Here is a 115,343-nt window from a genome sequence, read left to right as displayed (position 1 = left end):
TCAGCCCTGGATGCCTGCCGGTGCGCTGGCCTCACTCGTAGACCAGCTCGCCGCATTCCGCGCGCTGCCGAGCGTGCGTTCCCTGACCGCCACGCTTGGAGCCAACCATGCGTGAGAGCTCGACGAAGCGCAAAGCGCTGGAAAGCGTCCAACGCATTTTTCAGGATGGCCGCTTTGCCGATGCCCTCGCAAAACGTGTGGCTTACCGGTCCGTGAGCGGCCCGGACGCGAAGGATGAGGAACTATTGCCGTACTACCGCGAGATCCTGGAACCCGATTTGACCGAGATGGGCTTCCATTGCACGTATCTGGACAACCCGGTGGCTGGCGGCTCTGCCTTCCTCCTTGCCGAGCGCATCGAATCGCCAGACTTCCTGACGGTACTCACGTATGGCCATGGCGATGTCGTGCCAGGCTATGACGATCAATGGGAAGCCGGCCTGTCGCCGTGGTCGCTGACGTTGCGCGACGGCGCCTGGTATGGCCGTGGTGTGGCGGACAACAAAGGCCAGCACCTCACCAACCTGACGGCGCTACGCGAAGTGATCGCCGCGCGCGAGGGACGCCTGGGCTTCAACCTCAAGGCATTGTTCGAGTTGGGCGAGGAACGCAGCTCGCCAGGGCTGCGTCAGGTCTGCAAGGCGCATGCGCCGGCGCTTGCTGCGGATCTGTTCATTGCCTCGGATGGCCCCCGCGTCAGCAAGGACCAGCCCACCCTGTTCCTGGGTTCACGGGGGTCAGCGGTATTCGAACTGTCGTGCACGCCGCGAGCCGGCGGGCTGCATTCTGGCAATTGGGGCGGGATCATGAAGAACCCTGGCGTGGTCCTTGCAAGCGCCATTGCGTCGATGGTCGACGGCAGAGGCCGCATTCTCGTGCAAGACCTGCTGCCCCCGCCGATTCCAGCGCCGGTGCTGGACGCACTCGCCCGGCTGAAAGTCGACAGCGAGAGCCTGGGCCGGCAGATTGATGAGGATTGGGGCGAACCGGGGTTTAGTGCTGCGCAACGCCTGCTTGGGTGGAATTCACTGGAAGTGCTGACGCTTCACGCCGGCAACTATGCGAAACCCGTCAATGCCATCCCTCCGGCCGCGCATGCCCATATGCAACTGCGCTTCGTCGTGGGTACGAACTGGACCGCGATCGAGGATATTGTCCGGCAACATCTGGACGAGGCGGGTTACCCCGACGTCCAGGTGCGGCTGGTACGCGGGTCGCCCGCCACGCGGCTAGATCCCGCGAGCCCGTGGGTGAGTTGGGCGAAGGATGCTGTCAAGGACGTCATGGGTGAAGAGCCGGCGGTCGTACCCAATCTGGGCGGCACGGTACCGAACGACGTGTTCTCGGACATCCTGGGCCTCCCCACCGTATGGATTCCGCACTCCTATCCCGGCTGCAAGCAACACGCTGCCAATGAACACCTGCCACTGACGATCGTGGAGCAAGGGTTGGCGATGATGGTGTCGGTGTTTTGGGAGCTCGGTGAAGCGGGCGCGCTGGAAGCACGTACCAGGCATCGGGCGCGTGCGGCAGGCCAAGGGGCTGCGGTTCAGTGAAGTAGTTTCTTGAAGATCGTGTTCTAGGTGATACAGATATGTCGAAGCATTTGAATGGCCGTCTCGCCGTCGTGATGGCGCTGGGGTTGGCCGTGTCGGGAGCTGTGCTGGCGCAGGGGGCGACGAATTATCCGTCGCGTCCCATTCAACTGGTGGTGCCGTTTCCGGCGGGTGGCAATACCGACGTCGTGGGGCGCATGGTAGCCGCGAAGCTGGGCGAGCAGCTCGGTCAGTCGATCGTAGTCGAGAACCGTGCTGGTGCGGGCACCGTCATTGGCGCGGCATTCGTTGCCAAGGCGCCGGCCGATGGCTATACCCTGCTGATCAGCTCGGGCTCCACGTTCACGTCGGGCCCGGCGATTACGCCGAAGCTCCCGTATGATCCTGTCAGGAGCTTCGAGCCGATCGGGTTGTTGGGCCGCAATGCGCTGGTGCTGCTCGCCGGGAAATCCGTTGCGGCACACACGTTCAAGGACGTCGTCGCGGCCACGCAGGCCAAGCCTGACGGCTACAATTACGCGTCGTTTGGCAATGGCAGCACTGCGCATTTTGCAGGCGAGATGATCAAGACGGCCTCCGGCATCCGCATGACGCATGTCCCTTACAAGGGCAGTGCGCCAGCGATGAATGACCTCCTGGGCGGCCAGATCGAATTCGACATCGATACCGTTCCGGCCGCGCTGCCCTATATCAAGGAAGGGCGTATCAAGCCGATTGTCGTGACCACCACGAAGCGCTCCACCTTGCTGCCAAATGTCCCAACGCTTGCCGAGAGCGGTGTCAAGCTGCCATCGATCTCCACCTGGGTTGCCATTGCCGCGCCCAGAGGGCTGCCAGCAGATGTCAAGGCAAAACTGCAGAAGGCGCTGGCGAACACGATGGCCACTCCCCAAATGCAGGAGAAATTGCTTGCCACCGGGTTCGAGGTCGGATACGCCGATGGCAAGGCAGTCGAGGCGTTGATTGCCGAAGAGTTGCCTCGCCTGAAAGCGGTGGCGCTTCAGTCAGGTATCCACGCAGATTAAAGCATCCATGCAACCCTTTGCCCTGAGTGCCGTCGAGGCATCTGAACTGATCCGCAAGCGCGAGTTGTCGTGTGAAGACCTCGCGCGCTCCACGCTCGCGCAGATCGCACGATGTGAGCCTGATATCCGGGCGTTCGCGTACCTGGATCCCGAGGCCGTGGTCCGGCGAGCGCGAGAGCTCGACAAACTTGCGCCTGGGCATGCGTTGCACGGCCTGACATTGGCCATCAAGGACGTCATCGAGACGTTCGACATGCCGACGACCTACAACACGCCTGCCTATGCCGGCCATCGCAGCGGCAAGGATGCCGCTTGTGTGGCATCGGTTCGTGCACTTGGGGCGCTGATCGTCGGCAAGACCGATACGGTGGAGTTTGGTGCCAATGGTCGGCCGGCAGCGACGCGCAATCCGCACAATCTCGTGCATACACCCGGCGGTTCATCGTCTGGGTCAGCCGCGGCTGTTGCAGCGGGCATGGCGCAATTGGCATTTGGCACGCAGACCGGTGGCTCCATCATCCGGCCCGCTGCCTATAACGGCATCTTTGGATTCAAGCCCACGCATGGCGTGACGAGTTCCGAAGGCGCCAAGGTCTATGCGCCAAGCCTGGACACGATTGGCTGGTATGGCCGAAGCGTTGCCGACTTGTCCCTTGTGGCTGACGCGCTACGGATCTGCGATGAGCCATCCAGCGTCCCCCTGACGCTGCGTGGCCTGAAAGTCGGCCTGTATCGCGGACCGCATTGGGACAAGATCGATGCCTCGGGAAAGACTGCACTGGAGTCCACCGCGGCGGCACTCGCGCGTGAAGGCGTGGAGATCATCGACGTGATGCTGCCGACCGGTTTCGAGTCACTGACCGCCGCCCAGCAGGTCATCATCCGGCAGGAGGGCCGTCGAAGCTTCCTGCCCGAACTCATGAGCCGGCCCGACGCAATGCATCCGCTCATTCGGGACACCGCCGAGAACGTCGCTGGCTACAGCCACGGCGATCTGGTCGCCGCATACGATGCTGTCGCAACGTGCAGGCCAAAGTTTGATGCGCTCTTCCGTCACAGTGGCCCTCTGGACACGATCCTCACCCCGCCCTCACTCGGCGAGGCGCCATATGGGCTCGACGACACTGGTAGTCCCGCCTGCAACAGCATCTGGACACTGCTTCATGCCCCTTGCATATCGATGCCAACGGGACTGGGTAGCGGCGGCTTGCCCGTGGGCGTCCAGATGGTTGCGGCACGGTTTGGTGACCGACGCTTGCTGGACATCGCCTGGGCAGTTCAGCGGGATTTGGGATTCGTCGTTGCACCATTTACCCACACGCCGACCAGATCTTGAACGGCGACAGCGGCAGCCGCTTCACCGGCGCCGTGATGCTCGACTACAACTTGAGCAAGCGCACCGATGTCTATGTGGAAGCCGACTACACCACGCTGACCGGAACCTGGCGCACGCTCGCCGCGCAGCCGACCTTTGTCACGCCGTTCTACGGCAATAGCACCCGCATTGGCGTGACGACAGGTATTCGGCACAAGTTCTAGGCAAACCCGTACGTTGAGGCAGATAGCCAGCCGCCCGAAAGCGGCTGGCTGGCTCGAACGCGTAGCCAGCGAAGTCTCTGACTAGATTGTGTGTCAATGCTCGCCGGATACATTGATCACGACCTTCCCGAATGGACCTCGTGACAGATGCTCGAACGCCTGCACCGCCTGGTCGAACGAGTACACATGATCGATGACGGGCTGGATGGGATGGGATTCGAGATAGGCGTTCATCCGTTCAAAGGCACTGCGCGGTGCGACGGCAATCCCCCGGATGGTCGTTTGGCGGAAGATCACCGGCATGAGGTTAAGGGCTGCCGACTGCCCGGTCAGGAATCCGACCTGTGCGATGACCCCTTGCACCTTGGTCGCCGCAACGGACTGGTTGATGCCATCTCCACCCGCGACGTCGATCGTGATGTCGGCACCCTTACCCGCGGTGATTTCCAGCACCTTGGTGTCCCAGTCCCGATGCGTCGCGTAGTTGATACCCTCCACCAGATCGCTCGCCAGCAGGGTCCTGATCTTCTTCAGGTTCTCATCCTTGCTCGATGTCACTATCACGCGCGCACCGAGCGAGACGGCGAGTTGCGCCGCAAAGATCGACACGCCGCCCGTACCCTGAACAAGCACTGTTTGCCCTGGCTGTAGCCGGCCGACATCCACTAGCGAATACCACGCGGTGAGCGCGGCGATCGGGAGCGTCGATGCCTCGTCGTCGTTCATGGAAGCAGGCGCGGGCACGGCGCTTTCTTCATGGATGATCATGTATTCGGCCAGGCCACCGGGCAGCGGCATCCCTAGGCAATGGTCCGGTTCGTCCGAGCCCGGTGCGCCATCTATCCATCGGGAATAAAGCGTCGAGTTCACCCGGTCTCCAAGCTTGAAGCGCGTCACGCCCGCGCCAACTGCCACCACGGTCCCGGCCGCGTCCGAGACCGGAATCAAGGGTCGCGGTACGCGGTGTGGCTCATAGAAGCCGTTCACGATAGCCAGATCTCGGTAGTTCAGTGAGACTGCGCCAACCCGGATCAGCAGTTCGCCAGCACCGGGCGTGGGCGTTTCCACCTCGCCCGACCTGAGGTTCTGCAGTCCAAATTCGTGAAGTTGCCATGCTTTCATTGTTTGCCTCTCGTTTGCCAGGATGGATCGAGAAGTCACTGTAATTTAGGCAGCAAGGTTGAGTTAGGGCTTAAAATTCCCAACATTCCATCCTCTCATTCCACAATCAAGGCATGGACGACCGCTTTGCAGGGATTCGCGAGTTTGTTACGACCATCGAGACGGGTAGCTTCACGGCTGCCGGAGAGACGCTTGGGGTCACGGGCTCCGCTGTTGGCAAGAGCATCTCCAGGCTGGAGGCGCGCCTGGGCGTGCAGTTGCTGCATCGGTCGACTCGGCGGATCGACCTCACGACCGCCGGCGAAGCGTTCCTGACAACGTGTCACCGAATACTCGAAGATCTGGATCAAGCCGAAGCGCTGCTCTCGGCTCGTCAGGAGCCCCTCGGGCGCTTGCGTGTCGATGTCCCAACGACCTTCGGACGCCGCCACATTGTCCCCACGCTTCTCGGCCTCGCGGCTAGATTCCCACGACTCGACCTGGCCGTGACACTCCAGGACCGCGCGGCAGATCTCGTCAGCGAGGGAGTGGATCTCGCCGTGCGTATCGGCCCACTCGACGACTACCCCGATCTCGTCGCACGGAAACTCGGTGACCAGCGTCTGGTCATCTGCGGCACGCCGGCATACCTTCAACGGCACGGAGTTCCGACCAATCCGCAGGACTTACTCACACACGATTGCCTGATCGGCTGGAGGCGAACATTGCGATCAGGGTGGCTACTCGCCTCTGACATGGGCGGAGCCAGATACTTCGATGTTCGTGTCCGGCATGAATTGACTGACGGAGACGCACTGCTAGGGGCGTGTCTCGCGGGCGGCGGTCTGGCTCAACTGCCCGGTTGGCTCGCCGGAGAAAGCTTGCAAAGCGGCGCGCTATGCGAAGTGCTCCCCGAACTTTCGACAACCATGCCGATACATGCGATCTGGCAAAAGACCCGCCATCTCCAACCAAAGGTCAAGGTCGCAGTGGATGCGCTTAGTGAACTGGCGTCAGAGAATCCCGTCTTCCGTCCTTAGATTAATCCTCGATCTCAAGTCATCAAGGCGAGACAACAATCGCAGCAGGATTGGGGACGTATTGCTCGCGCTATAGCCCACCACCAGGTCGATGTTGGGCACTTCCCCCGCCAGCGGCCTGCTCACAACCGACCACGGCATTAGATTTTGCACGTAAGCGGGAATGAGGGTCACTCCACGGACCGACGCGATCAGAGACATCACCATGGCAGGGTTGTCGACGCTTTGCGCTATCTCGACCTCCACGCCTGATTTGAACAGATAGTCGTCTACAACCTTTCGTAGTACCTTTGCTTTTCCCGCCATGGCAATGAACGGCTGATGCCGGAGATCTTCCGGATGCACCGCGTCTAGTGCTGTCAGGGGATGATCACTTGGCATCAGCACAACCAACGGCTCCTGGCCAACGACTTCATATTCGAGGTCGTATCCTGGCTCCGCACGCATGAATGCAAGGTCGAGCTTGCCATGTGCCACTGCAGCGGCCAACTCCGTCGAGTAGTCGCTCGATACGGTCACCTCAATATTCGGCAATTCCGCGCGCAGCAGATGCATGGCGTCCGATAGCCATGTCATTTCCTGCCCGGTGAGAAAACCCAGCCTGAATTGCAGCTTGGAAGGCTGCGCAGCGCGCCGCGCGGCTTCGACCGCGGCATCGACCTGCGCCATGGCCAGTCGCGCATGGTCAATGAATGCCTTGCCTGCCTCAGTGAGCGTGACGCCTTGGGCGGTGCGTAGCAGCAGTTCCACGCCGACTTGGTCTTCAAGATCGCGGATCTGACGGCTTAGGGAGGGCTGCGATGTATGCAGACGATTGACGGCTGCCTCGGTCAGGCTGCCCGCCTCTGCCACAGCGATGAAATATCGCAGATGCCTTAGCTCCATGTTGCCCCATGCCTCCCAGGCATGCCCCTCAGCCTACAAAGTCTTTTTCCTTGCCGACAATAGCCCATAAATTGGCTCCTGTGGTCACCCGATCCCGTTGCAGACGCGCCTTAGGCATGCGTCGCAGCGATACCTTACAGGAGTTTCTCGTGAATAGTCCCGTCGTTCTCATCACAGGCGCACTGACCGGCATCGGTCGTGCGACCGCCCTTGCATTTGCCCGCTCCGGCGCACGGCTCGTTGTCTCGGGCCGTCGCCCAACCGAAGGCGCGGCGCTCGAAGCCGAATTGCGAAAGCTTGGCGCCGACGCGGTGTTCGTGCAGGCCGATGTCCGCCATGACGAAGACGTACGCCATCTGATCGACCAGGCCGTAACACGCTTCGGCCGCCTCGATGTTGCCGTCAACAACGCCGGCACGGAAGGCACGCCCGGCCGCGTGACAGAGCAGACCGCAGAAAGCTACGCGGCAACGTTCGACACCAATGTGCTCGGCACGTTGCTGAGTCTCAAGCACGAGCTGCGCGTCATGACTGCCCAGGGCTCGGGCAACGTCATCAACATCTCATCGACCTACGGTCACGAAGGCGCGGCCAATGCCTCGGTGTATGCGGGCAGCAAGCATGCGGTGGAAGGCATTACAAAGTCGGCGGCCCTTGAAGTCGCAGGCACGGGCGTACGCGTCAATGCCGTCGCGCCCGGCCCTACGGAGACCGGCATGCTCGACCGCTTCACCGGAACGCCGGAACGCAAAGCGGCGCTCGCCAGCGGCGTACCGCTCGCCCGCATCGGCAAGCCGGAAGACATTGCCGCGGCAGTGCTCTACCTGGCATCCGAAGGCGCCACGTTTGTGACGGGGCAGGTCCTCACCGTTGACGGCGGCAAGACCGCAGGCTGATATCAAATGTCCAACATACTATTCAGCCCGCTGGAATTGGGCCAGATTCAGCTTGGTCACCGCGTCGTCATGGCACCGCTCACGCGCCTCCGAGCCGATCAAAACGGAGACATTCCGAATGCGCTGATGCGCGACTACTACGCGCAACGCGCTTCCCCGGGCGGCCTCATCATCAGCGAAGCCACTACGGTGTCTGCAACTGGGCGCGGCTATCTTGGCGCACCTGGCCTCTATACCGATGCGCAGGGCCACGCCTGGCAGGAGATCGTGACGGCGGTGCATGCACGCGGCGCGCGCATTGTTGCCCAGCTCTGGCACGTTGGCAGAACTGCGCACGCGAGCCTGCTCGGTGGAGCGGTGCCGGTAACGGCGTCGGTCGTCCCTTATGAAGGCGTTGCCTTCACTAGCGAAGGGTGGGTACCTGTGTCGCCGGCACGGGCTCTCGAAACCACCGAGATCGCCGCACTCATTGCGGAGTATGTCGGCGCTGCAAGGCGCGCGCTGCAAGCAGGCTTCGACGGCGTGGAAATTCACGCTGCCAATGGCTACCTGATCGATCAGTTCCTTCAGGACGGAAGCAACCGTCGCACCGATCAGTACGGCGGTCCGATCGAGAACCGCGCTCGCCTGCTGATCGAGATTGTCGACGCAGTGCGAGCGGTCTGGGGCGACGGACGTGTGGGCGTGCGACTGACGCCAAGCAGCCACTTCAATGGCATGTCGAACAGTGATCCCGAAGCCGATTTTCGCTACATCGCCCGGGCGCTCGCAGGCAAGGGACTGGCCTATCTGCATGTGGTCGAACCCCGCGTGGTGGGATCGGAAGATGTTGCCGAAGACCTCCGCTCGGTTGCCGCACGCGATCTGCGAGCGCATTTCGATGGCCCGGTGATCGCTGCTGGCGGATTCGACGGCGACGAAGCGCAATCGGAGATTGCACACGGTCATGTCGATGCGGTCGCGTTCGGACGGTCTTTCATCGCCAACCCGGACCTTCCATCGCGAATCCGCGACGGTCAACCGCTCAATCCCTACGACCGCAACACGTTCTACGGCGGCGACTCGCGCGGCTATACCGACTACCCCGCCTGGCAAGGCGTCTGAATACAGGAGCTATCGATCATGAACACTCTCACAGGCAAGACCGCTCTGGTAACGGGCGCATCGCGGGGGATCGGTCGTGCGAGCGCTTTAGCGCTGGCGAAGGCGGGAGCCCAGGTGCTGGTGCACTACAGCAGTGCAGCGAGCGAAGCCGAGGCAGTGGTTGCCGAGATCCGGACGCTCGGCGGTAAGGCCCAAGCTCTCGCCACGGATCTGCGTGCCCCCGATGGTCCTCACAAGCTCGCACAGCAAGCGAGGGCAATCATCGGCTCGCGCCTCGACGTCCTGGTGGCCAATGCCGGCATTGCGCGGGCCGCACCCCTCGAAGACACCACGGTGGAGGATTTCGACAATCTCTTTGCCGTGAATGTGCGGGCGCCGTTCTTCCTGGTCCAGCAGTTGCTGCCTGCCATGTGCAAGGGGAGCAGCGTTGTCCTGCTGTCATCGCTTGCCGCGCATTCGGCCATGGGAACGCTGTCCGCGTATGCGGCCACCAAGGGCGCGATCGATACGCTCGTCAAACACTTCGCCGCCGCGCTCGGCGAGCGCGGGATCCGTGTCAATGCGGTGGCCCCGGGCGTCGTGCCAACGGACATGTCCAGCTTTGCCAAGAGCGAGGAAGGCAGAAGCTTCACGCTCGGCATGCAGGCACTCAAGCGCATGGCCGACCCAAGCGACATCGGCGCTGCCATCGAATTTCTTGCATCCGACCAAGCCCGATGGATCACCGGTGAGACGCTGCGCGTCGATGGCGGTTCCAAACTTTAATCGGAGTCAATTCATGAAGCTTTACCACGCAAACGGATCGCCCAACGCGCGCCGAGTGAGAATCCTGATCGCAGAGAAAAGCATCGAAGTCGAACTCGTGCCAGTTGACCTGGGTACGCGGGAGCAGATTTCCGAGGCCTATCGCGCCATCAATACCCGCAGCGTCGTTCCGACGCTAGTCCTGGACGATGGCACGGCAATCGGGGAGGCGTCCACCATCATGCGTTATCTGGACGATGTTCACCCAACGCCCTCGCTTTACGGCACGACGGCAGTCGAAAAAGCATTAGTCGCCATGTGGGAGCGGCGCATGGAAATAGAAGGATTCGCAGCAGTGGTGGAGGGTGTGCGCAACGCTGCGGCTGGGCTCAAAGGACGCGCCTTGTCCGGGCCTCACGGCTACGACCAGATTCCAGCACTCGTTGATCGCAGCAAGCAGCGCGTAGCGAACTTCTATACCGATCTCGATGCTCAACTTGGTCACAGGACGTTCGTGGCAGGGAACACGTTCTCTGCAGCCGATATCACTGCGCTGGTGACGGTGGACTTTGCGACGAAAGCATTTTCGATGCCGATTCCCGAGAGACACGGCGCGCTCAAACGGTGGCACGACACTGTTTCAGCTCGTGCAAGCGCGTCAGCCTGACTGCTTTTGCAGGTGGCTGTCATTACGGGATCCATCCACATAGTTTTCTCGTGATAGATGGCCGCCGTGCTACCTCTTAGGCTTGTCGACAATGAAACTATTCTCGCCGATTTCCGTAAGTCCCTATACGAAGAGCAACGCAACTGTCTGGCCGTCATTTCCTCTCGTCAAGGTGATGGGCAGCTTCATCCTCCCGATCGCGGAGATTGTCCGTCAGCTTGTACTGGAAACCGAACAGAGCGATCAATGCCAGCAGGGCCAAGCCTGCCATGGCTAACCGATACCACATGCTGTACTCCGGTGAGTTTTTTCCACGACTTGATGCTAAGCAACGGTACGTACAACCTGCATCAAAGCTTGCCCGAGGCGGATAAATATCCCGTAAAAACTCTCAATCAGAGCCCTCTGAACTGTCGCGCCATCACCAGTGCAGTGGTCCCGACTTTCGACGCCGCCTTCTGGCATGAATTGACGACAATGAATCCGCGTGGCACGGTTCGGACAACGCGCCAATATGGAGCCTTGCAAACGGCGCTGCCCGAATTGCCGCCCATTTGAGGAGGTCTGTCATGCTGAAATCCCCGCTCGTCTCCGCCAAGCTTGCGATCGCTTCGTTTGTCATCCTGGTCGCGGGGTGCAGTGGCATGCCGGCAACGCAGACAACCGGCATCGAGCGGCTTTATATCCTCAACTGCGGCGAAGGCGTCGCGGCCGACGTCTCGCGCTGGTCGCCGGGTATAGATGTCGGAAAACCCATAGCGTTCGTTGACAATTGCTACTTGATCAAGCACGCCCGAGGCTGGATTCTGTGGGACACGGGCGTGGACGACACCATCGCCGCCCGGCCAGACGGGGAGGTTCCGACTGACCCGAAAGCCATTCACTGGCGTCGGCCGAAAACGCTGGCGAGCCAGTTGGAACAACTCGGCGTGAAGCCCTCGGACATTAAGTTTGTCGCGATCTCTCACACCCACCCGGACCACATCGGCAATGTCGAGATGTTCCCGCAGGCGATGCTGCTGGTTCAGAAGGCTGAGTATGAATGGCCTGGCGCCAAGAATGCGCCGCGCTTCAACCCAGCGCATCCTGTCACCAAAATCGAAGGCGACAAAGACGTGTTCGGTGACGGTAGCATCACGATTATCTCGACCCCCGGCCACACGCCTGGCCATCAGTCGTTGCTGGTCAAACTGCCACAGACGGGAGCGCTCGTGCTGTCGGGCGATGCCGCCCACTTCAAGAGCAACTGGGACAATCGTCGAGTCCCTTCAATCAACTTCGACAAGGACATGACGCTGGCTTCGATGCAGCGCATCGCCGATTTGCTGGCACGGGAAAATGCGCAACTCTGGATCAATCACGACAAAGCGCAGCGCGACACTCTGAAGATGGCGCCGGAGTACTACGAGTAAGCCTGGTCGACATGCAACGGCGTATCGTTCGAGCATTGGGACAATAATCGCCGGGAGACTTGCTCTGCAGCGAGGAACGTCAACTCTGCCCCTTGTTTCCGCTCCCAAGCCGCTCCTGACTGTTGTGGGAACTCGAAATAATTTACATCGCCATCAGAAACATTAACTTCCTATTGATTCCCTGCTTCTGCAGCATTCCAGCCTAAGCAAATGCACTTCCGCGTTTCGTCGTCTCCCATGGCTATCAGTTTATGTGGTGGCGTAGGGAGTCTCCCGGAGCGTGGTGAGTTGCTGTGCCGGTCCAGGATTTCACCAATAGGAGCAATAATGAAGCAGCCGCGCCGAACCCTCACACACCTTGCCCTGGCTGTGGCCGCCATCGTTGTTTCCGGTGGTTCCATGGCACAAGGCTCACGCTACGACGAGCTCGTCAACGCACCGTTCGAGAAGGACTATCCCACGGCCAAAGCGACGCAGACCCTGCGGGACGAGTTGATTTTCCAGCGGGCGACTCAGGCATATTTGTGGGCGCTTCCCGCCATCAATATCTGGGCAATGAAAGAAGGCTCGGAGAAAGTGTTCGGCGGCGGGTATAACGTGCTTCCGGTCTGGAAGGAGCGAATCAAAGCCTCCACGCTGGTGACTACGCCGAACTCGGACGTCGTCTATGCCATGGGCTACCTCGACCTGAAGAAGGATGGCCCACTCGTGGTAGAGGCCCCGGCTGGCGTTCAAGGCATCCTGGATGACTTCTTCCAGCGGCCACTCATCGATCCGACCATCGGCAACCGGACTTGGGTCGGCGACGTTGGCCTTGCTGGCCCAGACAAAGGCAAGGGCGGCACTTACGTCATCCTGCCGCCGGATTACAAGGGCGAGCCGCCAAAGGGTAGCCTGCCGAAAGGCGCATTCGTCTACCGCTCCCGCACCTACAATGTCTTCCTGTTCTGGCGTACTTTCTTCAGCGATCCGAATGACCTGACGAAACCGAATGCGCAGATTGCTGCCACGCTCATCTATCCGCTGGGCCAGAAGGCCTCGGCCAAGCCAATGCAGTTCCCCGATGGCAACGCGAAGCCCGCTGACCTTCTATTTCCGCGGGACTTCCGTTACTTCGAGATGATGTCCAGGTTTATCGACAATGAATATGTCGATCCGTCGGATCTGGATATGCGTGGCTTCCTGCATACCATTGGTATCGAGAAGGGCAAGCCGTTCTCGCCGACGCCTGAAATGCGGACCTTGCTCGGCCAGGCCGCACAAACGGCATTCAAGATGAGCAAGGTGGTGATGACGGACATGATCACACGCGAGCCGGGCGGTCTCTACTATCCAGATCGCCAGTGGATCAACGTGTTCGCCGGCGAGGACACTTCGTTCCAGTCCAGCCGCACATACACGAATCTGGAACAGCGATCCGGGTTCTTTACCAGCGCCTACTCGGCCAGCCCGGGCATGGTGGTGAACATGGTCAATGCGGGCGCGAAGTATCCCGTCACATTCCGCGACAAGGACGGCAATTTCCTTGACGGTGGCCAATCCTACAAACTCCATCTACCGCCCAATATTCCCGCCAGGAACTTCTGGTCCGCAACGGTCTACGACGGCACAACGGCGTCGGGCCTGGACAACGGCCAATCCCATCCGTCGCTGAATCAGATGGACAAGCCCGTGCAGAACGCCGATGGATCAACCGACCTCTACTTCGGCCCAACGGCCCCTGCGGGGAAAGAGAAAAACTGGCTGCGCACCTTGCCTGGCAAAGGCTACTTTGTGATCGTCCGACTGTACTCTCCCGAGCAGGCGTTCTTTGACCAAAGCTGGAAGCCGGATGACATCGTGAAGGTCAAATAATATGCTGGCCAGCACTCCTGGCCTGGAGTACCTGATGCGTGTGGCGAGGACTTGGTCCATACCGGCTACGTGCCGGGTGCTAGAGCATGCGCCGATGGAGTCGCGGAAGCTGCCGTAGCCGCCTTCTCCCATCGCCACAGCGTCGCGCGACTGACGCCCAGCCGTTGTGCTGCTTGTTGGCGATTGCCACCACATTCCGCCAGCACCTCCAGCACACGTTCGCGCGGTGCGATCAACGGTGGCGAAGCATCTGCAGCAGCCTGTTGCCGCGCCCCGAAGCTGGCGGCCCCGACGCCTTCAGCCATCCCCCCAAACAACTCCGGGCAATCGTGACACAGTTCGTCGAATGCGATGTGATGCAGGGCCTCCCATTGCGAGAAGAACACCGCCATTCGCTCGCAGATGTTCTCCAACTCGCGAATGTTGCCGGGCCATGCATAGGCCTGGAGCCGCGGCAGCAAACGCGCGACAAGGGAGCAGCAATTGCCCCGGCCGAGGATTGGACGGCCGGCTGTTAGTATCTCCGTACGTCTGGTCACTCGCATAGCTACAATCACCAATCTCTCGTGAGCACAACACGCTCTTTGGACCGGCATATTCTGACGGCGACACAATGATCTTCGATTGGCACAGCGGCCAAATCACGCGGAGCACTCCGGTAGACGGGGCCTACCGCAATACACAAAACGTAAGACGATTCATGCTCTCACAGTGCGGACCAGACTTCGCGTTTGACCGCCCCTTTATGGCATGGATTCGCGACGGCTCAAGCAAAACCATGGGCAATGTCGCCGACGAATGGCAGCGAAGGAAAGGACTTCTTAGAGGCTAGCCGGACGTCTCCCGAATCTCAATAGCGTCGGCAGCGACAAGATGGCGGTTTGCGGGTCGGTAGTCGCCTCTGGGGCCGACAATCCATTGCCCGGGTCGGCCGAGGGCAAAGACCGACCATAAGGCGTCGTTGGTACGTGCGATCACTCGGTCGCTCGTGCGGCGCCACCCCAACAGTAAACGGCCTCTAAAGGCTAGTCGCATCTTCGGAAAGTACATACAGGTTGCCCTGGAAGCTGCCATCCCGGTCAATCGTCGATCCGGGCATGACGTCGGGGTGTTCCTTCAGTTTCACTGGTTCCTGGACGACATGTTTCCCGGGGCGTCGGAAAACCAATCTTCCGTTGACCAAAATGTACCTACGCCCATTGAGGATCCGCTTGGCGGTCGCCGCGCTATGTGGACTAATGGCGCCCCAAGCGACTTTGGCACAAGCATTTCCTGATCGCATGGAGCCGCGTGTTGGCGCGGTCGTTCCAGTGGTCACGGCGATGATGCTGGCTGCGGCCTGTCTGATCGCCGCAAGCAGAAGTTTGTCCGGCCATCCGGCCGACTGGGGCGATATCACGCTGCACGAACTCATGGACTGGTCGCACTTGCTCGCCGCATCCCTCTGGGGAGGTAGCCTGATCGGGCTCACGCTTACCGGATTTCGTAGCTTGACCATGGCGGCGGATGAGCGGCGCCAGTTCGTTGCCGCCATGGTCCGTCGCTGGTCGACACTCGCGGGCGTTGCACTGGCAGTGGTAGCTCTGACCGGCATCTACAACGCATGGCTGGAGTTGCAGCACTTCGAGGCGCTTTGACAGACCGCTTACGGCAGGATCCTGCTACTCAAATGACCGCTTCGCGAACCCTGCCCCGGATGGATGCCCGCTCACCGGGCCAAGCCTGTCACCCCAGGGCGACCATAAGTCTAAAGGGTTGGGAGGCGCGGGTCCAAGAAAGTCCCGACGCTCAATTCTCGACGGCCGCGCGCGTCGATGCGTCGTCGAAGCGTCCCGCGGTGGTAGGGCGCAAGCGGTCTCCGGACACGAAGTATGCGTGCAAGTCGTGCGCAAAGCGGTTGAGCTTGCTGATGACGCCCTTGTTGCCGCGGCTCAGCGCGTTGTAGCCGAGCACGGCCGGGACGGCCACGGCCAGGCCAAAGGCGGTCATGATCAGAGCCTCACCCACGGGCCCGGCCACCATGTCAATGGTCGGCACACCCGATATGCCGATACTGAGCAGTGCGTGATAGATGCCCCACACCGTGCCGAAGAGACCGACGAACGGTGCGGTCGAACCAATCGAAGCCAGCACGGCCAAGCCCGACTGCATGCGCGCCACGGCTTCGTCAATCGCGGTCTTGAGCGAGCGCGTCAGCCAGTCAGACATATCGAGGGCAGCGTGCAACGAGGGATCGCCGGCGCGATGGAATTGGGCGGCTTCGCGGCCGGTGACGGCCAGCGTGCGGAACGGGTTGGCATCGCGGGCGCCAAGCGTATCGAGTGCGTGATCGAAGTCGTCCGAGTACCAGAAGCGCCTTTCCGCGCCATTTGCCATCTTCCTGAGGCGAACGAGATCCCTCGCCTTGGTGAGAATCACGATCCACGAAAGCAGTGACATGATCAGCAGAACAATGGCTGTCGCACGCATGACGAGATCGCCTTGCGACCAGAGGTGGGAGAGTCCGAGTTCCTGCATGGTGGTTTCTGAGAGGGTCAGCGTTTAGGTGTCGGAAAGACTCCGGGAAATCAGTTCAGTTCGAAGTCGATTGGCTGCTGGGCGGTCGCCGCCACGGGGCGACCGTTCTCCATATAAGGCTTGCAGCGCATCGTCTGCACGGCGTTGACCGCCGCCGTATCAAGGTGCTTCGAACCGCTCGACGTCACCACGGCTGTCTTGACCACGCGGCCGCTCTCATCAGTCGTCAGACTCACCACCGCTCTGCCGGTTTCACCCATGCGACGTGACTGAGTCGGATAGGTAATTTTTGGCGGCGAGCACGCGATCTCGCCGATCCCTACGACGCGCGGCGCGGCGTTTGCCGGTGTGGATGCCGCGGGCGACTCCGGTGCCTGGACTGGCGGGGCCGGCGATGCCGACGGTGCCGGCAGCGCCTCGATCGCATTCGGCGTCGGCGGCAGCGTCGCAACGGATGCCGGGGTCGGTTTCTGCTGATGCGGTGTCAGATGCGGCGTCACCACCTTGACCTGCGATGGCGGCGTCTGCGGTTGAGGCTTGGGCGGTTCGGGCGCAGGAGGTTGCTGTGGGGGCTCCAACGGGATGAGTCGCGCAATGATCTCGGGGGCGTTGACGGCCTCGGTCGTCTTGCTAGCCATCCCGCTATGGATCAGGTACAGCAGTCCTGCGTGGAGCAGCAGGACCACGATGGTGACCTTGAGTAGTCGTTGATCAAACATGGCAAGAGTGCCAGGTTAATTGGCGCAGACAATTGGCCGACTCCGACTCTTGACAGAGTCGCGCCAACGAAGTCCCCCGACCATGATGCCTCCGCCACGGCCGATGACGACGGCGTTGCAGGTTTCCTTGGCAAGACAAGTGTCCCTGAGGAGGCCTTCGACGACCCCGGTGCCGCGAAGGCGTCAACTCGACATTGCCATCTTAGCTGCTGAGCTTGGAGCAAGGGCCGTGGCGCGACTAGTTGTGAAGGATGATCTGAGCCTGCTCCGCAGAAGTGCTGGAAGCTGTACGTTTCCGCGGCGGTACTCGCCCAATCGCCGTACCCACGCTCCAATCTGGCAGCTTGCAAATCATTTTTGGACCTACGGTTGTCGGGACCTAAGCGTCGGAGACGGGGCGACTCCAGTCGGGTGGCCGCATGCGCGAGAGGAATCTGCATAGATCAAGCGACCCGCCGGCCATTCAAAGCCATTGGTTGGCCAACTTCACAACGACAGCCTGTTGGCCAACTCCGAACGTTCGACGTGCTCTTAAGCAGCATAGTCGGGTGCCGATGGTCAGAAATTCCACAGAACGCCCACCCGGAATGTCCTCGGCTCCGCCGGATGAATATGGTGGTCGTTAATTCCGGCCGGCGAACCATCGGTGTTTAGAGGGGATGTCTCGCCTTTCAGCAGCGATGCATAGTAGTAGTCGATGTCGTTGACCCGCTTGCCGAACACGTTCAGCACTTCGGCAAAGACTCGCACATCCTTGAGAATGCGATAGCCCACCTTCAGGTTCACCAGGAACGAGGAAGCGGAGCGCACGCTGTTGTCCTCGATAAGCGGACGCGGGCCGAAGTAGCGCGCCCGCGCACCGACCGACCATCGTCCGGTGTTGTACGAGACGCCTGCCGAGGCCGTGGTCTGGATGGACTCCGGGATGTAGTCACCGATATCCTCGTGATCCCGGAAGCGTGCGCGAGAGAAGGCAGCATCCGCATCGACAATCAACCCGGCTAGCGGGCCCTCGGTCGGCGCGTAGTAGCCCGCCAGCTCGATCCCGCGGCGGCGGCTTGGCCGGCTCGGCTCGGTGGTCCCGCTGTCGCCAGAAAAGACAAGCTCGGAGCCGATATCGAGTTGCCAGAGGGACGCTGACATCTGCAGGCCGGGGGCCAGGCGCCTGGTGCGAACGCCGATCTCATAGCCTGTTGCAGGCACAAGCACGCTGACCTTTTGTGCCGACTCGCCGGTGGATGGGTCGATCGTGGTGGTTGCGCCGCGCACGTCGTTGCTGTGATAGCCGCGCCCCCAGTTCAGGAACACTTCGGTCTGGTCGGCCGGCGACATGACGACGCTGAACTTGGGGCTGACGATGTGGTCGGTGCCGTTCCCGGAGTTCGCGGGGTTGTCGCTCGATACGCCATACCAGAACTGATCCGCGCGCAGGCCCGCGATGGTACGTAGCCACGGCAGCCACTCTGTCGTGTTACGTACGTATAGCGCGGCGCTGGTTTCGTTGACCCTGTCGGTCCGTACCGTTTCGTAGATCTGTCGCGCTTCCGAGTTGGCCAGCGTGATGGGGCCCAGCCGGTCATAGCGGATTTGCGCGCCGACCTCGGTCTCGGTGTCGCGTCGGCCAAGTTTGCCGAACCAGAGTCGCGAGGCATTGACGCCCGCCGTGACGCGATTCTCGAACTGCTGGAATTGGTCGCCACGCTCGGGATTGTCCAATGCGTACGTGAAGTTGGAAAACAGCTGGAGCCGGCTCTTGATGACATAGGCGTTCGCCTTGAACAGCCCGGATTGCACGGGCCGCAGCCAGTCCGCGGAGAGGCTGTAGCGCGAGGCGTAGCCGCCGTCGGTCGGATCGATGTACCCATACCGCGAGATCAGCCCTGCGTTGATCGCGCGCTGCGGAACCTGGTCGGTCGAGTCCCAGCTATTCCGGTACGCCATGGCGGTCACGCCCACGCGCTCGCCACCGCTGAGCGGCAGCGTGTACCGGAACACGCCGTTGAGCTTGCGAACGCCTTCCGGCAACACCCAGGGACCGTTTTCCTGCAGCCATTCCAGCCCGTAGAGCGCGGTGCCGGGCCCTACCTGGTGCGAGTTGGCCAGCACGGCCCGACGGTAGTCATGCTGACCCAGTTCGACCTGAGCAATGCCGGCGGGCAGTTGCGACACATAGTCCATGCTCACGGCGCCCGCTGCCGAGAAGTCGCCCTCTTCGGCAAAGTAGGTGCCCTTCTTGTAGGCGATGCCGCTGACCAGTTCCGGAATCACGAAATTGAGGTCGGTATAGCCCTGGCCATGCGCATTGGTGCGCATGTTGACCGGCATGCCGGCCACGGTCGTGGACAGGTCGGTGCCGTGGTCGAGATTGAAGCCGCGCAAGAAATACTGGTTCGCTTTGCCGTCGCCACTGTGCTGCGTGACGATCAGTCCCGGGACGGTCTCCAGCAGTTCGCCGGGACGCAGCAACGGGCGATTGGCGAGCTGATCGCGGCTGACGTAGCCCTGGTTGGCGGAAACGGCGGTGCCTGCAGTCGCGACTTCGGCACGCGCTGCCTGGACGGTTACCTCTGGAAGGTCCTGCTGGGCCTGCTGAAGGCCACCCGCTAGGACGCTCGCCGGGATGGCGGCAAGCGTTGCCGCGAGGAGTCCAAGACTGGGCATGGTCGAGCGCGTCGAAGCCGCCCGGCAAGAAGGATTGCTCTGGCTCATTTTTTATTATGCGAATTGGTATGACGATTTATGCAAACTTCATACCAACCAGCAGGCACCGTTACGGTGCATCAAGATGCCTAAAGCCAAAGCTGTTCAGTCGTGGTGGTGAGAATGGGGCCCCGATCGGCCATGCGGATCGGAACCCAGCCGCATAGGGTCGCTCTCGGTCATGACCATGTTCAATTGTCCTTGCCGCACGCCGCGCTCGCTGCTGATGGCATCGGCCAGCTTGCGCACCGCACTGGCAGGCCCTTTAAGGATCACCGTCTCGATGCAACGTTCATGGTCGAGGTGGGCATGCATGGTCGATACGGTAAGGTCGTGATGGTCGTGCTGGATGCGCGTGAGGCGCTCCGCGAGGTCGCGTTCGTGATGGTTGTAGACGTAGGACAGGTTGGCAACGCAGGGTCCGTCCGCATCGATCGACTCCCGCCAGTGATCGAGGTGGCGGCGCAGGATGTCGCGCACGGCTTCGGATCGATTGCCATACCCGCGCTCTGCGATCAAACGATCGAACTCGTTGGCAAGAGCATCATCAAGGGAAATCGTAAAGCGTTCCATGGCACAGCCGCGACTAGAGGGGAAACCAGCAAGTTACCATGAGCACGCGTGCCGAACGTCGCTCACAATGTCATCCTCTTGGCCATAAAGCACAATGCCGACTCTCGTCCAACAGTCTGCTGATGTCCACGAATCGTTCGCCGCGCGCCCATGACGTCGGTGACACCATAGCTACGCCGCCAAAGCGTCCGCCTAGATGCACTTCGTCGTCGGGCTAATCGCAAGTTGGTCAAGTTCGCCCCAAGCAAACCAGCGACATGCTTTGATTTCATTGCGGGGGCGTGGCTCGGCTGACTTACTCACCGTCGCCTTGAACACGTGATGCACTGTCGTCACCCCCAAAAACTGGGAATGGAAAGCGAGCGTCTTGACCTTCAGCGCAGTCTCTTCCTGCAATTCCCGGGCGGCTGTGTCGGCCAGGATCTATTGTGCGTCGGGACGACCTCCAGGGAGCGCCCAGCGTGTGCCGTCATTCGACACGAGCAGGACGCTGTCACCGCGAAAACAAACAACGGTCGCTCTGATCTTAGGGCGCATAGTGCGAGTCGATCTCGGACCTAGTGTCAAGGAAGCGGCGGATTGTACCGATTCCATATTTCCACTGATACCTCGAACAGCCGTGCGAACACGATTAGGCGAATAGCAGTTCCCACGCCACGTAGGCCAGCGCTGGTATGACTAGCAGCGCTGCCATGAGCCAGTAGTAGCTCGCACCATGGCGCGGCAACCCAGCCAGAAGCAGACAGTTCCATGCTGGCCAGCGGACCGAGTCGCTTTCAGGCTCAGATCTGACGCTGAATCATCCAATAGGAGCGCGTGAACTGCGACCTCTCATGGCCGCTGTGTTGCGCTCAAACCAGACGTACGGCCTGTTTAGGCGAATTGGCCTGCGGTCTTGAAATACATCACCTCGTCCTTCATACCAACTGCCTGCTCGCGCAGAGCCTGTGCTGCTGCGGAGGATTCCTCGACCAGCGCTGCATTTTGCTGAGTCGCCTGGTCGATCTGGGCAATGGCAAGACTCACCTGTTCAAGGTTCTTGCTCTGCTCGTCGGATGCCGCGGAAATCTCGCCGATGATATCCGAGACGCGCTCGATTGCCGTATTGATCCGTTCCATCGCGGCACTAACGCCCTCGGCCTGCTGAGCACCAACTTGCACCTTCACAGTTGATGCCTCAATCAGTTCCTTGATTTCCTTGGCTGCGCCAGACGCCCTTTGCGCCAGCGATCGTACCTCGCCGGCGACAACCGCGAAGCCTCGCCCTTGCTCACCAGCACGTGCTGCCTCAACTGCGGCATTGAGCGCCAGGATATTCGTCTGAAATGCGATTCCTTCAATCATGCCGGTGATCTCTGCGATCTTCTTCGACTCGGCACTCACCTCACCGACCGTCTGCACCATCGCGGCCACATCGGAACGTCCGGACTCCGTCATCTCTCTGGCACTTCCGGCGAGGGAAGTCGCCTGGCGCGCATGGTCGGCATTCTGATTCACCGTTTCCGTCAGCTCGACCATACTCGCCGCAGTCTGCTCGATCGAAGCAGCCTGCTCTTCGGTGCGAGAAGATAGATCCATATTGCCGGATGCAATTTGCCCCGCAGCGCTAGCGACCGCCACACTGGCCGTTCGAATATTTCCGACCGTGCCTCCAAGCTTGTCATTCATGTCCTTCAGCGCTTGCAACAGCTCGCCGGTCTCGTCACTGGATCTCACCACTATCTCGCTGGACAAGTCACCATCGGCCACGCGACGCGACACGCTGACAGCTAGTGCCAGCGGACGGCTGATGCTGCGGGTCAGGAAGTACGCACAGATGATCCCAAGTATCAGAATGAGTCCTTCGAGCACGAGCAGCAGAGCGCGACTCTTGGCGGCAACGCCATCAATCTCCTTGGCGGTATCGTCAATGGTGCGTCGCTGCACTTCAACCAGCTCGCGCATCGTGCCCTGATAGGCGTTCGCCGCCGGGGTGAACACCTTGTCCAGAATACGCGTGGCTTCATCGACATTACCGGCTGCCTTAGCCTTGTTGATCTCATCGCGAGAACTCAAGTAGGCCTTCCGCGATTCGCCGATCTTGCTGAACAGCGCCCTTTCTTCTTCAGTGGAAATCAGGGCTTCGACTCTTTTCTGAAGTTCACCTGAGCTCTTGGACGACGCCGCTGCCTCTTCGGCGAAATAAGGGCCCAGCGCAGGATCACTACTCTTCGCAATTGCGCTAGTGCGTCGGATGCCCGATGCCAGATTGGCATACCAGTCGCCAATCAGTCTCTCCTTGAGGAGAGGCACCTTCATCATTTCTCGCGTCGCGGCTGCCACGTTGTCGAGTCGCCAGATGGCGATAGCGGTAATTGCAATTGAAAATGCCAGAATCAGGGCGAAGCCAAGAGCCAGCCGCTTGCCAATCTTCATATTGCCGATGAACGCCATTCGTATCCCCCTTATCCCTACGCCCTCGGCAATAGGTTCTGCTTGGTTTTTGTATGCCTTGCCGCGTAGTTGACGAGCAAGGTTAGGCACTGTCGCTTGCAGAACGGCTGTTCAACTGCCATCCTCAACCCAACTTTAGTAGGGTATGGATCGCGGCCGAATACCGGGTTTTGCAAGGGCGGCCAGCGTGCTCGGACGCACGAATCATGAGTCCGCCTCCGGCCATCCCTGACCCGCATCGCGCACACCGCCTTCCACGAACCCGAAGCCCAGTTTTGTGAATCATGAATTCCCTTGTCCGGGGCACGCGCCTATCGTAGGTCGCGCATCACAGTGTCAGAAAAACCGACGGCGAGCGCCGCCGCAGCCCGGCGGTCCAGCGCCGCACAAGGAGACATGAATGTCCAAGACGATGGGGATCTCCCGTCTGGCGGCCGCATGGGTGGCGGCCACGGCTTTCTCGTTCGGCATGGCGGGCAGCGCGCAGGCGGCCTGGCCTGACCGGCCCATCCGGCTGATCGTGCCCGCCGCGGCGGGCGGCACCACCGATATCGCGGCGCGGCTGGTGGGCAAGCGCATGAGCGAGATCCTGGGCCAGCCCGTTGTAGTGGATAACCGCGCCGGTGGCGCCGGCATCATCGGATCGCAGGCGCTGCTGCAGGCACCCGCCGACGGCTACACCATCATGATGGGCAATATCGGCCCGAACGCCATCAACTACGCCCTCTACCGGCAACTGCCATACAAGCCGCAGGATTTCGCGCCGATCACCTTGGTGGTGTCGGTCCCCAATGTGCTGGTAGTCAACGCCAAGGTGCCTGCGCACAACGTGGCGGAACTGGTTGCGATGGCCAAATCACAGCCCGGCCAGTTGTCCTTCGGGTCATCCGGCACGGGCCAATCCGTGCATCTTTCTGGCGAGCTGTTCCGCAAACGCGCTGGTATCGACGTCATCCACGTGCCCTATAAAGGCGCCGCACCCGCCGTGGCGGATCTGGTGGCGGGCCAGGTGACCATGATGGTCGATAACCTGCCCAGCTCGCTGCCGCAGATCCAGGCCGGCAAGCTGCGTGCGCTGGCCGTGACCAGCGCCGCGCGCGTGGCCGAACTGCCCGACGTGCCCACCATGAAGGAAGTGGGCTTCGACGACTTCCAGGTCACCGCATGGTTTGGGCTGGTCGCCCGTGCCGGCACGCCGCCGGCCGTGATTGCCCAGTTGCACAAGGCCGCCGCGACGGCGCTCGCCGAGCCGCAGGTCCAGTCGCGGCTGGCCGAACTGGGCGGTCAGGCGGGCGGCGACACGCCCGAGCACTTTGGCCAGTTCATCGACCAGGAAGGCCAGCGCTGGGCGCGCGTGGTCAAGGACACCGCCATTCCGCAGCAATAAGCCGTCAACGGCAGCCTTAGGAGATTTCATGATCGACAAGATCGTCCCGTCGCTGGAAGCGGCGGTGGCAGGCATTGGCGATGGCGCAACGCTGCTGGTCAGCGGCTTCGGTGGCTCGGGCATTCCCGGCGCCCTGCTCGACGCCCTGCTCGCGCACGGTGCGCGCGACCTCACCATCGTCAACAACAACGCCGGCAACGGCGATACTGGCATTGCCGCGCTGATTCGCGCGGGCCGCGTGCGCAAGGTCATCTGCTCGCATCCGCGTTCGAACAATGCCGAAGCCTTTATCGAAGCGTATCGCGCGGGCAAGGTGGCGCTGGAATGCGTGCCGCAGGGCACGCTGGTGGAACGCATGCGTGCCGCTGGCGCCGGACTGGGCCCCTTCTTCACGCCCACCGCCTACGGCACGGCATTGGCCGAGGGCAAGGAGACTCGTATGATCGACGGCACCGGCTACGTGCTGGAACAACCGCTGCATGGCGACTTCGCACTGGTCAAGGCACATCGCGCCGATCGGTGGGGCAACCTGACCTATCGCTACGCGGGCCGCAATTTCGGGCCGGTGATGTGCACGGCCGCGCGCCACACCATCGTCCAGGTGGACAATATCTCGCCGTTGGGCGAGATGCCGCCGGAGCACGTGATGACGCCTGGCATCTTCGTCCAGGCCGTGGTGCTCGCCAACCCGGGAGTTCAGCATGCCGCATGACGCCTCCATCCGTGCCCATGCGCTGCCGCGCCTGTCGCGCATGCAGATCGCGCGTATCGTTGCGCACGACGTGCCCGACGGCAGCGTGGTCAACCTTGGCATCGGCATGCCCACGCTGGTGTCTGACCAGTTGCCCGCCGGCCGCGAGATCGTGCTGCACAGCGAGAACGGCATCCTCGGCATGGGCCCCGTCATTCGCGACGGCGCAACCGACCCCGACCTGATCAACGCCAGCAAGGAGCCCATCGGCCTGCTGGCTGGCGCCTCGATCTCCGACCATGCAGTGTCGTTCACGATGATGCGCGGCGGCCATATCGACATCACTGTACTGGGAGGCTTCCAGGTATCGGCCGGCGGCGACCTCGCCAACTGGTCGACGGGCGAGCCCGATGCCATTCCCGCCGTGGGCGGCGCGATGGACCTCGTCGTTGGTGCCGCGAAGCTGTTCGTAATGATGGAACACGTGACCCGTGACGGACAGCCAAAGATCGTGGCGGACTGCAGCTATCCGCTGACCGGCCTGGGCGTGGTGGATCGCATCTACACGGACTTGGCCGTGATCGACGTACAGCCCGGTAGCGGCCTGATGGTGACCGGACTGGTCGAGGGCGTTTCGTTCGAGACGGTCCAGGCATTGACGGCTGCGCCATTGACGCTGGCCAACGATCATCGCGTGCTGCGCACAGGCCGCTGACACGGTCGCTCACCGAGGGGAGACACCATGACAACAAGAACCATTGGCAAACCGCGCGCCACGGCAGCAATCATGCTTGGTGCACTGCTGGCGGTGGCCGCACCGCGCATCGCACACGCCACCGACACATGGCCGGCCAAGCCCATCCAGCTACTGATTCCCTATCCGCCCGGCGGCAGTGCCGACCTGCTGGCGCGCCCGCTGGGTGCGAAGCTGCAAGAGCGGCTGGGGCAACCGATCGTGCTCGACTACCGTCCCGGTGCTGGCGGCACGATTGCCTCACAAACATTGGCACGTAGCAAACCGGACGGCTATACGCTAATCATGGTGCTCGCCGCGCACGCCATTAATCCCAGTCTGTATCCGAAGCTGCCGTACGACACGCGCAAGGATTTCGCGCCGGTCTCTCTTGTGGCCAACCTGCCGCTGATCCTGGCCAGCAGCCAGTCATTGCAGGCACGCAACGTGGCCGAGTTGATTGCGCAGGCCAAGGCCACACCCGGCAAGATCACGTTCGGCTCTGCCGGCAATGGCAATACGGGACACCTGGCCGGTGAACTGTTCGATTCAATGACGGGCGTGAAGATGACGCACGTGCCTTACAAGGGCAGCGCGCAGGTGGTCAATGCCATGCTCGCGGGCGATATCCAGTTGACGTTCGACAGCATTTCCACGTCGATGCCGCAGATCCGCGCGGGCAAGATGCGTGCGCTGGCCGTGACTAGCGCCAAACGTGCGGCCATGGCGCCCGACGTGCCCACACTGGCCGAAGCCGGTGTTCCCGGCTTCGATATCAACGGATGGTATGCCATCCTGGCGCCGGCCGGCACGCCGCGCGACATCGTAGACAAGCTCAGCAGCGAGATTGCCGCGGTGCTGGCCCAGCCCGATCTGCGCGCGCAGATCGCGGCCAATGGCTATGAGCCCGTAGGCTCGACGCCGTCGGCGCTCGGCGCCCACATCGAGGCGGAACTCGTCCGCTGGAACAAAGTGGTGACCGGCGCGGGGGTCAAGCTGGAGTAATCAGGCTGGCATCTGCCGCGCGAGACCGGGCCGGCCTGCTGGCCGGTCACTGGTCTTCGAACGAGAATTCTCTGTCAGGCGGGCAACCTCGTCCGCAACTTCTATTGCCCTTAGCGTCGCCCAGCACGCGCTAGTGTCCGCGCCGCAACACGCTGCCCGCATGCGAATCCCGGGTCTCGCCTTCCTCGCAAGCCAGTTTTCCGTTGACGAACACCGCCTTGATCCCTGTACTTACCGCGGTCGGATTGTCGAACGTGGCGGCATCCCCGACAGACTGTTCGGCAAACACCACGATATCGGCATAGTGGTCCTCAGCCAGGGTTCCCCGTCCAACGAGGCCAAAACGCGTGGCACTCAGGCCGGTCATCTTGTGCACCGCCGTCTCAAGCGGAAACAATCGGCGGTCGCGCGCATAGTGGCCAAGTACCCGCGGAAATGTCCCCCACAGGCGCGGATGCGGACTCACGTCGTGCGCCAGGCCATCGGAACCCACCATCGTTGCGGGATGCTGCAGAATGCGACTCACATCGTCCTCGTTCATGGCGAAGTAGATGGCGCCAGCCGGCTGCAATGCCTCGGCCAGCGCCTCCGGTGTTACGCCACGCTCCCGCGCCAAGGCAAGCAACGACCGACCCGCAACGCTGGGGTCGGCTTGCGACCACGTTACCCGCACATCGTCGGACTGTGCGATCCGGCCTGGCAGTAACATCGTGGAGGACGCGTTGTATGGGTAGCAGTCGAGACACACTGACTGCAGTCTGGATGCGTCCTCGATCATGGCCAGCGTCTCAACTGACCGGCCATGATTTGCCTTGCCCACCAGCTTGTGATGCGACAAGACGGTCTCGATGCCAAGCTCACGCCCAATCATCAGCGCCTCATTGAGCGCGTCTGCAATGGCATCGCCCTCATCGCGGATATGCATCGTGATGATGCCGTGCGCTGCCGCAAGCGGCTGGCCCACCGCGACAACCTCGTCAGCATTCGCGGCTCGGGCTGGCGGGTAGTAGAGACCGGTAGACATGCCGATGGCGCCCGCCTCCAGTGCCATGGCAAGGTCGGCCGCCATGCGTTGCTGCTCGCTCCGGGTCGCCACACGATCCAGACGCTCCATGCGCCTGACGCGCAAGGTCGAGTGCCCGACCAGACAGGCGGCATTGACCGCGGGGCCAAACTGTTCCAGTTCGTCCAGATAGTCACCAAAACTATCAAACCGCCATGGCGCGGCTCCCAGCAAATCGAGGGGCGCGGGTGGTGTATCCAGCGAGTGCAACGGCGCCAGGCTGATCCCGCAGTTTCCCGTGATGACCGTCGTCACACCTTGCGAGAGTTTCGGATGTGCGCCCACCGGTGCGTCAAGCAAGAGCCGGTCGTCGTGTGTATGCACATCGATAAAGCCAGGGGCAACGATGCTGCCTGATGCATCGAAGCGCCTGGCAGCTGGGACCCCCGACAGGTCTCCCAGGCGAACGATACGGTCAGCGACGATGCCAACGTCCGCGCGTCGGCGAGGCGCTCCGGTTCCGTCGATGACGGTGCCGCCTTCGATCACGAGATCCAGCATGGTAGTCATTCACTTGTCCCCGGCCATTCATTGTTCATTGTTGCGCGAAGTACTCGGAGATCTGCCCCGGGTCGCGTGTCTTGGTAAGCGCGAGCATCAACAGGATGCGCGCCTTCTGCGCCGTGAGGCTCCCGGTGGCCATGCTGCCGGACACCTTGGGTGTAACGATGCCGCTGACCACGCGCGAGCTTCGCACGATGGGAATGCCCTGGCTGCCGAACTCCTGGATCAGCGCTTCGTGGTCCGCACTGGCATTGCCATTGCCCGTGAATCCAATGACCACGCCCTGGGCGCCCTCCTTCACCGCATCGCGCACGAGCTGCATCTCTTGCCCCTGATAGCGATACACCAGCTCGACTTGCGGCAGCTTCGTAACCGTCGAAACGTCAAAGTACAGCTCGCCCTTGGCCCGCGCAGGCTCGAAGTAATACAGCACGCGCTCGCCGGCAATGGCACCCAGGTATCCCTGTTCGAGCGCCCCCATGGTGTCGACGTTCAGGGTATTCATCTTCGTGACATAGCGCGCCGCGCTGATGCGGTCGTTCATCACCACCATGACGCCCCGGTTGCGCGAACCGGGATCGGCAGCCACCATGACGGCATCCAGCAGGTTGACGGGACCATCCGCGCTGAGCGACGTTGCCGGGCGCATCGATCCGGTGATGACGACGGGCTTGCTCGAACGGGTGGCCAGGCTCAGGAAGTAGGCGGTTTCCTCCATCGTGTCCGTGCCATGCGTAATGACGACACCGCTGACATCGGGATCCGCCAGTACGGCGTTCACCCGCTTGGCAAGGTTAAGGATGTTCTCGCTCGTGATTACGTTGCTGCCGACATTGACGATCTGTTCCGCACGGACATTCGCGTAGTCGTGAATCTGGGGGACCGCCTTCAGAAGCGCATCGACGCCGGCCAGTTCGCCACTGTAGTTGGCCATGTCGGTGGGTGAGCGAGTCGAACTCACGATGGTGCCACCCGTGGCAAGAATAACGACGCCGGGCTTGCGGCCATTGCCAGATTGACCCGACTGACCCGTGGCCTGTTGTGCGGACGCTGGCAGCACGAACGCGTTCGCCAGTGCGAACCACGCCAGGAAGGTGCGAATGGAATTCTTCATGATGTTCAGTAATGGAGGATGCGGGATAGCGAGGGCTTCAGTCAGTCAACTTGCGCGCCGGAGCGCTTCACCACGCCGGCCCAAAGCGGCGTCTCGCGTGTCACGCGCTCTGTCAGCCTTGCCGGAGGGCCTGTGAGCGTCTCGAAGCCAAGCGCGGCATACCTGTCACGGACCGCGGGCTTGGCCAGAATGTCGTTAATGACCCCATTCAGCTGCGCAATGATTTCCGGCGAAGTTCGCGCGGGCGCCACGATTCCGCCCCACGCCACGATGTCGTAGCCGGGCACGCCCGATTCCGCGAGCGTAGGAATGTCGGGAAACAGTGCACTGCGCTGTGCACCGGTCACCGCCAGCGCCTTCAGGCGCCCAGCCTTGATATGAGGGGTGATCGAGCTCAGGTTATCGAACATCAGGTCGACCTGGCCGCCCATCAGGTCCTGAATGGCTTGCGGACTGCCACGGTATGGAACGTGGGTCATCGACGTACCGGTCATGCTCTTGAACAGCTCGCCGCTCAGGTGCCCCGTGGTGCCATTGCCGGCGGATCCCATGGTCAACACACCTGGCTTTGACTTGGCCAGGGCGATCAGTGCCTGGACGCTGCCCACGCCCAGGTCCTTGCGCACCACCAATGCATTCTGGACGTAGCCAAGCAATGCTACTGGTGCGAGTTGCTTGTCCGGGTCGTAAGGAAGTTTCCGGAACAGCGACTTGTTGATGGCCAGCGTGCCGACGTTGCCGTAGCCGAGTGTGTAGCCGTCGGGCGCAGCATTGACCAGGTCGACCATTCCCACGTTGCCCGCGCCCCCTGGCTTGTTGTCGACGATAAACGACTGGCCAAGCGACAGCGAAAGCTCTTCGGTGAGAATTCTGCAGATGGCATCCGGCGAGCCGCCAGCGGCCGATGGCACCACCAGCCTCACCGGCCGGCCGGGCCAGCGCGCTGCATGGGATAGCCCTGGAAGGCCCAGGGATGTTGCGGCGATTCCCAGCTTCATGATGTCGCGCCGCGTGAAGTATCTCGTGGTCATTGGCTCTTCTCTGATCGTAGGGAACACAGGCTGTGTTGCCCAGATCGTAGGGTCGCAGTCCGCGTTGGACAAACCATGTTTACTGCGGGTAGCATGAGAAATCCTCATGGATCCCCGACTCGCATCGCGACCGGACTCTCGTCTACTTGGCCCCCCGTTCAAAATGAGCTTCCACGTCCGCGCCCCATCGACCATGTCCTTGCTGTGCCTTGAGGCCAGTGCCCGGCTGCTGTCTTTTACCGCGGCAGCCAAGGAACTCCGGCTTACCCAGGGTGCGGTGAGCCGACAGATCCAGACACTGGAGGACCGGCTCGGCGTGAAGCTGTTCACTCGCCGGCGCGACGCATTGGCATTGACCGATGCTGGTCGCTATTACCTGGGTGAGATCGCGCCACTGCTGCAAAGGCTTGAGCGCGCGACAGCCAACGTAATGGCTCTCAAGGGACGCGGCGGCACCCTGTCGTTGTCCGTCGGCGCATCGGTCGGAACGTACTGGCTTATTCCACGGCTACCGGCGTTCACAAGGGCGCACGGCGAAATCACCCTCAATATCGGTACGCGGGTTGGGCCAGTGAACTTCAGCGCGACGACTGTGGATGCGTCGCTCGAATTCGGTGATGGCCAACGTGCGGGGTTGCACAATGAGTTCGTGCTGCCGCTGATTCTGTCGCCCTATGCCGCGCCGGACTGGATAGCGAGAAACGGCAAGACAATCGGCGCAAGCACGCCACGATCGTCGCTCATTCACCATCAGACGTTACCTGACGCCTGGGATGAATGGTTCAAGCTGGACGGGGTCGATGGCGAGGCCGGTCGGGAAGGTCCCCGATACGAGATCATGTCGATGGCGCTGAACGCGTCGGTCGCCGGCATGGGGATCGCGCTGCTTCCACCGTATATGGCTGACGACATGGTGGCGCTGGGACGCCTGAAGCGGCTTTCACGCCGGAGTTGGCGCTACGCAAAGGGCTACTACCTGGTCTATCCCGAAGAGTCGGCGCAACTCCAATCCCTCCAGGTCTTCCGGCAATGGCTCAAGGAGCAGGCCGAGGAAACTGCATAGCGCTTTTGCTCGCACGGACGCGACTGGCAACATGGTTCGCGAACAACTATCCTCCTCCATGGGTGAAGGCAAGGAGGAAAAATGACAGTCTCCCGGCATTTTGGCAGAGCCAGTCTCACTGTTCTCTGCATGTCAGGCGTGCTCGCTTCGTGTGCCACACAGAGGATATCGGCTCCGCCCGAACTCCAGCCGACTGACGCGCGTGGAACGATCACCGTGTTGCACGCATCCGGGGTGCAGATTTACCAGTGCAAGCGTGCGAACGACGGCCGGCTGTTGTGGACCTTCTCGGCCCCGGAAGCCACCTTGAAGGATGACACCGGACAAGTCACTGTCAAACATTACGCTGGACCAACCTGGGAAGCGCCCGATGGCAGCAAGGTCACCGGCAAGGTATTGCGGCAGATGCCCAATACACAGTCGCCGGACAGCATTCCACTCTTGCTGTTGCAAGGAACGAACAACGGTGGAGCTGGCCTGCTTTCAAAAACACGCTACGTGCAACGGCTGAATACCCAAGGTGGTCAGGCTCTCCCTCCGGCTTGCACGCAGGAGGGACAGGAGAATCGCATACCGTATCGAGCGGACTACGTCTTTCTGGAATAGCTGCGAAGCAGACAACTGTTTGGGGCGTGGATGGTCAGCATGAACGAAATGAGGCCTGCGATCGTTTGCAGCACCTGATCCGCAAGTTTTTTTAGCAGGACGTCACTGGTAGCGCTCCGGTGCCAGCGCCGCCGTAGTGGCCTGCCAGCCCCCGCCCAGGGCCTTGAATGCAGCGATGGCCGCACGGGCTGACTGCGCTTCGGCCTGCGCCTTCGCATCGGACGTCTTCAGCAGATTCTCGTCGGCGAGCAGCACTTCGATCAGGCGGACGACGCCCTTCTCGTAGGCCGCGAACGACGAATTCCGCGCTTGGCGGAGCGCCAGTTCCCCACGTTCGAGAGCACTGGTCTGTTCCTCGCGCTTGACCAGCGCCGTGAAGGCGTTCTCGACATCCTCCGACGCATGCAGCACGGCCAGTCGATAGTCCGCCAGCGCCTCGGCCTCGCGCCCCTTCGCCTGATCGATCTGCGCTCCGATGCGCCCGAAGTCGAACAGTCGCCAGCGCAGCCCGGCTACACCGGCAGCCTGGTTGGCGCCGGCCGAGAACAGGTTGCCGCTGGCCACGGTCGTCGCGCTGCCCAGCAGCCCGCTAAGCGAGACCTTCGGGTAGTACTCGGCGATGGCCGCGCCGATGCGGGCATTCGACGCCGCCAGCCGACGCTCTGCCACGATCAGGTCCGGGCGTCGCCGCAGCAAGTCGGCAGGTGTGCCGGTGGCTTCGATCCGTGGCGCGACCGGGATCGCCTTGATGTCGGCGAGTTCGGCGCGGTAAGTCCCCGGGGGGCTGCCGAGCAGCACGTCCATCGCGTTCAGTGCGGCGTCGAGTCCGGATTCGAGTTCCGGAATGGTGGCCTCCACCTGCGCGAGTGCGCCTTCTGCCTGCTGTGCCTCCAGCGCGGCGGCCAGTCCCTTGGCGTAGAGTAGCCTGACGGTCGAGACCAGTTTCCGCTGCGTATCCACCTGCTGCCGTGCAATCGACAGCCGGGCCTGCAGGCCACGGATGGTTACGTAGGTGTCGGCGGCCTGCGCCGCCACCTTCACGCGGGTAGCAGCCAGCCCGGCCTCCGACGCCTTGTACTCCGCCTGCGATGCCTCGCGTTCGCGCCGCAGGCCGCCGAAGATATCGATTTCCCAACTTGCAGTGAGGTCGGCCTCGTACAGGCTGCCATGCCGGTCGAAGTTTGGCGTCGCGTTCAGCACCCGGCCCAGCGGGGTCTCCACGGACTGGTACTGCTTCGCGGCTTGGGCGCTGACAGCGCCAGAGGGCAGCAGCGCGGCTGTGGCGAAGCGCAGTCCGCCCCCGGCCTGCGTGACCCGCGCGGAGGCCACCGCCAAGTCGAGGTTCTGGTCGAGCGCCAGCCGCACGAAACGCGTCAGTTGGGGGTCGCCAAACCCTTCCCACCAGACTTCGAGATCCGCCCGGTTGGCGGCCCGGCGCTGCTCCACGTCATGTTGCCCAAGAAAGCGTTCCGCGTTGGGGACATCTGGCCTGTGGTAATCGGGGCCGACCGCGCAGCCCGCGAGCGCCACCAGCGCAGCCACGGCAACCGCCAGACCTGAGAGATGGGTAAGGGAACGGAAGGAGCGGTGTCGGGAATGCATGGTGTGCCGGAGTAACATGTTCGGAATCATTTGCGTGACTTGTGACCATAATACAAACTAGTCACTGTTTGTCAACGACCGCGTAGCGTGTAAGCTCACGACATGACCGATACACAACCCACCACCCATCAGCCGCGCGGTCCCATGGACCACAGCGTGCGCGACCAGATCGTGGAAGCCGCCACGGAGCACTTCAGCCTCTACGGATACGAAAAAACCACTGTGTCCGACCTGGCCAAGGCCATCGGATTCTCGAAGGCTTATGTCTACAAGTTCTTCGACTCCAAGCAGGCGATCGGCGAGGTCATCTGCGGCAACTGCCTCGCTCAAATGCGGCAGGCCGTCGACGAATCCGTAGCAGGCGCCGCCTCGGCCTCCGAGCGACTGCGTCGCCTCTTCGGCACGCTGGCAGAAGCTGGCAGCCGGCTTTTCTTCCAGGATCGCAAGCTGTACGCCATCGCCGTGGTGGCTTGCGAGGAACAATGGCCGACGGCCCGCGCCTACGACGCCCATATGCAGCAACTGATTCTGCAGATCGTGCGCGAAGGTCGCGAGTCGGGTGAATTCGAGCGCAAGACGCCACTAGACGAGACAGCTCACGCCATCTACCTCGTCATGAAGCCCTATCTCGATCCGCTGCAACTCCAGCACAACCTCAACTTCGTCGAAGTGGCGCCGCCGCAGCTCAGCAATCTGATTCTGCGAAGCCTGGCGCCTTGATCCTCCGGCACAGTGGGAATCGCTGTCGCGTAGAAACTCATTGTGACCATTGACTAAATTGGTCACTGTTACTAGAGTGAAGGCTATCCGTTTGGAGAGCCTTCATGTTGCATCGCCGATTCTTCGCCTCCCCCGTCACCCACGCCGTCACCAGAGTTGCCCCCTACGCCGCCCTGGGCCTCTTGCCGCTGGCAATTGCGGCATGCGGCAGCAAGCCACAGCCCGATCCCCGTGTGTCAGCGCCGCTGGTGAGGGTGGAAAACGTCCAGGACGCGTCAGCAGCAAGACGTGACTTCACGGGCATCGTGGCCGCACGGGTGCAGAGCGATCTGGGCTTCCGCGTCTCTGGCAAGGTGCTGGAGCGGCTGGTCGACACTGGCCAGTCCGTGAAACGCGGTCAGCCGCTGATGCGACTTGACCCCGTCGACCTGAAACTGGCAGCGCGCGCGCGTCAGGAAGCCGTGGCCGCCGCCAAGGCGCGCGCCACGCAGCTGGCGGCTGACGAGGAGCGCTACCGCGACCTCGTAGCGGCCGGGGCGGTATCGGCGTCGGCTTATGACCAGATCAAGGCCTCCGCCGACTCGGCGCGGGCACAGCTCCGGGCAGAAGAGGCGCAGGCCGACGTGGCACGGAACGCATCGGACTATGCCGTGCTGCTGGCCGATGCCGACGGCGTCGTGGTCGAGACCGTCGCGGAACCGGGTCAGGTCGTGAATGCCGGTCAGGTGGTGGTGCGACTGGCCCGCGCCGGGCAGCGCGAGGCCATCATCCACCTGCCTGAAACCCTGCGCCCATCGGTAGGCTCCACGGCCCGCGCGACGCTCTACGGGAAGGACAACGAGGCGATCACCGCAACCCTGCGGCAGCTTTCCGACGCCGCCGACCGACAAACCCGCACGTATGAAGCACGGTACGTGCTCGGCGGTGCGCTGACCGATGCGCCGCTGGGCGCCACGGTCACACTACAGGTGGCCGATCCGCAGGAAGCATCGCCAACCGGCCTGCAGGTCCCCATCGGGGCTCTCCACGATCCTGGCAAGGGCCCCGGCGTCTGGGTGCTCACTGGCACCCCAGCGCACGTAACGTGGCGACCGGTCACCGTGCGCGCCATCAGCGACGATGCGGCGCGTGTCGACGGCCAGATCCAGCCCGGCGACCGTGTGGTGGCGTTGGGGGCCCACCTGCTGAAGGAAGGGCAGCAGGTCAGGGTGGCGTCGGAGGTGAAGGTGGCCGAAGCCGGCACCGCCGATAAAGGCCGCACCGTGAGCGGCATGAACGGCATGAACGGCATAAGCGGAGTAAGCGGAGTAAGGGGGCAGCAATGAGTGAGTTCAATCTCTCGGCACTCGCCGTGCGCGAGCGTGCCGTCACCCTCTTCCTGATTGTCCTTATCTCGATCGCTGGCGTCGTCGCCTTCTTCCAACTCGGTCGGGCGGAGGACCCGCCATTCACCGTCAAGTCGATGATCTTTATCACGGCATGGCCCGGTGCGACGGCGCAGGAAATGCAGGACCAGGTCGCAGAGAAGCTGGAAAAGCGCATGCAGGAACTGCGCTACTACGACCGCACGGAAACCTACGCACGACCCGGCCTGGCGTTCACCACCGTCACGCTGCTCGACAGCACGCCGCCAAAGGAAGTGCCGGAGGAGTTCTACCAGGCCCGCAAGAAGCTCGGCGACGAGGCACGTTCCCTGCCGGCCGGCGTCATCGGCCCGCTCATCAACGACGAATATTCCGACGTGACCTTCGGCCTCTTCGCGCTGAAGGCCAAGGGCGAGCCGCAGCGGCTGCTGGTGCGCGAGGCGGAGGCCATCCGCCAGCGCCTGCTGCATGTGGCCGGCGTGAAGAAGGTCAACATCATCGGCGAACAGGCCGAGCGCATCTATGTGTCGTTCTCCCACGACCGGCTGGCCACGCTCGGCGTGACGCCGCAGGACATCTTCGCCGCGCTCAACAGCCAGAATGTGCTAACACCCGCCGGCTCCATCGACACCGACGGGCCGCAGGTGTTCGTTCGACTCGACGGGGCGTTCGACAAGCTGGAACGCATCCGCGACACCCCCGTGGTGGCGCACGGCCGCACGCTGAAACTGTCTGACATCGCCACCGTCGAACGCGGCTATCAGGACCCGGCCACCTTCGTGGTGCGCAACAAGGGCGAGCCGGCGCTGCTGCTCGGCATTGTGATGCGCGACGGGTGGAACGGCCTCGACCTCGGCAAATCGCTCGACGCGGAAGTAACGAAGGTCAACGCCGAGCTGCCGTTGGGGATGGAACTGAGCAAAGTCACCGACCAGGCCGTCAATATCAAGTCGGCCGTCGACGAGTTCATGATCAAGTTCTTCGCCGCGCTGGTCGTGGTGCTGGTGGTGAGCTTCATCAGCATGGGCTGGCGGGTGGGCATCGTGGTGGCGGCGGCCGTTCCGCTGACGCTGGCCGCCGTCTTCGTGGTCATGGCCGCGACCGGAAAGAACTTCGATCGCATCACGCTGGGCTCCCTGATACTGGCCCTCGGACTGTTGGTGGACGATGCCATCATCGCCATCGAAATGATGGTTGTGAAAATGGAGGAGGGGTATGGACGCATCGCGGCGTCGGCCTATGCCTTGAGCCATACGGCCGCGCCGATGCTGTCCGGCACGCTGGTCACTGCCGTGGGCTTCATGCCGAACGGCTTTGCGAAGTCGTCTGCAGGCGAGTACACCGGGAACCAGTTCTGGATCGTGGGGATTGCACTGATCGCGTCGTGGATCGTCGCGGTTGTTTTCACGCCCTATCTCGGCGTAAAGCTGCTGCCTGAGATGAAGAAGGTGGAAGGCGGCCATGGTGCCATCTATGCCACGCCAAACTACCAGCGCTTTCGTGGGCTGTTGGGGCGGGTGATCGGACGGAAATGGCTGGTGGCGGCAATCGTCGTCGGGCTGTTCGCCGCGAGCGTGGTCGGCATGGGTGCCGTTCGCCAGCAGTTCTTCCCAACCTCTGACCGTCCCGAGGTGCTGGTGGAGGTGCAGATGCCTTACGGCACGTCCATCGAACAAACCAGCGCCGCGACAGAGAAGGTGGAAGCGTGGCTCGGCAAACAGGCCGAAGCGAAGATCGTGACGTCTTATATCGGCCAGGGGGCTCCGCGCTTCTACCTGGCGATGTCGCCGGAACTACCCGACCCATCCTTCGCCAAGATCGTGGTGCGCACCGATAGCCAGGAGGAACGCGACGCGCTCAAGGGCCGGTTGCGCCAGGCCATCGCCGAAGGTCTTGCGCCGGGCGCACGAGTGCGCGTAACGCAATTGGTGTTCGGGCCCTACTCGCCCTTCCCGGTCGCGTTTCGTGTCATGGGCCCGGACCCCGACAAGCTGCGTGCCATCGCAAATCAGGTAGAAGGCGTGATGGACGCCAGTCCGCTGATGCGCACCGTCAATACCGACTGGGGCCCGCGTGTACCGGCGCTGCACTTCACGCTCCAGCAGGACCGGCTGCAGGCGGTCGGCCTGACCTCCCACGACGTGGCGCAGCAGCTTGAATTCCTGCTGACCGGCGTGCCGGTGACCGAGGTACGCGAGGACATCCGCTCGGTGCAGGTGGTGGCGCGCGCCGCGGGCGAAATCCGCCTCGACCCGGAGCGCATCGCAGGCTTTACGCTCATCAGCACCAATGGCGGGCGCATTCCCCTCTCGCAAGTTGGCAAGGTGGAAGTGCGTACGGAAGACCCCATCCTGCGCCGCCGCGACCGCACGCCGACCATCACCGTGCGGGGCGATATTGCCGACGGCCAGCAGCCGCCCGACGTATCGAAGGCCATTCTGGCGCAACTGCAGCCGGTCATCGACAAGCTACCCTCCGGCTACCGGATCGAGATGGCCGGTTCCATCGAAGAATCGGGCAAGGCGAACAAGGCGCTGGCACCGCTGTTCCCCATCATGCTGGCGATCACGCTGCTGATCATCATGTTCCAGGTGCGATCGATGGCGGGCATGGTCATGGTCATCCTGACGAGTCCGCTCGGCCTGATCGGCGTAGTCCCGACGCTATTGCTCTTCCATCAGCCGTTCGGCATCAATGCGCTCGTGGGGCTGGTGGCACTGTCTGGCATCCTCATGCGGAACACGCTGATCCTGATCGGGCAGATCCAGGGCAACCTGAAGGAAGGACTGTCGCCATACGACGCGGTGGTCGAGGCCACCGTGCAACGGGCCCGGCCGGTGCTGTTGACCGCGGCGGCAGCCGTCTTGGCCTTCATCCCCCTCACGCATTCGGTGTTCTGGGGCACGCTGGCCTATACGCTGATCGGAGGGACCCTCGCCGGCACGCTGCTGACACTGGTGTTCCTGCCGGCGATGTATGCGATCTGGTTCCGGATCCGTCCGCCGGCGCGCGTGGCGGCGCAGGAGACCCACGTGGGCGACATGGCGCAGGTGTCGTGAGTGTAGGCTTGCGACCTCCCGGCATGCAGGACGTCGAGGCTTGCATGCCCGACCGACTGGCATGCTGGGATGTCGGGTTTTCCCGGTTGACAGTGCCTGGCCGAAGCCATACATTGGCCAGGCAGATTCAGATACGAGACCATCTGTAGGATGGTCTCATAGCGTGTGCAGTTTGCTGCGGCCTCTTACAGAACTAAAAAAAGGAGACCGCAGTGCAAACCCCTGCCATCAAGATACGTGGCATCGACGATGTCATCGCCTTCATAGATTCCTGTCCTGGCATTCGCGGCCGCGCCGGCGTCATCTGGTGGCTGGCCCTCGGTGGACTGTTTCTCGACGCATTCTCCAATTCCGCACTTAGCGCCGGCCTCGGGCCCATGACGCGCAACCTGCAACTCGAACCGGCGCAGGTGGCGTTGCTGACGTCGTTCGCGTCGTGGGTCGCCATCGCCTTCAACCCGATCGGCGGCTGGATGGCCGATCGCTGGGGCCGTGTCAGGCCGCTGATCCTGGCCAAGGTGTTCGCCGTCACGGGCGCCCTGATCGTGGTCTTCGCTCCCGATTTCAACGCCATCCTGTTGGGTCGCTTCTTTGTCGGCGCCGCGTACGGTATCGACTTTGCGATTGCGATGGCGGTGCTGGCCGAGTTCACGCCGGTCAAGCTCAAGAGCCGCCTCAACACCTGGCAAGGCATGTGGTACACGGCCGTCTGCCTGAACCTGCTTCTCGCGCTGCTGTTCTATTCGTGGAATGTCGGCGATACGATCTGGCGCTACTCCGTGGCGGCCACCGCCGTGTTTGGCGTCGGCATCCTGCTGCTGCAGGCGCTGTTCCTGGTGGAAAGCCCCACGTGGCTGGCGCGCAAGGAACGCCTGGAGGCCGCCGCACAAGCCATGACGCGCATCTACGGCCGCCCGTTCGAAGCCGCGCCGCCAGCCGAGCGCATTCCCGTCACCAACCTGGCCCGGCGTGGCCTGGCCAACGTACTGCTGATCTTCCGTGGCATCTACCTGCCGCGCACGATCCTGGCGGCCACGGTGCAGATAGGCCAGTCGATCCAGTACTTCGGCATCGGCTGGTACCTGCCCCTGATCAGTGCCGCACTGTTCGGCAAGGACTTTGTCTACGCCACGATTGGCGCGCTGGTATTCAACGTCTGCGGCATCTTCGGCGGCTTCCTGTCGCCACTCATCGGACGCAAGCTCGGCCTGCGCCGGGCATCGGCGTTCGGCTTCGCGGCCGTGTTCCTTATGCTGCTGACCTTGGGCCTGTTCAACGGCAAGATGCCGACGTGGGTGGCCGTGGTCGTGCCGTCGCTGTTCATCCTGTTCCACTCGGGCGGCCCGGGCGCCAACGGCAAGAGCCTGTCGTCGCTGTCGTTCCGCAGTGAACTGCGCGCCGGCGCCAATGGCGTGATCGGCGCGCTGGGCGCGATCGGCGCCGCGCTGGGCCTGCTGGTCTTTCCGCTGTTCCGTGCCCGCTATGGGCTCGAAACCACCTTCCTGATCCTTTCCGTCGTGCCGTTGGTGGCCAGCATCATCTGCTTCATGATCCTCTGGGACCCCACGCGCACGGCCGTTCATCCCGACAACGAAGCTGATGCGCCGCAGTTCCGTGGCGACGCGCGCGACAGCGCCGGCTTCATGCACCCCGCCACCGAGAAGTAATCCATGCAAAACAGGAACGTCATCCTCGCCATCGACGAGGGCACGTCCGGCACACGGGCCGCGGTCGTGGCCGCCGATGGTCATGTGTCCTGCCTGGCCTATACCACGCTGCAGGTCGACTCGCCGCGCCCCGGCGTAGTCGAGCAGGACGCCAACGTGCTGCTGGAAAAGACCCTCGACGTCTGCCGCGACACGCTGGCGCAGGCGGCCATGCAGGGCCTGCGCGTTGTCGCGTTGGCCGTGGCCACGCAGCGCGCGACCGGCGTGCTGTGGGACACGCAAACCGGACATGCACTGGTGCCGGCCATGGTCTGGCAGGACACCCGCTATGCCCACGATCTGGATCAGCTTGCCCCCACCTGGGACCCGCGCCTGCGCACCCGCGTGGGCCGGCCCGCTGGCGTGCGCTCGCCCTATCTGTGGGCGGCCCGGCACCTGCGCGACACACCGGCCGTTGCCGAGGCCTGGCGCGCGCGCCGGCTGGCCTTCGGTACCGTCGATAGCTGGCTGCTCTGGCACCTGTCCACGCAGCGAGCGTGCGTGACCACGCCGACCAACGCCACATCGTGCAGTGCCTATGTGCTGGGCGAACACCGCTACCTGACGGAATGGATCGAAGCGCTCGACTTTCCGCCGGAGCTGCTGCCCGAGCTGCGCCAGGATGCCGATGACTTCGGTCGCACGCGCGCCGACCTGCTCGGCATCGACGTGCCGATCCTGGCCTGTGCCGGCGACCAGCTCGCCGGTGCCATCGGCCTGGGCTGCCTCGATGCCGGCCAGTCGATGTGCCTGCACGGCACCGGCAGCTTCGTTGACCTCGTGCTCGGGCCAAACCTGCCTGCCCGCAGCGGCCAATCGGACAGCACGCTGACCATGACGGCGCGGCGCTGCAAGGACGTCTCGCATTTTTCGGTCGAGACGTTCGTCGCCACCACGGGATCGGCACTGAACTGGGTCTGCGACAAGCTGCACTGGTTTGACAATGCGAAGCAGATCAGCACGCTGGCCGCCACCGTGCCATCGTCGCGTGGCGTCACCTTTATTCCGGCGCTGACCGGCCTGCGCGTGCCGCAGATGCAGCCCGAGGCGCGTGCCGCGCTGAACGGTGTGTCGATGGCCACCACGCAGGCCGAGATTGCACACGCCATCCTCGAAGGCATCGCCCACTCGGTGGCCTCGTGCATCGACGCCAACCGCGATATTGCCGGCATTCCAGTGACCGAGCTGGTGGTGGGCGGCGGGTTGTCGGGCAGCGACACGCTGCTGCAGATGCAGGCCGACCTGACCGGCCTGCCGATCCATCGCATGCAGGAAACGGACCGCGCCAGCCTGCGCGGCATTGCGTGGCTGGCCGGGGCATCCGGTCTGCTATGGGATTCGCTCGACCAGGCGCGCACCACGACCGAACCGGACGCAGTATTCGTGCCGCGCGTCGGTGCCGACGAACGCGCCGAACGGCGTGCCCTGTGGCATGCCCGCGTGGCTTCGGAACTCAACCATGTGCAGGCGTTTGCCACGCACTGACCCGTCAGGAGAAGCAAGCAACATGATGGTTCTGCCATTCCGCGGTGCCAACCGCGAACGTGCCGCCATGACCCGCACCGATCCGCTTCGGCTGGTGCGTACCGAACAACTGGACCGCCTGGCGTCCGATACCTTCGACATCCTGATTGTCGGCGGTGGCGTCACGGGCGCCTACGCGGCGCTGGACGCCGCCCTGCGCGGCTATCGCGTGGCCCTGGTCGAGAAGAGCGATTTCGCGTCGGGTACCTCCTCGAAGTCGTCGAAGATGGTCCATGGCGGCCTGCGTTATATCGAACAGGGCAACCTGGGCCTGGTACGCCATTCGCTGCTGGAGCGCCAGCGGCTGCGGCGCAACGCCCGGCACCTGGTGCAGCGCCTGCCCTTCCTGTTTCCTGTCATGGAACGCGACGGCGTATTCGACCAGCGCCTGGCCAAGGCCTTCGAAGGCCTGCTGTGGACGTATGACCTTGCCGGCGGCTGGCGCGAGGGCATCCTGCACCAGAAGCTCACCAAGGCCGAGGTGCTGTCGCACTGCCCCACGTTCAACGAGGAACACCTGAAGGGCGGCTTCCTGTACTTCGACGCGCGCGTGGACGATGCGCGGCTGACGTTGAACATCGCCCGCACGGCAGCGTTTCACGGTGCGGCCGTGGTCAACCACGCCCGCGTGGCCGAGATCACACGCAACGCGCAGGGCAAGGTCGACGGGGCCATCGTGGAAGCCGATGGCCGCGAGATCCGCGTTCGGGCAGGTGTGGTCGTCATGGCCACCGGCGTCTGGCTGCGCGACTGGACCGGACGCAAGAAAGGCGAAGACAAGACACTGCATGTCCGACCGGCCAAGGGCGTGCATGTGGCCATTCCCTGGCTCAAGATCCGCAACGACTGCACCGTAACGATTCCGGTACCCGGCCGCAGCCGCCGCGCCACCATCACGCGCTGGGGCAACGTCTCGTACCTGGGCACCACCGACGAGGATTACGACGGCGACCTGGACAACGTGATGTGCACGCGTCAAGAGCTGGACTTCCTGCTTGAAGGCGCACGGTCGGCGCTCAAGACCGACCTGCAGCCCGAAGACGTGGTGGGCAGCATCGCCGGCTGCCGGCCGCTGGTGGCCCCGCCCGGCGGCAAGACGCTGGAGATCAAGCGCAACCACGAGATCCACGTGGCGGGCGATGGCCTGGTCACGATTGTCGGCGGCAAGCTGACCACGTCGCGCCATATGGCCGAACAGACCATCGACGCAGCGCAGCGGGTGATCGGCAAGCGCGCGAAATGCCGCACAAAGTCGGCCTACCTGCTGGGTGCGGCAGGCTACGACCCGCAGGCCATCGTCGCATCGGGCGGCATGTCGGCGCATCTTGGCGAACGCTATGGCACCGAGGCGCGTTTCGTCAGCGACATCCTGCAGGCCAATCCCGCACTGGCGCGGCCCATCGTCGACGGCCTGCCGCACACCGAAGCCGAAATCGTCTACGCCGTACGGCACGAGCTGGCCGGCACGGTCGACGACATCCTTTCACGCCGCATCCGCGCCCGCCTGATGGCACGCGATGCATCCGCACAGGCCGCGCCGCGCGTGGCCCAGATCCTCCAGGCCGAGCTCGGGTTGTCCGCGCAGGCCGCCGCGCAGCAGGTCAGCGAATATCTGGCCGCTGTCGCCCTCGAAAAATCCGTCCTTATGGGAGAAGCAGCATGATCAGCAAGGAAGCCATCAAGCGCGGTTACAACCGCGGCAACTATCTCGTGGGCCAGCACACGCCGCCCCACTTCGCGGCCAGCATCGCCGAAACGCCTGACACGGCGGGCTTGCAGCGCGATGCCGTGGCCATTGACGCCGCCACCATCGACGCCTTGCGCCATGCCGCCGACGAAGTGCTGACGGCCACCGGCGACGTCGTGAAATGGACGCGCGACTGGTGGGCCGGATCGATGATGACCGAAACCGGCGGCCGCCCGGCCACGCCGCGCGGCGTGATCGTACGCGCATCGACGGTGGAGCAGATCCAGGCCGTGATGCGCATCGCCCATGCCGGCGCGATTCCAGTGACCGTATCCGCGGGCCGCAGCAACGTAACCGGCGCGGCCCTGCCGGTGCGCGGCGGCATCGTACTCGACGTCTGCGAGCTGAACCGCTTCCTTGCCTTCGACAAGGAAAGCCAGATCGTCGAAGTGGAAGCGGGCATGTTCGGCGATGTCTTCGAGCAGATCATCCAGCACGAACACGGCATGACGATGGGCCACTGGCCGTCGTCGTACGCCATCAGCACGGTGGGCGGCTGGGTAGCCTGCCGGGGCGCGGGCCAGTTGTCCACGCGCTACGGCAAGATCGAGGACATGACGGTCGGCATGGATGTGGTGCTGGCAGATGGCAGCCTGGTCACGGTGGGCGGCTATCCGCGCGCGGCACTGGGACCGGACCTGATGCAGATGTTCATCGGCTCGGAAGGCACGCTCGGCGTGATCGTGCGCGTTCGCCTGAAGCTGCACCGCCTGCCCGACTATGGCCGCGCCATCGCCTATGGCTTCAAGACCTTCGCCATTGGCCTCGAAGCGTGCCGCCAGATCATGCAGCGCGGCGCCAACCCGGCCGCGCTGCGCCTGTACGACGAGCTGGAAAGCGGCGTGCAGTTCGGCCTGCCTGAGACCAACGTGCTGCTGGTGGCCGACGAAGGGGCGCAAGAGATGGTCGAGGCCGTGATGGCCATCAGCGAACGGACCTGCGCGGAGCTGGGCGACAAGCTCGACGGCGATGCAATCTTCGAACGCTGGCTCGACACGCGCTACCTGACCGGCAAGAGCGCCGAAGGCTTCAAGCGCAGCCCCGGCTTCGTGGCCGATACGTTGGAAATGGCCGGGCCGTGGGGCGACCTGGCTGCGATCTATACCGACGTGGTGGCGGCGATCAACGCCGTGCCGGGCACGCTGGCCGGATCGGCACACCAGTCGCACGCCTATGTCGACGGCGCCTGCCTGTACTTCTCACTGCGCGGGGACGTGGCCGTGGAAGACCGCCAGCGCTGGTATCGCGCCGCCTGGGATGCCGCCAACGCGGTGCTGATCCAATACAATGCTGCGCTGAGCCACCATCATGGCATCGGCCTGCTGCGTGCGCCATACATGGCACCGTCGCTCGACACGGCATTTCCGGTGCTGGTGGCGGTCAAGCGGGCGCTCGATCCGCAGAACATCCTCAATCCGGGCAAGCTCGGCCTTTCGGACGCGCTGACCCACGAAGCCACGAAGTAAGCCCTATGGACAGGTCTCTCGGCGCCCGCCTGACACGACACCCGGTGATCGCCACGCTCTATGGCGTGGAACAGGTCGAAGCCATTATCGACAGCGAGGCGGAAGTCTCGATCGTGGCCAACGTGGAGCTGCGCCGCCTGCAGCCCGTGATTGCCATGCTGACGAAAGCCGGCAAGTATGTGATCGTCAATATCGACAGTTGCGAAGGGCTGTCGCAGGACAAGGGCGGCGTCGAGTACCTGGCCGATATCGGCGTGACCAGCCTGGTATCGACGCGCGTGGCCACCATCCAGCGCGCGAACCGCGCTGGCATGGTGACCATGCAGAAGGTCTTCGTGACCGATCGCTCCACCTGGCCACGCAGCGTCAAGGCGTTGGAACAAAGCGATCCGAACCTGGTGCAACTGATGCCGGCGCCCATGCTGTCACACCTGCCCGAGGCCGACCGCAAGGCACTGCCGCCCATCGTCACGTCGGGTTTCGTCTGCAACCAGGACGATATTCGCAGCGCCATCGCGCATGGCGCGGTGGCCATCTCCACCAGCGACCGCAAGCTCTGGAACCTGGAAGCGAAGGTGCTGAAGGCCTAGCTAGCGCTTGCCACGCGTCGCGAGCCAGCAAAGAATCGAACCCGCAACTACCATCGCCGCGCCCTTCCAGAACGCCAGGGACAACGGCGCATGCAGCAGCGCTGCGGCCAGGGCAGCCGAGACCACTGGAATGAAGTACGAGGCACCGGCGAGCACCGTCACGTTGCCGTGCAGGATGCCCACGTTCCACGCCGCATAGCCGAAGCCCATCGCGCAGGCAGCCAAGGCCAGGTAGATCACGCCAGTCATGCTGAATGCGATGGCCTCGCTGCCCGTGAACAGGTACTTGGCCCATAACGCGAGCGCGGTCAGGATGAAGAACAGCGTGACGGCGTTCTTGCCCTGGGCGATCCGCGCTGTCACCGTGCAGTAGGCCGCCCAGATGATTGCACCCGCAAAGGCCAGGCCATAGCTGAGCGGGTTGTCGCGCACATTCGCCGCCATGCCCTTCAGGTCGAGCCCTTGATCGCCGCCCAGTACCGTACAGATACCCAGAATGGCCACCAGGGCACCAGGCACGATCAGCCAGTTGGCCCGCTGACGGTTGAACAGGATGGCGGCCAGCATCGTAAACGTTGGCCATAGGTAGTTGACCATGCCGACTTCGATGGCCTGCCGGCCGCTGTTGGCGTAGCCGATCGACAGCGACAGGCACAGTTCGTACGATACAAACAGCAGGCTGCCCCAGATGCGATAAGACGCCGGCAGCGCCTTTAACCGCACAGGCCCCACCGAGATCCAGAGCAGGACCGAGGCGACCGAGTACATCAGGGCCGCCCCGCCTGTGGCGCCGAAGCTTTCGCTGACGCCGCGGATCAGGCCGATAATCGAACTCCAGAGGAGCACCGCCACAAGCCCGATCAGCGTTGCCTGTTTTCCTTGCATGACTGCCATTTGGGTGGAACTACCGATAAGAACGAGACGGGCCGTACTTTACTCGCTCGGGGCTCGCACATCGATCCTTATCGTCTTTGCTCCCAGCTCACTTCAACAGCAGGTCCGGCAACCACAGCGAGAATGCCGGCACATAGGTCACCAGCAGCAACGCCGCGAGCAGCGCGCCATAGAACGGCCAGATGGTCTTCATGACCTGCCCCACCGACACGCCGCCGATGGCGCAACCAACGAACTGCGTGGTACCTACGGGCGGCGTATTCAAACCCAGTGCGCAGTTGATGATCATCAGCATGCCGAACTGCACCGGGCTCATGCCGTAGTGCATGCAGATCGGCAGGAAGATCGGCGTGCAGATCAGGATGGTCGCCGCCATGTCCAGGAACGTGCCCAGAACGAATAGCAGCAGGTTCACCATCAGGAAGATCATCCACGGACTGGTCGATACCGAACCCAGGAACTGGCCAGTCAGTTCGGCCACGCCGTACAGGCTGATCATGTAGCCGAAGGTCGCCGAGATGCCGATCAGCAGCAGCACCACGCCGGTGGTCTTCACCGCCTTGGCCGCGGCCTTGATGAACTGTTCCCTGGTCAGTGAGCGATAGAGGAACACCGTCAGCGTCAGCGCATACAGCACCGCCACCGCAGCCGATTCGGTAGCGGTGAACACACCCGACAGAATGCCGGCGAGGATCAATACCACTACGAACAGACCCGGCAGTGCCGCAGCCAGCGAATGCCCAACGATTTCCCAACCGGGGAATTTGCCAGCCGGATACCCACGGCTGCGTGCCACGAAGTACGCGGCAGCCAGGTTGCAGATGGTCAGGATCAGCGCCGGCAGCACACCGGCCAGGATCAGCGCGGCAATCGATACCTTTCCACCGGCGGCCAGCGTAAAGATGATCATGTTATGGCTGGTCGGCATCAGCGCGCCCACCAGTGCTGCATGCGTGGTCACGTTGACCGCGTAGTCTGCGTGATAGCCCTCGCGCTTCATCATCGGGATCATCACCGCGCCCATCGCCGATACGTCGGCCACCGGCGAGCCCGACACGCCACCGAACAGCGTACACGCCACCACGTTGGACATGCCCAGGCCGCCGCGCACATGCCCGGCCATTGATTTCGCGAAGTTGACGATGCGCTCGGCGATGCCACCGTACAGCATCAGTTCGCCCGCAAAGATGAAGAACGGGATGGCCAGGAACGAGAACGCGTTCATGCCCGAGGTCATCTGCTGGAACACCACGGCCAGCGGCAGGCCTTCGTAGAGGATGGTAGCCACGGCTGACAGGCCAATTGCAAACGCGACGGGTACCCCGAGGATCAGGAACCCGAAGAAGCAGACGGTAAGAATGATCAGTGCCATGCCGGCTCCACTTCCGTGCCTTTCAGCACTGCAATGATGTGTTCAATAGAAAACAGCACGATAAGCACGCCCGCGATAACCGGCGGCAGGTAGCGCCAGCCTTCCGAGATACCGAGCGTGGGTAGCTTGTAATCAGCGACGGACAGCGCCAGGAATGCGCAGTTGTAGGCCATCACCGCGCCGAACGCGCCCACCAGTGCATGAATCAGGATTTCGAGCTTGGTGCGCAGCCGCTCTGGCAGCAGGATCAGCAACGACTCCAGGCCAATATGCCCAGAGTCGCGCACGCCCACAGCGGTGCCGAACATGGTCACGTACAAGACCAACAGCATGGCGACAGATTCCGCCCAGGTCGGCGTGTCATTGAGCACATAGCGGCCAAAAACCTGGTAAAGCACCGCGATGACGAGCAGCACCAGCCCAAAGATTCCAAGCCCGAGACAACCACGGGCCAGGCTGGCACAGAAGCGCGTGTAGAGACTGGCATGCACGGCAGGCACCTCGACGGCGTCACCGCGCACACCCTTCGCCGGGTGGACCGGCGTTGGGGATGGCGAAAGCATAATGAATTCCCTCGTTACGACCGAACGGCTTACTTCGTTTCCTGCGTACGGCGTACGAGGTCTTTCATTTGCGCGCTGGTGATGAAGCGGTCGTACACGGGCCGCATCGCAGCCTGGAACGATGCCTTGTCGACCTGGATTACCTGCACACCCGCAGCTTCCACGATCTTGCGCGACTTCTGCTCCCGTTCATCCCACAGCTTGCGCATGTAGGGCACCGAGTCTTTTGCAGCCTGGCGAATCATGGCCTGGTCGTCTTTCGAGAGGCGGTCCCAGGCGACCTTCGAGAACATCAGGATTTCGGGAGCCATCGAATGCTCAGTCAGCGAGTAGTACTTGGCCACCTCGAACTGGCGCGAGCTTTCGTAGCTGGGCCAGTTGTTTTCGGCACCATCAACGAGGCCAGTCTTCAGGCCGGTATAGACCTCGCCCCAAGGCATCGGGGTGGCGTTCGCGTGCATGGTTTCGAGCAGCGATACCCACAGGTCTGACTGCTGCACACGGATCTTCATGCCCTTGACGTCGGCCAGCGACCGGACCGGTCGTTTCGTGGTGTACATCGAGCGCGAACCGCTGTCGTACCAGGCCAGGCCGATAAAGCCGCTCTTCTCACACGACTTCAGGATGTCGTCGCCCACCTGCCCATCCAGCACGTGGCGCATATGTTCGGTGGAGCGGAACAGGAACGGCATCGTAGGCACGATGGTCGCCTCGCAGATGTTGTTCATCGCGGCCGAGTTCACTCGCACCATCGACAGTGCGCCGATCTTGGTCTGCTCGATCGCATCCTTTTCGCTGCCGAGCGCTCCTTGCGAGAACACCTTGATGGACATCTTTCCGTTTGAGCGTTGCTTGAGCAGATCGCTCATATGGCGCACGGCCTGAACCGTCGGATAGTCGTCGGGCTGGCCGTCGGAAGAACGGAACTCCACGGCCTGGGCTACGCCCGGCAGCGCCAGTGCCGTTGTGAGGGCCGCCAACAGCGTGGCCATACGGGTACGGGTATGGGTACGGGTAAAACGATGCACAAACATGTTATTGCCTCCAGATCTAATAAGTATTCTGCGTAGCGGGCGCAGTCATTCCGCAAACACGGGCTCCTCTGTCCCGCGCACGCCAGGGCGCAATGCGACCACTGCGCCCGACATGGGGTCGCTGTCGTCAGTGAAGATCGACGTCACGAACAGCGTGTCCAGTGCGCTGCCTCCGAATGCGCACATCGCCGGCTTGGCGAAGGGCACGGCCAGGCTGCGGTCAAGACGTCCATCCGGCGTGAACCGGTGTACCAACCCCGCATCGTTGCCGCAAATCCAGTAGCAGCCGTCTTCGTCGACGGCAGCGCCGTCGGGCCGGCCCGGATGGGCTTTCATGTCGATGAACAGGCGCGCGTTGGACGGCGTACCGGTGTCGGTGTCATAGTCGTACGCCCAGACTGCCTGGCGGGACGGATGCGAGTCGGAGAGATACATCGTCCGGCCATCAGGGCTGAATGCCATGCCGTTCGGCGTGATCATCTCCTCGCGCAGCACGTCGAACGTGCCACGACGTGCGTCGTACCGATAAAGCTTGCCGTCGGTCGCAGCCAGCGACATGTCCATCACCATCGTCCCGGCCCAGAAGCGCCCCTGGCGATCGCAGCGGCCGTCATTGAAGCGCATGCCATCGCGACTATGCTGCACGTGCGCAACGTGATGAGGCAGCGTGGCCGCGCTGCCCGGTTGCAACCTGCCGATGCGGAACAGGCCGCTTTCCATGGCCAGCAACCAGCCGCCGTTGGCGGTCATGGCCATGCACCCCGCCATCTGCGGGATGGTCCAGTGATCTGTCGCGCCATTCGATGGATCGAAGCGCCACAGGGTGCGGTTCGGAATGTCGGTCCAGTACAGCGCCGCTTCACCGGCATGCCAGACCGGACTTTCGCCGACACCGCAGCGAACCTCTCCTACCCGTTCGCAGGTCTCGATCATGGTCTTCTCTCCCTTGCAAATCATCCTTGTGCCTCGGACCGCGGCGCGACGGCGTACCGCCGCGCCTCACTGCTAGCTACTAGCGGCTGAATGAACCCGCAACCTGGAGGTTGCCGGAAGAGTTGCCAACGTAGGCAGTGAAGTTTCCGCTCGGAATCACAAAGGACTGTGCGGTCTTGTCCCAAACGCTGAGTGGATGGCTGCTGCCCGCAGGGTCGATCGTGACGGTCACGTTCTGTGCGGCGCCAGGAGCCAGGTCCACCTTCTGGAAGCCAACCAGGCGCTTCGGCGGTTGGCCGGCAACCGGCACTGACAAGTAGACCTGGACCACCTCGGAACCGCGCATGCTGCCGGTGTTCTTCACATTGACGGAAACCGAGTACTTCGCGCCGGCCGACGACACGTTTGGCGACGTCAACGCGAATGTGGTGTACGACAGGCCGTGACCGAACGGGAAGGCCGGTGCAACGCTGTTCGCGTCGTACCACCGGTACCCGATGTTCAGCCCTTCCGAGTAGGTCACCGTCGGAACACCATTGTTCATCACGCCCGGGAACTGGCTCGCCGTGATGCTGTCCATGAAGCTCTGACCCTTGAGAGGGAACGTGACAGGCAGCTTGCCGGACGGATTCGTCACGCCGAACAGCGCCTCGGCAACGATGTCGCCGTCCTCCTGCCCAGGGAACCAGGCTTCGAGGATTGCCGGGCCCGACGCGCCAACCCAGAGCGGGTCCAGCGGTACGCTGGCGTTGTCCTTGAGCACCAGCGCCGTCTTGGCAGCCATCGCCTTGGGGGTGGTGGAAGCGGTCGCCAGCAGATCAGTGATCATCGCCGCCGTATTGCTGTTCCCAGCCTGGTTGGCTGCAGCCGTGGAGAGTGTGTTCGGCTTGGCGACGTACCAGTCAAGATCATTGCCCAGCTTGGCCAAGGTCGTCCCCGTCGAATCGGCATACGAAGCGCGGTCGGCACCCTCTTCGGCAATGGTGCCTGCCATCACCACAACCGCATCCGCGGCAGCGGCTGCGCTCAACGCAGACGCGTAGGTGGTTGCGGTACCGTCAATCGTGGCGGTCTGGTTCGCATCATCGATAAGAACCAGCTTGACCGTGGCGCCGGAATTGCCCAGCGTCTTGAGGACATTCTTAATGCCGTCCACCGGCGCCACCGTGTAGTTCGGCACCACATCCGAACTTCCGCCACCGCCGCCCATGGGCTTGCCAACCATCACGCCACCCGCCACCGCTTGCTGCGCATAGACCTGCGTTGCCTTGCCGACGAGCACCACGTTGGCAACCGATGCTGCGAACGGCAGGGTCTGGTTGTTGTTCTGCAGAAGCACGGTGGAGCGCGCACCAATCGACTTTGCCTTGGCACCGCCAGCCGCATAGTCGATTGGCGTTTGAACAAGCTTCCGGTCAAAGATGCCCAGGCGGAACATCTGTGCGTAGCGACGCTTCAGTGCGGTATCGATGTCCGATGTCTTGATGGAGCCGGCCGCCAGGGCCGCGTCCAGCAAGGCGGGAGACCACTGGGCCGGCGTCGGCATCAGGTGATCCAGTCCGGCGAGCAACGGGGGCACGGTCGACTTCACTGCAAAGAAGTCGGACTGGACATAGCCCTTGAAGCCCCACTGTCCGCGCAGGATATCCGTCAGCAGGTGCTTGTTCTCGCAAGCCTGGGCGCCATTGAGCGAGTTGTATGAGCACATGACGGACGCCACGTTGCCGTCCTTGACCGCCATTTCAAACGGCAACAGATAGAGCTCGTGCAGCACCTGGTCGTCAACCACGGTGTTCATGCTCATCCGGTTGGTTTCCTGCTCGTTGGCCGCGAAGTGCTTGGCCATGGCAATCAGGCCACGACCCTGCACGGCATTGATTTCCGCCACGGCCATCACGCCGGTCAGGTATGGATCCTCGCCAAAATATTCAAAGTTGCGGCCGAGGCCCGGTGTACGCGCGAGGTTCACACCGGGGGCTTCGAAGACGTGCAAGGCGAGGTTATTGCCTTCCGTGCCGATAACATCGCCGAAATCGGTTGCCACTTGCGGATCGAACGATGCCGCCATGGCAATTGCCGACGGCAGCGCAGTGGCCTTGGCCGACGACGAGTGAGTGTATGCGGCCGTGGCATTGGCGGTATTGTTTGCCAACGATGCGTCCACGCAGTCGTTCTGCCCGATGCCAACGGGCCCGTTGGTCACCCGAAGCGTGGGAATGGCCAGCGCCGGAATACCGCTGACATGGCGGGCGCCGTAGCAGTTCGGCAGCTCGGGCACGATGCCAGGCGTATTGCCGACCAGTTGCTGTTCCTTCTGCTGCAGCGTCATCGCCGACACCAGCAATTGCGCGCGCTGTTCAGGCGGGAGCGACTTGTCCATCCAGGGAAGCGACGACGGTGTGACTGTGCCGGGTTGCGCGCCACTTCCCGACGCGTTGTCGTCTCCCCCACCGCAACCGGCAATCAGCGCGGCAAGCGCCGCGGATGCGATGGCGGCATATTTGAGGCCCTTGGTGTTCAAGCGTCCCTTCATTGTTTGTCTCCTGTCCCAGGTATAGTTTTTTGTGGTCGCGCGGAGGGTCCCGCGCGACCATGCACAGCAACTACTCTTGTCCTGCAGTGATGCGCGGTATCGTCAGAACTTGTGTCGCAGACCGGCCATCACGCCCACGCGGCTGCCGTGGCCGTAGAACGGGGTCTGGAATGTCGATTGCGCACCCAGCGTGCGCCAGGCATCGGTCAGCGTCGTGTAGTCGGCTTCGAGATAAACGTCGGTCCGCTTGCTGAATGCATAGTCGAGCATCAGGGCGCCGGTGAAGCGATTGCCCGAGTCATTGCCATGCTTCAGGTGGTCGTAGGTGCCCATCGCGATCATCGACCATGCCTGGTTGAACGCGTACTTTGCGCCGAGGTAGCCGGCCTGGTTCTTGTAGCCCGCGTTGTCGACGTTGCTGTTCGTGTAGCCGAGGTAGATCGTTGCAGGACCAGCGGTGTACGTGCCACCAAGTGTCCAGACCTTTTGATCGCTGTTCGGGACAGTCACACCGTAGTAGCTCGTGGTGTCCTTCATGATCTGGTAACCACCCGCCACCATGAACGGCCCTGCCGCATAGGTCAGGCTGCCACCGGTTGAAGACGATCGGGCAACGCTGCCCGGTTGCTCGCCGAACGCGTGCTGTGCGGCAACGGTGAAGCCGCCGAACTTGCCGGCGTACTTGATCATATTGTCCTGACGCACGCCACCCGTGTAGTTGCCACCCTGGAAGCCCACGATGGACAAGTTGGCCAGCGCCATCGCGTCATAGCTGGCGATGACTTCGTGAATGACCGTGAACTGCCGGCCCAGCGTGACGGTGCCGAAGTCGCCTTGCAGCCCGACATACGCCTTGCGTCCGAACAGGCGGTTGCCTTGCAGGCTCTGTCCGGCATCAGGCGAGAAGCCCGATTCGAGTACGAACAACGCCTGGTAGCCGCGGCCCAAGTCCTCTACGCCATACATGCCCCAACGGCTGCCGGTCAGCACGCCGTCAGTCATCTGCAACTTGCCGTTGCCGGCTGCGCTTTCATTGGTGGTGTAGCGGATCGTGGTGTCGACAATGCCGTAGAGCGTGACATTCGACTGCGCGTGGGCAGGTAACGCTGCACCGGCGGCTGCGATGGCAACAGCGGTGACAACGGGCGCAATGGCTCGCTTCATTTTTGTGGTCTCCGTCCTGAAGTGTTGTAAGTCTTGTTATGGGTTTTGCTGACTAACTACTTATGCGCGCGGGCTCGTGGGCAATGTGTAGTCCTCGATGACAAACGCTCCGCCTTGAAACAGTGATGCGGTCGGGTCAGCGTGCGGGGGAATGTGTTCGACCTGGGGCGCCCATGCTTCTGCATTCAGCGCGGGCAGGTACCCGATCGCGTTCTCTTCGGCGATGTCGTAGAACGCGCGCGTGTTGTTCGAGATGCCCCAGACCTCAGCGTAACCGGTGGAAGGCGCATCGATGGCGCGGCAGATGAGCTGGACCAGGTCCGCCTCGCCCAACCACGTGCTTAGCTGCCGCCGGTTGGTGGGTGGCTCGTCGGAGCCGCTGCCGATGCGCACGCAAACAGATTCGATGCCGTGCTTGTCCCAGTACATCCGGGCCATGCCTTCGCCCCACATCTTCGACAGGCCATAGAAGCCATCCGGCCGGTAGGCAGCATTGCCGCGCAGCTTGGTGTCGACCGAATGCATGCCGAAGGCGTGATTGGAGCTGGCGAAGATCACGCGCTTGACGCCATGGCGACGCGCGCCGTCATAGACTTCACGCAGCGCAATCAGGTTGTTTTCGATGATCTCCTGCAGCGGACGCTCAACGCTTGTGCCAGCCATATGGACCAGCACGTCCATACCCTTGAGCAACTGGTCCACGACCTCCGGATTGCGAAGATCACCATGGGTGAGATCTTCACCGGGATAGCCAGGAACCAGCGGCGACTTTCCTCCGGCCGACCGCAGGTGGTAGCCCTGCTCCGGCAGGCGCTTGCGCAAGATCTTCCCGAGATTCCCCGCAGCACCACTCAACGCAACTCTTTTTTCACTCATCATCAATGTGCTCATGAAGGCGGCATGTCCAACCAGCCAAGAGGGTCTGGCCGCACTACCTGTAAGGCCGTGACTGATTGTGGATGAGCGATTTCTGGCGGGCCAATGCTATATTTGGAAGAGGTCTTACCGAAACGGAAAGAGGAAGCACTGAATGGATCTAAGACAACTGACCTCGTTCATAGCAGTTGCTGAAGAGGGTCAATTGAGCAAGGCGGCCGCCCGCCTGTGCCTGTCTCAGCCGCCCGTCAGTCGACATATCCAGGCTTTGGAAGGGGACCTGGGCGTGCGATTGTTTGATCGCACCGCTGCAGGGATGGAACTCACCCAGGCAGGGAAAACCCTGCTTGGCGATGCCCGCAATATCGAGACGCTTATCCGCGAGGCCGCGGCGAAGGTCCAGAGAGCCAGCAAAGGTGAACTGGGTCGCCTCTCGGTAGGCGTCTATGGGTCGGCCATCTTCGGCGTGGTCCCACAGATCCTCAAGGACTTCAACGCGCTGTACCCGGACGTCGAGACCGTTACGCACTACGCGCAAACACCGGCACAGGTCCAGGCGCTACGACTTGGCCAGGTCCAGATCGTGTTCGAGCGGCTTATGCCAGCCGAGAGCGATATCAATGTCGAGCTCGTTTGCAAGGAAGAACTACTCGTCGCCATCAACGAGTCGCATCCTCTAGCCGGTGCGGACAGGGTCAGGATCGAGGATCTACGCAGCGAGACCTTTATCTTCGGTTCCGACCTCACGGCGGCATCCCAGGTTATCGAGCTGTGCAAGCGGGCGGGTTTCACACCGAATGTCGCGTCATCAAGCAGCAATGTGGTTACCGCGACGTTGCTCGCCGCGACGGGAGCCGGGGTTACGCTGGTGCCGGAATCGATGGTCAACGTCCGCTTTCCTGGCGTGAGATATCTTCGACTGGACAGCCCCGAACGCCAGTCGATGGACTTGTACTGCTTCTATCTCAACAAAGAGCTCGAGCCCGTTGTCTCGAACATGCTGGAAGTCTCGCGAACGTTTGCCGAGAAGCACAGGAACTCGGGGGGCTGACCTTTTGCGCGCGGCGTTGCTGAATTTTTCGCCAGTCGCCCGCCAATCGCCCAATACGCGAGATAATGGGGCGCTATTTGATCGACTTGAGAGGCAAGGAAGGGATGGGCAAGCAAGGCTTTACTACCAGCATCGTCCACGGCGACAGGATCTCGGGCACTGAGCACGGCGGCGTGCGGCAGCCCATCCATACGTCCGTGCAATATGGCTTCGAGCGCGTCGAAGACTTGATCGGCGTGTTCCAGGGCACCAAGAAAGGCGGCTTCAACTACGCGCGCCAAGGCACCCCGACTACCGCGGCGCTGGAACGCAAGATCACAAGCCTGGAAGAAGGCGTCGGCACGGTCTGCTTCAGCACCGGCATGGCCGCGATCACGGCCACCTTCCTCACGCTCCTGCGCGCGGGTGATCACCTCGTCTGCAGCCGCTATGTGTTCGGCAACACCAACAGCGTGCTCGGCACATTGCGCGGCTTGGGCATCGAAGTGACCACCGTCGATGCATGCGACCTGAATAGCGTGAAGGCCGCCATCCAACCGAATACCCGCATGGTGTTCGTCGAAACCATCGCCAATCCCGGTACGCAGATCCCGGACTTGCAGGGCATCGGCGACATGTGCCGCGAGTGCGGCCTCGCATATGTGGTCGACAACACCATTACGTCACCCGCGCTGTTCAAGCCGAAGGCGGTTGGGGCAAGCCTGGTCATCAACTCGCTGACAAAGACGATCGCCGGCCATGGCGCCGCACTTGGCGGTGCCGTGACCGATACGGGCCTGTTCGACTGGAGCGCCTATCCGAACATCGCCGATGAGTACCGGCGTTCGACGGCGAAGGAGCAAGGTCTGCTGCAGATCCGCAAGAAGGGACTGCGCGACATGGGCGCCTCGCTGTCGTCCGAGCAGGCGCACTCCATCGCGATGGGCGCGGAAACGCTCGCGCTACGCGTGAAGCAATGCAGCAACAACGCCCTTGCACTCGCCCAGTTCCTGGAAGGCCACGAGGCCATCGGCGCGGTGTTCTACCCCGGCTTGAAGAGCCACCCGCAATACGAGATCGCACAAACGCTGTTCAAAGGTGCGTCGTGGCTTCTGTCGTTTGAACTGCGCAACCCGGAACGCATGATCGAGGTCGTCAACGCGCTGCAACTGCCGATCAAGGCCACCGGCCTTGGCGATACCCGCACACTGATCATTCCCGTTGCACCGACGATCTTCTTTGAAGCCGGCGCGGAAACGCGCAAGGCCATGGGGATTTCCGACGGCATGCTGCGCCTGTCAACAGGCATCGAGGATATCGAAGACCTGATCAGCGATTTTTCGCAGGCATTGGCGCTGGCGAAGTAATTGTTGGCAACACACACGTTCCGAGCGACAGGTTCAACGAAAACCCAGTTGCCGTGACAGACGACCCGCCGCGGCCTTCAAGGCCTCGGGAACCGGACCGGTCCACTCTGGCTGCAATCGGTCGCTCGGGCATGTGGTGGATAACGCCATCACCATCTCGCCGCTCGCGTCGAACACTGGCACACTGAACGCGTTGACTGTCACCTTATGGCGTACGGAAGGCGCTGATCCCACGGCACGGGCGATGCCGTGGGCGCGCGCATCGGCCAGTCGCTCGGCAAATTCATTCTCATCGTGACTCGCCAGTTCGCGGCGAACGGCTTCCTGCACGGCATCTGCGCGCTGGAATGCCGCGAATGCCATGCCTGTTGCCGACTGCGTCAGGCTGACGACCACGCCGGTCTGCAGATATGGGCTCACCGGCGCGGTGGACGGTTCCCACCGCACAATGGTCGGGCCGAGATTGCCCCATACCGCCAGTCCCACCGTACGTTGCCCGATCTGTTCGCAGACCTCTGGCAACACCGCGCCCGCAAGACGCACTGCATCGAGTCCTGGCAAGCCCGCGGACGAACCGGTCGTTCCGGCCAGTTCCCCCAGATCATGGGCAAAGGTGACCATGTAGCGGCCGTCCCCGAATGCCAGAGGACGTCGCCCCGAACGCTCCATTCGCGTCACACGACCGATGTACACCACATGATCTCCGCCAGGGTGGGCCGCTACCTTCTCGCACTCCAGCCACGCAGCAGACCCGTCGATGATGGGTACGCCACCCGCGCCTTGCGTCACGGCGACGTCGCGAAACTTGTCGTCGCCGGACTTTGCGAACTGATTGGAGACCTGAATCTGGTGGTCCGCAAGAATATTCACGACAAAGCGCTCGGCATCGCGAAATGCGGGATAGCTGCTCGAATTCAGCGACTGACTCCATAGGATCAGCGGCGGATCCAGTGATACGGAGTTGAACGAATTTGCAGTGACGCCGAACGCCTTGCCATCTTTGTCCACGGTGGTAATCACTGTCACGCCGGTCGTGAAGGCGCCGAGCGTGCGGCGCAATTCGCGCCCATCGATCTGGTTCATGGGAGGATCCTTTCAGAACGCGAGGACGGAAGATTGGGCACCGGTCCGTGCAACGGTTGCCTGACGGAAGGCCACCAACTGGGCAATCGAAATCATCGTCAAGCGATGCTTTGCCGCAAACCGGATCAAATCGCCACGGCGCGCCATGCTGCCATCGTCATTGACGATTTCACAAAGCACGCCGCCAATGCCGCGACCCGCCAGGTGCACCAGGTCCTGGGCGGCCTCTGTGTGCCCCGGGCGTTCGAGCACGCCGCCTGCCCGGCTACGCAGCGGAAACACATGGCCTGGCCGCGCGAAATCCAGCGGTGCGCTGGTGGGCTCGGCCAGTTTGCGGATGGTGATGGCGCGATCGGTCGCCGAAATTCCCGTGGTGGTGCCCGCACAGGCGTCAACACTGACCGTGAAAGCGGTGCTGAATGACTCGGTGTTCGTCGCCACCATGAGCGGAATATCGAGGCGATCCAGCGCACTACCCGGCATCGACACGCAGACAACACCGCTGGTATGGCGAACCATGAATGCCATGGCTGCCGGCGTCATTGCGCTCGCTGCCATGATGAGGTCGCCTTCGTTTTCGCGATCCTCGTCATCGATCACGACGACAAATTCGCCGCGACCAATCGCCTCTATTGCTGCCTCGACGCTATCGAGGTCCCGTGCGGGGGGCGCCGGAATTTGCATGGCCTGTCTCCCTTGTGTTTGACAGGCCCAAGTCTAGATTCGGCCCAACGCCGGGGACAAATTGCCGAGATGAATGGATCTATAGCGAACCGTAATAAATGGCCACCCCCTCCATGGCCTTAGTCCTGCGCTTCGAGCTGGACCTTGAAATTCTGGCGCAGGAATGCCTGGAAATTCTGGGCCGCGGCGCTCAAGTCTGCCTTGCGCAGCACCACACTCCCGTAGCGGCGCGACGCATCGAGGTCGGTGACGGTCACAGTCACACGCGTGCGTTTGGCATTGTTCTGCACCATGGAGCGCGGCAGGAAGGTGATGCAGTGCCCCGCATCGATCATGCCGAGCAAGGTAGGCAGAGTGGCCACCGTCGCCACTTTGGCAGGGTCGAATTCGACGCCACGCTTGAGGAACACCTCAGCCAACTGCCTGCGCAGCGTCTCATAGCGATCCAGGAACATCAGCCGATGGTTCACAAGCTCGTCCAGGGTGACTGACGTCGCGCTAGCCAGTGGATGCTTGGCCGGTACCACCAGCAGCATCTTTTCCTCGGCGAGCGACTGGAACTTCAGTCCGCGCGGGGTGCCGTCCAGTGCAGTCACGCCGATATCCGCCTGGCCCTCGACCACGCTGCGAATCACACGCTCGTATGGCAAGTCTCGCAAGACGATCTGCAGGTCGGGGTAGCGCTCGGTATAGGCGTGAATCAGCCTTGGCAGGACCGTTGCCGACAACATCGGCGTGGCAGCCACCACCACGCGATTTCGTTCGTTCTCCGAGACGACATTGAAGCGTTTGAGCACGTCGCGCAAGCCACTGACCGCCTGCTCCGCGGCTTCGCTCAGCAGCAAGCCTTCCTCGGTGGGCTCCATCGAGCGCGTAGTGCGCTGCAACAGCTTTACGCGCAGCTTGTCTTCCAGGCGCCGAATACGGTTGGTCACCGCCGGCTGTGAAAGATGCAACTTCTGTGCGGCAACGCTGAAGCTGCGTTCGCGCACGACCCACAGGAAAGTCTCCAGCTCGGCCAGATCGAGACGGGTCAGCGAGGGGCGGTCGGGCGATTTATTCATGGTGGTTATAAAACTATCACACGCTGGAAATTGTGCCCATCAGGGTCGACGCCAATACTGCGCTCTCGACACGTTGTGATTTTCCGACCGAGAGAAGAGACCGAACATGAGCAAGACGCCTCGACAAATGGCCCTGGTGGCCTTCCTGCAAGCCCAGAACTGCTCGAACTATGTGGGCTCCTGGCGGCATCCGTCCAGCATGACCGATTACCTGTCGCCCGAGTACTACCAGCGCGTGGCACGCACGCTCGAGGACGGAAAGTTCGACATGGCGTTCTTCGATGACCGCCTGGCCATGCCCGACATCTACGGCGCCAGCCATCGCGAGACGGTGAAGTATGGCGTACGTGCCGTCAAGCTCGAACCAACATCAGTGCTGATGGCCATGGCAATGGTCACCTCGAAGCTGGGCCTGGGCGCAACGTACTCGACCACTTACTACGAGCCGTTCCACGTGGCGCGCCTCTTTGCGACGCTCGACCTGATGACCAAGGGACGCGTGGCCTGGAACGTGGTGACATCGATGAACGACTCCGAGGCCGCCAATTTCGGCCACGAGGAGCATCTGGAACACGATCTGCGCTACGACCGTGCCGACGAGTTCATGGAAGTGGTGATGGGCCACTGGGATACATGGCGTGAAGGCGCGATGGATCCCGACAAGGACACCGGGCTGTTTGCCGATCCGGACATGGTGCGGCGGCTTGACCACGCCGGCAAGTTCTTCAAGTCACGCGGCCCCTTGACCGTTCCGCGCTCGGCGCAGGGGCACCCTGTGATCCTGCAAGCCGGCCAGAGCGGTCGTGGACTCGCCTTCGCCGCGCGCTGGGGCGAAGTGGTGTTTGCCAAGTATCCGACGCTGGAAAACGGCAAGAAGCAATATCAGGCGCTGAAAGACGGCGTGGCCAATGCCGGCAGGGATCCAGACTCGCTCAAGGTCGCCCCCGAACTGAAGATCATCGTCGCCGATAGCGAAAGCCAGGCGCAGGAACAGCGCGAGCTTATCGCCAGCCTGTCGCGCCCCATCGACGGTCTGACCATGATTGGCGAAACGCTCAACATTGACTTCTCGGGCCGGCCATACGATCAACCGTTCACCGACGAGGAGCTTGCTGCGGTGTCGTGGCAAAGCCTGCGCGACAAGGTCGTGCAAGTCAGCGGCAAGCGCAATCCTTCGGTGAAGGACTTCGTGGAAGCCTCGGGCCGTGGCACGCTCAACGATGGTCCGGTCTTCTGTGGCACTGGCGTTCAAGTGGCCGACCAGATGGAGGAATGGTTCAAGACGGCATGCGACGGCTTTGTGCTGTCCGCCACCTCGGTACCGGGTACCTATGAGGACATCGTGCGTCTGGTGATTCCCGAACTGCAGAAGCGTGGCCTGTTCCGCAAGGAGTATGGCGAAGGCACGCTGCGCGGCAATCTGGGGCTCGCGCGTCCGGGTGCGGGTGACTGGCGCCGCGTTGCAGCCTGATCGGGAGCCATTAACCATGACGCAAACGGTACGCATGATGTCTGCCAGCGGCATTCTCGGCTATGGATTTCCCGAGAGCTCGTTGCAAGCCGCGCTGGCGCTGAAACCCCACATGATTGGCGTGGATGGCGGCAGTTCAGACCCCGGCCCGCACTACCTTGGATCCGGCAAGACACTGAACTCTCGTCTCGCCATGAAGCGCGACCTCTCGCTGCTGCTGCGGGGCGCCATCGCGAACGGCATTCCGATGATGGTCGGCACCTGTGGCGGTGCCGGCGGTGAGCCACACCTGCAGGCTTGCGCCGAGATCATGCGCGAGATTGCCGCCGAGCATGATCTGCATTTCAAGATGGCCTTGATCCATGCCGAGCAGGACAAGCCGTTCCTGCTCGAGCAGTTGGCGGCTGGCCGTATCAAGCCGCTGGGCGGTGCGCCGGCGTTGCACGCTGCCGATCTGGAACAGGCCGCGCGCGTGGTCGGCATGATGGGGCCCGAGCCCTATCGACAGGCGCTTGCCGCAGGCGCGCAGGTCATCCTTGGCGGACGCGGCACCGACCCGGCCCCCTGGGTTGCACTAGCGATGCACCACGGCCTGCCGGAAGCGCCTGCATGGTATGCGGGCAAGATCCTCGAATGCGCGTGCAATGCCGCCATCCCCAAGAAGCATGACTGCCTGATGGTGACCGTGGGTCCGGACTTCGTCGAAACCGAACCGCTCAATCCGGAACTGCGCTGCACCCCGCTATCCGTCGCCGTGCAAGCGCTGCACGAGAATGCCAGCCCGATTACGCGCTATGAACCGGGCGGCATCGTCGACTCCAGCGATTGCCGTATCGAGGCGCTGACCGACCGGCGCGTGCGCATCAGTGGCATGCGCTGGCTGCCGCGCCCCTATTCCATCAAGCTCGAAGGCGTTCGTCAGGCCGGCTACAGCGCGATTGCGCTGGCTGCTACGCGCGATCCGGGACTGATTGGCCAGATCGACAGCTTCATGGCCAGCGTGCGCGCGGCCACTGCCACCAAGGTAGCCGCGCTCGGCATTGGCCCGGACGACTATCGCCTGGTGCTGCGCCAGTACGGCCGCAACGGCGTCATGGGTGCATGGGAGCCAGCGCAGCAGGCCGCGCCGGTGGAGGTCAGCATCATTGCCGAAGTCGTCGCCCATACGCAGGACATCGCCAATGCAGCGTTGTCCCTGGCACGCGTGACACTGCTCCACTCCGATTTTCCGGGGCGCATGTGCCGCGAGGGAAATATGGCCTTTCCGTTCTCGCCCTCGGATATCGAGCGCGGGCCAATTTATGAATTCATGCTGCAGCACGTGCTCGAGATCGACGACCCGCTGTGCATGTTCCCGATCGAATACGAGCAAGTCTAAGGACTGGAAAGCATGGTCAAACTCAAAGACATTGCCAAGGCGTGCAAGAGCAAGAACGCCGGGCCGTTCCATATCACGCTCGACATCATGTTCGACAACGCCGTGTTGTTTGAACAGGTGCGAGCTACCGGCGTCATCAATCCCGAACTGATCGCCAGCCTCTACAACGTGGACGTGAAGCAGATCCTGTTCACGGAGTATCCACCTGCGCTGGCGTGGAAGGCCACGCTTGCGCGTCGCATTCCATCAGGCGCGGTGGGTGACACCGATGTGTACGGTGCCCAACAGCACGCGCCACTGCTCGATATCGAGATTCCGATCGCCCCACCCGCGTAAGCCCGACGCACTCACGAAGCATCTTCGTGCATCTTCGTGCGCCCCATACAAAATCAACGAGGAGACAACATGAAAGCGAAAACGATCCTGCGCCTGCTTCCCGCGGCGCTGCTGCTGCCTTGCCTGGCAAACGCCCAGGAGACGCTGAAAATCGGCGCGCTGGTCACCCTTTCGGGCGCCGGCGCCGCGTGGGGCCAGGCTCTGCTCTACGGCGCAGAGTTGGCCGCTGATGACGTCAACGCAAAAGGCGGCCTTGACGTGGCTGGCAAGCGATACAAGATCCAGGTCATTCCGTACGACGACAAGTACCAGTCGAGCGACGCCGTAACGGCCGCCAACCGCTTGATCTCCGAAGACAAGGTCAAGTACATCATCGGCCCGATGGGCTCGGCTCCCGCGCTCGCCGTGGCGCCGCTGACGGAGCGCAACAAGGTCATCATCATGACGCTCGGATTCTCCGCCAAGGCGCTGAGCCCGGAGAAGCCCTATTCTTTCCGTCCGAACCTGACCACCGAGGAAACCTCGTATCCGTCGATTGTCTGGCTGGTCAAGAACCTGAAGCTCAAGAAGGTGGGCGCACTGTTCCCGAATGACGAATCCGGCCAGCAGATCTCGCGTGACCTGGAGAACGCCTACGCCAAGGCCGGTGCATCGTTGTCCGCGAAGGAGTTCTTCGAGCGCCAGCGCGTGGACATGGTGCCCTTGCTGACCCGGATGCTTGCCTCCGGCATCGATGCCATCGAGCTCGACGGTAACTCCCCGCAAACTGCCGGTCTGATTGTTCGCCAGGCCCGCGAGTTGGGTTTCAAGGGTCCGATTGTCCGCAACGGCGGTCCGGCCACGCCCGAGATCGTGGCCGTTGCGGGCAAGCCTGCCACCGAGGGCATGCTGGTCAGCTCGCTTACCGACCCTGACAACAAGGCGGTTGCCAACTACGCCCAGCGCTACAACGACAAGTACAAGAAGAACATGAACGGTTTCAGCCCCGCGTTCTACGATGGCACGAACATGCTGTTCGTGGCCATGCAGAAAGCAGGAACGGTGACCGACTCCGAACGCGTGCGCAAGGAGCTTGAGAGCATCAAGAACTACCCGGGCATCCAGGGCACGCTGAACTGGGGTGGCAAGGCCAAGTACGGGATCGATCATCAGATCGAATCGCCATTCTTTATCTCGGAGGTCAAGGACGGCAAGGAAGTGGTGCGTGCGCGTTGCAACGTCAGTGTCTGCGAATCCGTTGAGCGGTGAGCGACATGGATACCACAAGCCTAGTCGCGCAGGCGCTGGTCAATGGATTGATCATCGGCCTGCTCTACCTGCTCATGGCCATCGGCTTCACGCTGGTGTTCGGGGTCATGCGGATCGTCAATTTCGCGCATGGCGAGTTCTACATGTTCGGGGCGTTCTTTGCCTATGTGCTCGTCGCCAACTGGCACTTCCCGTTTGTGGCGGCCGTCGGCATGGCCTTCGTGCTGTCGGTCATCCTCGGATGGTTGGTCGAAGAACTGGTGCTCAAGCCTTTCCGCCATGACGAACTCAACGGCATGATTGCGACCATTGGCCTGGGCATGATTCTTCAAGCCATTGCCCTGATGGTCTATGGCCCTGACCCGCAGTTCATGCCCTCGGTGGCTGACGGCAGCCTGTCGATCGGTTCGGTCACGCTGCCCATGTCACGCCTGTACGTGGTGGGCTTCTCGGTGGCTGTTCTTATCGCGCTCTACGTGTTTCTCGGGCATTCCCGCACCGGTCGCGCATTGCGCGCCGTAGTGCAGGACACCGAGATCGCTACGGCACAGGGCGTGCGTGCACGGCTGATCTATCCGCTCGGCTTCGGTATCGGCGTGGGACTGGCTGCTGTTGCCGGAGCATTGATGGCGCCGTTGTTCTCGGTTTCGCCATTCATCGGCGCCACGCCGCTACTCAAGGCGTTCATCGTCGTGATCCTGGGCGGGCTTGGAAGTATTCCCGGCGCTGCGCTGGCGAGCCTGCTCCTCGGGGTAACAGAAAGTGCCGCGAGCACCTTCATGAGCAACAGCATTGCCGAGATCATGATCTTCGCGCTTGTGATGGCGATGCTCGTTATCCGGCCTACCGGCCTGCTAGGCCGTGCGGAGACCTGACATGAACGACAGCAAGAGCATTATCCCGGCGCCCATGCCGAAGGCGACATGGCCAAGACCCGGAACCGGCGGCCTGCTCCGTGGCGTGGGTCTGGCTGCCCTGGCGCTGGTACCGCTCGCCTCAAACGATGCCTTCACAACCCATTTGGCCATCCTAGTCTGCATCAACGCCGTCATTGTCAGCGGGCTGACGATTCTGGCCCGGGCTGGGCAAGTCTCGCTGTGCCACGGCGCGTTCGTGGGCATCGGCGCCTACGTTGCCGTGTTCGCTGGCATGGGAGCAAAATTGCCTTTTCCCATGGCCGTAGTCGCGGCGATGCTGGCGGGCGGCGCATGCGCGTTCCTGCTTGGGGCGATCATGCTGCGGCTGTCGGGCGTCTACTTCGTGCTGCTCACATTTGCGTTCGGCGAACTTGTGCGGCTGGGACTGCTGGAGTGGGACACCGTCACTGGCGGCGCCAACGGCATTGCCGGCATCCCCGCCGCCACGCTCTTTGGCTACTCGCTGGAAGACAAGCCAGCGTTCTATGTCATGGCAGCCATGGTGACAGCCGGTGTTACCGCGCTCCTGGCCGTATTGTTGCGATCCCCGGCCGGACAGGCCATCGACACGGTTGGCGAGAACCCGTCGCTTGCCGAATCGAGCGGCGTCAGCGTACGCCGCACCCAACTGTTTGCGTTCACGGCCAGTGGCGTCCTTGCAGGTCTTGGCGGTGCGCTCACCGCCTACTACCTGGGCTATATCTCGCCGGAGTCTTTCAGCATTCATCTGTCGACGGCAGTCATCATCATGATGGTCGTCGGCGGACGGAAAGCACTGCTGGGACCGCTGATTGGCGCGCTTGTCATGACACCCCTGCCGGAACTGTTCCGCGGTGCCGTGCAAACCCAGACCATTTTCTACGGTGTGGCGTTGATCCTGATGCTGCGCTTCCTGCCCCAGGGACTGGCCAGTCTTCCGCTTACCCTGCGTCGTCGCAAAGCCCGGAGGAATGCCGCATGACCCCGATCCTGCAAGTGAACGGACTATCGAAAAATTTCGGCGGACTTAAGGCCGTCTCGAACCTGAGTTTCGATGTCGGCACACACGAAGTGGTGGGATTGATCGGCCCCAATGGCGCCGGCAAAAGCACGGCGTTCAACCTTATCAGCGGCACACTCCGCCCCAGCGCGGGCAGTGTGCATCTGCATGGGCGCGACATCACGGGGCTGGCCCCCAGTCGCGTGGTGCGTCACGGACTCGCCCGCACCTTCCAGTCGGCATCAGTTTATCCGGCGGCGACAGTCGCCGAGAACATCCATCGGGGTGCGTTGTCCACCCTGCCGGGCTCCATCTGGACACACATGGTGAGCACAACGGAGCGACGAGCAGCGTTGGCTCGAATCGCGCGGGAGGTGGATGACATCCTGGATCTGACCGGGCTGGGTCCGTGGCGGGACACGCTTGCCGGAGGACTTGCCTATGGACATCAGAAAAAACTCGGTGTCGCCATCGGCATCGCTACCCGGCCAGCCATCCTGCTGCTCGACGAACCGGCCGCCGGTCTGAATGGCGAGGAATGCGTGGAATTTGGCCGATTGCTGCGTCGTCTGCAGCGCGAGCGTCAACTGTCGCTACTGCTGGTCGAGCATCACATGGCGCTCGTTATGGAATTGTGTCAGCGCATCGTGGTGCTGGTTCAGGGCCAGAAGATCGCCGAGGGCACGCCTGACGCCATTCGGCAGGACGCCAAAGTTATCGAAGCCTATCTGGGAGCTCCCGACTATGCCCACGCTTGAAGGCAAGCAGATTGCCGTGCATTACGGCCCACTCGAAGCGGTCCACGACGTTTCATTCACGGTCGGGGGCGGCCAGATCGTCGCACTGGTCGGCTCCAACGGCGCCGGCAAGTCCACCACCCTCAAGGCCATGATGGGTCTGAAGCCGCTGTCGCGCGGCACGCTGCACTGGGATGGCGAGGCCATCTCTGCCATGCCTGCGGCGGCCCGTGTCATGCGCGGCATTGCGCTATCGCCAGAAGGCCGGCGGCTCTTTCCGCGCATGTCCGTGCTGGAAAACCTGCAAATCGGCGCACACACCGTGCGAAGTTCGCAGGCTCGCCAGCGCTGCCTGGACCAGGTCTATGCGCTGTTCCCGCGGGTAGCGGAGCGCCGCAAGCAGATGGCAGGCTCCCTCTCTGGCGGAGAACAGCAGATGGTCGCGATCGGCCGCGCACTGATGGCCCAGCCCAAGTTGCTGCTGCTCGATGAGCCGTCGCTTGGATTGGCCCCAAAGATCATCGCCGAGATTGCCCACGCCATCGAGGCACTGAATCGCGATACCGGCTTGTCCATCGTGCTCGTCGAACAGAACGCACGACTTGCACTGCGGCTGTCCCATCGCGCCTATGTGCTGGAACAGGGCGCCGTGGTTCGCACCGGCACTGGCCAGGCGTTACTGGCCGACGATTTCGTTCAGCAATCCTATCTTGGTGCCGTCCCGACGCACGGAGTCCAGACATCATGACAATCGCAGCCTCCGACACTTCCACCGCCCTGCCGCAGTATGAGGTCTACGCGCTGCGCTTCGCGACGATGCAGCGGCGCACCGGCGAGAATTTCATCTTCCGCGACGAACACGATGGCATCGTCGACATGGACTTCTTTGTCTGGCTTGTGCGCCACGGCAAGACAACCATCCTGGTAGACACCGGTTTCGGCGAGCGCAGCGCGCAGAACCGGAAGCGTCCGCTGGATATCTGCCCGATCGAAGCGCTGCGGCACCTTGATGTCCAGCCCGAAGATATCCACGATGTCGTGCTCACCCATCTGCACTGGGACCACGCAGGCAATCTCGACAAGCTCCCGAACGCCACGTTCCACATACAGGATGACGAAGCGTCCTACGCCACGGGGCGCTGCATGTGCGAGCCGTCGCTACGCCGCGCATTCGCAGTGGAGGATGTTTGCGACTTCGTACGCCGGGTCTACGACGAACGCGTGTGCTTCCACGACGGCGATGACGTTCTCGCGCCTGGTGTGGAGTTGATTCGCGTTGGCGGCCATACCAAGGGGCTGCAGGCGGTGCGGGTGCATACCGCGCGAGGCTGGGTGGTGCTGGCATCGGACGCCGCGCATTACTATGCCAACCTGACGCGCAGAATCCCGTTTCCCGTGGTGGTCGATGTGGCCGGCATGCTCGAAGGCCACAAGCGCCTCGTGAAGGCGGCAAGTTCACCCGACCATTTCATTCCGGGTCATGATCCGCTGGTGCTGAAGCGCTACCCGCGTGTGGATGAGGTCCCGGTAGCGATCGCCAGATTGCATTGCGAACCGACCCCTGCCGACGAACAGGCTTGAACCGACACAACCAACCGCATATGGAACACACTGCACGCCTTCAGCCCCCCTCCGCCAACATCGCCCGGGCGCTGGCCCGCTTCACGCTCGCGCTGTCGCCGGTGGCGCTGCCCGACGATGTGTGGCGCAAATCCACCCACCAGATCCTCGATGCCATTGGCCTGGCCTTCGCGTCGCGACATTTTCCGTTCGCCGCCCCAGCGCTGGCGGGCATCGCGGCGGCAGGCGCGCCCGGCGATGCCACCACGATTGGCGGTGGGGCAGGTCTGCAGCCCCGCGACGCCGCGCTTGCCAATGGCTACCTTATCCACGGCCTCGATTTCGATGACACGCATCCCGGCAGCATTGTCCACCCCACCGTTGCCTGCCTGCCTACCGCCCTGGCGATCGGCGAAGCCACCAACGCCACCTGGGGCGACCTGATTGCCGCCTATGCTGCCGGGATGGAGACCGCCATCCGAATTGGCCGCGCGGTCAAGGGCGGTTTCCACCATGCAGGCTTCCACGCCACCGGCCTTGTCTCGCACTTCAGCAGCGCGGTCATTGCTGGCAAGCTGCTCGGCCTCTCGGAAGACCAGATTGTCTCGGCGCAAGGCATTGCCGCGAGCACATCGGCTGGCGTACAGGTCTTCCTCGAGAATGGCGCCTGGACCAAGCGCATGCATCCGGGCTGGGGAGCCCTGGCCGGCATTACTGCCGCACATCTGGCCAAGGCCGACTTCCACGGACCGGAGCGCGCCTATGAAGGCAAGTTCGGACTGTTCGATACCCATATGCAGGAGCGCGCCGCAGAGGTCGACACGGAATCGGTCATCGAGGACCTTGGCACGCAGTGGACGATGATGGATACCGCCATCAAGCCGTTCCCGGTCTGCCACTTCATTCATGGTTGTGCGGAAGCCGCGCTAGACCTGCGTGCCGAGGTAGCCAATCCGCAGGATATCGAAGCCATCGTCTGTGAATTGCCCGCGCCCACCATGCCGATCGTTGCCGAGCCGGCGGCAGCCAAGAAGGTGCCTCGTTCCGACTATGAGGCGAAGTTCAGCGTACAGTTCGTGGTCGCGGCATGCCTGGTCCGCGGGCGTTTCACGTTGGCCGAACTCGACGATGCCAGCCTTGCCGACCCTGAGATCCTTGCGGTGGCCGACAAGGTGCAGTGTATTGTCGAGCGCGAGACGGCTTTCCCAAAGTACTTCTCGGGCACGGTCTCCATTCGCCTGGGCAATGATCGGACGCTTCGCCGCAGTGTGCCGGTCAACCTCGGCAGCGGCGAGCGCGCGTTGAACCTGGAGGCCATTGTCGAAAAATTCCGCGCCAACGCGGGATTGACGCTACCCAAGGCAGAAGTCGAGGCCGCATTGGAAACGCTGCTGTCTGCCGGTAGCGATACACCAGTCCGCGACGTGATGCGCGTGCTCGGCCGGCGCTAGGCAACAACGCGGCAAGCGCATGTGGCGGCCGCGCAAGGCGTGCCGCCACATCTCCACGCCACGCAATCCCCAATTGACAAGTCAAGCGTTGCCGCGCCCAATGTGGCGGGCATCAACTTGAGAGGGCGTTTTGTCATGGACATGAAGCAACTCCGCTACTTCGTCATGGTGGCGGAGGAACTCAGTTTCAGTCGAGCCGCCGAACGGCTCCACATGTCACAACCGCCGCTCTCGCAGCACATCAAGCTGCTTGAAGAAGAGCTCGGCGTCATTCTGTTGAATCGCACGCGCCGCGAGGTCAAGCTGACCGACGCGGGCGCCGTCTTCCTGCGCGAAAGCCGTCTGCTGCTGGGGCAGATGCGCACAGCCGTGAGCGCCACGGTGCGCGCGGCGCAGAGCGATGTCGGCACACTTCGCCTGGGCGTGGCCACATCCGCCCTCTTCGACCTGCTTCCCAGATTCCTGGGCGAGCTGAAAGCCGAGTTCCCCGGTGTGGAAGTGTCGGTCGCCGACATGCAATCGCAGGACCAGGTCTCCGCTGTGTCGCACGGGCTGCTCGATATTGGCATCGTTCACGTCCGGCCAGACCGGGACAAGCTCATGCACGTGCCGCTGCATCACGATACCTACCTTGCGGTCCTTCCCGAAGCGCACCGCTTGGCGTCGGCCGCCGATTTCCGCCTGGCGGATCTGGCCGACGAACCGATGGTGGCGTTGTCACGCGAGCATGGCCCCGCTATCTACGACGCGATTGTCGCCTCATGCTACGAGGCCGGCTTCAGCCCGAACTTCAAGCACAAGGCCCGCAGTCCCCTGACCATATTCCAGATGGTACGGCTGGGCTTTGGCGTGGCACTGGTGCCGCGTTCGTATGCGTCCAGCGGTTACCCTGGCGTCTGTTTCCGAGACTTGCCTCCGACGGCGGGCAAGGTACATATGGAGGCCATCTGGAGCGAAAAGCACGCATCAGACCTGACGCGGCGCATTGTCGATGAAGTACTGCCCAGGCTCATAAAAATGGAAACGGCCGATGCGGATGCATCGGCCGAAAACAACGTGGCGCCGGTTCCCGTCAGTCCGGCGTCGGCCTAGCAGCGCCCACGCGTCCATCGACCAGTTGAACCATCGCCGGATGGTAGTTCTGGCCGAGACCGGCATCACGCGCGCGACACATCAGGTCATAGGTGTACTGCGCAATATGCGGCTGGAAGTCCGCGGCTTCTGCCAGCGATAGTGCCAGGCTGGCGTCCTTGATTGCATAGACCATTGGAAAGGTCTTCTCCGGGAACTGGTCACGTGCCAGCGACTTCATGCCGTGATTGCGCAGCACGAAGCTGTCTGCCGAGCCTTGGGACAACAACTGGAACAGCGCCTCGCCATCCATGCCCGCACGCCGACCAATCGTCAACACCTCGGACAGCGCGTTCACGGTCATGAAGACCATCATGTTGTTCAGAATCTTGACCAACTGGCCACTGCCGATGTCTCCACAATGGAGCACGTCGGAGCCCATGCATTCAAGATAGGACCTTACGGTGGCGACATCCGCATCGCTGCCACCGACACTGATAAGAAGCGTACCGTCAATGGCCGCCTGCTTGGTACGTGCCACCGGTGCATCGACAAACGCAATGCCAGCTTCCTTCAGCTTGCTTGCCAGCTCACGCGTGCGAGCCACGTCGCTGGTGCTCATGTCGACGATCATGCGCGGACGCCTGGGCGCGGCCACCAGTTGAGCAATTACCGTCTCCACCTCGGCGATGGACGGTAGCGACAGGAAGACAATTTCTGACGCCTCGCTGACAGCCGCCACCGAGGCCGCTGCGATGCCGCCCTTTTCCACAACCCGCGTAATGGCGTCTGCGGACATATCGAAGACATGGACCTTGCAGCCCGACTTCTGTACCAGGTTCGCGCACATCGGCTCGCCCATCACGCCAAGGCCGATAAAGCCCAGGATGGTAGCTTGACTCATATTGCAACTCCGTTTGTTTGTATGCGGTGCGGGGCCAGTGGTCTACTGGCTATTGGTCGGCCTTGATATTGGCTTGCGCGATAAGGGTCTTGTATTTCGACAGTTCGCTGGCGGTGTACCGCGTGAACTCACCGGGCGATGAGGCACGCGGTATGAATGCGATACCCGCCAGCTTGTTGGCAACGGCGGGCGCCTGCATCGCCTTCTGTAACTCGCGGTAGAGGCGGTCCACGACAGGCTCTGGTGTGCCAGCGGGAGCCCAAAGGCCGTACCAGCTCGGCATGTCGAAACCGGGAAAGCCGCTCTCAGCCACCGTGGGAAGATCCGGCAGCGATGGCAGCCGCTTGTCGCTGGTCACCGCCAGCGCGCGCAGCCGGCCTGCCTTCACGTGCGGGTAGGCGGAAGCCATCGGCTCGATCATGGCGGATACGTGCCCACCCATCAGGTCGACCAATGCCGGAGCGCCCCCCTTGTATGGCACCACCGGCATCTGGACTTTGGCTTCCACGTTAAGCAGTTCGCACGCGAGATGACCGGCCGCACCGAATGCGGCAATCGCCCACTGCAACTCGCGCGGCCGCTTGCGGGCGTCATTCAGCAAGTCCGCCAAGCTCCGGTACGGGCCGTCGGCACGCACGAGCACCAGTTGAGGCTGCGCGCCAATGCCGGTAATCGGTGCGAAATCCTTCATCGGATCATATGTGGCCATACTCAGCAGCACAGGATTCGCCACCTGTAGCGACGCGTTAAGCAGAATCGTGTATCCGTCAGGCTTCGCATGCTTGACGTACTGCGCACCGATGACGCTACTGGCGCCGGGCCTGTTCTCGATAATCACCGGCTGACCAAGTTGCTCCTGAAGCTGCGGTCCGATAGTACGGGCCACGGTATCGACCGACCCACCGGGCGGGAACGGGATCACGAGGCGTATCGGGCCAGACGGATAGCTGCTGTTGGAAGCACGGGACGCAAACGGCGCCGTGCCGGCCAGCAAGGTCAGGGCGCCCCCACACATCGCCAGCGCGTGGCGACGCGTGATACGGCGTGGCACCGGCGCGCCGGCTTCTTTTTGCTTGATTGCCATGGTCTTCTCCTCTGCCGTGTTCGCTCAGGTACGGATCGCAAACGGATCACGCACCTCGTCGGAGAAATCGATCATGACGTTGCGGGTAGTCAGGTATTCGCGCAACCCCGCCTCACCGCGTTCACGGCCGATGCCGGATTCCTTGAAGCCGCCGAATGGTACTTGCGCGGCAATGGCGCGGTAGGTATTCACCCAAACCGAGCCACACTGCATCTGGCGGGACACCCGCATCACTCGCGACAGGTCGCGCGACCAGATGCCGGCAGCCAGACCATAGGCGCTGTCATTGGCGAGTCGTACCGCCTCTTCCTCGGTATCGAACGGGATGATGGCGAGGACCGGCCCAAAGATTTCCTCCTGCGCAAGGTGACTGCCATTGTCGACATCGGCAAAGATCGTCGGCTCGATGAAGTAGCCTTCTCCCAAGCCCTCACCTTCGGCTCGCTTGCCTCCGGTAATCAGTCGCGCTCCCGCGTCTTTCGCCTGCTCGATAGCATTGAGGATGCGCCGGAACTGCGGTTCATTGGCAACCGTGCCCATTTCCGTCGCGGGGTCGAGCGGGTCGCCCATGCGAATCTGGCGCGCGCGTTCTGCCAGGCGAGGTACCACGCGGTCCATTACCCCGCGCTGCACGAACAGCCGGGACCCAGCCACGCAGGTTTGGCCGGTGGCACCAAAGATGCCGGCCAGCGCGCCCACTACCGCCTTGTCCAGGTCGGCATCGTCGAAGATGATATTGGGCGATTTGCCCCCCAGTTCGAGCTTGACGGGAATCAGACGGCGTCCTGCCATCGCGGCGATCTCGCGGCCAACACCTGGGCTACCGGTGAAGCTGACCAGCGCGATGCCCGGGTCCTGGACCAGTGCCCGGCCGGTTTCCGCGCCGCCAGTCACTACGTTAAAGACGCCCGGCGGAAAGCCTGCTTCTTCGACCAGAGCCGCGAACTCCAGCGTGGAGGCCGATGCGTGTTCGGATGGCTTCACCACGACGCAGTTGCCTGCTGCCAGTGCCGGGGCCAGTTTGTTCGCGAGCAAGGCCAGCGGAGAGTTCCAGGCCGTGATCAATCCGACTACGCCGTAGGGTTCCAGGGACAGATAGTCGAGCGTATTGGGCTGATCCAGCGGAATATGCTGGCCGATAAGCTTGTCGGCATAGCCAGCGAAGTAGCGCAACTGGCGCCCCACCCACACCATCTGCGGGCGCGTTTCCCGCACGATCTTGCCGTTGTCGGTACTCTCGATGCGGGAGATACGGTCGGCCTGGCTTTCGATCAGGGAAGCCAGCTTCAGCATCAACTCGGCGCGCCGGATGCCGGGCATATCGCGCCAGACCTCGCGAAACGCACGATTCGCCGCCGCCACAGCCGCCGCCACATCCTCGGCGCTCGCGTCAGGAATCTCGGCCCATACCTGCGATGTATAAGGATTGATGCTTTGCAGCATTTTGCCGTACATGGGGGCGCGGCGGCGGCCGTCGAAATAGAGGTCGTACTTCTGAATCACGCTTGTCTCCTGGGTGTACTCGTCGGCAGCCGTGGCAGGCTGCTGCGCCACATCGAGGTGGTGCAAGGAGTATATGGAGCGCGACAGACGTGCGTCTAATACAGTTTTGCTCGTTCTCTTATAGCGATTTTCGACATTTCCTTTGTGCGCGCGCAAAAGGCCTAAGATGCCTTCATGTGCCTGACGAGCCGATGGCCGCGCTCCGTCGCTGGCAAGTGCCATTCGAAAGGTAGGAGCCATCATGCAAGCTGCCTGGTACACCAAGAACGGCGAGTCTCGGGACGTCCTGATGACTGGCGACTTACCAACACCGACGGCCGGCCCTGGCGAGGTTCTCGTCAGACTTGCCACGTCCGGGGTCAATCCATCCGACGTGAAGTCTCGACGCAGTCGTCCCCTGGCCAGCGACCGGATCATCCCGCACAGTGACGGCGCAGGTGTCATCGAGGCAGTGGGGACAGACGTGTCAGCTACCCGGGTTGGAGAGCGGGTCTGGATCTGGAATGGGCAATGGCAACGTCCAGCTGGAACGGCCGCCGAATATATCGCGCTGCCCGCGGCACAGGCCGTCAGGTTGCCCGACGGCACAGACCTTGCCGCCGGTGCTTGCCTGGGCATTCCGGCCATGACCGCATATCAAGCAAATCATTTGCTCGGGGACGTGGCGGGAAAGACCATCCTGGTAATCGGTGCATCGTCTTCCGTGGGCCACTACGCCGCGCAGATCGCGTCGATCAATGGCGCCACGGTCATCGGCACCGTGGGTTCGGCGCAGAAAGCCGAGCATGCCCTGGCCGCAGGCGTAACGGCCACGATCAACTACAAGGAAGAATCGGTCGCACAGCGGGTGAACGACCTCACCGGCGGGAAGGGCGTTGATGGCATCGTCGACATGGATTTCTCGACCACTGCCCAGCTCCTTTCCCAGAACGTGCTGGCACCTCACGGTACGCTGGTCTGCTACGGATCCAACGCGTATGGCGACACGCCGGTCCCGTTCAAGGAGTTGCTGTTCAGGTCGCTTAGCCTGCGGTTTTTTCTTGTGTACGATCTCACGCCACAAGACCGGAAGGATGCAATCGCCGGGATGACCAGGCTGCTCGAAGACGGCAAACTATTGCACACCATCGGCGCCCGTTTCGCGTTGGAGGAGATTGCGCAAGCGCATGAGGCGGTCGAAGGCGGGAAGCTTGTTGGCAATGTGCTAGTAGATCTTCCCTAGCCTTGGGACTACAAGATGAGCCACAGTATCGCTCCCCCCGCCGGCGCGGGTCGGCACGATGATCCGTAGCGCGTCAGGCTGTTTCGACGGCGCTTCCTTCACACTCTCCGGGCGCTAGAACACATACTCGGGCAGGTGAAGTTGTCCATCCATGATCTTCCGCGCAGTCCTCACCAAAGCGGCCCGGGTGACGCTGGAGCTATCGCCCTCTCCACAGAGTTCGACTTCGATTTCAATGCGTCCGGCAGGGTGAAGAACGATTAGTGGATGACGCCCTGCGGCTCGCACGCTACCACTGGCAACCGTGCCTGGTAACGCGAAGGCAGTGGCGACCCCAATTGCACCCGTGACCGCGTGCGAGGCGTGGCACTTCCGCGGAGTGAAATAGCGTGACGTGATGCTGTTTGGCGTGTCCCCCGCGCTTACAAGCACCGGCTTCGGAACGACGCTACCCGAAACATCGCCTAACCCCATCATTTCTCCTGCGCGCAGGCGCAGGGCTTCGAGACGTTCCAGCAATGACTCGTTGCAATCCAATGTCGCGGGTGATTCTCGCCCGCTCACGCCGAGGTCCACTGCGCGAACCAGCATGAGTGGCATGGCCGCATCAATGCAAGTCACCTCCACACCATCAATGATGTCAATGCGACTTCCGGTGGGAAAAACAGCACCGGTCACGGCTCCCCACGCGTCAAGAAAGTCCAACAGAATCGGAGCCCCGGTGCCAGCGACTCCATCGATGCGCGTGTCCCCGTCATAGCTAACGCGTCCGCCAGGCGTATGCACCGTGACGTCTATGCGAGCGCCGGTGTTGACGTTGTGTACGCGAACCCGAGTTGATCCAAGCTGCGCGGCAATAAGGCCTTGCTCGATGGCGAACGGCGCAACGCCCGACAGCATATTTCCGCAATTGGGACGGGTATCCACCGAGCAATTGCCAACCCCGACCTGCACGAAAAGATAATCAAGATCACAGTCGGGGCGGGTCGAACGCGACACAATAGCCACCTTGCTATTGAGGCTGCTGCCGCCACCCACTCCATCCAGCTGAAGTGGGTCTGATGCGCCGATCGCACCAATCAGGGCCTGGTCACGCGCTTCGTCGCTCTCAGGCAACCACTCCCGGAGGAAGAACGGTCCACGCGAGGTACCCGCGCGCATCAATACACAAGGAATTGCTGTTCTCATTTTCTTCAATCTGCCTTCAACTTTGCCGCCTGAACAACTGCCTTCCACTTGAGCTGCTCTTGCTGGAGGAACGCGCGTGCTTCACTCGTAGTCATTGTGGATACTTCCGCACCCTGACCTTCGAGGCGCTGGGCCACGCTCTTGTCATTCAGCGCTTGATTCAGGGCCTTGTTCAGCGTCTCAACAACTGCCGACGGCGTGTTTGCCGGCGCGAAGACCGCGTACCACTGCGAAACATCCACGTCATTGATGCCTTGCTCTTTCAACGTCGGAACTTCGGACATCAGCGTCGACCGCTTGCTGCCAGCAATGCCGACCGCCTTGAGCTTCCCGTTCTTCAGTTGGGGCAACGCCGTAAAGAGGCTTGGGAACATCACTTGCGTTTGCCCGGCGACCGTGTCATTGATGGCAGGCGCGGAGCCCTTGTAGGGCACGTGGAGCATATTCGTGCCGGTCGAGAGCTTGAACATTTCCGCAGCGAAATGCGGCGCGGTCCCGTTACCCGCCGAGGCATAGCTGATTGTTCCAGGGGAAGCCTTCAACAAGGCGACGACGCCCTTCGCATCTGTAGCTTTCAGGCTGGGATTGATAACCATGACCGTGGCAGATGAGCCGACCATACCGACAGGCACAAAGTCCTTGACCGGGTCGTAGCGCAATTTCTGCAAGGCCGGATTCATTGCGTGTGTGGCCACATAGCCCAATAGCAAGGTGTAGCCATCTGCTGGAGCGCGCATCACGAACTCGCTGGCAATCGCGCCATTGGCACCCGCTTTGTTGTCGACGACTACCGTCTGCTTGAGGATTGTCGACATCGCCTGGCCAACCACGCGCGCCATGGCATCGTTGGCGCCACCGGCTGCTGTCGGTACCACGAGCGTGATCCGCTTTTCCGGAAACGCCGCATGCGTGGCGACACTCGTCAGGGCCGCAGCCAGGGTAATGCTACTCAGCAAGAGGTGTTTGAAAGACTGCATCAATTGTCTCCGTCTTTATCGTCATATCTAGGCTGGATTCGCCCGTGGGGATATGGTCCCTGTTTCCTCACGATCCGTGAATTGCATTGTTGCGATTGACTGATGCATACTGTGGATCACCGATACAGCCCGCCTGGAGGAGGTCCGCGATGTCCATCAACTTCAATCTCAATGATTTGCAGGCGTTCCGTGCGGTGGCCGAGTTGCATAACTTTCGCAAGGCAGCTGCAGCGCTGCATGTGTCGCAGCCCGCCTTCAGCCGACGGATAGAAAAGCTTGAAGAAGCCCTGGGCGTGCGCCTTCTCGATCGGGATACGCGTCAGGTCAGTTTGACAACGGTAGGTAGGGACTTCGACCGTAAGGTCCAGCAGATCCTCGATGACCTGGACCAGGCCCTCCTTGGCATTCGCGGCCTGACCACCACGCGCATGGGGCAAGTAACGATCGCCTGCGTGCCCTCCGCCGCGTATTACTTCCTGTCGCAGGTCATTTCCCGATACCACGGAACGTATCCCAAGATACGCGTGAAGATTCTCGATGCCAGCGCTAACGACGTGTTGTCTGCCGTATCACGGGGCGAAGCTGACTTTGGGCTGAACTTCGTGGGGAATCAGGAACCGGACATCGAATTTCGACCGCTACTTGAGGAACGCTTTGTAGCGGCATGCCGACGTGACCACCCGCTGGCGAAGCGCCGCAAGGTAAGCTGGTCGGATCTTGCCGAGTACGACTACATTGCGGTAAGCAAGACGTCTGGTAATCGGCTGCTTCTGGATCAGGCTCTCTTCAACGTGAAAGGGCTGCCCCAGAGCATCTACGAAACAGAGCATGTCACCACCATGCTCGGGTTGGTGGAGGCGGGGCTGGGCATTGCAGCCGTACCCTCCATTGCAATGCCTGGTCCCGACCATCCGCTCCTGGTCAGCGTCCCGCTCAGCAACCCTGTGATCATGCGCAAGATTGGATTGATTCGTCGAAAGGGGCGCTCACTGGCACCGGCAGCGCAGCAGCTTTTCGATTTCCTCAACGAGATGAAGACGGCGCGTGGGAGAAAAACAGCAAAGGCAACCCAGTGATCTGGATTGCCCATTAGTACTTGGAGCTTGGTCCCTATCGCCGGCTCGCGAGCACCCGGTCAACCATCACGCCCGCCTGACCAAGGTTGTTCCTGGGATCACACATTGCTTCGAGCTGCGCACGATCGACGTGCCGAGAAATCTCCGGATGTTCCACAAGGATTTCAATCAGCGGTCGATTCTGGGCAATCGCATCCCGACAAAGGTCATAGACAAGGTCGTGAGCATACTCGCGACCAATGTATGGGCCCAGGCCCATCATCACCGCCTCTGACATGACCAGGCCGTTGGTAAGGTCGATGTTGGCGCGCATTCTCACAGCATCTACCTCGAGTCCTCGCAGCACAAACTTTGCTTGCTTGAGAGCCCCGGATATCAGACAGAAGATTTCTGGAAGCGACACCCACTCAATTTCCCACGGCCCCGTGGAACGCTCATGGTCAGCCACCATTGCATCCATCAGCGCCGCCGCGTGCTGACGCGCAACCGAAATGTTTGCATGGATATAGAGGCACGAGATCGGGTTGCGCTTCTGCGGCATGGTGGATGACGATCCGCGGCCGGGCGCGAAGGGCTCGAAGACTTCGGCCACCTCAGTCTGCATCATCAACTTGACGTCCATGGCGATCTTGCCAAGTGATCCACCCACGAGGCCCAGGAACGCCCCCACTTCGGCAATGGTGTCACGTACCGTGTGCCAGGAAATCAGCGGCTGCGCCAGACCCAGTTCCTGCATGAGCGCAGCCTGCGTCTCCATCGCACCCGTCTGCAGAGACGATAGCGTACCGGAGGCTCCGCCGAATTCTCCCATCAGCACTCGGGGTTTCAGTTGCTGCAACCGTTCCCGATGCCGCTCGATGCCGGCCAGGATGCTCGCCATCTTGTAGCCGAATGTGATGGGCGTAGCCTGTTGAAGATTTGATCGGCCGATGACCGGCGTATCCCGGTAATTCTTCGCAAGGGTCGCGAGTGCGTCGGAAAGTTCGTCCAGGTCCGATTCGATCAAGGCCAGGCTCTCGCGAATCTGCAGCACTGCAGCGGTGTCGGTGATATCTTGGGTGGTTGCACCCCAATGACAGTACTCGCCCAGGCGGTCTTTGCAGTTGGCGTTGATCTGATTCACCACGGCAATAATGGGGTAGCCGATCTGTTCCGTCTTGGCCTTCAACTTGACCCAGTCAATCTGCGAGAGCTCGCAGTTCTTTACGATCTCGTCTGCCGCCTCCTTCGGAATAATGCCGAGTTCGCCTTGCACCTTGGCCAGCGCACGCTCAATGTCCAGGTACTTGGCCGTACGGTTCTCGTCCGACCACACGTCCCGCATGCGCGAATCACTGAACATATCGCCGAAGATTCGCGAATCGATGATGGTAGAAGCCATGGTGTATTCCTTGGTTGAAGTGTCGTTGCGTTCCACAGCCGTCCGGCCCATCACCGAAGTGTTGCAGTAGCGTCCATCGTCAGCCAGCCTTCATGGTCTGACGCCCAAAGACGGACGGTCTTGCCATCAGGTTGCAGCGCGCCACTGACGTGAAAGGGATGCAGATCAAAGGTGGGGCGAACGGCGCGGAAGCGAAAACTATCCACTTCGGCGCCTGGGCACTCGCGTTGCACGAGGTCCAGCAGAAGTGTGGCAATCAGCGGTCCATGAACAATAAGCCCGGGGTACCCCTCCACCTCCGTCACGTATCGACGATCGTAGTGAATACGATGTCCGTTGAATGTGAGTGCCGAGTACCGGAACAATAGAACATCGTCTGGCACGATCTGGCGCCGCCACTGGGCATCAGACGGCGCCGCTTGTGGCGCGGGCGGTGTGTCGTCACTACGTTGCGCTTCCCGGTAGACAATATCGTGGAACTCCACCAACGCGGGCTCCGAACTGCCATTAACGCAGACCTCGTGACGGACTTTGACAAACACGAGTTGTCCCGTCCGCCCCTCCTTTTTCACCACATCGTCAATCGTCGATGTTCGAACGATAGTGTCTCCGACTCTGATTGGCGTGCGGAACTCAAACTGGCTTCCCGCCCACATGCGACGGGGTAACGCAATCGGTGGTAGGAAACTGCCCCGTTTTGCGTGGCCATCCGGACCGATTTCACTCTGTCGATGCTTCGGCAGGAGATACATCCAGTGCCACAGCGGGGGAAGCGCCGTACCTACCGGAAGAGGGGACTCCGGATAATCGAGCGTCGCGCGAAGGGCCGCGACAGGCGCGGCGGTCACGATGTCTTGCTGTTGCTCAGTGCGTCCGATCCATGTAGTTGGATCAATAGTCTGCTCGGTCACCACGATGCCCCCTTGCTGTAAAACAATTCTGCCAACTGCAAACTGCCTACTTTGAGCCACCTTTCCGGTAGCCCGAAACAGGTACTTCTAGAATCGGTGCCGAAGGCCAATGCCCCCACCCACCTTGCTTCCCTTGACGCCCATGAACGTGGGAAGCGCATATCCACCGTTGATGCGATTGAAGTCAACTTCGGCATAGACGTCAGTGCGCTTCGACAGGTTGTAGTCAGCAACACCGGTCACCATGATGCGACTGCCGTCCGCGTTGCGTTGTCTGTCGTAGTGGGTTGCAACCGAGAGCGTCAGCGCTGGTGTGGCCGAGATGGCGAAGCCGCCAGTAAATACATCGTTGCGAGTCGGGCTGACTTCAAAACGATTGTTGAGATATCCGAAGGTCAGCTTCACGATACCAACGCGGTAGTTTCCGCCAAGCCCCCAGATTTTTCGCGCTTCCGTCGTGGTCAACGCGTTTGCCTGCTGCCAAAAGCCGCCGACATCAATGGGCCCCTGTGTGTAGCCTAGTGATGCCCCGTAGCTGGAGCTCCGCTGGGTCTGCCCAGGCACTTCACCGAAGGTGTAGTGGGCACCGGCAGAGAATGCACCCCATTGGCCGAAATACTTGGCCATGTTGTCCTGCCGCGGTCCCGTGTATGCATTGAGAATCGTGACAGCATCCAGATTGGGGTGCCCATTTGGCTGGAAGCGGGATGTCGCATCGTAGGCAGTCGTGAACTGCCGCCCAAACGTAAGCCGTCCGTATGTCTCGTGGCTCAGTCCGACCCAAGCCTGACGCCCAAACAGCCGGCCTTGGCCACCGGTGCTCTGTTGACCGTAGTTGGCTGTAGCCGTGCCCTGCGACGACACGCCAGTGGTGGGATCAAAGCCGCTCTCCAGATTGAAGATGGCCGACAGTCCACCGCCTAGCGCCTCGGTTCCCCGCATACCCCAACGCGATCCATTGAAGTAACCGTCGGTAAGTTCGGCCAGGTTCTTGTCCCCGGCATTGTTATTGGAATAACGAATCGTGGTATCGATGATGCCGTACAGCACCATGCCAGATGACGTCTGGGCTTGTGCGCTCCCCGCAACGAACATGCCGAATGCGAGCCCGTTTCTCACTCGTTTTACGACTTCCTCTCGGCGCCCAAGTATGCTGACCATGCGTCTTCTCCATTGAGTTCTTTCTTGTCGTGTTCTGCTGTTATCCACAGCAGCTCAGGAACCAAGTTTGCTGGTCCCGATCCGATAGGAGAATTGCAATGTTTGGACTAACTGATGCAGCGGGAGCATCACCAACGCGCAGAGCTCGCCAATGCGTTCGTCGAACGCCTCGGGCGCGTGGACCGCCGGGAACGTGGCTACCCTCTCAACAAGCGCCGCCATAGATCGTAAAAGCGACGCCCTTCAGCGTAGTCAACGACGGCTATGGCATTGACCAGTACGACCTAGCCCCGCCCAGTTGGCTCCTGCGACAGGACAAAGTGCACGGAGTCAAGAAGGCGAGCTAATGTTGGGGACCCCTGCGCTGCCGGATATACAAGCTCCAGATCAAACGTCGCCGCCAGGTCAGTCAATGCGATAAAGGTAACGGAAGAGACTGCTGCCTGATCCAGGCTCGCGGGCACCAGAGCGAGTCCCATTCCTGCCGCAACGAGACCCAGGACTGTCGGCATATCGGTCCCAATCTGCGCGATCTTGGGAACGAAGCCCGCCTTCGCACACTCTGCAATCAACATGCTGTGCTGAGCGCTTGATCGTTCCCGGCTAAACCAAACGAACGACTCCTCCGCAACGTCTGCCAGACGCGTTGGGAGACAGCCCTCTCTCGCGCGCGCTGCTGGCATGGCCAGGACAAACCTCTCGCGATGAAGAACAACCCCAGCAAAAAAATGGTCCTCTGGTTTTCGCCAAGCCATTATTCCCGCATCGAGATCCCCTGTCCGCAACGCACGCTCCTGTTGTGACGAGAGCATCGGCTCGATAGTCAGGAGGACGTCAGGATTCTGGACACGGAAATGGTTGAGAATCCGCAGCGTGCGCGGCATGGACAGGTAGCTCGGTAACACCCCAAGTTTCAATGCGCCACTTAGACCCTGAGCAATTCGATGAGCTTTATCTCGCGCGCGTTCAATTCGTGCCAGCACGTCTTTTGCGTCGGCGAGGAAACTTTGACCCGCTTCAGTCAATTGGACGCCTTTGGCATACCTTCCGAACAACGGTACCCCCACCGCCTCTTCCAGATCCTGGATCTGCCGAGACAAAGCAGGTTGTGTGATATGCAACACCCTGGCGGCAGCAAGAATGCTTTGCTCATCCGCAACAGCGGCAAAGTACCGCAAGTGCCTGACCTCTATTGTCTTCACGCTCTTCCGCCTTTACTGAAATTTCCGGTCATATTGCTCGGAAAGATGGGAAGGCTCGGGTGGGCACGGGTCATCATGCACTTCATTAAAGTGCAGTGGTCTTGCGGCAGACGAGTTACTGCGGAAGCGTTCGCTGCCATTCCTGCAGTTGCTCCACTGAAGCGACCACGCCACCACAGACCACCACAAGAATGCTCGAGGCAGTCTTCAGCGCCGGGCAATCGCTTTCCGCTGCTGCGAGCGCGGCACCGCATGCGGGTTCCACCAGTACACGATGCTCCCCGAGGAACCGCAGGCTCGCTTCGACGGCTTGACGATCCGTAACAACCACGCTAGAGATCGGCAGCGTGCGACTCCACTCAAGTGCCTGGGTAGCCGGCCGCTTTGCGCCCAGCGACGTCGCTACGCCAGTGACCATTGGAAGTTCCCTAACTTCGCGGGCCTCCAGCGACCTTGCATACGACGCCATTCCCTCGGTTTCTGCTGCGATCAACTGAACATCTGTCCATCCATTGCGTTGCATGCCTTCCGCCACTCCACACAGAAGCCCGCCGCCGCCTACAGACAAAACCACCGCGTCAGGTTTCACACCTGCCTCGGCAACCTCATCAATCAGCGTTGAGTGTCCCTGCCAGAGCAGCGGGTCATCGAAAGGATGAATGAAGGCTGCATGCGGTCCGACCAATGACTGGGCAAACGCATTTGCTTCGGCCCAGGATTGTCCATGCACGATCAAGTCGGCTCCCTCAAGCTTGATGAGGTACCGCGCTCTTTCCGACGTCGTCTCGGGAACGACTACCGTAACAGGAACCTTGAGCAGCCGACCACAGTAGGCCACCGCAATCCCTGCATTTCCTCCGGACGACGACACAAGATGCGTCACGCCGCGCTGGACATGCTTCATGCATGCAAGCCCAATGCCCCTGACCTTGAATGAACCGCACGGCTGAAGCGCTTCCATTTTTAGCCACACATCCTTATTCAAACGGGAGGAGATGGGCAGCGAGTGCTGTAAGGGAGTTCGAATATGAAGGGTCATTTTTTACGTTCGAAACGGAACGGCGAAGCACGTCAAGTCGCACGATCCGGCACCGCGAATGGTGCTCATTCGATTCTCTGGGCCTACGAATACCGGTGGAATGTCAACGAAGATAGCGCTTGGCGGCTATAGAAGCAAATGCCTGATGGGATGCGTCAGTATGCCTTCCAGGCATACCTACGCGTACCTTCTAGCGCACTATTTTTGAAATTTTTGCCTGATTCATAATGCCACGCCAAGCATGGTGCTTTCGCCGGTACGGAGGAAGTAGGCGTTCGCATAGCCATTGGCGGAAGTATCGAAGTAGCAGCCCTTGCTGTTGCATGACACGATTGAAGCGTTCATCGCGAAGCACCCGTGATATTCGTCGCAAGCTTGCGAAGCCACGCAACTCTCTCGCGAAGACGTTTCTTCCATTCCTCCGCCAAGCCTGGAACCGCAATCAACTCGATCAAGTCGTCCACTGAGGGGCGGTGAGACAACTGCACTCGCCAGAACTGTTCGATGGAGAATCGGTCGGTCTGTCTTTCCAATAGAGTGATGCCATCTCCGGCCTGAATCTCGCCCGGTGTGAGGACGCGGTAGTACCAGCCCGTGATTCGATTTTGCGCGACGTACACCGACATACGCTCCTCGCCAAACCGATGGTTGATTTTCCAGCACGGGCTGCGAGGCTGAGACACTTGAAAAATCGCACCGCCAACGCGGAACGTGTCGCCGATATGGACGTTGCTTTCGGATAGGTCCTTGGCTGAGATGTTCTCTCCCAGGCTACCAGGCACGAGCAGAGAGCTACTGCGTGGAAAGGCCTGAGCGATCTTGGCGTAGTTCTCGAACGCGTATTGATGGACCGCTTTCTCCGGTCCGCCATGGACCCGCCTGTCGGCTTGCTCATCACCAACAATGCCCTCCGCTTCTACGCGAACCCGGTCGAGCGTTCTTCTCTTGAAAATGCCGCTACGCTGACCTTCCTGATCCAGGTAACCGGTGCCGCCGGCGAACAGTTGGCCAATTGTGCTGACTGGATTGCTCATGCCTTGCATCGCTAGGCGTATACGTGACTGTGACCCAGACTATGAATCCAGTACAGTGATGAATAGAGATACCAGACATCATCAATAGAGATGCAAAGCATCACTCGATTGGATTGCTCGCTGGAGTTCACATGGAACTGCGTCATCTAAGAATCTTCAATGCTGTAGCGGAGAACGGCAGCTTTACGGCTGCGGCCGAGAAGATTCACACCGTCCAGTCGAACGTCACGATGCGCATCAAGGAACTCGAAACCGAGCTGCATCAGCAGTTGTTTGTTCGGCAAAAGACTGGCGTCGTACTCACGTCGGCCGGGCAGACGTTTCTCGGATATGCCCAACGGATCCTGCAACTGGCCGATGAGGGCCGCAACGCCATGATGGATACCACTACGCCGACTGGACATTTGCGCCTCGGGTCGATGGAAACCACCGCAGCGATCCGCTTACCTCAGGTGCTCTCGAAGTACAGGCAGATGTGCCCGCAGGTTCAGCTTTCGCTGGTGACGGGCACCACGGTGGAACTTATCAAGGCCGTTGAATCGCACCGGCTGGACGGTGCATTTGTCGGCGGCCTGCATCAAAATCCTGCGTTGGTCCAAGAGGAGATATTCGAAGAGGAGCTCGTGCTTGTTAGTAGTGGCGAGTTCCAATCTCTCTCCTCCCTGATCGAGACCATGCCGCAACAGACAGTCCTGGTCTTCCGCACCGGCTGCTTCTATCGATCCACACTAGAGAACTGGTTTTACCAGGCTGGCCTGATTCCGAACCAGATACTCGAGCTCGGGACGCTTGATGGCATCCTTTCATGCGTGTCGGCCGGTATGGGCGTTACGCTGTTGCCTCGCACCGTCGCCGAGAAATATGGCGCGCGACAGGAGATCTGCTATCACCAGTTGCCTCCTGAATTCGCCAACATCAAGACTGTATTTATCCGCCGACAAGACTGCGTGGCGACCCCGGCCCTCCTCAAGTTCGTCGATCTGGCGCGCGGTTGCGGTTTCAATCTCGCACGGTCTAAACGTTCGTCCTCCTGAACGCCACCACGGACAACTCGGTAACAAGCACGATGCCCGTTACTGCAACGCAGCCAGCCACGGCGAGCGGGTCCAGACCACACAGCACCGCACCGCCGCTGGCCATCGCCGGTGGGTGACGGAAGCGCGTGAACTGAAGTCCGAGTAGAAGGACACATCCGATAGGCAAGAGGTATGCGCCGACGGCACCGCCAAGCAACAGTGTCATCGCCAGCAACGGCACCAGTGCAGCCCCAACTGCGCTGAGTAAATGCGCAACCAGGTGGAACGCCGCGCGCTCGCCGTCACGCCAATGCCGGGCGTTTGCGGTCATGGCGGTGATGACCAACGGAAATGAGGCCGCTTCGGCTTGCCATGTTCTCGAAACGGCCAAACACGCTCCGCAGACCAGCAATGCGCGCGCAAACGCCAGCCTGCGCCCTGGACGCTCGTCCGTTCCGACACTAGGCTGCTGCGCTCGCTGGAACATAGAGTTGCCTCGGAAGGGCCTTGTCAACGCTCGGCACTGCCGTATCGATCTCGTCGCTGAGTTGCATTGGCAATCCTCGAACAAGCTCGGCGACGCGTTCAGCGGCTGGCATTACCCGGGAGATCTTGCCGACGCCCTGACCAGCATAGAGCGACAACTTCCTTGCCATACGGGGCTTGTCGATGGCACGCGCACCGCCCCCGATGAAACGGAGCAGGTTCCACTTGTCACGGTTAGGAATCACGCGATGCGGCGTCCCGTATTTCCAGCCAAACGAATAGCCGGTACGGTATTCGGTGTCATCGACCGTCGCATCCACAATCTTCTGCTTGTAAAGCTCGTGTGCGTTTGACTCGTCGCACGCGACGAAAGCGGTGCCCACAAGCACGCCTGAGGCTCCCATCGCCATTGCACTACGCACGTCATCACCGGTGACGATTCCGCCTGCGGCAAGCACCGGACGTCCTTGGGCCGCTTCACACATCGCTGGCAGCAGCGACATCAGACCGATGGTTCCGCGATTGAGGTGACCGCCGCTCTCACTACCCTGGGCAACGACGATATCGGCGCCCCGAGAAATGGCAAGCTTCGCAAGTGCAACAGAGCCAACCTGCACCATCACGATTAGACCGGCGTCCTTGGCGCGTGGAATCATGTCTTCATAATCCTCGGCGTAGAACAGCGACAGAAGGTGCGGCCGTTCCTGCAGGATGACCTGGAATTGCGCCTCGAACACGTCCGGCCCGCCAAACGATGGGACGAGATTGACGCCGAATGGCTTGTCAGTCAGCGCGCGTGTTTCCTGAATCCATTTACGCAACATCTTCGGCGGCAGCCGCAGCCCTCCGACGGTTCCCATGCCGCCCGCATTCGCCACCGCGGAGACCAGCTTTGGCCCGGAGATCGCGGCCATGCCCGCGAGGAAGATGGGGTACCGGACGCCACAGAGTTCCGTAACCTGGTTGCCTGCGAATTCCCTGATCTGGCTCATGATTCTCAAAGCTCCACGTGTTTGCCAAGCATCCGCTTCAGTGCGGCGTTCTTAAGAATGAAGTGGTTCTTGCACGCGCCGAATATGTGCAGTGCCAATCCGGCGAGAAAGGCGGTTGCGCCGATATTGAAGAGGACATCAACCACCGCCTTCACCGCAGCGTTAGGCTCGATGAGCGTTGGTATGAAGAACCCACCCGGCAACGCGATAACCTGACCTGCAGCCGAGCGCGATAGCCATACCGCTATTGGGAGCAGCACCATGGCCAAGGCCAGCGCGGCGGCAACAGAGCGACTGACAATCACCTCGATCGGATTTGGCGTACCCACCGGCAATGGATGCCAGGAAGTCATCCTGGCCCAGAAGCGATAGATGGAAATCACGAACAGGCCGGTGCCAAACAGGTTCTGCAGATGCTCCAGTGCCGCAGCGTCGTCGCCAGCGAGACCAGTGGATCGCGCGATGCTCAGTCCTATGATCGAGAAAAGAAGCGCTGCCACCAACCAGTGCAGCAAAATCGTGATGGGCGAGAATCGGAGCCCGTTGTCTCGCAGTTGCATGCTTGTCTCCTTGCGTTTTTGAATCTCGTCGGGGTCGCCCCGTGGGTGTCAGTGGCTGATTGCGCCGGATGCGCCCAAACCTGTCTGCGCACGAACACACTGCGCGTCAAACGCGCCCCGCTCTCGTTGCGCCTTGGCACTCCGATCAGTGACGGACCCGAGCCAAATGAAGACGAAAGCGATATTCATGGAGATGATGGCTGGATAGTCGTAAGGAAAAATCGCTTGGGCGTTACCCAGCACCTTTACCCAGACGGCAGGCGACAGCACAACCAGTGTGACGGCGCTGACCAGACCCGCGACGCCTCCCAGCAGCGCACCTCGCGTGGTCAACCCTTTCCAGTACATGGACAAGATCAGGATCGGGAAATTGACCGAGGCGGCTACGCCAAAAGTCAGCGCGACAAGGAAGGCGATGTTCTGCTCCTTGAACAAGATGCCGAGTCCCACAGCCGTTACCCCGATGCAGGCCGAGGCGATGCGCGATACGCGTCGCTCGGCTTCTGGATTGGCCTGCCCCTTCTTGAAAACCATTCCATACAGGTCGTGTGAGATTGCGGATGTGCCTGCCAGCGTCAATCCAGCCACCACGGCGAGGATCGTCGCGAACGCCACGGCCGAAAGAAAACCCAACAGCAAGTCACCGCCCAAGGCTTTGGCAAGATGCATCACCGGCATGTTTCCACCGCCGAGGAGTTTTCCGCCGAGTTGGCCACCCTCGAAGAACTTCGGGTCTCCGCCAACGATCACGATTGCGGCCATGCCGAGAACCGCGACGACGAGAAAGAAGAACCCGATGATTCCCGTCGCTACAAACACCGATTTTCGTGCCTCCTTGGCGTCGCGCACGGTGAAGAAGCGCATCAGGATATGCGGCAGTCCGGCGGTGCCGAATACCAGGCCGATGGACAGCGAGATCATGGCGAACGGGTCGGATACCAGCTTGCTGGGCAGCAAGATGCCTGCGCCACTCTTGTGCGTTGCTGCGGCCTTCTCGAACAGCACGTCGAAAGAGAAGCCGAATTTGCTCAGGGCAAGGATGGCAAGAAATGTCCCGCCGAACAGCATCAGGACGGCCTTGATGATCTGCACCCAGGTGGTAGCCACCATGCCGCCGAAGGTGACATAGATGGCCATCAGCAAACCAACCACGATAACCGCGTAGTTGTAAGGCAGGCCGAACAGGAGTTGAATCAGTTGGCCGGCCCCTACCATCTGGACGACAAGGTAGAAGCAAACTACCGTCAATGACCCAAATGCCATCAGGGTGCGGATGCGGTTGCGGTCGAGGCGATAGGACGCGATGTCCGCTATCGTGACGCGCCCGAGGTTGCGGATACGCTCCGCAAACACAAACAGCAGCAGCGGCCAGGCGACGAAGAAGCTGATCGCGTAGATCATGCCGTCGTAGCCATTAAAGTAGAACATGCTGGTAACACCGAGCAATGCTGCCGCCGACATATAGTCACCCGCCAGGGCCCATCCGTTCTGGAATCCCGTGATTCCGCCACCGGCGGTGTAGAAATCCTGCATGGATTTGGTTTTGGAGGCCGCCCAGTAGGTGATGCCGAGCGTGGCCACCACAAACACCAGGAACATCACGATTGCCGTGATGTTTAAGGGCTGCCTCTCGATCGCGGACATCGCGCCCGGCGCCGCATACGTCGACATGGAAGCGCCAGACAATACCGACAGAAGCAAAGCATGACGGGCAAGGTTCATTTCGCACCTCCCCCGATAATCTCAGCGGCCAGTTCGTCGAACTCGCGATTGGCTCGCCGCACATACAACCCGGTCAGCAGCCACGTACCCACGATCAGCATCACGCCGACTAGCCAGCCAACATTGATGGTGCTGCTGCTTGAGAGCTTCGTTGCGAGGAGTTGGGGGTGGAATCCGGCTACGAGGATAAATGCGTAGTACGGAACCAGCGTCGCCGCTGTCAGATAAATGACGAAGCGGCCGCGTCGCCTGACCAGCGCGATAAACGAGGGATTATTGGAAATCCCCATAACTGAAGATGTCTCCATCATTGTCTCCATCCATCGGGGTCAGCGCCCCTGTAGTTTTTCAATGCCAACGATTTCCGTCTTGTTGTGCATCGAAGATATGCCGTCCGGCATATCGCTACAAATGATGAATGATGATGGGAGCCATCTTTGCCAGTGAACTATCTCCTGCTGGAGTTACTGCACGACCGCCTTGACGTACTCGTCCGCGGCCACCTGTTCCATCCATTCCACCGCGTTCCCCTCTAACGCTTCTGCAATGGCGATGTGCACCATGGTGGAGGTTGATGTGGCACCGTGCCAATGTTTGGTATCCGGTGGAATCCAGACCAGATCACCCGCACGGATAGTCTGGGCTGGCTCTCCCCATTTCTGGACGAAGCCGGTACCCGCGACAACCAGGAGCGTCTGGCCCAGCGGGTGGCTATGCCACGCCGTCCGAGCCCCTGGCGCGAACGTAACCGTAGCCCCACCCACCCGCGCCGGAGCCGGGGTCTGAAAGTGCGCATCGACGCGGACGCTACCCGAGAAACTGACTGCTGCCCCGTCCGTCGTGGGCTGCATGCACGGCCTTGTCACAGTGATCATGTCAGACGACCCTCCCCCTCGACTTCATCAACGTACTCCCTCCACTTACCTGTGTAGCCAACGCCGCCGCACTGAGCAGGTAAAAAGACCTCTGACTGGAAACGTGCAACTGCTGCATTCAATCTCTCAATGAAAAACGCTTGCGCTCGGCGCGCCCTGGACTGAACAATAGCGAAAACATTCATGAAATGCCCTCATAGCACCTTTCAGGCTTGGGGCCTCCACGCTCCCGGCTTAAGTCAGCAGAGAAACTCGCCCGTGCCCCGCCATAACCTCAATGACTTGCTCGCACTGATCACTGTCGCCAAGGAGCGCAGCTTCACACGCGCGGCAGCGCGACTGGACGTCACACAATCGGCGCTGAGCCACACTATTCGCAATCTGGAAACCAGGCTCGGCGTGCGGCTACTGACCAGGACAACCCGCAGCGTGTCGACGACCGATGCCGGCGAATGGCTGATTCAGTCGCTGGGCCCCAAGTTCGAGGAAATTGAGGCAGATCTTTCCGCAGTGGCCGAACTCGGCGAGCGGCCAGCGGGCACCATTCGCATTACATCTGTCGACCATCCCATCGATGCCATCATCTGGCCCCGGCTGGCCAAGGTGCTGCCACAGTACCCAGACCTCAACGTCGAGCTGACGGTTGACTATGGACTCACCAATATCGTCGGTGACCGGTACGACATCGGCGTGCGCTTTGGCGACCAAATCGAGAAGGACATGATCGCGGTCCGCATCAGTCCCGATGTCAAGATGGCCATGGCGGCTTCCCCTGCATACTTCAAGGGTCGCGACAAACCCACTACTCCGCGCGACTTGCTGTCCCACCGATGCATCAACCTGCGACTCGCCACTAGCGGCGGCCTGTATGCCTGGGAACTGGCCAAGGGCGCCAAGAAGCTGCAGGCGCGCGTGGAAGGCCAGGTCATCTGCAATAGCGTCAACCAGATGCTGAACGCCGCGCTGGACGGCTTCGGCCTGACTTTCCTGCCGTGGCCCATGATCCAGCCTTACGTGGAAAAAGGACGGCTGGTCCGGGTGATGGAAGACTGGTGCCCCACCTTTCCCGGCTATCACGCGTTCTACCCAAGCCGGCGCCAGTCGTCGCGCGCACTCAAGATCGTCATCGATGCCATCCGGCACCGGCCGGATGGCACGCGCGGCCAGGCCTAGGCCTTCGAAAGCTGATCACGGATCGGCAGTGACCGAATCCGCTGGCCGGTGGCCGCGAAGATCGCATTGCACAGCGCCGGAGCGATGGGCGGCACAGGGGGTTCGCCCACACCGCCGGGCGGCACATCGAAGTTGCCACCCACCATCCACGTATGGATAGCGCGTGGGGCCATATGCGAGCGCAGGATCTCGAAATCGTGGAAGTTGCTTTGCTGCACGCGGCCGTCCTTGAAAGAGATTTCTCCTAGCATCGCCAGGCCAATGCCCATCACACAACCGCCTTCCACCTGGGAGCGGATGCGTTCCGGATTGACCTGTGGACCGCAGTCGATCGCCATGTCGACACGTGGAATCGAAATCTGGCCTTTTGCATCCACGGCCACTTCCACAACCGTCGCCACATACGTCACGAAGCTGTACGCCATGGCGATGCCGAGACCATGCCCCTTTGGCAGCTTGCGCCCCCAGCCGGCCCGACGAGCAGCTTCCTCGATCACGCCACGCATTCGGCCGGTATCGAGCGGATACACGTCGGGCGATTCGCTGTAGTTCCATTTGTCGGATAGCGTCGCCGGATCGATCTTGCGCGACGGCCCGATCAGTTCCAGCAAGTAGTCCTTCGGGTCGCGGCCAGCCTGGTGCGCCAGTTCGGCAACGAAGCTCTGCACCGCGAACGCATGGGGAATATTCGATACCGAGCGGAACCAGCCGATGCGGGTGTGCGCCGGCACGTCGGCGGACTCCAGCCGGATCGACGGAATCTGGTACGGAATGTTGATGGCGGTCATCGCGGCCTCGAAGTCCGCCTTGCCTTGCGCACCGACCTTGAATGTGGAACCGATAGTGGGCGCAGCGGATCGATGCAGCCATGCTGCCGGCTTACCGCTGGCGTCCAGTACCGACTCCATGTGCTCGACCGAAACCGTGTGATAGTAGTCGTGCCGGATATCGTCGTCCCGCGTCCACTGCAGCTTTACCGGCGTGCCACCCATCGCCTTGGATACCAGCGCCGCCTCGGAGATAAAGTCGGCCATCGACTTGCGGCCAAACCCACCGCCCAGCAGCGTCAGATGCACCGTCACGTCCTTCGGATCGAGCCCGACGTGCTTCGCCACGCTTTCCAGCGCGCCCTGGGGGGCTTGCGAAGGTGCCCAGATCTCGCACTTCCCGTCAACGAAGCGCGCGGTGGCCACCGGCGTTTCCATCGACGCGTGCGCCAGATGCGGGACATAGTACTCGGCAGAGACCTTGCGTTGGCCGCCGGCGGCCGACAGCGCGGCAACCGCATCGCCGTCATTGCGCAGCGCCTTGCCTGGGCGCCGCGCCGCGGCTTCGAGCGTGCGACGGAACGCAGCCGATTCGTAGCTCGCGTTCTCCCCGTCGTCCCATTCGAGCTTGAGCGCGGCACGGCCCTGCATTGCCGCCCAGGTGTTCGTGGCAACCACTGCCACACCCCCCACCGGATTGAACAGCGGCGGACCGTCGTAACCCTTCAGCTCGACGACGCGCAACACGCCGGGCACCTTCAGGGTGTCGGTGCTATCGACCTTGCGCAGCTTGCCGCCATAGACCGGCGGGCGAGCGATGACCGCGTAGACCATGCCCGGCAGACGCACATCGATCCCGTACGTGGCCTTGCCCTGCGCAATATCGCGACTATCGGTCGGCACGATCTTGCCCTTGCCGATATAGCGGAACGCGGTCGGTTGCTTGAGCCGGAGTTGGTCGTGTGCCGGCACCGGCTGCCGCATGGCGGCTTCAGCCAGCTCGCCGTAGCCCAGGCGACGGCCCGTTGCCGCATGAATGACTTCGTGACTACGCGCCTGTACTTCGGTGACTGGCACCTTCCACTGCGCGGCTGCCGCGGCTTCCAGCATCTGGCGCGCCGATGCACCCACGCGCCGCATCGGCGCCAGGAAATGCCGCATGCTGCGCGAGCCGTCCACGTTCTGGCTGCCATAGCGGGCCTCGTTGGCATCGGCCTGCACGATCTTCACGCGGCTCCAGTCGGCCTCCATCTCGTCGGCCACCACCATCGGCAAGCTGGTCCGCACGCCGGTACCCATCTCGGCGCGATGCGCGACGATGGTCACAGTGCCGTCACGGGCGAGCGAGATAAACACCAGCGGGTTGTCGACGACCCCGCCGGGCATCGACAGAGCGCCATATTTCTTCGCCGCTTCGGCGGCATCGGCCTTCGCGATCAGGCCGCCGAACTGCACGGACAGCACAAACGCCGCGCCCGCCTGCAAGAGGCGGCGGCGCGCCGGTTGTTCCAGTGGCTGCATATCGGTGCGCGTCATGCCTTGGCTCCCGTCTTGTTGCCGGAAAGCCGCGACGAAGCCAGCCGCACTGCGGCGTTGATCCGCGTGTAGGTGCCGCATCGGCAAAGATTCCCGCTCATACCGGAGACAATCTGATCGTCCGTCGGCTTCGGGTTGGCTTTCAACAGCGCGGTGGCAGTCATGATCTGGCCCGCCTGGCAATAGCCGCATTGCGCCACGCCCAGCTCAACCCACGCATCCTGTACGGCCTTGCCCACCCGATCGCCTTCCATCGATTCGATAGTGGTAACGGGCTTGCCGCCCACTGCTGAAATCGGCGTCACACAGGAACGCACTGCTTGTCCGTCGACGTGGACTGTACAAGCGCCACACAGCGCCATGCCGCATCCGAACTTCGTTCCGGTAAAGCCCAGCGCATCGCGCAGGGTCCAGAGTAATGGCGTGTCGGAAGACAGGTCGACGTCATGGACCTGGCCGTTGATCTTGAGCGATGTCATGGGCGGAGAATTTTTGCAGGAGTTCGCGGGATGGTATCGGAGAAACGTCGCGCGATTACGTGGCTCACGCTGAATAGGTTCATGAATGAGGCTCATGAATCTGTTGTCGCGCTTAGCTTCGTGAGATCGATTCTGCCATGTTCCCCTCTTACTGCATGCACCGGCTAACCCATCTACAAACGGATCTGCGCGCTTCGGGGTAGCGGATGGTCCCGTGAAATCGTCTCTTGCAGGAATCTCGTAACGGCCTTGATGCGCGGCAAATACTGCAGGTCCCGATGGACCGTCATCCATATCGTCCTGCTCACCTTGATCTGCCCATCAAGAATCTTCACCAGGCCGAAGCGCTCTGCTTTGGCGAAGGAAGGAAGCATCACGATGCCTGCGCCAGCCACCGCGGCGAACATTTGGGCAATCATGCTCGACGACTGAAAGCCGACCTTGGGTCTGGTGATTGCCTCGTCCAGCCATCTCACTGTATCGAGCTGAATCAGATCATCGACGTACGTAGAGAACTGATGGTCATGCAGCGCGGCCGGGCTTTCCGGTGTGCCATGCTTCAACAGGTAATCCGCCGATGCGTAAAGCTGCAGCGGAAACGCACCGATGGGAACGACATCCAGGGACTTGCCATCGGGAGGAAAGAAACTCAGAAAGACATCTGCCTCCCGCTGGTTCACGTGCATCTGCTGAGTGGTGGTGACCAACTCCACAGCGATTTTCTGGAATCGAGAAGAAAAATTCACGAACTCGCCGGCCAGGTAGAGAGAAGCAATCCCCTCCATGGTGCCAACCCTGACCGTTCCCGATGGCTCCTTATGAGAGCCTCCCAGAAATTCTCCTAACGCCACGACGTTCGATTCCATCGCTTCGACGTACTCGAGCAATGCCTGGCCACGGGCTGTTATGTGCAGCCCCTGGTTGTCTCGCTCGAACACCGGTGCGTTGATCGCCTCTTCCAGGCGACTGATGTGCCGACTAATCGTCGACTGGTCGCACTTGATGCGGCGCGCGGCACCGCCCAGGGTCCCCGAACGCGCCACTTCAAGGAAGATTTTCAGGTCATGCCAGTTCGGATTGATTTGAGACATCGCGCAAAAGTCGCTGCAGGGTTTTTGCAAGCATACCCGTGAATTCAGGGAAAACCCTCTAGGCACTTTCCCTGTGCAACCCGCACCAGACAAGGGCTTCTGCCGTCTTGCAAATTTGCAAGGCGCAACGCGGAAGTTCACCTTTTCACGCCATCCGACCGTCTCTAATCTTCGCTTGCGGCTGCCCCATCCCTCACGCCTGACATTTGGAATGCAAGGCGTCCTACCAAACGTTGAGGTTCGTCATGTCCAAACAGACTGATTACCACGTGCTCTTCAACCATCCGGATTTCGAAGCGCTTGTCCGCCAGCGGCGGCGCGTTGTTGTCCGACTCTTCGTCATCAGCATGACGTTCTTCTTCTCATTGCCGTTGGTGTCGACGTTTGCGCCTCAACTGCTTCTGATCAAGCTCACACCATCCACCACGCTTGGCCTTTGGTACAACGTCGCGCAGTACTTCATCGGCGGTGCCATTGCATGGCGCTATGCCGTGCAACTTCGGCGTCTTGATGCCATGGCAGCGTCTCTCACTAGCGGCACCAGGCAGACGAAGTCCACGGTCGACACCACCGTTGCACAACGCGCCATTGCCTGAGGGGCTGTCATGTCCAAGCGAATCTTCTACGCCACACCGTTTGCCGTTGCCAGTAGTTCCGCGCTAGCGGACACCCCTACCTTGGTAAGCGCCGACAACCGCGGGCTGACTTTCGGCGTCTTTGCCGTGCTGTTCCTGCTCACACTCGGAATTACATGGATCGCCGCCCGCCGCAATTCCACGGCCAGCGACTTCTACACTGCTGGCGGAGGCATTAGCCCACGCATGAACGGGCTTGCCATTGCGGGCGACTATCTTTCTGCAGCGGCTTTCCTGGGCGTATCCGGACTCATTGCGCTGTACGGACTGGATGGCATCAGCTACGTGGTGGGCTTCTTTGTATCGTTTATCCCGGTTCTCATCCTCATCGCCGAGCCCTGCCGGAATCTCGGAAAATTTACCCTCGGCGATGTACTCGCCTTCCGCAACAACTTCCGGGCAACCAAGCTGGTGGTCGCCATATCGAGCATCCTCGTCGCGCTTTTCTATATGGTGCCGCAGATTGTCGGGGGCGCCGTCATCGTCCGTGCACTGATTGGCATCCCCTACGAACTGTCGGTGATGGCGGTCGGGACCCTGATGCTGACGTATGTCCTGTTCGGCGGTATGCGCGCCACCACTTCGGTGCAGGTTCTCAAGGCGGTCCTTCTGATCAGCTTCTGCCTGATCCTCGTCGTTCTCTCCTGGCTGCCCTACGGCTTTAACATCGAAGCCTTCTTCAACGGGGTCATCTCGAACGCAGCTATCCAGCAGCACATTCAGGGGCTGGTTGCGGGAACCTCGACGCTGAGCGTGGCCGATGCCGGTCAGCGTTTGCTCGCACCGGGCTTGTATCTGAAGAATCCTCTCGAACAGGTCTCTCTCGGCATGGCTCTTGTGCTCGGGACAGCCGCAATGCCGCACATCCTGATGCGCTTCTTCACGGTACCCAACGCGAAGGCAGCGCGGAAATCGGCGCTGTACGCAATGTTCGCCATTGGCTTGTGCCACCTTCTGATTGTCGTCATCGGGTTCTCGGCGGCACTTAACGTTGGACCCAAGGCCATCCTGGCGATGGACAAGGGTGGCAATCTTGCCGCCCCGATGCTGGCGCAGTTCCTGGGTGGTGGCCCCGACAGTCTGCTCGGCAACTTCATGCTGGCTATCGTCGCTGCTGTGTCATTCGCCACGATCGTGGCGGTGGTTGCAGGCTTGACACTGGCGGCCGCCTCGTCACTTGCGCACGACGTCTATGTTGGCGCCATCAAGAATGGTGTTGCAACGGAACGCGAGCAAGTGAGGGCTGCCCGGGTAGCCACGCTTCTCATGGCTGTCATCTCCGTGGGCGCCGGCATCGTTGCCAAGGGGCAGAACGTCGCCCAACTCGTCGGCTTGGGATACGCGGTCGCCGCGTCCGCCAATCTGCCAGCCCTGATTTGCACGCTGTACTGGCGCCGCTGCAATACCGCTGGTGTCGTCGCCGGTGTGTTGGGGGGAACCATTCTATCGATTGGGCTGGTACTGATATCGCCCAACATGACGTATCCGCTCTTGCAAAAAGAGGCTGCCTTGAAGACCGTGGCAACGCTCTCCACGCAAATCTCCAACGCTCAAGACGACGATGTTCGCCAGAAGCTGGTAGCGCAGCGCGCCGCTGCACAAACCGTTGCGGCAGGTATCCCGGATGGTGCACGCAGCATCGCAGGTCTGCAGAAGCCGCTTATCGAACTACGCAATCCCGGAATCATCTCCATCCCGTTTGGCTTCCTGCTTGTCATCCTGTTCTCCCTGCTTAGCCGCAGTCATTTGTCTGAATCGCGTTGGGCCGAGCTTTCCGTTCGGCGTGAAACTGGCATCGGCGCCGCCGAAGCCGTGGCGCACTAATCCCCTTGGAACGACCAATCATGACTCTCCCCATCGTCAAAGTCGCTGCCGTGCATGCAGCGCCCGTCTACATGAATGCCGCAGCAACGGTTGCCAAGGCGATCTCGTTCATCGATGAAGCGGCCCGCCACGGCGCAGAACTCGTGGTGTTTCCCGAGTCCTTTATCCCGGGCTTTCCCGTGTGGGCAGCACTTTGGGCGCCGATCTACAACCATGACTGGTTCCGTCTCATGGTGTCCAACAGCATCCTGATCGACGGCCCGGAAATGGCGCAAATTCAGGCTGCCGCCCGACGCAACGGCGTGTTTGTTTCGATGGGGTTTAGTGAAAGCACTGAGGTCAGTGTCGGCTGCATCTGGAACTCCAATGCCCTTATCGGGGACGACGGCTCGATCCTCAACCACCATCGCAAGCTCGTGCCTACCTTCTACGAGAAGATGGTCTGGGCGCCTGGTGACGGCCACGGCCTGCAGGTAAGCAACACGCGTATCGGGAAAATTGGTGCACTGATCTGCGGCGAAAACACCAACCCCCTCGCCCGATATGCACTCGCGGCGCAAGGCGAACAGATTCACATCTCTGCATGGCCAGCCATCTGGCCAACCCGGATGCCCGGCTCAGGTCAGAACTTTGACAATCTGGCAGCCAATCGTATCCGGGCCGGCGGCCACTCGTTCGAAGCCAAGGCATTTGGCATCCTCAATGCCGGCTTTATGAACAAGACGATGTTCGACATGCTCGCCGCAGGTGGCGACAGCCGGGCCATTGAAGTACTGGAAAACACGCCTCGCGCAGCGACGCAATTCCTGGACCCGACCGGTGCAGTGATCGGGGACACGTTGCAAGCAGAGGAAGGCATTGCCTACGCGACGTTTGACATCAACGCCTGCGTCGAACCCAAACAGTTCCACGACATCGTAGGTTATTACAATCGCTTCGACATATTCAGCGTCGAAATCGACCGGCGGCGGCTTGCGCCAGCGAAGTTCTTGCCCGAGGCGACGGTCGCCGGTCGGGCGCAACCGAGCGGTGAAAGAGCCGGCGCCGCCGAGGCAGCGGTTGCGGATATGGCTTGATCGACGTTCGGGAATAAGCGCCGGTCACACACGACCCTTGCTGTTCGGCGGCTACGCGGACGACTGTGGCAACCAGCCCGATGCCAAGCCGCTCATTGAACCGGCAAGGTCGTTCCACTGCGCGCGAGCAGCTGCCACGACGCTTCCACCTTCATCCAGCACTGCAGAACCGCCAAATGGCCGGAGCTCGTATTACCGTCGCCGAGATTGTTCACCACGTCGTAGACATGACGAACTACCCCTACTCCGCCAACGACATCAACTGTCTGTTCGGAATGCGAGATCGACAGATAGCGTCGCTTGCCGCCGAGGTTCTCCAGCAGTTCATGCTTCGTCCATATGCGGCCGTTGGAGTGCGAATACGTCAGTCGTTCATGCAACAATCGACTCAGCGTATCGGCATCGCCCGCGACCAATGCGCGGCGCAACGTCTCAACCGCCCCCTCGAGCGTGACAGATACCTTGGTAGCATCCGAATCCGGCTCTGCTGCGGGTTCCGTAACCGATGTTGACGGGCTCTTGTCTACTTGATGCACTCCCATTCTCCAGCTCCTGCCATAAACTCAGGTCAATCGACGCGAATCTTCGCTTCCGAAACGATCTTGGCAGATCGCGCCATGTCTTCCTTCTGAAACCGCGCAAAATCCTCCGGACTTCCTGGTGTCAGCAAATAGCCCTGCTCGACCAGTCTGGCGCGCAAGTCTGCTGAGTTCAGCGCCTTGTTCACCAGCTCGTTTAGACGCTTGACCACATCGGGCGGCAGTTTCGAAGGACCCCACAAGCCGTACCACGAATAGAACTCATAGCCAGGCACGGTCTCCCCGACGGTCGGCACGTCCGGCATCGAGGGAAGTCGGTCCTTTGACGTCACTGCGATGACGCGAACCATGCCACTCTTGTGGTAGTTCATCGCACCAAGAACAGGGTCGATGAAGCCGTCGATTGCGCCGCCGATAAGATCCTGATAGGCAGGCGCTGACCCCTTGTAAGGAACGACAAGGTAGTCAATCTTGCCGGCCCTCTTCAGGAGTTCAGTGGACAAGTGTCCTGCCGATGCTTGCGATCCGATCGCAAACGTCATCTTGCCAGGATGGGCCTGAGCATAGGAGATCAACTCCTTTACGTCTCGGATTGGGAGCTTCTTGTTCACGGAAACGGCCAGCGGTCCCTTTCCAATCAGTGCAATCGGCGAGAAGTCCTTCACCACATCGTACGGCGTCGATTTCAAGGCCATAGGTGTCGTCGTGAATGTGGACGCGCTAAACAGGAGGGTGTAACCGTCCGGGGCGCTCTTCGCTACGGCATCTCCCCCGATAACACCTTGTCCACCGGGGCGATTCTCGACGATAAAACTCTGCCCCGTTTCCTCCGTCAGCTTCTGCGTAAGCATCCGACCGACGGTATCCGTTGGCCCACCTGGAGGAAACGGAAGGATTACCCTCACCGCCTTCGACGGATATGTTTGCGCCCATATCGAAGTACAGACGCTTGCTATGGCTACGCCAGCAAGGGCGCGGCCCCAATGGTGAGTGAGTCCTTTGAACGACATGGCTGGTCTCCTCTGTCCGAGTCTGCAAGACTCGCGTGACTCGGCATCGATTTTCAATCGGCCTTGATTTTTGCCGTCTTGATCAGGCTGCCGATACGCTCGTATTCGCCAGGCAGGAACTTGGCCAACTCCTGCGGATCAGGATTGGCGACCGTCACCCCCAAATCACCAAACTTCTTGACGACGGTCGGATCCTTCAGTGCCTTGCCCAACGCCTCCGTAAGCCTGGCCGTGATCTCCTTGGGTGTATTGGCCGGCGCGAACAGCGCATACCAGGCCGAGAACTGGAACTGTGGATACCCTTCTTCAGCGATAGTCGGCACATTGGGCAACTCTGGCAAGCGGTTTGGTGTCCCTACGGCCAAGGCTCGCACCTTGCCCCCCTTGATAAGTGGCATCGCATTGGTGGCAGTGTCGAAGATCACAGGAATCCGACCACCCAGCAGATCGAGGATGTGAGCATTACCGCCCTTGTAGGGCACGTGCGTCATCTTGACTTTGGCGATGGCAAGGAACTGCTCGCCAGCCAGGTGTAACGGTGAACCATTGCCGGAGGACCCGTACATGATGCTTTCCGGATTCTTTCTGGCTGCCTCCACCACCTCCTTCAAGGACTTGTAGGGCGAATCGTTCGAAGTGATAACGACAATGGGCGCGCGCCCAATCATGCCGATTGGCTCAAATGCCTTGAGCGGGTCGTAGTCGGCCTTGAGCAGGTTCGGACTCGCGGCGTGAGTGGCCAGGCCTCCAAGCAGCAGCGTGTAACCGTCAGCAGGCGCGCGCGCAACAAAAGAGGCCCCGATCAATGCTCCAGCGCCCGGCCTGTTCTCGACGATGAACGAGGTATGCAGGGACTCACCCATCTTCTGTCCAAGCAGACGCCCGAACATGTCGTTCGCACCGCCTGCGGGGTACGGAACCACCATGGTTACCGGTCTGCTCGGATACGAGGTCTGCGCATGTGCAACATGCGTGGACGCGGTTCCGATGGCAACCAGGGTGAAAGTAGCGGCGAACATCCGTCGCCAAGCGGTAGGAATGGCCATGTCTCTTGTCTCCGTTATTTGTCGTTACAGCTAACTTCGGTGCTTCAGACTCCAGGACCCGCTACAAGATTGCCCGGCGGCAAGGCGCGGCCGCCGAGGTACTCCACGATATTTGTTGCGGTATTGATGGCGACGTGAAGCGCGGCCTGGCGGGTGACGCCCGCCACGTGAGGCGTCAATATGACGTTCGCCAACTCCCGTAGCGGACTGCCAGCTTGTAGGGGTTCGATCTCGAAGGTGTCGAGTCCTGCCCCACCGAGATGACCGCTTCTGAGCGACTCGATGAGTGCGGCCTCGTCGATGACAGGGCCACGTGCGGTGTTTACGATGATGGACCCCGCCTTCATCAGTGCGAGTTCCCGCTTGCCGATCAGACCTCTGGTTTGCTCGGTAAGGGGGCAGTGAAGGCTGAGAATATCAACGCGCCTCAGAAAGTCGTCCAGATCGCTCGCCATATCGAAGTCGTCGGCATCGGCGCGCGTGGCATCCATTACGATGACCTTCGCGCCGAGCGCGGCTGCCAACCTGGCGGTGCTGCGCCCGATGCTGCCGTAGCCCAGAATGCCAACTACGGAAGCGCGGAAGTCTCGCCCCTGCCACGCCGTGCCCTCCCAGTCCCCTGCGCGCACGGTCCTGTCGAGTTTCGGCAGGTCACGCACGAGCGACAACATCATTGCAATGGCGTGCTCTGCCACGGCATCGGCATTTGCACCGGCCGAAACCGTTACTGCAATGCCGCGCCTGGCCGCTTCCTCCAGGTCGACGCTTTCGATTCCAGCACCGTTCTTGGCAATGATTTTCAGCCCCGTTGCCGCAGCCAGCACGCCAGCCGTGAACGGCTTGGAGCCGCGCATCAACACCGCATCAATGTCCCCGTCAAAGAGACGCCGCGCAAGCGATTCCTCATCAATCGGATCGGCCATGAATTCAATGCGCCCGCCAGCATCTTGCAGAATCTTCTGTGCTTCAGAAACCAGATGCTGTGCGGTCACAAGCACGGTAAAGGACTGGGTGGTCATGAAAGTCTCTACATCTCACGCGATAGAAGCCGCGCTAGAACTTGTGGCGGATACCAACGGTTGCGCCAAACTGATTGGCTCCGTTCTGAACAAAGGCACCATCAGTCGGACTGCTGGTGTTGAATCCATTCACACTGAGGTTGGAATTTCGCTTGTTTTTCACATACGAAAGCGACAGGTAGGCATCGGTTCGTTTGGAGAATGCGTAGTCCGCGAGCGCAACGAAGTTCCACGGGTCTGCGTTTGTATTCCTGAAGTCCTGAAAGTACGTGGCACCGGTGACCGAGAAGGCTTGGGTAAGCTGGTAGGCCAAGCCTGCCCAGTAGAGGTTCGATCCCTCGTTGGCGGCCTTTGCACCGGGGAGAGTTGCGCCGCCATATGCGTTAGCCCATCGATATCCAAGGAATGCCGCCGCTGGCCCGCGCGAATACTTCACAGCGGCCGTTGCCCGACGAATCATTTGCGCGCTGGAGGTTCCGGTGTTGTTGACCTGATCGTAACCAGCAGCCAGCGCCAGACCGCCCGTCGCATAGCTCGTCACCACACTGATTTCGCGCCCATTCGTGTAGTTTCCGGGGATCTCGTTGCCATTGTTGGTCAGGCTATAAAGTCCGGATACGGTGAAGCCACCAAATGTTCCGATGTACTTCGCGCTGTTATCGGCGCGTGAAGCGAACTCCGGTGCAATGGCGACGATGCCGTAGCGCGTGGCAATCGCCATCGGGTCGTACTGAACGCCGAAGTCGAAGAACGGGGTCGTATGTCGACCCAACGTCAGCGTGCCGTATTGGCTTTGCATACCGACATACGCATTGCGTCCGAACAGGCGGCCGCCTTGGGCAGACGTACCGGTATCGACGTTGTATCCGCTTTCCAGGACAAAGACTCCCTTAAGCCCACCGCCCAGATCTTCGACTCCACGCAAGCCCCAACGCGAGCCGGACTGGTTTCCGGAAGTCACTCGAACGGCGCTATTACCTGTCGTGCCAGCTGCGGTCGATGCCGCCTTGTTCGTGTACTCCACACCGGCATCCACAACGCCGTACAACGTTACGCTGGATTGGGCGTTTGCGCCGAATGCCATCAGCGACAGCACAGCACCATGGAACAGCTTTCGCTTCATACGGGATCTCCTTTTTTTAGGTTATATTGGGCCCGGCCCGGTTGCCGGATGCCGGATGCCGGATGCCCTATCGTGGCTATTTCAGCCGACTGCGGTTTCGGCCTGGCGCGCGGTGGCTCGCCGCGCTCCGCTTGCGCGGAATATGGATCGGCAGGCTCGTTGGTCTTAAGAATCGCCGTGCGCCACGCTCGCACGTTCCGGCCGAGCGCTACCGGCGCTAGCCGAACCGAGGAGAATCCGTTCGATCAACATGACGATGGCAGGCGTGACAAGCGCAACGTACATATTGTCGATGCCAAATGGATTACCCAGCAAATACCAGGCGGTGGTGGCTACTGCAGCGGAAATCAGCGCCCAGACAGCGCCACGGTTGCTGCTGAAAAATGGCATGTAGATGCCGATCAGCGCGACCACCGTCACCGTGAGACGCAATGCACGCGTGAAAAAGGACAGTGCCAGAATCTGCGGAACAAACAGCACGAAGACCAGCGGCAGGAATCCAACGGCAACCGAAATCAGACGCGTTGCACGCAACTCGTGCTCAGGCGATGGGTTGTAGCGCGGCACATAGAAGTCTTTGACAATCAGGGATGCAATTGCCAGCGCAACGGTGCTAACGCTAACGAAAATCGACGCAACCAGCGAAACGGTAACGATGCCAGAGAGCACAGGACTCATGTGCTGCAGGAACACCGGCAAGGCGTAGAGACTTTTGATGTCCGGAAAAAGGAACTTTGCCGCAACACCGATGATGCCCAGGGCAATCGCGACCGGAACGCACAGGACACCGGCCATCAGTGTGGCCTTGCGCGCCTCGTCGGCGGACTTCGCTCCTGAGATGGCCTGGATGATGAACTGAGTCGAGAAAATTGCGCCAGCGGTACCAATAACCCACGCGCCGATGGTGCCGCCACTCAACGTACCGCTCCACGTGAAGTATTCCTTCGGCATGCTCTGCATCATCGGGGCAACGCCGCCGCTCAGGCTCAGTGCGACCCACACCAGTATCCCGATGCCAAGCAGCTTGACAGCGCTGTGGAGGATCGTGACATAGGCAACGCTCTTGAGCCCGCCCCAAGCGAAATAGATCGTGCTTACCACTGCGGTAATCAGCGCCGCGACCGGCAAGTCGATGTGCATCACGGTGGAAATCGCGGCCGCCCCGCTTACGTAGTTCCCCACATTCACGATAAACAGCGCGTAAATCATGATGGCCGAGACAACGAGCTTCGCCTGCTTGCCGTATTTCTGCGCGATGAAGCCGGAGATGGTGAACTCGCCAGACTTGTAGAGGCGCTTGGCCATGAAGAGGCCGAAGAGCATGAAGCCGATCGATGCAGAGATGACGGACCAGGATGCCGCAACACCGACGTTGAACGCCTCCTGGGACGTGCCGATGGTCGACTTCGCGCCAATGTATTCCGACATCAGGAGAATCGCGATCACTACCGCGGGTGTGGAACGACCCGCCACCATAAATTCACCGGTCGTTTTGCTGCGAAGCCTGATGCTGATCCAGGCGGTGATGGCGATGTACACAACGACCATGCCAATGATGATTGTTGTGTCCGCCCCCGATAGCTGATTCATTGCTGTCTCCGATTTCTAATCTACTTTCCGACCGCTTCGATCACCGCAGACTCGCGTGTTTGATGAAATCAATCACATGGACGCGTTGTTATGACCGATGCAATCATTGTAGTTCAGCGATTCGGGCAAAACGTACGAGTGTTAACCCTCAAAACTGAGTGAATCGGGCAAAATGAAGGATTCCGTTGGTCACATGGACCACAGAATGATCGTTTTGCGCACATCGGGATGAATGGCGAGAATGCACGTGTGGCGTGCCCCGAAGATGGGGTGCCACGTGCATTGAAGTTGGGGCGGTGTGGACTGGATTTGCCCCACCAGATGATTACAGCAATAAACGGGTCAGCCAGCCGCTCACGCGTTCACACGTTCACGTCAGCGAACTGCCACCGCAAACCATGATTTGCTGCCCGGTAATGGCGGCTGCGGATTCTGAGAGGAGGTAGGTTACGAGTGATGCGACTTCATCGACCCTTACGTACCGTCCGATAGGAGGCACAACAGGTGCGCTGGAGGCGCGCTGCGGATCCAGCAACATTGGCGTCTCGGTGGCGGCCGGCGAAACGACATTCACGGTGATGCCGCGGGGAGCCAGTTCCATCGCCCATGACCGTGCCATGCCTACCATCGCGGCCTTTGCGGCAGCGTACTGGCTGCGGCCCGCAGCGCCTCCGGAAACCCGACTACCAATCAATACAATGCGGCCACCCTGGCGCATGGATGGCACAAATGCATTGGCGAGTGCCGCGGCCGCACCTACGTGGAGTCGCCACATCGCCTCCCCGCTCGCGAGATCGAGCTCACCGAGCCTGGTTGCCTTCATGAAGCCGGCCGCGTGCACAATGCCGTCCACCGCGCCGATCTGGTCAGCAAGCTGTGCAATGGCAGCATTGTTCTCGAGGTCCGCAGTGACGAACTGAAAGCCGCTGTCGGCAATGCCCGGATCACCTCTACTCAAGCCAACCACTTCAAGGCCTTCGCCCAGTAGTTGGGTGGCAATCGCCAGGCCAATCCCGGAACTGGCTCCGGTCACAATTATTCGTCGCGTCATTGCATTTCCAGCTTCTGCCAAGCCAACCTAATGCGTAACCGCACGGAGCGTCGCCACAGTTTCGATCGTCACGTCAGCAGCTCTTTCGAAGGCGTGCAACCCTGCGTACTCCGAGTCGGCATCTGTAATCAATGTCCAAGGCTTCTCGATGGGCGCCCAATGCTGCTGACTATCCCGGTTCAGCTTGTCAGCCGTCACCAACACAAAGACACTCGCGGCCTGTCGCATCAGGCATTCCTTCAGGTAGGCCTGCTCCGAAGTCGCCTCGCACAGTCCGCGCCCCAGGACGACACCATCCGCGCCGAGAAACGCTTTGTCCGCCGTGATGCGAGTCAGCGCCAGCTGGGCCATCGAGCCCAAGGTGCTCATACTCGATCCGCGAACCTCTCCCCCAATGAGCGTGAGTTGGACCTTGGTGGGGGCAAGGATCTGCGCGACCAAGAGGTTGTTAGTCACGACGTGAATGTCTTCACGGCCGGCGAGAGCGCGAGCCAACGCTGCCGTCGTCGTACCGCTATCGAGAAAAATCGTGTCGCCCGAAACCACATGCGCTGCTGCCGCTGCGCCTATCGCATCCTTTTCCGCCTGAAAGCTCTGGCGGCGCTCCTCCAGGGACTCCTCAGGTGCGTGGCTGCTAACGAAAGCGGCACCACCGTAGGTGCGTAGAATCAGCCCGTCGTCCGCCAGCGCCCGCAGGTCTCGGCGCACAGTGGCCTCGGACATGCCGAAGTGGTCGCACAAATCGGCCACTTCAGTCATTCCGGAAAGGACGGCTTTCAGCATCGCCTCGCGGCGGCGGGCAACTTTCATGTTTTCGCTTGATGGTAACGTTCGTTAAACGCCGCCAGCATGGGAACTGAGCGGGAGCGCGGAGAAACCGGCACGATGGAAGTTTATCCATTTCTGAACCGAGAGTAGAACCGCGCCCACACCTATAGCTCAGGCACGGAGTCCAGCAGCTTCACTGGCCCAGTCTTCCGTCACACTCACATACTTGATACGCTGGCGAAAATAGGTGTATGCAATATGGAGTTTACCGTCTGCGGACTGGACGATGGACGGGTAAGAAAACTCGCGGTTCAGCTTGTCAGTCGAGTTGTTCGTCATGCAATAGCCGTCACCGACCTCCAGATTCCGCGTAATCGGCCAGGTACGTCCGCCGTCCGTGGAGATGGCAAGCGTCATCGGTGCGCGGGGCGCACCCCAGAAGGCACCACCTCGCGTAGACACCGCCTGAGTCACCAGCGTGCCGCTGTCCTCTGAGTCCTCGATGTCATCATAGAGGGAGGCACGTCGTCCGGTACTCTGCGCCGCGCTGCTGTTATTGAACACCAAGGCAAGATGTCCGTTCTTCAGCGTGACGAACTGGATCGACGAATTGTTATTCGGCAACTCGACGGGCTCGGGTTTAGTCCATACGCAGCCATCGCTGGAACGGCTCAGGTAGATGTTGTCCGCCCACCGGCTGCGATACATGGCCACGAACGACCCATCGTTGAGTTGCTGGATATTCATATGCACGCAGCCAATGCTGTCGGGGACTTCGTGCTCGGTCCATGTCACGCCGTTGTCGGTAGACCGCATGACAACGCTGATATCGTCATTGCCAGACCAGCGCTCGCCCGGGGCGACACGGCACAGGAAGACTGGGCACAGCCAGGCACCATCCTTGGCAACAACAATAGGCTGACGAACAAAGGTACCAGGCTTGTCGAAGAGGGTGTCAATCGCTCCCCAGGTCTGGCCGTTGTCCTTCGAGATGCGTCGGCGCACGATTGACGTGTTCTGATGCCCTGACAACTGGGCGGTGTAGATAAGCCAGAGCTCCCCAGACGGCGCGGCAAACAGCACGGGGTTCTGCTCTGAGCGAGTCGGATCTTCTGACAACCGGACCGGATCGGTCCAGACCGAACTGCCCTTCGCGAGTCGAGACATGTAAATCGAAATGTCCGGCACGCCTTCCTGCGTACCGCCAAACCACGCACAAAGCACGTCGCCGTTGTCGAGCGCGATCAGGTTCGAGGCATGGTTCTGAACGGTCGCCGCTGCAAGATAGGCGTCGGTGCGCGCCGCATCGCCTTCAGCGTGGTGCAGCTTGCCGGGCATCGCGGTAGCCTGCGCAGGCATAACGGACTGGGTGGTCATATCGAAATCCTGATGAGTTGATCTGACTGTCGCCGAAATACACGGCAATCAGAAAGTTGAACTGCGACGCCGCATTGCATCGCCTGCCAATAACGTTTGGAAAGACTGTCCTGCAGGGTGGACCGCAGCCGTTACGCGGCCTGCGTCTCCACGCGTAGCGTGGCCAGGTCTTTTGCTTGCTTGAGTGCCTCAAGCATGCTGCGCTCGTCGGCAATGCCCTTCCCGGCAATATCGAACGCGGTACCGTGATCCACCGAGGTACGGATGACCGGAAGTCCCACGGTGACATTAACGCCAGCCTCAAGCCCCATTACCTTGACGGGCCCGTGTCCTTGATCGTGATACATCGCGACAACGACATCGAAGTCACCTCGGCCAGCGCGGAAGAACAGCGTATCCGCGGGCAGCGGACCCTCGACGTCCCAACCTCGTTCGCGCAGCAGTTCCACGGCGGGAACAATCTTCTCCTCCTCCTCGCCGTAGCCAAACAGTCCGTTCTCTCCGGCATGGGGATTGATCCCGCAAACGCCAATCCGCGGGGCCGAAATGCCTGCACGTACCAACGTTTCATGCGCTCGCTCAATGGTCCGTTGCACCAGACCAGGCTCAATGCGACGAATGGCATCCAGAAGTCCGATGTGCGTGGTCACATGAATCACCCGGAGCTTGGGAGCGACCAGCATCATCGATACTTCCGGCACACCGGTGAGGTGTGCAAGCATTTCAGTGTGTCCGGGGAAAATATGGCCGCCCGCGTGTAGCGCTTCCTTATTCAGCGGCGCGGTACAGATGGCGTCAAGTTGACCGGCCGAAGTGAGTTCGACCGTCCGGGCAATGTATTGATACGCTGCGTCGCCAGCAATGGCCGACAGCTTGCCGAAGGGCAGGTCTTCGGGGATGAGATGAAGGTCGATGCAGTCAACCTCGCCATGATGGAACAGGGCCTGCTCCGGGCTGGAGATGGAGTGAATACTGAGCGTGACACCAGACCGCTTTCCGGCCTCTGCCAGGCGCTTGGCATCACCAATCACCAGGGGACGGCATTCCTCGTACACCGAGGCGTGAGCCAGGCTCTTCATGATGATTTCCGGACCTACGCCGGCGGCATCGCCCATGGTGATGCCGATTACAGGACGATTTGTCATGACTTCCTTTTCGGTGAATTGACGAGGCGCTTGGGCATCCGCGTGCTGCATGGCCACGAGCCGTCGCCATGCGTGATACAGGGTTTCGGGCCGACCAAATCCGCCCGCTTTCGTGACGACCGGAAACGAACCCCGTTCCCGGCTCTGCGCGAGTAACAACGGCACGCCTGGGTCAATTTCCTCAACGACTTTAAGATGAGCAATACCCATGGCGGAGAGCATTGCGCGTGCTGTCTCTCCACCCGTTGCGATTAACGCCGAGGCCTGCGCGGCTGTCGGAGCGAGACGATCCGCCAACCGGCGCGCAAGCAACGCGCCGTTGCTAAACGCCACGCGATTCGACTGCCTCAGATTGACAACGACATGATGGCCGCGCATCAATGCATACGTAACATCATTGGTTAGCGGCAGCGTTGCCCAGGCAACGGGATCAAGCAGTTGTTCCGCATCGACCTCAAATCTCTCCAGCGAGTCCTGGAGGTGATTCTGTAACGTCGCAATTTGCTGGTGCGATACGTCTGACATGCTGCCGACGACCACCAGGACACCGCCTGGGTGGGTTGTCCGAGGTAAGGTCAAACCCGCTTGAGACACGGCCGCAGACGGCATGTCTTTGGAAATGGACAGTGCATCGAACAATGGCTTTGCAAGACCGGCGGATCCTACCCAGAAGAGGCGGTCCAGGTTCGCTGACGCGGCGGCAACTGTCGCCAGGTCCTCGTCGCTTTCGCCATCGCATACTACGGCCTGGAAGTTCTCCGCCTGGAGGTCCAGTAACCTTTCTCGCGTGTGAGCCACTCCCTCGCGCACAACTTCAAGCGGAATCCGTGCGACACGTAGGCCGGCCTCGGATAGCATCGCGCACACGTCGCCCTGCCCCGCGATCTGCTCGTTTTTCCAAACCTCCGTCTCTTCAACCGGAACACCGGAAACGAACTGCCGGCCTTCTTGCGTCGTCCGTCCGGCGTGCGGATAAGCAGGAGCCACAATGGCCATACCGGCCACATCGACAAGGGCGGCGACTTCCGCTGCCACATTGCCACGTAGCGTCGAGTCAATCTTCTTGTACAGCCGCCTCCCGGCGCCATGCGCACGCAGAGCCAGTACATTCGTACGAGCAGCCATTTCCGGAGGTTGGCGGCGCGTGTCGGTATCGACTGCCAGCACGGCGACGTCATTGTGGGGAGCGGTCTCCGCCGTGTGGTCGACTTCAAGGCTGACCACACTCCCGAGGCCGCAATGCGTGCCTGTTACCGCGCAGTCGGCCGTTCCGGACAGATCGTCTCCCAGAATAAGCAGTTTTGCGCAGACGGCGGAACGATTTTTCATGGCAGCAGCCGGCGATAAATCGCCTTGATATCTTCGAGATTTACCGGCTTGGGGTTGTTGCCGAGCAGTCGTGTCACCTTCGAAGCGGCAACTGCCAATGCATCAACATGTGCCTCGACCACGCCGAATTCACGCAGATCCTGCGGAATATTGAGTGCGATCGTCCATTCGCGCAGACGGCCCACCAGCTTTCCCGCTGCGACTCCATCGTTGTCGTCGTGATGGGCGATCCGGAGCGCAAAGGCAACTTTCGCAAGACGTTCAACGCTCGCATCAAGATTGAACTCCATCACATGGGGCAACAGCATCGAATTCGCCACACCGTGAGTCACGTTGAACATGCCGCCAAGTGGGTAGGCCAGAGCATGCACAGCAGCGGTTCCCGCCGCGGTCAACGCCAACCCTCCATACATCGAGCCGAGCAACATTGCTTCGCGAGCCTTCAGCGATTTCCCATTCTCGTACGCCTCGATCAAGTTGGCGCCGATGAGGCGCATCGACTCCATCGCGAACATGTCGCTAATCGGATTGGCCTTCGTGGAGATGTACGACTCCAGCGCATGGATGAACGCGTCCATGCCGGTTGCCGCGGTAATCGGCTTCGGCAAATCCAGTGTCAGTGTCGGGTCAAGTACGACAAGCTGCGGCAGGAGATGGCGGCTGACAATACCGACCTTCAGTTCTTCGTCTGGCAGCGTGACAATTGCGTTGGGGGTAACCTCGGACCCAGTGCCTGCAGTGGTGGGAACCAGAATCAACGGAACACCCGGCGCCGGGATCTTGTCAATGCCCAGCCACTCCCGCAGGGGCTGTTCGTTGGTGAGTCGGACAGCGAAGAGCTTCGCGGCGTCCAGCACACTGCCCCCACCAATCGACAGTACAACATCCGGTCGGAACGGTTCGACCTGTTCGCGATAGACTTTCTCGACGTTTTCGATGCTCGGTTCAGGTTCGACGTCGCGCACGATCAGCACGTCAATATCCTTCGCCTTCATCGCCGCGACAACCCGGTCTGCTACGCCGTTGCTTTCCATCACCGGCTGAGTGATGAAGGCAATACGACGGATCTCCAGATCGAGCAACGAGAGCTTTTCGGGCAATTGGTCGAGGCTGTTCGGTCCATGCACGATGTGCTCGACGCCTTGGAAGTGATAGACAGCATTCATGTCAAGTCTCAGTTCAATCGATCTATGGATCCAGCGCATTGCAGCGCGGTCAATTCACACGCGGATAGTTTGCAATCGCCTGGGCCAGTCGCTCGCGAGCAGTGGCGTCCAAAGGAAGGGCGGGGGCCCGCGCCGGGCCGGCCGGCATGCCGAGCATCGCCGCAGCGGTCTTGAGCACAACCGGCATCGTGCCCAACGCAAAGGCGTCCCGCAGCGCGCGCAAGGACTCCTGGGCACTCCGGGCGGCTTCCATCTCTCCGGCGTGGAAATGGTTCCAGATCGACATCACGACGCTTGGGACAGCATTGGTCGTTGCCGCAACGGCGCCGTCACCGCCAGCAATCAGCGCCCACAGAATCATGGAGTCCGTACCCGTGAATACCGCGAAATCGTCGCGGCGTAGCTTGATGAGCTGCACCAACCGATCGAAATCACCGCCGCTGTCCTTGATTCCTCGAATGTTGGGAATCTCGGACAGCCGTCGGACCGTGTCCACGTTCAACGTGATTCCGGCCTTGGCCGGAATCGTGTAAAGCATCACAGGCAAATCGGTCCCGTTCGCGATCTGCTGGTAATGCGTGAACAGTTCCTGTTGCGTGGCGCCATTAAAGTAGGGAGTAATGACCGATACGGCATCGACGCCGATATCCGCCATCTTTCCATTGAGTTTGATGACGTCACGCGTCGCGTACGCACCGGTACCCGCAATCACAGGAACGCGACCACGCGCTTGATCGACCGTGATGCGTGCGATCTGCAGCTTCTCTTCCTCGGACAGTGCGATGAATTCCCCGTTTGTCCCGAGAACAAAGAGGCCGTGTACGCCAGCATCAATCAAGCGGTCAACGAGGTTTCGCAAACCTGCCTCATCAACGTCCTGGTCGGCGGTCAAAGTGATAAGAGCGGGGACAATCCCCCGGAGGGTCACAGACATTGAATGGTCTCCTGAGACGTGTGAGCGTCTTATGACGTGACGGGCGGTACTGACCTTCGCCTGTTGCGGTGTCTTCCCACACCCGCCACGCTTTGCGCGGTTCGATCAGCCAACTTTAGAATGTTGCTTACTTCAACAAAGAAACGCTCGCAATCTGATCGTTACGGTCATTATAAGTCATCGAATCGCGCAATGTTGGGGAGAGTAAACCCGGATTTCGATCAAAATGTGCATTTTGAAGGCATCCGCAGGCCACCAAAGTGATCGAATAGTGCAAAACTAGCGCGCAAAGGATCGCTAAGCCGAAAGCTAAAGTAGTGGACAATTCACTTCACCGACGAAGTCGGCCGAACCCCACTGCCTTCTCTGCTCGGAGTGGAGGGACGAAGGCACCAAGTTTCTGGTCGTCAGCGAACTCTTTGCGGCAGGACTCCTGCGCGACAAATTGACTTGCCGATCGCTGTCCAGTGTGCAGTGCGATGCGCGCCTTGCCCGCGCATCGCCACCACGCCCGGCGGCGGGTCGCGCGTCACGGCGTGATCGCGCGCAGCGAAAGGGTAGCCGTCATGATGGCGTGTCCAGCCAGACTGGATGCGCGACGCCGAGCAAGGCGAGAGTGGCTACCAAAGCGCCCCTGACTCGTTCGCAGGACGGTAGGCCACGCTCACCGCTGCGCATCTCCGGGCAAACATCTCACCTGTTGGGTGGCGTCTGATTGCTTCTTGCGATAAGCGTCGCGTATCGCTTTCTTATACCCTTCGGGGAGTGAGATCTCGTCCAATTGGTGAATTGGGTGTAAGCGCCCGGTGAACCCGTCTTGACGGGGCTACGCAGGAAGGACGGAAGC

106 protein-coding genes (1 of these 106 running past the window's edge) are annotated in these 115,343 nt (G+C 61.3%); 48 read left to right on the top strand and 58 right to left on the bottom strand.

The window, feature by feature from the left end; all coding sequences use genetic code 11:
- The 5 genes in view from ACO550_RS23895 to ACO550_RS23875 are tightly spaced (at most 38 nt apart) and all read left to right on the top strand, a layout consistent with a single transcriptional unit that may run on beyond the window.
- Positions 1-115, top strand: partial view of an MmgE/PrpD family protein gene (locus tag ACO550_RS23895; RefSeq protein ID WP_315597847.1) — the 3' portion only. Its footprint begins 1,256 nt before the window's first position; the window shows 115 of its 1,371 coding nt (coding positions 1,257-1,371); its start codon lies beyond the left edge, outside the window; its stop codon occupies positions 113-115.
- Positions 108-1,556 carry a M20 family metallopeptidase gene (locus ACO550_RS23890; RefSeq protein ID WP_315597846.1) on the top strand — a complete coding sequence of 483 codons (1,449 nt, stop codon included), beginning with the start codon at positions 108-110 and terminating at the stop codon, positions 1,554-1,556. Before ACO550_RS23895 ends, ACO550_RS23890 begins: the two co-directional genes overlap by 8 nt.
- A 38-nt stretch (positions 1,557-1,594) precedes the next feature.
- Complete coding sequence (locus tag ACO550_RS23885) at positions 1,595-2,581, top strand: tripartite tricarboxylate transporter substrate-binding protein (RefSeq protein ID WP_315597845.1); 987 nt, start codon at positions 1,595-1,597, stop codon at positions 2,579-2,581.
- A gap of 7 nt (positions 2,582-2,588) precedes the next feature.
- Positions 2,589-3,917, top strand: a complete 1,329-nt coding sequence (locus ACO550_RS23880) for an amidase family protein (RefSeq protein WP_315597844.1) — start codon at positions 2,589-2,591, stop codon at positions 3,915-3,917.
- Entirely contained in the window at positions 3,914-4,120 is a 207-nt protein-coding gene (locus ACO550_RS23875; RefSeq protein WP_315597843.1) for a hypothetical protein, read from the top strand. The genes ACO550_RS23880 and ACO550_RS23875 overlap by 4 nt, the downstream gene beginning before the upstream one ends.
- Positions 4,121-4,213: 93 nt before the next feature.
- Here the strand turns inward: ACO550_RS23875 and ACO550_RS23870 are convergent, their stop codons facing one another.
- Positions 4,214-5,242: an NAD(P)-dependent alcohol dehydrogenase gene (locus ACO550_RS23870; RefSeq protein WP_315597842.1), complete on the bottom strand. Its 1,029-nt coding sequence runs from the start codon at positions 5,240-5,242 to the stop codon at positions 4,214-4,216.
- 113 nt (positions 5,243-5,355) lie between these two features.
- On the opposite strand from ACO550_RS23870, the gene ACO550_RS23865 reads away from it, so the two are divergent.
- Positions 5,356-6,261 (top strand): LysR family transcriptional regulator, encoded by a 906-nt coding sequence (locus ACO550_RS23865; protein WP_315597841.1) that lies wholly within the window; start codon positions 5,356-5,358, stop codon positions 6,259-6,261.
- Here the strand turns inward: ACO550_RS23865 and ACO550_RS23860 are convergent.
- Positions 6,235-7,146, bottom strand: coding sequence for a LysR substrate-binding domain-containing protein (locus ACO550_RS23860; protein ID WP_315597840.1), 912 nt, complete (start codon positions 7,144-7,146; stop codon positions 6,235-6,237). The two genes, ACO550_RS23865 and ACO550_RS23860, sit on opposite strands and share 27 nt — an antisense overlap.
- 149 nt (positions 7,147-7,295) lie before the next feature.
- On the opposite strand from ACO550_RS23860, the gene ACO550_RS23855 reads away from it, so the two are divergent.
- The 4 genes from ACO550_RS23855 to ACO550_RS23840 are packed head-to-tail and all read left to right on the top strand — an operon-like array spanning position 7,296 to position 10,557.
- Complete coding sequence (locus ACO550_RS23855; RefSeq protein ID WP_315597839.1) at positions 7,296-8,042, top strand: glucose 1-dehydrogenase; 747 nt, start codon at positions 7,296-7,298, stop codon at positions 8,040-8,042.
- A gap of 6 nt (positions 8,043-8,048) precedes the next feature.
- Entirely contained in the window at positions 8,049-9,146 is a 1,098-nt protein-coding gene (locus ACO550_RS23850; RefSeq protein ID WP_315597838.1) for an alkene reductase, read from the top strand.
- 18 nt (positions 9,147-9,164) lie between these two features.
- Positions 9,165-9,911: an SDR family oxidoreductase gene (locus tag ACO550_RS23845; RefSeq protein WP_315597837.1), complete on the top strand. Its 747-nt coding sequence runs from the start codon at positions 9,165-9,167 to the stop codon at positions 9,909-9,911.
- A gap of 13 nt (positions 9,912-9,924) precedes the next feature.
- Complete coding sequence (locus ACO550_RS23840; protein ID WP_315597836.1) at positions 9,925-10,557, top strand: glutathione S-transferase N-terminal domain-containing protein; 633 nt, start codon at positions 9,925-9,927, stop codon at positions 10,555-10,557.
- Between the two features lie 154 nt (positions 10,558-10,711).
- Here the strand turns inward: ACO550_RS23840 and ACO550_RS23835 are convergent, their stop codons facing one another.
- Complete coding sequence (locus tag ACO550_RS23835) at positions 10,712-10,846, bottom strand: hypothetical protein (RefSeq protein WP_315597835.1); 135 nt, start codon at positions 10,844-10,846, stop codon at positions 10,712-10,714.
- Positions 10,847-11,126: 280 nt separating this feature from the next.
- Between ACO550_RS23835 and ACO550_RS23830 the strand changes: the two genes are divergently transcribed.
- The gene (locus ACO550_RS23830) at positions 11,127-11,969 is read left to right on the top strand and encodes an MBL fold metallo-hydrolase (RefSeq protein WP_315597834.1); all 843 of its coding nucleotides are present in this window, start codon (positions 11,127-11,129) and stop codon (positions 11,967-11,969) included.
- A 327-nt stretch (positions 11,970-12,296) separates the two neighbouring features.
- Positions 12,297-13,823, top strand: a complete 1,527-nt coding sequence (locus ACO550_RS23825; protein WP_315597833.1) for a DUF1254 domain-containing protein — start codon at positions 12,297-12,299, stop codon at positions 13,821-13,823.
- Between the two features lie 65 nt (positions 13,824-13,888).
- Here ACO550_RS23825 and ACO550_RS23820 read toward each other — a convergent pair whose 3' ends face one another.
- A complete protein-coding gene (locus ACO550_RS23820; protein WP_485994976.1) occupies positions 13,889-14,368 on the bottom strand; it encodes an AAA-type ATPase lid domain-containing protein in 480 nt (159 codons plus the stop codon).
- A 68-nt stretch (positions 14,369-14,436) separates the two neighbouring features.
- On the opposite strand from ACO550_RS23820, the gene ACO550_RS23815 reads away from it, so the two are divergent.
- Positions 14,437-14,655, top strand: a complete 219-nt coding sequence (locus ACO550_RS23815; protein ID WP_315597831.1) for a DUF6434 domain-containing protein — start codon at positions 14,437-14,439, stop codon at positions 14,653-14,655.
- 448 nt (positions 14,656-15,103) lie between these two features.
- Complete coding sequence (locus tag ACO550_RS23810) at positions 15,104-15,460, top strand: hypothetical protein (protein WP_315597830.1); 357 nt, start codon at positions 15,104-15,106, stop codon at positions 15,458-15,460.
- A gap of 151 nt (positions 15,461-15,611) precedes the next feature.
- Here the strand turns inward: ACO550_RS23810 and ACO550_RS23805 are convergent, their stop codons facing one another.
- The 6 genes from ACO550_RS23805 to ACO550_RS23780 form a co-directional block, all read right to left on the bottom strand.
- The gene (locus ACO550_RS23805; protein WP_315597829.1) at positions 15,612-16,340 is read right to left on the bottom strand and encodes a MotA/TolQ/ExbB proton channel family protein; all 729 of its coding nucleotides are present in this window, start codon (positions 16,338-16,340) and stop codon (positions 15,612-15,614) included.
- Positions 16,341-16,390: 50 nt separating this feature from the next.
- Positions 16,391-17,059, bottom strand: coding sequence for a TonB family protein (locus ACO550_RS23800; protein WP_315597828.1), 669 nt, complete (start codon positions 17,057-17,059; stop codon positions 16,391-16,393).
- A gap of 558 nt (positions 17,060-17,617) precedes the next feature.
- Positions 17,618-19,720, bottom strand: a complete 2,103-nt coding sequence (locus tag ACO550_RS23795; RefSeq protein WP_315597827.1) for a TonB-dependent receptor — start codon at positions 19,718-19,720, stop codon at positions 17,618-17,620.
- A 144-nt stretch (positions 19,721-19,864) separates the two neighbouring features.
- A complete protein-coding gene (gene nikR, locus ACO550_RS23790) occupies positions 19,865-20,332 on the bottom strand; it encodes a nickel-responsive transcriptional regulator NikR (protein WP_315597826.1) in 468 nt (155 codons plus the stop codon).
- Between the two features lie 192 nt (positions 20,333-20,524).
- Positions 20,525-20,752: an NUDIX domain-containing protein gene (locus ACO550_RS23785; RefSeq protein ID WP_315597855.1), complete on the bottom strand. Its 228-nt coding sequence runs from the start codon at positions 20,750-20,752 to the stop codon at positions 20,525-20,527.
- Positions 20,753-21,205: 453 nt separating this feature from the next.
- Positions 21,206-22,765, bottom strand: coding sequence for a methyl-accepting chemotaxis protein (locus ACO550_RS23780; protein WP_315597825.1), 1,560 nt, complete (start codon positions 22,763-22,765; stop codon positions 21,206-21,208).
- Positions 22,766-23,165: 400 nt separating this feature from the next.
- Between ACO550_RS23780 and ACO550_RS23775 the strand changes: the two genes are divergently transcribed.
- The 4 genes from ACO550_RS23775 to ACO550_RS23760 are packed head-to-tail and all read left to right on the top strand — an operon-like array spanning position 23,166 to position 26,581.
- Positions 23,166-24,152 carry a tripartite tricarboxylate transporter substrate-binding protein gene (locus tag ACO550_RS23775; protein ID WP_315597824.1) on the top strand — a complete coding sequence of 329 codons (987 nt, stop codon included), beginning with the start codon at positions 23,166-23,168 and terminating at the stop codon, positions 24,150-24,152.
- A 28-nt stretch (positions 24,153-24,180) separates the two neighbouring features.
- Complete coding sequence (locus ACO550_RS23770; RefSeq protein WP_315597823.1) at positions 24,181-24,864, top strand: 3-oxoacid CoA-transferase subunit A; 684 nt, start codon at positions 24,181-24,183, stop codon at positions 24,862-24,864.
- A complete protein-coding gene (locus ACO550_RS23765; RefSeq protein WP_485994970.1) occupies positions 24,854-25,558 on the top strand; it encodes a 3-oxoacid CoA-transferase subunit B in 705 nt (234 codons plus the stop codon). The genes ACO550_RS23770 and ACO550_RS23765 overlap by 11 nt, the downstream gene beginning before the upstream one ends.
- A gap of 27 nt (positions 25,559-25,585) precedes the next feature.
- Positions 25,586-26,581: a tripartite tricarboxylate transporter substrate binding protein gene (locus ACO550_RS23760; protein WP_485994969.1), complete on the top strand. Its 996-nt coding sequence runs from the start codon at positions 25,586-25,588 to the stop codon at positions 26,579-26,581.
- 130 nt (positions 26,582-26,711) lie between these two features.
- Here ACO550_RS23760 and ACO550_RS23755 read toward each other — a convergent pair whose 3' ends face one another.
- Genes ACO550_RS23755 through ACO550_RS23745 form a run of 3 tightly spaced genes read right to left on the bottom strand, consistent with a single transcriptional unit; the run spans position 26,712 to position 30,293 of the window.
- Positions 26,712-28,154 carry an amidohydrolase family protein gene (locus ACO550_RS23755; RefSeq protein WP_315595903.1) on the bottom strand — a complete coding sequence of 481 codons (1,443 nt, stop codon included), beginning with the start codon at positions 28,152-28,154 and terminating at the stop codon, positions 26,712-26,714.
- A 25-nt stretch (positions 28,155-28,179) separates the two neighbouring features.
- Entirely contained in the window at positions 28,180-29,262 is a 1,083-nt protein-coding gene (locus ACO550_RS23750; RefSeq protein WP_315595902.1) for a type II asparaginase, read from the bottom strand.
- 41 nt (positions 29,263-29,303) lie between these two features.
- Positions 29,304-30,293: a tripartite tricarboxylate transporter substrate-binding protein gene (locus tag ACO550_RS23745; protein WP_315595901.1), complete on the bottom strand. Its 990-nt coding sequence runs from the start codon at positions 30,291-30,293 to the stop codon at positions 29,304-29,306.
- 106 nt (positions 30,294-30,399) lie between these two features.
- Here ACO550_RS23745 and ACO550_RS23740 point away from each other — a divergent pair, with 106 nt between their 5' ends.
- Positions 30,400-31,356: a LysR substrate-binding domain-containing protein gene (locus ACO550_RS23740; RefSeq protein ID WP_315595900.1), complete on the top strand. Its 957-nt coding sequence runs from the start codon at positions 30,400-30,402 to the stop codon at positions 31,354-31,356.
- A gap of 216 nt (positions 31,357-31,572) precedes the next feature.
- A complete protein-coding gene (locus tag ACO550_RS23735; RefSeq protein WP_315595899.1) occupies positions 31,573-31,962 on the top strand; it encodes a DUF3455 domain-containing protein in 390 nt (129 codons plus the stop codon).
- 102 nt (positions 31,963-32,064) lie between these two features.
- Here ACO550_RS23735 and ACO550_RS23730 read toward each other — a convergent pair whose 3' ends face one another.
- Positions 32,065-33,564, bottom strand: a complete 1,500-nt coding sequence (locus ACO550_RS23730) for an efflux transporter outer membrane subunit (protein WP_315595898.1) — start codon at positions 33,562-33,564, stop codon at positions 32,065-32,067.
- A gap of 102 nt (positions 33,565-33,666) precedes the next feature.
- Between ACO550_RS23730 and ACO550_RS23725 the strand changes: the two genes are divergently transcribed.
- The 8 genes from ACO550_RS23725 to ACO550_RS23690 all read left to right on the top strand — a co-directional run bounded on the left by ACO550_RS23725 (position 33,667) and on the right by ACO550_RS23690 (position 45,740).
- Positions 33,667-34,284: a TetR/AcrR family transcriptional regulator gene (locus ACO550_RS23725; protein ID WP_315595897.1), complete on the top strand. Its 618-nt coding sequence runs from the start codon at positions 33,667-33,669 to the stop codon at positions 34,282-34,284.
- A 104-nt stretch (positions 34,285-34,388) separates the two neighbouring features.
- The gene (locus tag ACO550_RS23720) at positions 34,389-35,609 is read left to right on the top strand and encodes an efflux RND transporter periplasmic adaptor subunit (RefSeq protein ID WP_315595896.1); all 1,221 of its coding nucleotides are present in this window, start codon (positions 34,389-34,391) and stop codon (positions 35,607-35,609) included.
- On the top strand, positions 35,606-38,707 hold the full coding sequence (locus ACO550_RS23715) for an efflux RND transporter permease subunit (RefSeq protein ID WP_315595895.1): 3,102 nt from the start codon (positions 35,606-35,608) through the stop codon (positions 38,705-38,707). Before ACO550_RS23720 ends, ACO550_RS23715 begins: the two co-directional genes overlap by 4 nt.
- A gap of 212 nt (positions 38,708-38,919) precedes the next feature.
- Positions 38,920-40,374, top strand: coding sequence for an MFS transporter (locus tag ACO550_RS23710; RefSeq protein WP_315595894.1), 1,455 nt, complete (start codon positions 38,920-38,922; stop codon positions 40,372-40,374).
- Between the two features lie 3 nt (positions 40,375-40,377).
- Positions 40,378-41,898 (top strand): FGGY family carbohydrate kinase, encoded by a 1,521-nt coding sequence (locus ACO550_RS23705; RefSeq protein ID WP_315595893.1) that lies wholly within the window; start codon positions 40,378-40,380, stop codon positions 41,896-41,898.
- Between the two features lie 22 nt (positions 41,899-41,920).
- Positions 41,921-43,600: an FAD-dependent oxidoreductase gene (locus ACO550_RS23700; protein ID WP_315595892.1), complete on the top strand. Its 1,680-nt coding sequence runs from the start codon at positions 41,921-41,923 to the stop codon at positions 43,598-43,600.
- Positions 43,597-45,150, top strand: coding sequence for an FAD-binding protein (locus ACO550_RS23695; protein ID WP_315595891.1), 1,554 nt, complete (start codon positions 43,597-43,599; stop codon positions 45,148-45,150). Before ACO550_RS23700 ends, ACO550_RS23695 begins: the two co-directional genes overlap by 4 nt.
- Positions 45,151-45,155: 5 nt before the next feature.
- Entirely contained in the window at positions 45,156-45,740 is a 585-nt protein-coding gene (locus ACO550_RS23690; RefSeq protein WP_315595890.1) for a glycerol-3-phosphate responsive antiterminator, read from the top strand.
- Here the strand turns inward: ACO550_RS23690 and yddG are convergent, their stop codons facing one another.
- The 8 genes from yddG to ACO550_RS23650 all read right to left on the bottom strand — a co-directional run bounded on the left by yddG (position 45,741) and on the right by ACO550_RS23650 (position 55,124).
- Positions 45,741-46,625 carry an aromatic amino acid DMT transporter YddG gene (gene yddG, locus ACO550_RS23685; protein WP_315595889.1) on the bottom strand — a complete coding sequence of 295 codons (885 nt, stop codon included), beginning with the start codon at positions 46,623-46,625 and terminating at the stop codon, positions 45,741-45,743.
- A gap of 97 nt (positions 46,626-46,722) precedes the next feature.
- Positions 46,723-48,006, bottom strand: a complete 1,284-nt coding sequence (locus tag ACO550_RS23680) for a TRAP transporter large permease subunit (protein WP_315595888.1) — start codon at positions 48,004-48,006, stop codon at positions 46,723-46,725.
- Positions 47,997-48,569 (bottom strand): TRAP transporter small permease, encoded by a 573-nt coding sequence (locus ACO550_RS23675; RefSeq protein WP_315595887.1) that lies wholly within the window; start codon positions 48,567-48,569, stop codon positions 47,997-47,999. Before ACO550_RS23675 ends, ACO550_RS23680 begins: the two co-directional genes overlap by 10 nt.
- A 29-nt stretch (positions 48,570-48,598) precedes the next feature.
- A complete protein-coding gene (locus ACO550_RS23670; RefSeq protein WP_485994968.1) occupies positions 48,599-49,603 on the bottom strand; it encodes a TRAP transporter substrate-binding protein in 1,005 nt (334 codons plus the stop codon).
- A 45-nt stretch (positions 49,604-49,648) separates the two neighbouring features.
- A complete protein-coding gene (locus ACO550_RS23665) occupies positions 49,649-50,536 on the bottom strand; it encodes an SMP-30/gluconolactonase/LRE family protein (protein ID WP_315595886.1) in 888 nt (295 codons plus the stop codon).
- A gap of 79 nt (positions 50,537-50,615) precedes the next feature.
- A complete protein-coding gene (locus tag ACO550_RS23660; protein ID WP_315595885.1) occupies positions 50,616-53,069 on the bottom strand; it encodes a beta-glucosidase in 2,454 nt (817 codons plus the stop codon).
- 102 nt (positions 53,070-53,171) lie between these two features.
- The gene (locus tag ACO550_RS23655; protein WP_315595884.1) at positions 53,172-54,233 is read right to left on the bottom strand and encodes a porin; all 1,062 of its coding nucleotides are present in this window, start codon (positions 54,231-54,233) and stop codon (positions 53,172-53,174) included.
- Positions 54,234-54,293: 60 nt separating this feature from the next.
- Positions 54,294-55,124 (bottom strand): NAD(P)-dependent oxidoreductase, encoded by an 831-nt coding sequence (locus ACO550_RS23650; protein WP_315595883.1) that lies wholly within the window; start codon positions 55,122-55,124, stop codon positions 54,294-54,296.
- Positions 55,125-55,263: 139 nt separating this feature from the next.
- Between ACO550_RS23650 and ACO550_RS23645 the strand changes: the two genes are divergently transcribed.
- A complete protein-coding gene (locus ACO550_RS23645) occupies positions 55,264-56,160 on the top strand; it encodes a LysR substrate-binding domain-containing protein (RefSeq protein ID WP_315595882.1) in 897 nt (298 codons plus the stop codon).
- Between the two features lie 104 nt (positions 56,161-56,264).
- The gene (locus ACO550_RS23640; RefSeq protein WP_315595910.1) at positions 56,265-57,506 is read left to right on the top strand and encodes a cystathionine gamma-synthase family protein; all 1,242 of its coding nucleotides are present in this window, start codon (positions 56,265-56,267) and stop codon (positions 57,504-57,506) included.
- A 33-nt stretch (positions 57,507-57,539) separates the two neighbouring features.
- Here ACO550_RS23640 and ACO550_RS23635 read toward each other — a convergent pair whose 3' ends face one another.
- From ACO550_RS23635 to ACO550_RS23625, 3 genes are all read right to left on the bottom strand, one after another.
- Positions 57,540-58,589 (bottom strand): flavin reductase, encoded by a 1,050-nt coding sequence (locus ACO550_RS23635; RefSeq protein WP_315595881.1) that lies wholly within the window; start codon positions 58,587-58,589, stop codon positions 57,540-57,542.
- 12 nt (positions 58,590-58,601) lie between these two features.
- Positions 58,602-59,273, bottom strand: coding sequence for a 3,4-dihydroxy-2-butanone-4-phosphate synthase (ribB, locus tag ACO550_RS23630; RefSeq protein ID WP_315595880.1), 672 nt, complete (start codon positions 59,271-59,273; stop codon positions 58,602-58,604).
- Between the two features lie 119 nt (positions 59,274-59,392).
- A complete protein-coding gene (locus tag ACO550_RS23625; protein WP_315595879.1) occupies positions 59,393-60,337 on the bottom strand; it encodes a LysR substrate-binding domain-containing protein in 945 nt (314 codons plus the stop codon).
- Positions 60,338-60,443: 106 nt separating this feature from the next.
- Between ACO550_RS23625 and ACO550_RS23620 the strand changes: the two genes are divergently transcribed.
- The 11 genes from ACO550_RS23620 to ACO550_RS23570 all read left to right on the top strand — a co-directional run bounded on the left by ACO550_RS23620 (position 60,444) and on the right by ACO550_RS23570 (position 71,506).
- The gene (locus tag ACO550_RS23620) at positions 60,444-61,808 is read left to right on the top strand and encodes an NtaA/DmoA family FMN-dependent monooxygenase (protein WP_315595878.1); all 1,365 of its coding nucleotides are present in this window, start codon (positions 60,444-60,446) and stop codon (positions 61,806-61,808) included.
- Positions 61,809-61,824: 16 nt separating this feature from the next.
- Complete coding sequence (locus ACO550_RS23615) at positions 61,825-63,186, top strand: acyclic terpene utilization AtuA family protein (protein ID WP_315595877.1); 1,362 nt, start codon at positions 61,825-61,827, stop codon at positions 63,184-63,186.
- 12 nt (positions 63,187-63,198) lie between these two features.
- Positions 63,199-63,522 carry a DUF4387 family protein gene (locus ACO550_RS23610; RefSeq protein ID WP_315595876.1) on the top strand — a complete coding sequence of 108 codons (324 nt, stop codon included), beginning with the start codon at positions 63,199-63,201 and terminating at the stop codon, positions 63,520-63,522.
- A gap of 69 nt (positions 63,523-63,591) precedes the next feature.
- Positions 63,592-64,770 (top strand): ABC transporter substrate-binding protein, encoded by a 1,179-nt coding sequence (locus ACO550_RS23605; protein ID WP_315595875.1) that lies wholly within the window; start codon positions 63,592-63,594, stop codon positions 64,768-64,770.
- Between the two features lie 5 nt (positions 64,771-64,775).
- On the top strand, positions 64,776-65,645 hold the full coding sequence (locus ACO550_RS23600) for an ABC transporter permease subunit (RefSeq protein ID WP_315595874.1): 870 nt from the start codon (positions 64,776-64,778) through the stop codon (positions 65,643-65,645).
- A 1-nt stretch (position 65,646) separates the two neighbouring features.
- A complete protein-coding gene (locus ACO550_RS23595) occupies positions 65,647-66,648 on the top strand; it encodes an ABC transporter permease subunit (protein WP_315595873.1) in 1,002 nt (333 codons plus the stop codon).
- Positions 66,645-67,424: an ATP-binding cassette domain-containing protein gene (locus ACO550_RS23590; protein ID WP_315595872.1), complete on the top strand. Its 780-nt coding sequence runs from the start codon at positions 66,645-66,647 to the stop codon at positions 67,422-67,424. Before ACO550_RS23595 ends, ACO550_RS23590 begins: the two co-directional genes overlap by 4 nt.
- Complete coding sequence (locus ACO550_RS23585; RefSeq protein ID WP_315595871.1) at positions 67,411-68,151, top strand: ATP-binding cassette domain-containing protein; 741 nt, start codon at positions 67,411-67,413, stop codon at positions 68,149-68,151. The genes ACO550_RS23590 and ACO550_RS23585 overlap by 14 nt, the downstream gene beginning before the upstream one ends.
- Entirely contained in the window at positions 68,148-68,984 is an 837-nt protein-coding gene (locus ACO550_RS23580; RefSeq protein WP_315595870.1) for an MBL fold metallo-hydrolase, read from the top strand. The genes ACO550_RS23585 and ACO550_RS23580 overlap by 4 nt, the downstream gene beginning before the upstream one ends.
- Positions 68,985-69,004: 20 nt before the next feature.
- The gene (locus tag ACO550_RS23575; RefSeq protein WP_315595869.1) at positions 69,005-70,414 is read left to right on the top strand and encodes an MmgE/PrpD family protein; all 1,410 of its coding nucleotides are present in this window, start codon (positions 69,005-69,007) and stop codon (positions 70,412-70,414) included.
- 135 nt (positions 70,415-70,549) lie between these two features.
- Positions 70,550-71,506, top strand: coding sequence for a LysR substrate-binding domain-containing protein (locus ACO550_RS23570; RefSeq protein ID WP_315595868.1), 957 nt, complete (start codon positions 70,550-70,552; stop codon positions 71,504-71,506).
- Here ACO550_RS23570 and ACO550_RS23565 read toward each other — a convergent pair.
- The 3 genes from ACO550_RS23565 to ACO550_RS23555 are packed head-to-tail and all read right to left on the bottom strand — an operon-like array spanning position 71,487 to position 75,198.
- The gene (locus ACO550_RS23565) at positions 71,487-72,389 is read right to left on the bottom strand and encodes an NAD(P)-binding domain-containing protein (RefSeq protein WP_315595867.1); all 903 of its coding nucleotides are present in this window, start codon (positions 72,387-72,389) and stop codon (positions 71,487-71,489) included. The two genes, ACO550_RS23570 and ACO550_RS23565, sit on opposite strands and share 20 nt — an antisense overlap.
- A 49-nt stretch (positions 72,390-72,438) precedes the next feature.
- Complete coding sequence (locus tag ACO550_RS23560) at positions 72,439-73,473, bottom strand: tripartite tricarboxylate transporter substrate binding protein (protein ID WP_315595866.1); 1,035 nt, start codon at positions 73,471-73,473, stop codon at positions 72,439-72,441.
- A 24-nt stretch (positions 73,474-73,497) separates the two neighbouring features.
- A complete protein-coding gene (locus tag ACO550_RS23555; RefSeq protein WP_485994967.1) occupies positions 73,498-75,198 on the bottom strand; it encodes an aldehyde dehydrogenase in 1,701 nt (566 codons plus the stop codon).
- Between the two features lie 19 nt (positions 75,199-75,217).
- Between ACO550_RS23555 and ACO550_RS23550 the strand changes: the two genes are divergently transcribed.
- Positions 75,218-76,198 (top strand): zinc-binding dehydrogenase, encoded by a 981-nt coding sequence (locus ACO550_RS23550; RefSeq protein ID WP_315595864.1) that lies wholly within the window; start codon positions 75,218-75,220, stop codon positions 76,196-76,198.
- Positions 76,199-76,312: 114 nt separating this feature from the next.
- On the opposite strand, the gene ACO550_RS23545 is transcribed toward ACO550_RS23550, so the two are convergent.
- A complete protein-coding gene (locus tag ACO550_RS23545) occupies positions 76,313-77,386 on the bottom strand; it encodes a 4-oxalomesaconate tautomerase (RefSeq protein WP_315595863.1) in 1,074 nt (357 codons plus the stop codon).
- A gap of 5 nt (positions 77,387-77,391) precedes the next feature.
- Positions 77,392-78,363 (bottom strand): tripartite tricarboxylate transporter substrate-binding protein, encoded by a 972-nt coding sequence (locus ACO550_RS23540; RefSeq protein ID WP_315595862.1) that lies wholly within the window; start codon positions 78,361-78,363, stop codon positions 77,392-77,394.
- A 149-nt stretch (positions 78,364-78,512) separates the two neighbouring features.
- Between ACO550_RS23540 and ACO550_RS23535 the strand changes: the two genes are divergently transcribed.
- Positions 78,513-79,439, top strand: a complete 927-nt coding sequence (locus ACO550_RS23535; protein WP_315595861.1) for a LysR family transcriptional regulator — start codon at positions 78,513-78,515, stop codon at positions 79,437-79,439.
- 34 nt (positions 79,440-79,473) lie between these two features.
- On the opposite strand, the gene pcaB is transcribed toward ACO550_RS23535, so the two are convergent.
- The 7 genes from pcaB to ACO550_RS23500 form a co-directional block, all read right to left on the bottom strand.
- On the bottom strand, positions 79,474-80,820 hold the full coding sequence (gene pcaB / locus ACO550_RS23530; protein ID WP_315595860.1) for a 3-carboxy-cis,cis-muconate cycloisomerase: 1,347 nt from the start codon (positions 80,818-80,820) through the stop codon (positions 79,474-79,476).
- Positions 80,821-80,870: 50 nt separating this feature from the next.
- Complete coding sequence (locus ACO550_RS23525; protein WP_485994975.1) at positions 80,871-81,731, bottom strand: HTD2 family dehydratase; 861 nt, start codon at positions 81,729-81,731, stop codon at positions 80,871-80,873.
- Positions 81,732-81,818: 87 nt separating this feature from the next.
- Positions 81,819-82,892, bottom strand: a complete 1,074-nt coding sequence (locus ACO550_RS23520) for a porin (RefSeq protein ID WP_485994966.1) — start codon at positions 82,890-82,892, stop codon at positions 81,819-81,821.
- A 284-nt stretch (positions 82,893-83,176) separates the two neighbouring features.
- The gene (locus ACO550_RS23515) at positions 83,177-84,094 is read right to left on the bottom strand and encodes a LysR substrate-binding domain-containing protein (RefSeq protein WP_315595859.1); all 918 of its coding nucleotides are present in this window, start codon (positions 84,092-84,094) and stop codon (positions 83,177-83,179) included.
- A 115-nt stretch (positions 84,095-84,209) separates the two neighbouring features.
- On the bottom strand, positions 84,210-85,133 hold the full coding sequence (locus tag ACO550_RS23510) for a pyridoxal-phosphate dependent enzyme (protein ID WP_315595858.1): 924 nt from the start codon (positions 85,131-85,133) through the stop codon (positions 84,210-84,212).
- A 222-nt stretch (positions 85,134-85,355) separates the two neighbouring features.
- A complete protein-coding gene (locus ACO550_RS23505; RefSeq protein ID WP_315595857.1) occupies positions 85,356-85,478 on the bottom strand; it encodes a hypothetical protein in 123 nt (40 codons plus the stop codon).
- A complete protein-coding gene (locus tag ACO550_RS23500) occupies positions 85,475-86,167 on the bottom strand; it encodes an MOSC domain-containing protein (protein WP_315595856.1) in 693 nt (230 codons plus the stop codon). The genes ACO550_RS23505 and ACO550_RS23500 overlap by 4 nt, the downstream gene beginning before the upstream one ends.
- Before the next feature lie 131 nt (positions 86,168-86,298).
- Here ACO550_RS23500 and ACO550_RS23495 point away from each other — a divergent pair, with 131 nt between their 5' ends.
- Positions 86,299-87,201 (top strand): LysR family transcriptional regulator, encoded by a 903-nt coding sequence (locus tag ACO550_RS23495; RefSeq protein ID WP_315595855.1) that lies wholly within the window; start codon positions 86,299-86,301, stop codon positions 87,199-87,201.
- Here the strand turns inward: ACO550_RS23495 and ACO550_RS23490 are convergent.
- The 6 genes from ACO550_RS23490 to ACO550_RS23465 all read right to left on the bottom strand — a co-directional run bounded on the left by ACO550_RS23490 (position 87,182) and on the right by ACO550_RS23465 (position 91,818).
- Positions 87,182-87,514: a hypothetical protein gene (locus ACO550_RS23490; protein WP_315595854.1), complete on the bottom strand. Its 333-nt coding sequence runs from the start codon at positions 87,512-87,514 to the stop codon at positions 87,182-87,184. The two genes, ACO550_RS23495 and ACO550_RS23490, sit on opposite strands and share 20 nt — an antisense overlap.
- A 130-nt stretch (positions 87,515-87,644) precedes the next feature.
- Entirely contained in the window at positions 87,645-88,661 is a 1,017-nt protein-coding gene (locus tag ACO550_RS23485) for a nitronate monooxygenase (protein ID WP_315595853.1), read from the bottom strand.
- 5 nt (positions 88,662-88,666) lie between these two features.
- Positions 88,667-89,221 carry a cytochrome b gene (locus tag ACO550_RS23480; RefSeq protein ID WP_315595852.1) on the bottom strand — a complete coding sequence of 185 codons (555 nt, stop codon included), beginning with the start codon at positions 89,219-89,221 and terminating at the stop codon, positions 88,667-88,669.
- Between the two features lie 48 nt (positions 89,222-89,269).
- Complete coding sequence (actP, locus tag ACO550_RS23475; protein ID WP_485994965.1) at positions 89,270-90,943, bottom strand: cation/acetate symporter ActP; 1,674 nt, start codon at positions 90,941-90,943, stop codon at positions 89,270-89,272.
- Positions 90,940-91,254 (bottom strand): DUF485 domain-containing protein, encoded by a 315-nt coding sequence (locus ACO550_RS23470; RefSeq protein WP_315595851.1) that lies wholly within the window; start codon positions 91,252-91,254, stop codon positions 90,940-90,942. Before ACO550_RS23470 ends, actP begins: the two co-directional genes overlap by 4 nt.
- A gap of 153 nt (positions 91,255-91,407) precedes the next feature.
- The gene (locus tag ACO550_RS23465) at positions 91,408-91,818 is read right to left on the bottom strand and encodes a (R)-mandelonitrile lyase (RefSeq protein ID WP_315595850.1); all 411 of its coding nucleotides are present in this window, start codon (positions 91,816-91,818) and stop codon (positions 91,408-91,410) included.
- Between the two features lie 258 nt (positions 91,819-92,076).
- Here ACO550_RS23465 and ACO550_RS23460 point away from each other — a divergent pair, with 258 nt between their 5' ends.
- Positions 92,077-92,991: a LysR substrate-binding domain-containing protein gene (locus ACO550_RS23460; protein ID WP_315595849.1), complete on the top strand. Its 915-nt coding sequence runs from the start codon at positions 92,077-92,079 to the stop codon at positions 92,989-92,991.
- Here ACO550_RS23460 and ACO550_RS23455 read toward each other — a convergent pair.
- The 3 genes from ACO550_RS23455 to ACO550_RS23445 form a co-directional block, all read right to left on the bottom strand.
- Positions 92,988-95,294 carry a xanthine dehydrogenase family protein molybdopterin-binding subunit gene (locus tag ACO550_RS23455; RefSeq protein WP_315595848.1) on the bottom strand — a complete coding sequence of 769 codons (2,307 nt, stop codon included), beginning with the start codon at positions 95,292-95,294 and terminating at the stop codon, positions 92,988-92,990. The genes ACO550_RS23460 and ACO550_RS23455 overlap by 4 nt on opposite strands.
- Entirely contained in the window at positions 95,291-95,773 is a 483-nt protein-coding gene (locus ACO550_RS23450; RefSeq protein ID WP_315595906.1) for a (2Fe-2S)-binding protein, read from the bottom strand. Before ACO550_RS23450 ends, ACO550_RS23455 begins: the two co-directional genes overlap by 4 nt.
- A 173-nt stretch (positions 95,774-95,946) precedes the next feature.
- The gene (locus tag ACO550_RS23445; protein ID WP_315595847.1) at positions 95,947-96,864 is read right to left on the bottom strand and encodes a LysR family transcriptional regulator; all 918 of its coding nucleotides are present in this window, start codon (positions 96,862-96,864) and stop codon (positions 95,947-95,949) included.
- A 245-nt stretch (positions 96,865-97,109) separates the two neighbouring features.
- On the opposite strand from ACO550_RS23445, the gene ACO550_RS23440 reads away from it, so the two are divergent.
- From ACO550_RS23440 to ACO550_RS23430, 3 genes are read left to right on the top strand one after another with little or no spacing between them, the layout of a single operon-like run.
- Positions 97,110-97,460 (top strand): DUF485 domain-containing protein, encoded by a 351-nt coding sequence (locus tag ACO550_RS23440; protein ID WP_315595846.1) that lies wholly within the window; start codon positions 97,110-97,112, stop codon positions 97,458-97,460.
- Between the two features lie 9 nt (positions 97,461-97,469).
- Complete coding sequence (locus ACO550_RS23435; RefSeq protein ID WP_315595845.1) at positions 97,470-99,323, top strand: sodium:solute symporter family transporter; 1,854 nt, start codon at positions 97,470-97,472, stop codon at positions 99,321-99,323.
- 20 nt (positions 99,324-99,343) lie between these two features.
- A complete protein-coding gene (locus ACO550_RS23430) occupies positions 99,344-100,399 on the top strand; it encodes a nitrilase-related carbon-nitrogen hydrolase (protein ID WP_315595844.1) in 1,056 nt (351 codons plus the stop codon).
- A gap of 92 nt (positions 100,400-100,491) precedes the next feature.
- Here ACO550_RS23430 and ACO550_RS23425 read toward each other — a convergent pair whose 3' ends face one another.
- From ACO550_RS23425 to dapA, 12 genes are all read right to left on the bottom strand, one after another.
- Positions 100,492-100,935, bottom strand: coding sequence for a DUF4440 domain-containing protein (locus ACO550_RS23425; RefSeq protein WP_315595843.1), 444 nt, complete (start codon positions 100,933-100,935; stop codon positions 100,492-100,494).
- Between the two features lie 32 nt (positions 100,936-100,967).
- Positions 100,968-101,948 carry a tripartite tricarboxylate transporter substrate-binding protein gene (locus tag ACO550_RS23420; RefSeq protein WP_315595842.1) on the bottom strand — a complete coding sequence of 327 codons (981 nt, stop codon included), beginning with the start codon at positions 101,946-101,948 and terminating at the stop codon, positions 100,968-100,970.
- 53 nt (positions 101,949-102,001) lie between these two features.
- Complete coding sequence (locus ACO550_RS23415; RefSeq protein ID WP_315595841.1) at positions 102,002-102,994, bottom strand: tripartite tricarboxylate transporter substrate-binding protein; 993 nt, start codon at positions 102,992-102,994, stop codon at positions 102,002-102,004.
- Positions 102,995-103,038: 44 nt separating this feature from the next.
- Entirely contained in the window at positions 103,039-104,013 is a 975-nt protein-coding gene (locus ACO550_RS23410) for an NAD(P)-dependent oxidoreductase (RefSeq protein WP_315595840.1), read from the bottom strand.
- Positions 104,014-104,047: 34 nt separating this feature from the next.
- On the bottom strand, positions 104,048-105,136 hold the full coding sequence (locus tag ACO550_RS23405; protein ID WP_315595839.1) for a porin: 1,089 nt from the start codon (positions 105,134-105,136) through the stop codon (positions 104,048-104,050).
- Between the two features lie 165 nt (positions 105,137-105,301).
- Complete coding sequence (locus ACO550_RS23400) at positions 105,302-106,726, bottom strand: sodium:solute symporter family transporter (protein ID WP_315595838.1); 1,425 nt, start codon at positions 106,724-106,726, stop codon at positions 105,302-105,304.
- A 370-nt stretch (positions 106,727-107,096) separates the two neighbouring features.
- Positions 107,097-107,777: an SDR family NAD(P)-dependent oxidoreductase gene (locus tag ACO550_RS23395; RefSeq protein ID WP_315595837.1), complete on the bottom strand. Its 681-nt coding sequence runs from the start codon at positions 107,775-107,777 to the stop codon at positions 107,097-107,099.
- Positions 107,778-107,804: 27 nt separating this feature from the next.
- Positions 107,805-108,587, bottom strand: a complete 783-nt coding sequence (locus ACO550_RS23390) for a DeoR/GlpR family DNA-binding transcription regulator (protein ID WP_315595836.1) — start codon at positions 108,585-108,587, stop codon at positions 107,805-107,807.
- Between the two features lie 129 nt (positions 108,588-108,716).
- The gene (locus tag ACO550_RS23385; protein ID WP_485994964.1) at positions 108,717-109,922 is read right to left on the bottom strand and encodes a sialidase family protein; all 1,206 of its coding nucleotides are present in this window, start codon (positions 109,920-109,922) and stop codon (positions 108,717-108,719) included.
- A gap of 131 nt (positions 109,923-110,053) precedes the next feature.
- Complete coding sequence (gene pdxA / locus ACO550_RS23380; RefSeq protein ID WP_315595835.1) at positions 110,054-112,396, bottom strand: 4-hydroxythreonine-4-phosphate dehydrogenase PdxA; 2,343 nt, start codon at positions 112,394-112,396, stop codon at positions 110,054-110,056.
- Positions 112,393-113,562, bottom strand: a complete 1,170-nt coding sequence (locus ACO550_RS23375) for an iron-containing alcohol dehydrogenase (protein ID WP_315595834.1) — start codon at positions 113,560-113,562, stop codon at positions 112,393-112,395. The genes pdxA and ACO550_RS23375 overlap by 4 nt, the downstream gene beginning before the upstream one ends.
- Positions 113,563-113,611: 49 nt before the next feature.
- Entirely contained in the window at positions 113,612-114,496 is an 885-nt protein-coding gene (gene dapA, locus ACO550_RS23370; protein ID WP_485994963.1) for a 4-hydroxy-tetrahydrodipicolinate synthase, read from the bottom strand.
- Positions 114,497-115,343: the final 847 nt, after the last annotated feature.

This window comes from Cupriavidus sp. (genome assembly GCF_057315035.1).
This window is presented reverse-complemented; position numbering and strand designations above follow the sequence as displayed.

Excerpts from the sequence above, each read along its gene's own strand:
- ACO550_RS23590 (WP_315595872.1), top strand. The coding sequence starts at position 66,645 with ATGACCCCGATCCTGCAAGTGAACGGACTATCGAAAAATTTCGGCGGA.
- ACO550_RS23505 (WP_315595857.1), bottom strand. The coding sequence starts at position 85,478 with ATGAACGCTTCAATCGTGTCATGCAACAGCAAGGGCTGCTACTTCGAT.
- ACO550_RS23440 (WP_315595846.1), top strand. The coding sequence starts at position 97,110 with ATGTCCAAACAGACTGATTACCACGTGCTCTTCAACCATCCGGATTTC.
- ACO550_RS23700 (WP_315595892.1), top strand. The coding sequence starts at position 41,921 with ATGATGGTTCTGCCATTCCGCGGTGCCAACCGCGAACGTGCCGCCATG.
- ACO550_RS23720 (WP_315595896.1), top strand. The coding sequence starts at position 34,389 with ATGTTGCATCGCCGATTCTTCGCCTCCCCCGTCACCCACGCCGTCACC.
- ACO550_RS23400 (WP_315595838.1), bottom strand. The coding sequence starts at position 106,726 with ATGAATCAGCTATCGGGGGCGGACACAACAATCATCATTGGCATGGTC.
- ACO550_RS23670 (WP_485994968.1), bottom strand. The coding sequence starts at position 49,603 with ATGTTTGTGCATCGTTTTACCCGTACCCATACCCGTACCCGTATGGCC.
- ACO550_RS23485 (WP_315595853.1), bottom strand. The coding sequence starts at position 88,661 with ATGAGCCAGATCAGGGAATTCGCAGGCAACCAGGTTACGGAACTCTGT.
- ACO550_RS23540 (WP_315595862.1), bottom strand. The coding sequence starts at position 78,363 with ATGCAGTCTTTCAAACACCTCTTGCTGAGTAGCATTACCCTGGCTGCG.
- ACO550_RS23825 (WP_315597833.1), top strand. The coding sequence starts at position 12,297 with ATGAAGCAGCCGCGCCGAACCCTCACACACCTTGCCCTGGCTGTGGCC.
- ACO550_RS23520 (WP_485994966.1), bottom strand. The coding sequence starts at position 82,892 with ATGGTCAGCATACTTGGGCGCCGAGAGGAAGTCGTAAAACGAGTGAGA.
- ACO550_RS23495 (WP_315595855.1), top strand. The coding sequence starts at position 86,299 with ATGGAACTGCGTCATCTAAGAATCTTCAATGCTGTAGCGGAGAACGGC.
- ACO550_RS23480 (WP_315595852.1), bottom strand. The coding sequence starts at position 89,221 with ATGCAACTGCGAGACAACGGGCTCCGATTCTCGCCCATCACGATTTTG.
- ACO550_RS23600 (WP_315595874.1), top strand. The coding sequence starts at position 64,776 with ATGGATACCACAAGCCTAGTCGCGCAGGCGCTGGTCAATGGATTGATC.
- ACO550_RS23780 (WP_315597825.1), bottom strand. The coding sequence starts at position 22,765 with ATGGCGTTCATCGGCAATATGAAGATTGGCAAGCGGCTGGCTCTTGGC.
- ACO550_RS23375 (WP_315595834.1), bottom strand. The coding sequence starts at position 113,562 with ATGAATGCTGTCTATCACTTCCAAGGCGTCGAGCACATCGTGCATGGA.
- ACO550_RS23500 (WP_315595856.1), bottom strand. The coding sequence starts at position 86,167 with ATGAGCAATCCAGTCAGCACAATTGGCCAACTGTTCGCCGGCGGCACC.
- ACO550_RS23390 (WP_315595836.1), bottom strand. The coding sequence starts at position 108,587 with ATGAAAGTTGCCCGCCGCCGCGAGGCGATGCTGAAAGCCGTCCTTTCC.
- ACO550_RS23415 (WP_315595841.1), bottom strand. The coding sequence starts at position 102,994 with ATGGCCATTCCTACCGCTTGGCGACGGATGTTCGCCGCTACTTTCACC.
- ACO550_RS23880 (WP_315597844.1), top strand. The coding sequence starts at position 2,589 with ATGCAACCCTTTGCCCTGAGTGCCGTCGAGGCATCTGAACTGATCCGC.
- ACO550_RS23730 (WP_315595898.1), bottom strand. The coding sequence starts at position 33,564 with ATGCATTCCCGACACCGCTCCTTCCGTTCCCTTACCCATCTCTCAGGT.
- ACO550_RS23510 (WP_315595858.1), bottom strand. The coding sequence starts at position 85,133 with ATGACCCTTCATATTCGAACTCCCTTACAGCACTCGCTGCCCATCTCC.
- ACO550_RS23775 (WP_315597824.1), top strand. The coding sequence starts at position 23,166 with ATGTCCAAGACGATGGGGATCTCCCGTCTGGCGGCCGCATGGGTGGCG.
- ACO550_RS23675 (WP_315595887.1), bottom strand. The coding sequence starts at position 48,569 with ATGCTTTCGCCATCCCCAACGCCGGTCCACCCGGCGAAGGGTGTGCGC.
- ACO550_RS23810 (WP_315597830.1), top strand. The coding sequence starts at position 15,104 with ATGGAGCCGCGTGTTGGCGCGGTCGTTCCAGTGGTCACGGCGATGATG.
- ACO550_RS23545 (WP_315595863.1), bottom strand. The coding sequence starts at position 77,386 with ATGAGAACAGCAATTCCTTGTGTATTGATGCGCGCGGGTACCTCGCGT.
- ACO550_RS23690 (WP_315595890.1), top strand. The coding sequence starts at position 45,156 with ATGGACAGGTCTCTCGGCGCCCGCCTGACACGACACCCGGTGATCGCC.
- ACO550_RS23850 (WP_315597838.1), top strand. The coding sequence starts at position 8,049 with ATGTCCAACATACTATTCAGCCCGCTGGAATTGGGCCAGATTCAGCTT.
- ACO550_RS23555 (WP_485994967.1), bottom strand. The coding sequence starts at position 75,198 with ATGGCACTTGCCAGCGACGGAGCGCGGCCATCGGCTCGTCAGGCACAT.
- ACO550_RS23595 (WP_315595873.1), top strand. The coding sequence starts at position 65,647 with ATGAACGACAGCAAGAGCATTATCCCGGCGCCCATGCCGAAGGCGACA.
- ACO550_RS23455 (WP_315595848.1), bottom strand. The coding sequence starts at position 95,294 with ATGACGCGCACCGATATGCAGCCACTGGAACAACCGGCGCGCCGCCGC.
- ACO550_RS23650 (WP_315595883.1), bottom strand. The coding sequence starts at position 55,124 with ATGAGCACATTGATGATGAGTGAAAAAAGAGTTGCGTTGAGTGGTGCT.
- ACO550_RS23410 (WP_315595840.1), bottom strand. The coding sequence starts at position 104,013 with ATGACCACCCAGTCCTTTACCGTGCTTGTGACCGCACAGCATCTGGTT.
- ACO550_RS23645 (WP_315595882.1), top strand. The coding sequence starts at position 55,264 with ATGGATCTAAGACAACTGACCTCGTTCATAGCAGTTGCTGAAGAGGGT.
- ACO550_RS23655 (WP_315595884.1), bottom strand. The coding sequence starts at position 54,233 with ATGAAGCGAGCCATTGCGCCCGTTGTCACCGCTGTTGCCATCGCAGCC.
- ACO550_RS23725 (WP_315595897.1), top strand. The coding sequence starts at position 33,667 with ATGACCGATACACAACCCACCACCCATCAGCCGCGCGGTCCCATGGAC.
- ACO550_RS23560 (WP_315595866.1), bottom strand. The coding sequence starts at position 73,473 with ATGGCAATCAAGCAAAAAGAAGCCGGCGCGCCGGTGCCACGCCGTATC.
- ACO550_RS23550 (WP_315595864.1), top strand. The coding sequence starts at position 75,218 with ATGCAAGCTGCCTGGTACACCAAGAACGGCGAGTCTCGGGACGTCCTG.
- ACO550_RS23565 (WP_315595867.1), bottom strand. The coding sequence starts at position 72,389 with ATGAGTCAAGCTACCATCCTGGGCTTTATCGGCCTTGGCGTGATGGGC.
- ACO550_RS23575 (WP_315595869.1), top strand. The coding sequence starts at position 69,005 with ATGGAACACACTGCACGCCTTCAGCCCCCCTCCGCCAACATCGCCCGG.
- ACO550_RS23385 (WP_485994964.1), bottom strand. The coding sequence starts at position 109,922 with ATGACCACCCAGTCCGTTATGCCTGCGCAGGCTACCGCGATGCCCGGC.
- ACO550_RS23490 (WP_315595854.1), bottom strand. The coding sequence starts at position 87,514 with ATGACCGCAAACGCCCGGCATTGGCGTGACGGCGAGCGCGCGGCGTTC.
- yddG (WP_315595889.1), bottom strand. The coding sequence starts at position 46,625 with ATGCAAGGAAAACAGGCAACGCTGATCGGGCTTGTGGCGGTGCTCCTC.
- ribB (WP_315595880.1), bottom strand. The coding sequence starts at position 59,273 with ATGCAAATTCCGGCGCCCCCCGCACGGGACCTCGATAGCGTCGAGGCA.
- ACO550_RS23765 (WP_485994970.1), top strand. The coding sequence starts at position 24,854 with ATGCCGCATGACGCCTCCATCCGTGCCCATGCGCTGCCGCGCCTGTCG.
- ACO550_RS23635 (WP_315595881.1), bottom strand. The coding sequence starts at position 58,589 with ATGAACCAGATCGATGGGCGCGAATTGCGCCGCACGCTCGGCGCCTTC.
- ACO550_RS23830 (WP_315597834.1), top strand. The coding sequence starts at position 11,127 with ATGCTGAAATCCCCGCTCGTCTCCGCCAAGCTTGCGATCGCTTCGTTT.
- ACO550_RS23570 (WP_315595868.1), top strand. The coding sequence starts at position 70,550 with ATGGACATGAAGCAACTCCGCTACTTCGTCATGGTGGCGGAGGAACTC.
- ACO550_RS23755 (WP_315595903.1), bottom strand. The coding sequence starts at position 28,154 with ATGACTACCATGCTGGATCTCGTGATCGAAGGCGGCACCGTCATCGAC.
- ACO550_RS23420 (WP_315595842.1), bottom strand. The coding sequence starts at position 101,948 with ATGTCGTTCAAAGGACTCACTCACCATTGGGGCCGCGCCCTTGCTGGC.
- ACO550_RS23450 (WP_315595906.1), bottom strand. The coding sequence starts at position 95,773 with ATGACATCGCTCAAGATCAACGGCCAGGTCCATGACGTCGACCTGTCT.
- ACO550_RS23430 (WP_315595844.1), top strand. The coding sequence starts at position 99,344 with ATGACTCTCCCCATCGTCAAAGTCGCTGCCGTGCATGCAGCGCCCGTC.
- ACO550_RS23760 (WP_485994969.1), top strand. The coding sequence starts at position 25,586 with ATGACAACAAGAACCATTGGCAAACCGCGCGCCACGGCAGCAATCATG.
- ACO550_RS23625 (WP_315595879.1), bottom strand. The coding sequence starts at position 60,337 with ATGAATAAATCGCCCGACCGCCCCTCGCTGACCCGTCTCGATCTGGCC.
- ACO550_RS23610 (WP_315595876.1), top strand. The coding sequence starts at position 63,199 with ATGGTCAAACTCAAAGACATTGCCAAGGCGTGCAAGAGCAAGAACGCC.
- ACO550_RS23535 (WP_315595861.1), top strand. The coding sequence starts at position 78,513 with ATGTCCATCAACTTCAATCTCAATGATTTGCAGGCGTTCCGTGCGGTG.
- ACO550_RS23615 (WP_315595877.1), top strand. The coding sequence starts at position 61,825 with ATGACGCAAACGGTACGCATGATGTCTGCCAGCGGCATTCTCGGCTAT.
- ACO550_RS23435 (WP_315595845.1), top strand. The coding sequence starts at position 97,470 with ATGTCCAAGCGAATCTTCTACGCCACACCGTTTGCCGTTGCCAGTAGT.
- ACO550_RS23695 (WP_315595891.1), top strand. The coding sequence starts at position 43,597 with ATGATCAGCAAGGAAGCCATCAAGCGCGGTTACAACCGCGGCAACTAT.
- ACO550_RS23835 (WP_315597835.1), bottom strand. The coding sequence starts at position 10,846 with ATGTGGTATCGGTTAGCCATGGCAGGCTTGGCCCTGCTGGCATTGATC.
- pcaB (WP_315595860.1), bottom strand. The coding sequence starts at position 80,820 with ATGGCTTCTACCATCATCGATTCGCGAATCTTCGGCGATATGTTCAGT.
- ACO550_RS23795 (WP_315597827.1), bottom strand. The coding sequence starts at position 19,720 with ATGCCCAGTCTTGGACTCCTCGCGGCAACGCTTGCCGCCATCCCGGCG.
- ACO550_RS23620 (WP_315595878.1), top strand. The coding sequence starts at position 60,444 with ATGAGCAAGACGCCTCGACAAATGGCCCTGGTGGCCTTCCTGCAAGCC.
- ACO550_RS23865 (WP_315597841.1), top strand. The coding sequence starts at position 5,356 with ATGGACGACCGCTTTGCAGGGATTCGCGAGTTTGTTACGACCATCGAG.
- ACO550_RS23805 (WP_315597829.1), bottom strand. The coding sequence starts at position 16,340 with ATGCAGGAACTCGGACTCTCCCACCTCTGGTCGCAAGGCGATCTCGTC.
- ACO550_RS23640 (WP_315595910.1), top strand. The coding sequence starts at position 56,265 with ATGGGCAAGCAAGGCTTTACTACCAGCATCGTCCACGGCGACAGGATC.
- ACO550_RS23820 (WP_485994976.1), bottom strand. The coding sequence starts at position 14,368 with ATGCGAGTGACCAGACGTACGGAGATACTAACAGCCGGCCGTCCAATC.
- dapA (WP_485994963.1), bottom strand. The coding sequence starts at position 114,496 with ATGTCTGTGACCCTCCGGGGGATTGTCCCCGCTCTTATCACTTTGACC.
- ACO550_RS23580 (WP_315595870.1), top strand. The coding sequence starts at position 68,148 with ATGACAATCGCAGCCTCCGACACTTCCACCGCCCTGCCGCAGTATGAG.
- ACO550_RS23890 (WP_315597846.1), top strand. The coding sequence starts at position 108 with ATGCGTGAGAGCTCGACGAAGCGCAAAGCGCTGGAAAGCGTCCAACGC.
- ACO550_RS23470 (WP_315595851.1), bottom strand. The coding sequence starts at position 91,254 with ATGATGGAGACATCTTCAGTTATGGGGATTTCCAATAATCCCTCGTTT.
- ACO550_RS23745 (WP_315595901.1), bottom strand. The coding sequence starts at position 30,293 with ATGACCACGAGATACTTCACGCGGCGCGACATCATGAAGCTGGGAATC.
- ACO550_RS23660 (WP_315595885.1), bottom strand. The coding sequence starts at position 53,069 with ATGAAGGGACGCTTGAACACCAAGGGCCTCAAATATGCCGCCATCGCA.
- ACO550_RS23770 (WP_315597823.1), top strand. The coding sequence starts at position 24,181 with ATGATCGACAAGATCGTCCCGTCGCTGGAAGCGGCGGTGGCAGGCATT.
- ACO550_RS23840 (WP_315597836.1), top strand. The coding sequence starts at position 9,925 with ATGAAGCTTTACCACGCAAACGGATCGCCCAACGCGCGCCGAGTGAGA.
- ACO550_RS23800 (WP_315597828.1), bottom strand. The coding sequence starts at position 17,059 with ATGTTTGATCAACGACTACTCAAGGTCACCATCGTGGTCCTGCTGCTC.
- ACO550_RS23605 (WP_315595875.1), top strand. The coding sequence starts at position 63,592 with ATGAAAGCGAAAACGATCCTGCGCCTGCTTCCCGCGGCGCTGCTGCTG.
- ACO550_RS23405 (WP_315595839.1), bottom strand. The coding sequence starts at position 105,136 with ATGAAGCGAAAGCTGTTCCATGGTGCTGTGCTGTCGCTGATGGCATTC.
- ACO550_RS23750 (WP_315595902.1), bottom strand. The coding sequence starts at position 29,262 with ATGAAGAATTCCATTCGCACCTTCCTGGCGTGGTTCGCACTGGCGAAC.
- ACO550_RS23815 (WP_315597831.1), top strand. The coding sequence starts at position 14,437 with ATGATCTTCGATTGGCACAGCGGCCAAATCACGCGGAGCACTCCGGTA.
- ACO550_RS23845 (WP_315597837.1), top strand. The coding sequence starts at position 9,165 with ATGAACACTCTCACAGGCAAGACCGCTCTGGTAACGGGCGCATCGCGG.
- nikR (WP_315597826.1), bottom strand. The coding sequence starts at position 20,332 with ATGGAACGCTTTACGATTTCCCTTGATGATGCTCTTGCCAACGAGTTC.
- pdxA (WP_315595835.1), bottom strand. The coding sequence starts at position 112,396 with ATGAAAAATCGTTCCGCCGTCTGCGCAAAACTGCTTATTCTGGGAGAC.
- ACO550_RS23465 (WP_315595850.1), bottom strand. The coding sequence starts at position 91,818 with ATGATCACTGTGACAAGGCCGTGCATGCAGCCCACGACGGACGGGGCA.
- ACO550_RS23665 (WP_315595886.1), bottom strand. The coding sequence starts at position 50,536 with ATGATCGAGACCTGCGAACGGGTAGGAGAGGTTCGCTGCGGTGTCGGC.
- ACO550_RS23870 (WP_315597842.1), bottom strand. The coding sequence starts at position 5,242 with ATGAAAGCATGGCAACTTCACGAATTTGGACTGCAGAACCTCAGGTCG.
- ACO550_RS23395 (WP_315595837.1), bottom strand. The coding sequence starts at position 107,777 with ATGACGCGACGAATAATTGTGACCGGAGCCAGTTCCGGGATTGGCCTG.
- ACO550_RS23715 (WP_315595895.1), top strand. The coding sequence starts at position 35,606 with ATGAGTGAGTTCAATCTCTCGGCACTCGCCGTGCGCGAGCGTGCCGTC.
- ACO550_RS23680 (WP_315595888.1), bottom strand. The coding sequence starts at position 48,006 with ATGGCACTGATCATTCTTACCGTCTGCTTCTTCGGGTTCCTGATCCTC.
- ACO550_RS23705 (WP_315595893.1), top strand. The coding sequence starts at position 40,378 with ATGCAAAACAGGAACGTCATCCTCGCCATCGACGAGGGCACGTCCGGC.
- ACO550_RS23885 (WP_315597845.1), top strand. The coding sequence starts at position 1,595 with ATGTCGAAGCATTTGAATGGCCGTCTCGCCGTCGTGATGGCGCTGGGG.
- ACO550_RS23860 (WP_315597840.1), bottom strand. The coding sequence starts at position 7,146 with ATGGAGCTAAGGCATCTGCGATATTTCATCGCTGTGGCAGAGGCGGGC.
- ACO550_RS23585 (WP_315595871.1), top strand. The coding sequence starts at position 67,411 with ATGCCCACGCTTGAAGGCAAGCAGATTGCCGTGCATTACGGCCCACTC.
- actP (WP_485994965.1), bottom strand. The coding sequence starts at position 90,943 with ATGAACCTTGCCCGTCATGCTTTGCTTCTGTCGGTATTGTCTGGCGCT.
- ACO550_RS23445 (WP_315595847.1), bottom strand. The coding sequence starts at position 96,864 with ATGTCTCAAATCAATCCGAACTGGCATGACCTGAAAATCTTCCTTGAA.
- ACO550_RS23740 (WP_315595900.1), top strand. The coding sequence starts at position 30,400 with ATGGATCCCCGACTCGCATCGCGACCGGACTCTCGTCTACTTGGCCCC.